Genomic DNA, 110,758 nt, shown 5'->3' with positions numbered 1-110,758 from the left:
CTTTTCAAAAAATACTCCTGCCGGAGGCATGGCCCGGAACGGGCCATTCGATTACTTCAGATAAGGCTCGGGATCAACCGACTCGAACCCTTTGCGCACCTCGAAATGAACATAGGCGTTGTCGCCTCCGCGCAGGGCAGCGATCTTTTGCCCGCGCCGCACCCGGTCTCCCTTTTTGACCGTGATCCCCTCGACATTGGCATAAACCGTCAGCAGGTCGTTGGCGTGGCGCACCACAATGATCGGCACCTGATCCGCATCCGCCGTCACCGCTGCAACCGTACCCCCATCGGCGGCCTTGACCGCCGTTCCGGGTGCCGCTGCGATGTCGATCCCTTCATTTTTGCCCTTGTCATAGGTGCGGATGATCCGCCCCGACACAGGCAATGCAAGGGCCGAGGACGAGCTTCTGGTCGGTGCCTCAGCCGTTACATCCGGCGCAGGTGCGGCTTCGGCCAGCGGCTTGACGTTTTCGTCCGGCAAAGGCTGCGTCGCACTGGGCGGCGTCGGGGTCGGAGAGCCCTGCCCCGGCTGTGTCACAGCCGTGGCCGTGGCGGCAGGTGCCGCTGCGCTACGCTTGGGTGCAGGCTGATCCTTGACCGGGATCAGCAGGAACTGCCCTTCGCGCACCATGAAATCCGGCCCCAGACCGTTCCACTCGGACAGAGACTCGACCGAGACTTCGTAGAGGCGCGAGATGGTAAAGGCCGTCTCGCCTCGTTTCACCTTGTGTCGGATCGGCTCTGGCCCAGCGGGTGCCGGCGCAGGTGTCGGCTTGGCAGCGGGCTGCGCGGGGGCCAGCGCGGTGGTCTGAACCCCGCCGGTCTCGGGCGCGGCATCAATAGCCGAGCCCGCGATCGATGCGATATCGACATTGCTCGCCCCGCCAACGGACCGCGGCAACGCCAGAACCTCGCCTTCGCGCAGCGGATCATTGGCCTGAAGCCCGTTGAACCGCGCAAGCTCGGCCGCTGGCAGACCAACGCGGCTGGCCACATCCGTGACACTGTCGCCGGTCCTTGCCACCGCGACCTGATAATTCGGATAGGTTATGACCCCCCGCGCATCCGGCGTCGGGCGGCTGGTAGTGGCCGCAATCGCCGCATCGGCGGTGGAAAAGCCACCGACATTTCCGCGCAGGTCGTAATCGAACGGCCCCTCGCACCCGGCCAAAAGGGCAATCGCGGCTACGCCCATCGCATATCGGCGCGCGGCTGATCTGGAAACTGCTCTCATCTTACTGTCCTCAACACCTGCCCCTGTTCTCCGGGGTTCTGGCGCATTTATATCAATAAACCTTTACGCCTCGTCTTTGCCAAGCCCCTCAAGCAGGGGCACAAACCGAACAGGCAACAATTCATCATAGTCCAATCCATCTTCGGTGCGCGTCACCCGGATCAGGGTCTGCACCGCATCTGACTGGCCTACCGGTAGCACCATGATACCGCCGATTTTAAGCTGCGCCAAGAGTGGCCCGGGCGGATCTTCGGCGGCAGCGGTCACAATGATGCGGTCAAAGGGGGCCTGTTCCGGCAATCCAAAGGATCCATCGGTCAGCATCGCGGTGACATTCGTCAATCCCATCTCGCGAAACAACTGCCCGGTTTCGCGCACCAGACGCTTGTGGCGTTCGACCGTATAAACCCGGCGCGCCAGCTTGGACAGGATCGCCGCCTGATAGCCCGAGCCCGTCCCGATCTCCAGCACCGTGTCCCGAGGCCGCACTTTCAGCGCCTGCGTCATCAGACCCACGACCGAGGGCTGGCTGATCGTCTGCCCGCAGGCAATCGGCAATGGCGTATCCTCATAGGCACGTTCGGCGAACAACCCTTTGACGAACAGACCCCGATCGATCTGTTCCATCGCCGCCAGCACCCGCGCATCCGTCACCCCGCGCGAGCGAAGCTGGAACAGGAATTGCATGGTCTTTTCGGGGTCCAGCGCGCTCATTCGATTGCCTTCAGCGCCCCAAGCATGGCGTGCGCCGTCAAATCCGCACGCATAGGCGTGACCGAGATATAGCCGTCCAGATTGACCGCCGCATCCGTTCCCGGCGCGGTCGGCTGATGCTGATCACCGCCCTTGATCCACAGGAACCGGCGGCCCGAGGGCGAATTATGCGGCTCGACACCGAACCTTGTATTGCGGCGATAGCCCTGCGGCGCGACGCGGGTTCCCAGAACCTCATCGGCGGGGACAGGCGGGAAATTCACGTTGTAGAACAGGCGATAGTCTCGCTGCTCGTTTGGGCTGGCTGCCAGAATGCGGCGCACCAGATCGCCACCATGGCGCAACGCCGCCTCAAACGGATCACTCAGATCGCGGTTGCGAGGCCCGAAATACTGCGACATGGCGATGGCGGGCACACCTTGCAGGGCTGCTTCCATTGCGCCACCTATCGTACCGGAATACAAAGTATTTTCAGCCGAGTTGTTGCCCCGGTTCACCCCAGAAAGCACCAGATCAGGCGGATGATCCTTCATCACATCATGTAGCCCCACCAACACACAATCCGCGGGTGAGCCTTCGGCGGCAAAGCGGCGTTCATCCAGTTTTGTCATCATGAAAGGATGCGTGTAGCTGATGCAATGGCCCACGCCCGATTGCTCGAACGCCGGGGCAACGACCCAGACCTCGCCTTCCGGGCCAGCCAGATCTGCCGCAATCGCCTGAAGCACGATCAGCCCCGGCGCATTGATGCCGTCGTCATTGGTCAGAAGAATGCGCATGATGTTTGCCTTGGCCCCCGGTTTTCCTCTTGATAGACCCGCCTATTCGCTGCGGCAAGCAACGCGCAGGCCCAATCTGAGGCTTTCGCGCACCACTTGGCGGGAAATCGGGCTCAGCCCTGGGCTGGGAACACAAAACACCGGTCACGCGGCACCGTCAGCCACATGACCCGGCCCGGCTTTGGCACAAAAACATTGGGCACCGTCGCCCGCAGGATCGAGCCATCGTGATCCATCCGAAACTCGACCAGACTTTCATTGCCCAGAAACCGCGCACGTTCGACCACGCCACGGGCCGCGACGCCATCGGTGGCGGTTGGCGACGGGCCTTTGCCGCTGCGGTCAAAATCGAGACGCACATGCTGGGGGCGAAAGACGATCTCGACATCCGTGTTGTCCGGAATACCCGGCGCAAGAAACTGACCAAAAGGCGTCTCGGCCAAAGCTCCATTCACTGTGGACTGCAACACGTTGATATCGCTGAAAAACGAAACTGCTGCCTTATCAACGGGCCGGGTATAGACGTTATACGCAGCCCCTTGTTGCACGATCTTGCCGCCACGCATCAAGGCGATTTCATCGGCCATGCGCATCGCCTCTTCGGGCTCATGCGTGACCAGCAGCACAGCGGCATCTTCTTCTTTCAGGATAGCCAGCGTTTCGTCGCGGATGCCATCGCGTAACCGATTGTCGAGGCCCGAAAAAGGCTCGTCCATCAACATGATACGCGGTTGCGGTGCCAGCGCTCGGGCCAAGGCAACCCGCTGCTGCTCGCCGCCCGACAATTGATGCGGAAAGCCATCGATGAACCGCATCAGGTCCACCTTTCTCAGCAATTCCTCAACCCGGACGCGCTTGGCCTCTTTGCTGCCTTTCAACCCGAACGAAACATTGTCGGCGACGCTTAGGTGCGGGAACAGGGCAAAGTCCTGAAACATCAGGCCAATTTGGCGGCGTTCGGGTGGCACGCGGAAAAACGTATCGCAGATCAGCTTGCCATCGACATAAATCTCGCCCGAGCTTTGCATCTCGACCCCGGCGATCATGCGCAACGTGGTGGATTTGCCGCAACCCGACGGCCCCAATAGGCACGTCACCTGCCCGGCCTGAACACTCAGCGAAACATCGTCCACAACGGTCCGCCCCTCGAACCGGGCGACCAGATTGCGGATTTCCAGACGAGGAGGAGCTGCGTTCACTGTCACCGATGGACCCCGTTGCCTTTCCCGATTAAATCCATCGGGCTTAGGCGGGGATAGCAACCCCGCCTCTCAGGTGCAAGGGATCAGCAACACCCGGCTGATGGAGTGTCGCCTTCGACCACAAACGGGCTATCCCCGCCGCAGCCCTCGAAAATTCCGTAATGTGTTTCGAAATCCCCGATGAACTCGAAATGCCGGGCAAATCGCGTATCTTGCAGCATCATCCACGTATTGCCGCAGACGGGAAACACCTTGCCCGCCTCGATGACATGGTGATCGTCCAGCACAAATTGATGCAGAGCATGGGGAACGGTGCCCTTGTAGATCACCGCCTGCCCGTAATCCTCACACGCCGGTTCCAGCGCGGGCAGCTTGAACAGCCGGTAAGTGGCCGAAATAAAGCTGAGCGGCGCAACACGATCCTCAAGCACAGGATTTTCGATGGTCAACGGGCGGTGCGTGACACGGCGGGGGTCGCCAAAACCTGCCGCGCGCGACATCGACAGGAAATCGTTCCAATACAGCGCGCCCGACAGGCATTCGCCATACAGAACCTCGTCCTCGGCCATCGCCTTGGGCACCCGGCGGTCTGAATACACGTCCGAGAAATACATCTCGCCGCCCTCTTTCAGCAGCCGGTGCGCGCCTTTCAGAACAGCGGCCTTGTCAGTCGCCAGATTGATCACGCAATTCGACACGATGATGTCAAAGCTGCCCGGTTCAAGGTCCAGCTCATCCAGCTTTTCGATATAGCCTTGATGAAATTCTACGTTGCTGGCGGAATGCCCAAACGCCTGCGCGTGATAGTCCTGATGCGCGCGGGCAACGCCCAGTTGCGCTTGTGTCATGTCAACGCCAACCACGCGCCCTTTTTCGCCCACCATCGCCGACAAAGCATAGACATCGCGCCCCGCGCCACAGCCCAGATCAAGGATGTGCATCCCTTCAAGATCCAGCGGCGCGATCAGCCCGCAGCCATAGTAACGCGTCAGCACATCATCATGAATTTGCGACAGAATTTGCTTGACGTGACCCGGCATGTCATCCGGCGTACAGCACGCGTTTGTCTGCAAATCGTCGCTGCCTTGCAGCACCTCACCATAATAGTTCTGCACCGCTTCATGCTTCATCTGGGCTATCCTTTTCTTATCGGCTGCGATGCAGCTAATACCCGGGCCAACCCGGCGCAATCCGGTATGGTTCGATCTGACGAAAGCGTGAAACCTGCTAGTCCAACAACTCGAAATCCACCGCTGCCCGCACGCGTCCGTTGACCTGGATTTCCAACCGATGCGCACCGGGGATCAGGGTGAACGTACTGGCGTTGCCTTTCAGCTTATGAGTCTTGCTCAGCGTAAGCGTACCACCCTTCAAAACTGCCTGTTTCAACTTGTGCACCTTGGCCGAAGTCTTCCCGCCAGGCCTTTGAAAGTGAATGATATAATCCACCAGAACAGCTTGCTGATCAGCCCCTGATAGGTCCACAACAAACGCCAGCGCGCTGCCAATCCGCGCCTCGCCCTGAACGTCAACACGTACTTCGATAGCCGCATCGGGATCATATCCCAGCATCTTCATCGCGCGCGGATGGCCCGATTTGATTAATCCCCGAACAGCATGAGAGGTCATCCACCGCAACTCGGCCGCATCTTGTTGCGCGGCCCCTGCCCAGGCCTGCAGCCGATCCAATGCCAGATCGGGGTCTTTCTTGGAAATATCATTCAGATGATTGGCGATAGACCGCGTCACATACCGGGTGCTGTCACCGTGCAGGCGATCCAACAATGGCAGCGGATCGGTCAGCTCCAATCCAACCGCCTGCCCCCATGGCAACCGGGGCCGGGTGCCCTCGCTGACCAGACGGCGCACGTGATAGCTGGAATGCCCGCACCACGCCTGCATCCGGGTCAAAACCATCTCGGGGTACTGATTCAGAAAGGGCCGTATCGCCCATTCCATCGAGAAGCGTTGCGTCAGTTCCTCGATCACGTCCAGCGCCAGTTCCGGGTGGTCCAGCCCAACCGCGACAACCCAATCGCCAAGCGGCGCAAAGATGAAATCTCCGAAATCATCATCGGTTTTGCCCGGGTCCAACGGCGGAGGCAGCGCGCGCAACAAAACGGGCGCAACGACGGGCAAATCTCCGGGCACGGCCCGTTGCAGGCAATCTGCAATCCAGGCCATACGCTCCTTCAATTCCAGCTCCAGCAGCCGCGACATGACCTGCGCCTCGAACGCGGGCGCGTCAAAAGACGGATCAGCCCCGGCAAAAAGCCCCGCCAGATAGCGGGTCTTTTCAGCGTTAAACAACTGGTCTTTCAAAGAAAACTTCTCAGCCATCGCTACATCGTCAGATTGGTTGCGCCGCCGTCGAGCAGGATATTCTGACCCACGATGAACCCGGCATGTTGCGAACACAGAAAGGCACAGGTCGCGCCAAACTCGGTCCGCGTGCCATAACGCCGCGCCGGAATTGTGGCAGCACGTTCTGCACGTGCCTCATCCATCGAGATACCTTTCTGCGCCGCGACCCCGCCATCCAGCGAATCCGCACGGTCGGTGGCGTGAATCCCCGGCAGCAGGTTATTGATCGTCACCCCTTTGGGCGCAACCTGCCGTGCGGTTCCCGCGACATAGCCGGTCAGCCCGGTCCGGGCGGCGTTCGACAGACCCAGAACGGCAATTGGCGCGCGCACGGATTGCGAGGTGATATTGACCACCCGGCCCCAGCCCTTGTCCATCATCCCCGGCAACAGCGCCTTCATGAACGCAATCGGCGTCAGCATGTTGGCATCCAGTGCCTTGATGAAATCGTCCCGCTCCCAGTCCGACCACATTCCCGGAGGCGGTCCACCTGCGTTTGTCACAAGAATATCAACGTCCTGCGCGGCATTGATCACCTGCGTTTGACCTTCACCTGAGGTCACATCACAGGCCACAGTCTGCACGTCGACACTATGATCGGATCGCAAGCGTGCAGCTTCAACCTCCAACGCTTCGGCCCCGCGTGCATTCATCACCAGATCAACGCCCGCTGCGGCCAAAGCCTCGGCACAGCCCAAACCCAGCCCTTTGCTGCTGGCACAAACCAGCGCGCGTTTTCCGCGAATACCCAAATCCATTCTGATCCTCCCTATCCTGCCCTTAACTTGCACCGGCCCGACAGGAAGGACCAGACGGGTATTGGCTTAGTAAAAGAACTCTTCCCGCACGATCTTGCCGTCAGCGACGTGATAGATCGCGACCTCACGCATATCAAAGCTGTCGCCGCTTTCCTTAACGGTGCCTTTCACCTCGAAAATCACGGCAAACCGATCATCGCCATGCAGAAACGGGTCGCTCACGGATGCGGCCGAAACGTCATGCGCGCCTTCCCACCATTCGTGCTTGCCACGGATTCCATCGCGCCCCTTCACTTCGCGCCCCATACCTGAATAATCGACCGCCTCGACCGAGACGGCATCCTCGGCATAGAGTTTATCCAGATTGGCCTGTGCCCGATTTTCGCGGCACCCGGCGACCAGTTCATTGGCGATTTCTTTCAAATCCATTGGTCAACTCCACCTTTTGTTCACTATATGTTCTTATTGCCATAGCGTCATGATTCGAACCAGCCCCTTTGTCTTGCCTCGGCAGGATTCCCCGCCTATACGCGCGCTCATGCTTGATATCGCCTCGAACCAACCCGTCTTGCCGCCCGAGATCGCCCGGCGCAGAACTTTCGCCATCATCTCGCACCCGGATGCGGGCAAGACGACCCTGACTGAAAAGTTCCTTTTGTACGGGGGCGCCATTCAGATGGCCGGTCAGGTGCGCGCCAAGGGCGAGGCGCGGCGGACGCGGTCTGACTTCATGCAGATGGAGAAGGATCGCGGCATCTCGGTCTCTGCATCGGCCATGTCCTTCGACTATGGTGATTTCCGGTTCAATCTGGTCGACACACCCGGTCACAGCGATTTCTCGGAAGATACCTATCGCACGCTGACCGCCGTGGACGCCGCCGTGATGGTGATCGACGGCGCAAAAGGCGTGGAAAGCCAGACGCAGAAACTGTTCGAGGTCTGCCGCCTGCGCGATCTGCCGATCCTGACCTTCTGTAACAAGATGGACCGCGAAAGCCGCGATACGTTCGAGATCATCGACGAAATTCAGGAAATGCTGGCCATCGACGTGACGCCTGCCGCATGGCCCATCGGCGTGGGCCGCGATTTCATTGGTTGCTATGACATGTTGCGCGACCGGCTGGAGCTGATGGACCGCGCAGACCGCAACAAGGTGGCTGAAAGTATCCAGATCGACGGGTTGGACGATCCGAAACTGGCCGAACACGTGCCCGAGCATCTGCTAGAGAAGCTGCTGGAAGAGGTTGAGATGGCGCGCGAATTGCTGCCCAAGCTCGACCCGCAAGCCGTGTTAGAAGGCCACATGACCCCGATCTGGTTCGGCTCGGCCATCAACTCGTTCGGCGTCAAGGAGCTGATGGAGGGCATCGGCGCTTATGGCCCGCAGCCTCAGGTTCAGTCGGCTGAGCCGCGTCAGATCTCTCCTGACGAAAAGAAGGTCGCCGGCTTTGTCTTCAAAGTGCAGGCCAACATGGACCCCAAGCACCGCGACCGGGTGGCCTTTGTCCGCATGGCGTCGGGCCATTTCAAGCGCGGCATGAAGCTGACCCATGTGCGGTCAAAGAAGCCGATGGCGATCTCGAACCCGGTTCTGTTCCTGGCCTCCGACCGAGAACTGGCCGAAGAGGCTTGGGCCGGCGATATCATCGGCATCCCGAACCATGGGCAGCTGCGCATTGGCGATACGCTGACCGAAGGCGAAGCGATCCGCGTCACCGGTATCCCATCGTTCGCGCCGGAACTGCTGCAAACTGTCCGCGCGGGTGATCCAATGAAGGCCAAGCATCTGGAAAAAGCCCTGATGCAATTCGCCGAAGAAGGCGCGGCCAAGGTGTTCAAACCCTCGATCGGGTCTGGCTTTATCGTCGGCGTCGTCGGTGCGCTACAATTCGAAGTGCTCGCCAGTCGGATCGAGATGGAATACGGCCTGCCCGTCCGGTTCGAGGCGTCACAGTTCACCTCGGCCCGCTGGGTCAGTGGCGACAAACCCGAGGTCGACAAATTCGTCAACGCCAACAAGCAGCACATCGCCCACGACCATGACGGCGACATCGTTTATCTCACGCGCCTGCAATGGGATATCGATCGCGTGGTACGCGATTACCCCGAACTGAGCCTGACGGCGACGAAGGAAATGATGACGTAAGGCGCAGCACGCGCGACCAACAAAGCAGAGGCGTATATGACGCAGGACAGGCCGACCTGGGGCATCGTGTGTACGACCCGCGCGCCATTGGACGACATCCTGCGCTTTGCCGCCTATCACATCGATCTGGGCGTCGACCGTCTGCACCTGTTTCTGGACGAACCCAACCGCCGCGCGGTTCGGGTTCTGCGCCGTCATCCCAAGATCGAAATCCGTGTCTGCAACGCGGAGTTCTGGCAGCGGCGCGGGATCGAAAGGCCGGACAAGCATCAGGTCAGGCAGTCGCATAACGCGACATTCATATACCGCCAGACTGATCTGGATTGGCTTACGCACATCGACGTGGACGAATTTCTGTGGCCGTTGTCACCGGTCGCCGACGTGCTGGCACACGTTCCACCCGACACCCCCACCGCCCGCATCCGCCCGATCGAGGCACTGGCGGGCGATGACGACATGTACAAGGCATACATCCCTTCGGGCCCGGACCGGGCCGCGCTGGTCGAAACGCTCTATCCGACTTTCGGAGCGTTTGTCCGAGGCGGTTTCCTGAGCCATATGCAGGGCAAGCTGTTCGCGCGCACGGGCCTGAAACATATCCGCGACCGCATCCACAACATTCAACAGAACAATCAAGTGCTCCCCGACGGCATTGAACTGTCACAGATCGAACTGTGCCACCGCCATGCCCCTGACTGGGACCACTGGCTTGCCCACTACCGGTTCCGGCTGGAACGCGGTTCGTACCAGTCGGGGATGAGGCCCAATGTCCCCCGCGAAGCCGGCGGCCTAACAATGCACGAATTGCTCAGTTGGATAGAAGGCGATCAGGGTCAGACAGGTCTGCAGGCATTCTATGACGAACTCAGCGGTTCCGACCCGGATACCCGTGCCCGCTTGAAAGACCACGGCCTGCTCAGGCACAGGCCGTTGAATCTGGATGAAAAAGTCGCGAAACACTTCCCCGGAAGCGACTGAATTGTTGCAGGAAATCGCGACTGTAACCGGGTTTGCGCGGATTAACCCGACTTCATTTGACCCCGCCCCACGTTTTTGTTATGTCGCGCCCAAGCCGAACCGTGCATAGGGCGCGTGGCCATCCGGGCCCGGCATTTTTTCTGACGCGCGGGCCAGGTCTAGTGTCCGCATGAACCGGACATACATGACAAAGTTTAACGAACTGAACCTGAACCCGAAGGTCCTCAAAGCCATTGAGGAAGCCGGATACGAAACCCCTACCCCGATTCAGGAAGGCGCAATCCCGCCCGCGCTTGAGGGTCGCGATGTGCTGGGCATCGCCCAGACCGGCACAGGCAAAACCGCCAGCTTTACCCTGCCGATGATCACCATGCTTGCCCGTGGCCGTGCCCGCGCGCGTATGCCACGCTCATTGGTGCTGTGCCCGACGCGCGAGTTGGCCGCACAGGTGGCCGAGAACTTCGACACCTATTCCAAGCACCTGAAACTGACCAAGGCGCTGTTGATCGGCGGTGTCAGCTTCAAGGAACAGGATGCCCTGATCGACCGTGGCGTTGACGTGCTGATCGCCACGCCAGGCCGTCTGCTGGACCATTTCGAACGCGGCAAGCTGCTGTTGACCGGCGTTCAGATCATGGTCGTGGACGAAGCCGACAGGATGCTGGATATGGGTTTCATCCCCGATATCGAACGCATCTTCTCGCTGACGCCCTTCACCCGCCAGACCCTGTTCTTCTCGGCCACCATGGCCAAGGAAATCGAGCGGATCACCGACACCTTCCTGTCCGCCCCGGCTCGGGTCGAGGTTGCCCGTCAGGCCACCGCGTCCGAGACCATCGAACAAGGCGTTGTCCTGTTCAAAGGTGGCCGCCGTGACCGTGAGGCAAGCGGCAAGCGCAAGGTTCTGCGCGCGCTGATCGATGCCGAAGGTGACAAATGCACGAACGCGATCATCTTCTGCAACCGCAAAACCGATGTGGATATCTGCGCGAAATCGCTCAAGAAATACGGCTATAACGCCGCCGCGATCCACGGCGATCTGGATCAGTCGCAGCGGATGAAAACGCTGGACGGATTCCGCGACGGCTCGCTGCGTTTGCTGGTTGCGTCGGATGTGGCCGCGCGCGGGCTGGATATTCCGTCCGTCAGCCATGTGTTCAACTTCGACGTCCCCGGCCATGCCGAGGATTACGTCCACCGCATCGGCCGCACAGGTCGCGCCGGGCGTGACGGCAAGGCGTTCACCATATGCTCGTCACGCGATGAAAAGGCGTTGGATGCCATTGAAAAGCTGATCCAGAAGGAAATCCCGCGCGTCGACAACCCGGTCAAGGAAGAACCCAAGGCCGAAAAGCCAAAGCCCGAGAAAAAGTCCAAACCCGCCGAAGTCAAAAAAAGCGAAGGCAAGAAGGACAAGGCCCCCAAATCCCGCGACCGTGGACGCCGCAGTGATACAGGCCCTGCGGTTGTCGGCATGGGTGATCACCTGCCCAGCTTTATCGCGCTCAGCTTTGATGAACGCCGCGAAGGCTCCGAGTCACTCGCGGACGCGGACGCCTCCTAAATCGCCAGCACCAGCGCCAGTATCGACAGTCCCAACAGGGCAATCCCGGCGATCTCTCGCCGGGTTGTCGTCTCGCGGAATACAAGTGTCGAGGCCAACAGGCTAAAGATCAGTTCCACCTGCCCCAGCGCCTTGACGTAAGCCGCGTTTTGCAAGGTAAACGCCAGAAACCAGCAGAACGACCCGCCAAGGCTGGTCAATCCGACAAACACGCCGGTGCGCCGCGTCTCCCACACGGCGCGCAACTCGGCCCTGTCGCGCCACATCAGCCATAGCCACATGCTGAGGAACTGGAACGACACCACCGCCGCCAGCGTGACCAGCGCCCGAAACCAGGCGTCGATATCCCCCAGTTGCAGAGAAGCGCCGCGATAGCTGACCGCCGAAAACGCAAACAACACGCCCGAGCCCAGCCCCAGTTGCGAGGCCCGGTTCGTCAGATGCTGCCACCACGCGCCATCGCCGCCGGGTGTTTTCGACAGCAACAGCACCGCCAGCAGCCCCAGAAATATAGCCCCCAGCGCACTCGCGGAAACCTGATCCCCTAGGATGAGGAAACCCACAATAGCGGTCTGAATAACCTCGGTTTTCTTGAAAGTGATGCCAACCGCAAAGTTGCGTTGTTTGAACAGCGCCACGACACAGATCGTCGCCAGAATCTGCGCCGTCCCGCCGATGACCGCAAACATCCAGAACGTCGCCGACAGCTTGGGCAGCGTCAGGTCAGTGGCCCACAGGGCAACCAATAGCCCCAAAAGCGCCAGCGGCAGAGAATAGGCAAACCGTGCAAAGGTCGCCCCCGCCGCCGACAGCTTTACGCTGCTCAGCGATTTTTGCAGCATGAAGCGCACGGTCTGAAACGACGCGGCGGCGATGGTGACGGGAATCCACAAGCTCATGGCTTCCCTTCTGTCGTGAAATCAGGGCTTTGGCCAGAGCGGATGCGCGACAGGATCTTTTGCCCGCCAAAGATGTTGACGGAAAACCTGACTGTATGATCGATAGACATACGCCTCGTTACACGCCAGATACCGATCCTTACCCGCCCGATACAGCGCAGGCAGACGATACCAAGGGGCCGCCGGGTTCATGTGATGAACGACGTGCAGGTTGTTGTTTAGAAACAGAAAAGCCAATGGTCCGCGATCTTCGACTATAACTGTCCGCGCGCGCGATTTCTCATGCGCACGGTGTTCCAGAAAGGTGCGGATCTTGACCAGCCCTAGCCCGATATAGGCCGACAGGACGAAGCCCCAAACAGGCATCTGCGACTGCGCAACAATCCACAACACCACCATCACGCTAGGCAAATGCAGCGCCCAAGCCATCAAGATCGCGCGGTCTCCTCGCCGCGCGCCCCGCCATTCATCCCGCAGAAACGCCACCTGCCCGATGGCAGGTCCCAGCGCAATGCGCCCCAGCAAGGTATTGTTTGCACGCAGCAATCGCCGCTGCCATCCGGGCAACCTCGCCCAGACCTGCGGATCCAGATAATTGCTTTCGGGGTCGTCGTAAGGATCGGTCAGATTGGCATCCTGATGATGCGCCAGATGCAGGTCGCGAAACCGGTTGAAGGGAATGAACAGGGTCAGCGGCAGCGCCATCAACGCCTCGTTCAGCCATCTGGCGCGGAACGGATGCCCATGCAGCGCCTCATGCGTCAAAGACGAATGCATGGCCGCCACCAGCCCCATCACAGGAATCGCCAGTCCCAGCGACCAGCCCGAAAGCCAAAAGATGACCCCAAGCCAGATCGCATAACACGCAATAATCAACGCGAATGTGCCCCATTCAGGCGATTTGGGTGTCGTAGGCTCAGCCATTGCGCCCCCACGAAATCCCCGCCCAGACACGTTCATAGAAAACATACATCGTCAGACCGATGGCCATATTCACCACAGCCAAAGCGCCACCCATAGCGACCGAGCCTGTTGCCAGCAGCCCAACCAGGCTCATGATCACTAAGCCCATCGCATTCCAAACGACGGACTTCACGACAGATCTTCGTCGCGTTTCCATTCCGGACCCCATTCTTGTTTTGTTTGCAACAGGATCGCAGACAGTCCCCGAATTGAGTATTCTGAATGTAATTAACAATATTCACCAACTATGATAATAATCATCACATGTTGGATAATATAGACAAACGCGACCGCGCAGCGCAGTTTCGCCTGCGATTGGCGCGCGCGATGGAGGACAAACATATCAGCCAAAGCGCCCTTGCCCGCAGCATCGGCGTTGATCGTTCAACTGTTTCGCAACTGCTGACCGACGAAGGCGCACGTCTGCCCAATGCGCACGTTGTGGGGTCTTGCGCCTCTGCGCTTGGCGTCTCCGCAGACTGGCTGCTCAGCCTGTCGGACCGTCCCGAAAGCGCCGCGGAACTGCTGGCAAGCTCTCTCAGCCTGACCAAAGCGCCCCGCGCACTGGTGGATGAACGCATCTTTGACTGGCACCGCGAGGCGGCGGGTTACAAGATCCGTTACGTCCCCGCTTCGTTACCCGACATGCTGAAAACCCGCGCGGTGCTGGAATGGGAATACGCGCCGCATCTGGGGCGCACCGCTGATCAGGCCATCGGCGCCTCGGCTGACCGTCTGGCATGGATGCGCAGCGCCCAATCCGATTATGAAATCGCTATGCCGCTCTATGAAATCCGCAGCCTGGCCCTTGCCACAGGATACTACGAAGGGCTGTCACTGGACGCCCGGCTGGATCAGATCGACCACATGCTGACGCTCAGCGAACAGCTTTACCCGCGCCTTCGCATCTATCTGTTCGACGCCAAGCGCCTTTATTCCGCACCAATGACGATCTTTGGCCCGATGCTCTGCGCTTTTTACGTCGGCGGCCACTACATGGCCTTCCGCGACCGCAATCGGATCGAGGTTTTTTCCCATCACTTCGATACGTTGGTCCGCGAAGCTGATATGACAGCGCGCGATTTTCCGGCTCATCTCCAGCAGCTCAAGGCAGAAATTTCGGATCAATCTGATACTTGATGATGCCATATAGGCCTGGCCATAGTATGATCCCCTAGCGTGGACTTTCGGGCAATCCGCCCCAAACAAGGAGGATGACAGAAATGGACCCACTCAAAACCGCCGAATATGCCCGCGCGCTCTATGCCGCCCATGGCGATCAGGCCGAGGCCGAAGCCGCCAAAAAAATGCGCGACTCCGAGGCTGCCGGACACAAGCAGCAGGCACAGGACTGGCAAGCGGTGCGTCAGGCCATTCGCCAGATTCGCGGTCCCAATCAAAGCTGAAGATCAGCGGTTTCGCATTTCGCAAACCGGGCGCGGCCAGACGGTTGCGCCCGAGATCCCGTTTTGCAGTTTTCCACAAAACATACCCAGTTCCGCACCCGGTTTTCCCCAGCTTTCTCCACCGATTCCGGTTTGCCTTCCCCCCCGACTCCGCGCCAGCCTAGGTCGAACAACTTGGCAAAATGCGAATCGAACTTGATGAAATCCGCAAGAAATATCCTGCAACCCGAACATCGCGCGCTGAAAACCGCTGTGCTCGTGCTTGATGAATGCAGCACGCTCAGCTTCGCATCCGTGGTCGATCCCATGCGCGCCGCTAACCGACTGGCCGACCGCCCCGCCTTTGACTGGGACTATGTAACCGCAACGACCGAGCCGGTCCTGCTCAGCAGCGCCCTGCAGGTGCCCGGGGTCCCCCTGGCAAAGGTCAGCGACTGCGACCTGATGATCGTGATCGCCGGGTTCCAGGTGGCCCGCCACAGCACCCCCAGCCTGCTGTCAGGCCTTCGACGCATCGCCAGAACCGGTGCCGCAATGGCCGGGATCGACGGCGGCCAATGGCTGCTGGCCGAGGCCGGCCTGCTGAACGGCACAGCCGCCGCCCCGCGGGCCGAGGATCAGGACACATTCGCTGCCCGTTTCCCTGATGTCGACCTGCGCCCGGATCGTTTCACCGCCACCGCAACCCGGTTGACCGCCGCCGGAGCCGTCCCAACGATCGAGCTTATGCTGCACATCATCTCCGCCCGCCTCGGTGCCGGGTTCGCGGCCCGCATCGCCAGCCTGTTCGCACAAGACACCACACCCGCACAAACGCCCGCCGAAACACCGCACCGCGATACCGCACTGACCGCACGGGCCAACAGGCTCATGGCCGCTTCGCTGGATGATCCCCTGTCACTGGTGGATATCGCCGATGCGCTGAACACCAGCCCGCGCACGCTACAGCAACAGTTCCGCCTGCGCTTCAACACCACGCCACAGGATCACTACCTGCAACTGCGCCTGGCCGAGGCTCGCCGCCTTGTAACCGACACCGACATGCCCCTGATGGAGGTCGCCTCCGCCACCGGTTTCGCCTCACAATCCAGCTTCGCCCGCGCCTTCCGCACCGCCCACGGGCTATCGGCCCGCGACTTGCGACAAGACACCGGTCAGCCCACACACCACTGACACTTCATCTTTTCAAAAATACTCCGGGGGAGTCGCCAAAGGCGACGGGGGCAGCGCCCCCTGCAAGGCTGATCAATAGGGCATCGGATGCGCCTTATGCGCCGTCGCAATCTCGGCCAGAACCTCGTCGGACAGCACCAGATCCCTCCCGTCCAGAATATGCTGCAACTGCGCCTCGGTGGTGGCCCCAAAGATGGCTGACATCATGAAAGGCCGCGCCTGACACCAGGCCAGCGCCATATGCACCGGGTCCAGCCCGTGCCGATTTGCGATGTCCAGATAGGCCGCTACTGCGTCAAACACCCGGTCTGACTTGCGCCCGCCCATCTCGGGCACCAGAGACATACGTGACCCCTCGGGCACGGCCCCGCCCTGATACTTGCCAGTCAGAAAACCCGCCGCCAGCGGAGAAAACGCCATCAATCCGACATCCTCAAATAGGCACAGCTCGGCCAGATCGGTGTCGAACAGACGGCACAGCAGTGAATACTCGTTCTGGATCGAGGCCACCCTCGGCGCGCCCATCTCATCAGCCAGCCGCACCCATTGCGCGGTGCCCCACGCGCTTTCATTCGACAGCCCAAAGGCCCGGATGTTGCCTTTGTTCACCTGCGCCTGCAGGGCCTCAAGGCATCCCCGCATCTCGTCGACCACGGCATCACGATTTCCGCCTGACGGGTCGTAGTGCCAGTTCTGCCGAAACATGTAGCTGCCGCGATTGGGCCAGTGGAACTGATACAGATCGATGCAATCGGTCTGCAACCGGCGCAGCGATCCCTCGATGGCTTCGGGAATGGTCTCATCCGAAATCGCCGCCCCGCCCCGTGCGTGCATGAACCCCGCGCCCGAATGTTTCGTGGCCAGCACATACTCGCCCCGCCGCGACGGGTTGGCCGCATTCCAGTTGCCCAAAATCTCTTCGGTGCGCCCGACGGTTTCCTTTGAGATCGGATTGACCGGATACATCTCGGCAGCATCGACAAAATTGATCCCCGCCGCCAGAGCCATATCCATTTGCCGATGCGCAACATCCTGAGAGGTCTGAGTGCCAAAGGTCATCGTGCCCAGACACAGATCCGACAACATGATGCCGGTGCGGCCCAAAGGGTTCATTTTCATCGGAAATCCTCCAAAATTCGGAAAAGACCTAAGCTTCGGCCTTCTTCTCCCACCGCCCCGATTCCTCGGACCAATACTGCGCGGAACAACCCGCGCCGGTCAGCGCCTTCCACTGCCCCCGCGCATGTTGCACCGCCATCTCGTCATTGCCGTCAAACAGAATGCAAACCCGTTCCAGCGCGGCAACCTCATCCGCGGCAACCTCAGCGCCATCCACAGCCATCACACAGGCCGGGTCATTGGCCGCCTGCACCTCTGACGTCAGCAATATGGGCTGCGCCGCATCATGCGGCCCGCCTGCGCGGCCATGTGGCAGAAACCCCTCCTCGGGCCCCAGCCACAGCTTTTCGTCCAGCCAGTCCAGCCGCGCAGGGTCGGTGCCCCGCACAGCAATCCGCCACCCGGCCTGCCGCGCCTTGTCAAGCAGAACCGGCAGGGTCCGCTCCAGCGGCTGGCGTGTCAGGTGATAGAAATAGACCGCCCCCATGCGCCTACTCGAAATTGTCCTGAACAAACCGGCTCAGCGCACGCACGCCCCAACCGGTCGCACCTTTGGGCGCATAGGATGTCTCGGAAGACACCGACGCAACGCCTGCGATATCAAGGTGAATCCACGGCGTGTCATCCTTGACGAACCGCTGCAGAAACTGCGCTGCAGTGATCGACCCTGCGGCTCGTCCACCCACATTCTTCATGTCCGCGATGCGCGATTTCAGCAGGTCGTCATAGGGCTTGCCAAGCGGCATCCGCCACGCCCCTTCATCCTCGGCCCCTGCGGCCTTGAGGAAGGCGTCACAGAACACATCATTGTTCGAAAACACACCCGCGTTCTGATGCCCCAGACCAATGATGATCGCCCCGGTCAGCGTGGCCAGATCGACCATGCCAACAGGCTTGAACCGCTCTTGCGCGTACCACATAACGTCGCACAGAACCAACCGGCCCTCGGCATCGGTGTTGATGATCTCGACCGTGTCGCCCTTCATCGACTTGACCACATCGCCCGGGCGCGTGGCATTGCCCGAGGGCATATTCTCGACCAACCCAACCAGCCCGACCACATTGGCCCTGGCCTTGCGCTTAGCCAAAGCGCGCATTGTGCCCGCAACGACACCCGCACCACCCATATCCATGGTCATGTCTTCCATGCCGCCCGCCGGTTTCAGCGAGATGCCCCCGGTATCAAACACAACGCCTTTGCCGACCAGCGCCAGCGGCGCATCGTCCACATCGCCGCCCTTCCACTGCATCACCACAACCTTGGACGGGCTGACCGAGCCCTGCCCGACGCTCAGCAACGTGCGCATCCCCAGCTCGGCCAGCTTGTCCTCTTCCAGAACCTCGACCTCAAGGCCCAGCTCTTTCATCTCGGCCAGACGGTTGGCAAATTCAGTGGTGGTCAGCACATTGGCCGGCTCATTGGTCAGATCACGCGTCATGCGCACACCGTCAGCAACGGCATAAAGCGGGGCAAAGGCTTCCTCGACCTCGTCCGACTTGTTGTGGCTGATCGTGATGGCACCGGCGGCGTCGGACTCCTTGGTCTTGTGCACGTCGAAGTCATAGCTGCGCAGCACCATGCCCAAGGCCAGATCCTCGGTCCCTTTCTGGTTTCCAGCCATCAGCAACACCTCTTTGCTGCCCGCCAGCTTGGTCAGCTTGGCCCCGGCCTTGCGCGCTTCGTCCGCGTCGGGGCGGTTGGGCAGCACAAGAACATCCAGCGCCTCGGCCTGCATCCCTGCGGGCCACGCCAGCGAGGTGACGTCGCCAGTCTTGACCTTACCGAACCGTTCGCTTTCAACCAGCCGCGCCACCGCGCCCTTGGTCAGCCGATTGGCACGACGTGCCGCAGGCCCCATCTTGCCCTCGGGCGTGACAATCACCGCGACACGCCCCGGTGCCTTGGCGATCAGATCCAGATCAAAGGGTTGAAAACCGACGGGGACCAGACTGCTCATTTCATGCTCCTGAAAAATTTCTTGTCCAAGACCTAGCCCGCACTGCCGCAGTTGACCAGATAGCAGTTTTCCCCGCACCGCATTTGCACTAAGGTCCCCGCAAAATAAACGGCAGGCTCGGGGGAGTGAACGTGAGACCAATCGGCAGGCATAGGCCGTCGCGCATGTTTTCATGCCGTCGCGACCTTCGGGCGATTCCCCGCCTCCGACAGAATCCGAGGGCCCCTGCGTGATCCTCGACCGTTACTTCGCCCGCCGTTTCATCCAAAGCTTCGTGGTCATCGGCGGTATTTTTCTGACGCTTCTGATCCTGATCGACCTTGTTGAACAGGTGCGCCGATTCGACGACGCCAACCTGTCTTTTGGCCAGCTCCTGCAACTCACGCTGCTGAACACACCTGCCGCGATCTCGGAAATGCTGCCGCTGCTGATGATCCTGGCAACCATTGCGCTGTTTGTCGGGCTGGCCCGCAGTTCCGAGCTGGTCGTAACCCGCGCCATCGGACGCTCGGGTATTCGTGCCCTCGTGGCCCCGGTCATTCTGGCGCTGATCATCGGTGCGCTGGCGGTCTCGCTTCTGAACCCGATTGCGGCGGCCACCTCGGAAGAGGTTCAGCGCCTGTCGGACGGATATCGCAACAACGGCGATTCGACCCTGTCGATCAGCCGCGAAGGGCTGTGGCTGCGGCAGGGCACGGCGACCGGCCAGTCGGTGATTCATGCCAAAGGCACCCTCAAGGGCGAGGCTTTCGGCCTGTATGACGTCACCGTCACCGCCTTTCTGCCCGACGGCAAACCGACCGAGCAGATCGCCGCAAAACGCGCCGAGTTGGAAGACGGCCACTGGACGCTTTATCACGCCAAGGTCTGGACCATTCAGGACGATCTGAACCCGGAAACCAGCGCCGTCAGCCACAGGGTTCTGACCCTACCCACCACGCTGACCCGCGACAAGATCATCGATACGCTGGGTCAACAGGATTCCGTTTCGATCTATGACCTGCCACAATTGATCCGCGATCTGCGCGAGGCCGGGTTTTCCACCAAGCAATACGAGGTCTGGCTACAGGTCGAACTGGCGCGGCCTCTGTTTCTGGTCTCGATGGTCCTGATCGGGGCGGCCTTTACCATGCGCCACGTACGCTTTGGTGGCACCGGGGTTGCGGTCCTGTCCGCCGTGTTGCTGGGGTTTGCCGTCTATTTCGTGCGCAATTTTGCGCAGATTCTGGGTGAGAACGGGCAATTGCCGATCATGATCGCCGCCTGGGCCCCGCCCGTCGCGGCCATCATGCTCTCGCTTGGCCTACTGCTTCATGCGGAGGATGGCTGATGCGATCTCTGCTCGCGCTGCTGCTGTCCGGCGCCCTTCTCCTGTCATTGCCTTCGGCGCTTCTGGCGCAGGCTGATGACGCGCCAGCCGACGCCGCGCAGGACCAACCGGCGCTGCTGGTCGCCGACAAGATCTTTATCACCAAAGACCGCAAGCTGGTGGCCGAAGGCAACGTCGAGGCCTATCAGGGCGACACAAAACTGACCGCCGAAAGCGTGATTTACGACCGTGAAACCGGGGCGCTGACCCTGACCGGACCAATCCGCATCGATCAGGCCGGGCAGACGACGATTCTGGCCGATTCCGCAGAACTCGACGATGGGATCCAGAACGGATTGCTGACCGGTGCGCGGATGGTGTTTGATCAGCAAGTGCAAATCGCCTCCGTTCAGGCCACCCGCGCCGGGGGCCGCTATACGCAATTCAGCAAAGTGGCGGCGACCTCGTGCCATGTCTGCGCCGATGGCAGACCGCCACTCTGGCAAATCCGGGCCCGCAAGGTCACGCATGACCAACTGGAACGGCAGCTCTATTTCGAAGGCGCGCAGTTCCGCATTCTGGACCTGCCGGTGTTTTATTTCCCGCTGCTGCGCCTGCCTGATCCGACCCTCGAGCGCGCCACCGGGTTTCTGGTGCCGTCGATCCGCACCACATCGCAACTGGGAACCGGCGTACAGGTGCCCTATTTCATTCGTCTTGGCGATCACAAGGACCTGACGCTGACGCCCTATGTCTCGTCCAAAACACGCACTCTGGGCTTTCGCTACCGGCAGGCCTTCAAGCGTGGCCGCATCCGTCTTCGCGGCGCATTCACCCGCGATGACCTGCAGCCGAACCAGGACCGGGGCTATTTTTTTGCAGATGGCCGCTTTGCTCTGGGCAAAGGCTATCGACTGAGATTCGATATCCGCACCACGTCCGACGATTCCTATCTTGCCGACTACGGCCTGCCCGATTTCGACCGCCTGCGCAGCGAAATCTCGGTCGAACGCATCCGGCGCGATACCGCATTCAAAACCGGGTTCATCTACTACAAATCCTTGCGCGACAGCGAACCGCAGGATGAAATCCCCTCGCGCGTGTTCGACCTGAATTACCGCAAACGCTATTTCCCGAACATGGTCGGCGGCGAAGTGCAACTGGCCTTTATCGGCCACGCCCATAAACGCACCAGCGACGAAGACGTCATCGGTCGCGACGTCGCCCGCGCGACGTTTGACGCCGAATGGCTGCGCAGTTGGACCTTCGCCACAGGGCTCAGGGCGGATGCGCAGATCGGTGCCTCAGTGGATACGTTCGATATCAGCAATGACAGCAACTTCCCCGGCAACGTCACCCGCTCAACTCCGCGCGCGGCCTTTACCCTGCGCTATCCCATGGTGCGGCGGGAACAAAACGGCGCATCCCAATTCCTGGAACCGATTGCACAGCTTGGCTGGACCCATGTCACCGACCGGGACGTGCCCAACGACGAAAGCACCTTTCAGGAATTTGATCAGGGCAACCTGCTGGCCCTGTCCCGCTTTCCCGCCGAAGACCGGCGCGAGGACGGGGCCACGGCGGTTGTCGGCCTGAACTGGGCGCGCTTTCACCCAAGCGGCTGGGAGGCGCTCGCCACAGTCGGGCAGGTGTTCCGCACAAGGGGCGATCCCAATTTCACCCTGACCTCGGGCCTTCAGGGCACCTCGTCGGACCTGCTGCTGGCCGGGCAATTGCGCAATGGCAAAGGGTGGTCTATCTCGGCGCGGGGCCTGCTGAACGGCGACCTTAGCTTTGGCAAGGCGGAACTGCGCACAGCCTGGTCAAGGGGTGACACCGTCCTGACGGGCAACTATGTATGGCTGGAACCGGATCCGGCGGAAACCGGAGGCGACGAAATATCCGAATTCTGGGCCGCGGCGCGCTACCGGGTCAACGAAAACTGGCTGACCCGCGCCAACGCCCGCTACGATTTCAGCGAGTCCGAGCCGATCCGTGCCGGTTTGGGCCTGACATACAGTAACGAGTGCGTGGAGTTTAACATGACTGTCAGTAGACGTTTCACATCGTCTTCGACTATTGAACCTACGACGGAATTCGGCTTTAGCGTGGCTCTGACCGGCTACTCTGTCGAAAGCGATGGTGAGAAGTACAAGAAAAGATGCAGCTGATCTCTGGTTTTACAAAAACGCTTCGCCGCTGGACCCGTGTCTCGGTCCTGCCCGCTCTTGCCGTCGTCACCATCCCCTTTGCCTCGTCACAGGCGCAGGGTCAAAGCCTGTTCTCTCCGGCGATCCGGGTCAATCAGGACATTGTGACCTGGTACGAACTGGACCAGCGTCAGCAATTTCTTGAACTGCTGGGTGTCCCCGGCAGCGCCGACGCCGAAGTACGCCAGGCCCTGATCGACGACCGCCTGCGCAAACAGGCGATGCGCGATGCCGGGATCGAAGCCGCGCCCGAAGATGTGCAAAACGGCATCGACGAATTTGCCTCGCGTGGCAATCTCAGCTCGGAACAATTCCTACAACTGTTGGGCGATGCCGGCGTGTCTCAGGAAACCGTGCGCGACTTTATCGCCGACCAGATTTCGTGGCGAGATTTCGTCAGTTCCCGCTTCATCTCGCAGGCCCGACCCTCTGAGGAAGAGATCGACCGCGCCCTGGGTCAGGGTTCAGGCGGTGGCCTGCAGGTCCTGCTGTCCGAAATCATCATTCCCGTCACCCCACAAACTCTGCCGCAAGCCGAAGCGCTGGCCGAACAGATCTCGCAGGTGTCGGGGCCGGATGCCTTTGCCGCCGCGGCCACGCAATATTCTGCAGCGGCCACCCGTAACAATGGCGGCAGGCTGGAATGGCTGTCGCTCACAAATCTGCCGCCTGCGCTGCAGCCGGTGATCCTCGGGCTCGAAAACGGCGAAATCACCGATCCCCTGACCCTGCCGAACGCCATCGCCCTGTTCCAGATGCGCGGCATTCGCGAGGTGGCAACCGGAACGCCGACCTATTCCAAGATCGACTATGCGCAGTATTTCCTGCCCGGCGGGCGCAGCGCCGAAACCCTCGCCAAAGCCGCCGCATTGAAAGAGTCCATCGACACCTGTGACGACCTCTACGGCGTTGCCAAAGATCAGCCCGCCAACGTGCTTGAACGGCAATCGGTCAGCCCATCAGAGATTCCGCGCGACGTTGCGCTGGAACTGGCAAAACTTGACCCCGACGAGGTCTCGACCACCCTGACCCGCAACAACGGCCAGACCCTTGTGTTCCTGATGATGTGCAGCCGGACCCGCGATCTGGGCGAAGACACCACCCGCGTCGATGTCGCCAACGCACTGACCCAACAGCGGCTGCAAGCCTTCGCCGACAGCCTGCTGCAACAGCTGCGCGCCGACGCCATCATCGTCGAACAATGATCCGCCCCATCGCGCTCAGCTGCGGGGAACCGGCTGGTGTCGGACCCGAGATCGCAGCCAAGGCATGGGACACGCTGCGCGATACCTGCCCCTTCGTCTATATCGGCGATGCTGTACATCTGCCGGACGGAACCTCGGTTCAACAGATCGAAGACCTGTCGCAGGCGTCGGAAATCTGCGCCCACGCGCTGCCCGTGCTGCAACAGGATTTCCCGGCCCCCAACGATCCCGGCCACTTGAACCCGGCCAACGCACCCGGCGTCATCGACGCCATCGAACAGGGCGTCGCGCTGGCACAATCCGGCGCCGCCTCGGCGCTCTGCACCGCGCCGATCCACAAACAGGCCCTGATCGACGGTGCCGGTTTCTCTTATCCCGGCCATACCGAGTTTCTGGCTGCGCTCGCGGGTCGCAACCGCGTGGTCATGATGCTGGCCAGCGACCAGTTGCGCGTTGTACCAGCAACGATCCACATCCCTCTGTCCCGCGTGCCCACGGAGCTGACCCCCGATCTGCTGCGCGAAACCATCGAGATTACGGCCCGTGGGCTGCAACTGCAATTCGGCATCCCCCACCCGCGCCTCGCGGTTGCGGGCCTGAACCCTCACGCAGGCGAAGGCGGCAAAATGGGGACCGAGGAACTGGACTGGATCGCCCCCCTGCTGAACGGCCTCAGCCCCGATGGATACACCGTCACAGGCCCCCACCCGGCAGACACCCTGTTCCACGCCGCCGCACGTACCCGCTATGACGCAGCCATCGCCATGTATCACGATCAGGCCCTGATCCCGATCAAAACGCTGGATTTCGACCGGGGCGTTAACGTCACCCTCGGCCTGCCCTTCATCCGCACCTCGCCCGACCACGGCACCGCGCTCGACATCGCAGGCCAAGGCATCGCCAATCCCACCAGCCTGATCGAAGCCCTGCGCCTCGCCCAATCCATGGCGCAATCCCGCTAATGCTTCATCTGTCCAAAAATATCCCCGCCGGAGGCAAAAAATCTCTGGCGCTCCGCCACCAAACTGCACAACGCTAACACCATGAGCGCCATCGACACCCTCCCCCCGCTGCGCGAGGTCATCGCCACCCACCAGCTGTCTGCCCGCAAATCGCTGGGCCAGAACTTCCTGCTGGACCTGAACCTGACCGCCAAGATTGCGCGACAAGCTGGCGATCTGACCCAATGCGACGTGCTGGAAATCGGCCCCGGCCCCGGCGGTCTGACACGCGGGTTGCTCTCCGAAGGTGCACGCAAAGTGGTGGCCGTCGAAAAAGACACCCGCTGCATCGCCGCCCTGAACGATATCGCCGCCGCCTATCCGGGCCAGCTTGAGGTCATCAACGGCGACGCGCTGGAAATTGACCCGCTCGAACACCTGACGCCGCCTATCCGCATCGCGGCCAACCTGCCCTATAACGTCGGGACCGAGCTTCTGGTCCGCTGGCTCACCCCGCCCGAATGGCCGCCTTTCTGGCAAAGCCTGACCCTGATGTTCCAGCGCGAGGTCGCCGAACGTATCGTGGCCCAGCCCGGCAGCAAAGCCTATGGTCGCCTCGCCATCCTTGCCCAATGGCGGGCCGAGGCGCGTATCGCCATGTCCCTGCCGCCCGGAGCTTTCACGCCCCCGCCCAAGGTCTCCAGCGCAGTTGTCCACCTGACTGCCCTGCCTGAACCTCGATATCCAGCCGATGCCGCCACCCTGTCGCGCGTCGTCGCCGCCGCCTTCAACCAACGCCGCAAAATGCTGCGCGCCTCCCTCAAGGGCATCGCGCCCGACATCGAAGACCGCCTGATCGCCGCCGGCATCAAACCCACCGACCGCGCCGAGCAAATCCCGCTGGAAAGTTTCTGCGCATTGGCCCGCGAAGTTCAGAAACCCTGAAACAACAAAACCCCGAACCTGCGTCCGGGGTTTGTCGATTTAGTCAGGTCGGGGCTTACTCAGCCGCTTCCGGCGTATCGCCATCACCAGCCGCCTGTTCAGGCGCAGGCTTCGGCTTGCGGGTGCGCGGGCGGCGCGCGGGTTTTTCCTTGCGCTCCTTCGCCTCGGGCGCAGCAGCTTCCGCACCCTGACTTTCGGGTGTCTCGACCAAACCGCTTTCGGTCTGAATCGGCGCATCGGCGTCAAAGCCCATCACATCAGGCTGCGGCGCCTCGGCCGGGTCGGCCTGACGGGCCGCTTCACGCTCCTGACGCTCGGCGCGTTCGCGGTCGCGTTCAGCCTGGCGTTCGCGGTTCTGGCGCTCCTGCTCTTCGCGGCGCGCTTCGATCTCGCGCTGTGCCTCGCTCAGCATCCGCAGGTAGTGTTCAGCGTGCTGTTGAAAGTTCTCGGCAGCCACGCGGTCATTGGACAGTTGCGCATCGCGCGCAAGCTGGTTGTATTTGTCAATGATCTGCTGCGGGGTACCGCGCACCTTGCCCTCGGGGCCCGAGCTGTCGAAAACACGGTTGACGACGTTGCCGCCAGAAGGACGATTGCGGTTGTTCTTGGCCCGCGAACGGGATTTGGAGGATCTCATCTTACTTTACGTCAGCCTTATCAAATTCGCTGTCTGCCGACCCGTAACTCACATCACCGTTTGGCCTTTGCCGTGACGTGTCGTCGACTTTTTGGGCTTGGCGTCAGGGGCACGCTGCAAGCGCGTCCGCCTCTCCGACTTCTCTGAGTAAGCATGTCCTGAGCGCGCAGACAAGAGGTTTATGGCCTTTATCCCAGCTTTTTTACTTCAACCGGCGTTTTTCAGCCGCAGCTTTTGACCTCAACCGGGCAATCTGGCCCCGACAACACGGTCCCGTCCGTCCAGATCAGGGATCACACGAATGTCCGCCAATCCGGCCGCATCGAACAAGGCTGAAACCGCTGCCCCCTGCGTCGGCCCGATCTCAACCAAAATCCGCCCAGCCGGCATCAGATAATCCGGGGCCGAGGCGGCGATGTGGCGATAGGCCCCCAGACCGTCGCCCTCATCGGTCAGTGCCATGCGCGGCTCGTACTCGCGCACTTCGGGCGACAGATCGCGCATCTCATCCGCCGAGATATAGGGCGGGTTCGACACGATCAGGTCAAACTGCCCCTCGACCCCGGCAAACCAGTTCGATTGCAGAATATCCGCCCGGTCCTGTACCTTGTGCTGCACCGCATTGGCGCTGGCCTGCAGGCAGGCGGCCTCGCTCAGATCGATGCCCACGCCCACGGCGCTGGCGCGTTCAGCCAGCAAGGTTATCAGGATACAGCCCGACCCGACCCCCAGATCCAACAATTGATCAAAAGGCTCGCTCAGAGCGGCTTCGATCAACGCCTCGGTCTCGGGGCGCGGATCCAGCACGTCGCGGCTGACACGGAACCGGCGGCCATAGAACTCTCGCTCACCCAGCAGATGCGACACCGGCACCCGTATGGCCCGCAGCGAGATCAACTGATCATAGCGTTCGGCAATGTCCGGGGCCAATTCCTCGGGCGCAATCAGCGTCACCCGGCTGGCCTCGATCCGCGCCGCGTGGGCTAGCAGAACCCGCGCGTCCCGCGCCGGATCAGACACCCCCGCCGCCCGCAATCGCGCAGTGGCGACCACCATGGCCTGCGCCGCTGTCAGCGCCGCAATCATTGCGCCATCTCGGCCAGCAACCGCGCCTGATCGTCGGCGGTCAGCGCGTCGATCACCTCATCCAGATCGCCCTGCATCACCTGATCCAGCTTATAAAGCGTCAGGTTGATGCGGTGATCTGTCATGCGGCCTTGCGGGAAGTTATAGGTCCGAATGCGTTCCGACCGATCGCCCGAGCCCACCTGACTCGCGCGATCCGCAGACCGCTCACTATCGATCCGCTGACGTTCAAGATCATAAAGCCGCGTTTTCAGCACCTGCATCGCAATCTCACGGTTGCGGTGTTGCGACTTCTCGGAACTCGTCACCACCAGCCCCGTAGGCAGGTGCGTGATACGCACCGCCGAGTCGGTGGTGTTCACGTGCTGCCCGCCCGCGCCGGAACTGCGCATCGTGTCGATGCGAATGTCGTTCGCGTCGATCTGAATATCCACATCCTCGGCCTCGGGCAGAACTGCAACCGTCGCCGCCGAGGTATGAATCCGCCCACCGCTTTCGGTCTCGGGCACGCGCTGAACCCGGTGCACGCCGGATTCGTATTTCATGCGGGCAAAGACATTGTCGCCCTTGATGTGGGCCACCACCTCTTTGATCCCGCCCAGATCAGATGCCTGTTCCTCGATGATCTCGAACTGCCAGCCCCGCGCTTCGGCATAGCGCTGGTACATCCGCAGCAAATCGCCGGCAAACAGCGCCGCCTCATCCCCACCCGTACCGGGCCGGATTTCCAGCATCGCCGGGCGCGCATCCGCCGAATCCTTGGGCAACAGCGCCAGTTGCAGCGCGTGTTCGGCCTCGGGGATACGGGTCTGAAGTGCCGGAATTTCCTCTTCGGCCAGTTCCTTCATGTCCGGGTCCGACAACATCGCTTCGGCCTCGGCCAGATCGCCCACCAATTGCCGCCACGCCATGATCTGATCAACCACGGGTTTGAGGTCGGAATATTCCTTGGCCAGCACAGCAATATCCCCGCCCGAGGCGCCATCGGCCATGGCAGCTTCGAGGTACTGGAATCGCTGTGTTATCTGTTCAAGTCGTTCTTCGGGGATCATCCGCGCGGTGTCTCTCATCCGCGGGCGTTGGTCAAGGGCCTGCCTTGTGCTAGGTTTGGGGTATGAGACCGATTGTTCTGACCCTCACCCTGCTTGCCACACCCGCAATCGCCGATGTTGTCGGCCCCGGAGGCAAGGTTCAGGATTGCTATTGCACCGACAAAACCGGCACCCGCGTCGAACTGGGCGAGATGATCTGCCTGCAAGTCGACGGCCGCATGTTCATGGCGCAATGCCAGATGTCACTGAACGTGCCCATGTGGCGCGAGGTTCAGGAAGGGTGTTTGTCGTCGGGGTTGCAGAGCAAACCGTTGATGCCTGACATGTTGCAGCAGGCATCCTAGCGGCTCATAAATCTTCCCACCGGCTTAGATTGTGACGCTTACGTCCGCGCCAAACCCCGATCTCACCTGCCAGTGTCATGAGAACACCAAAGGTCAAAGAGACTAAAACAAACTGCGGGATCAGGCAGTTTGGCGGAGGGTTCAACAAATACATCGCCGCTCCCCAAAGCCCCCCAAACACCAGAGGATTCCAAATCAAACGAGAGAGTGTTCTACGATAGAAATCCGGCTTGGGTTTGAACCCGACTTTTCTGAGAAACCGAATGTATGGGGCGGGATATCCACGCTCTTGCAGACCAGCATATTCCAATTCTGCCGATGCTAGCTGAAACTTTCTTTCATAATCATTCATATTACCTATATGGGAATTAGATAATAAATTTCAACCTATTGCAGAGCGCCCAACCAACCCTCAACCCGAACCCTATTCACCCCAAAGTCCTTCCGCCCAAAACGCAACCGGGCATGGATGCGCAAGGTATCCCCATCCTGCTGAACCGTCGTATAATCGGGAAAAGCAAATACGAGGCTGCGGGTAACATAGGTGACCATCCCCTCTGCCACCGACCCGACCAGCACGGTTGTGCGCGGGGTCGCGCGGATGATGGCGTCCAAGCGGGCCAAGCCGTCCGGACCGGCCTCAACCACCCGGACAACGCCGCTTTTCATGTCGCGCGCTTCCCCCTGCGGAGGAACGTGCCAACGGGCGGGGTCGGATGGGGCCAGCCAGACATAAGCGCCCAGTATAAACAGAACCACAACCAACAACCAAAACAGCATTTTAGCCATCCCGTCTAATCCACATTCCGTAAACCTAGCGGGCGCGGTCCATCGCCCCCACCCCTATCGCGACACCACCCCCGGCAGAATGCACAGCATCTCGAACAGGATATTCGCCGCCGTCAGCGCCGTGTTGCCCGACGGGTCATAGGGCGGCGAGACTTCGACCAGATCGCAGCCCACCACCTTGATCCCCTGCAACGCATGGATCAGTTGCAGCGCCTGCGGCGTGGTCAGCCCGCCGATCTCGGGCGTGCCGGTGCCGGGCGCGTAAGCGGGGTCGAGGCTGTCGATGTCATAGGTGATGTAAACCGGATGATCGCCAACCGTCTTGCGAATCTGCGCGCCGATCTCGGTCAGGTTCTGTTGCCACAACTCCCACGCGGGGAACTGGCGAAAGCCCCAGCCTTGCGCCTCGGTAAAGTCGGTGGCGGCATAGCCGGACCCGCGAATGCCGATCTGAAACGTCTTGTCGGGCACGATCAGCTTTTCCTCATAGGCGCGGCGAAACACGGTGCCGTGGGTCTCCTTTTCCCCGAACATCTCGTCATTCACATCCGCATGGGCATCCACATGCACCAAGGCCACCGGCCCGTGCTTGGCCGCAATCGCCCGCAGAATCGGCAGGGTGATCGAATGATCGCCGCCCATCGCCACCGGGATCACGCCCTGCTCCAGTATACCGTCATAGCTGTCGCGGATAATCCTCAGACTATCGGCCAGTGAGAACGTGTTGATCGCCAGATCCCCGATATCGGCAATCTGCAGGCTGTCGAACGGCGCGGCCCGCGTTGCCATGTTATAGGGCCGGATCATCGCGCTTTCGCTGCGAATTTGTTTCGGCCCGAACCGCGTGCCCGACCGCCACGAGGTGCCGATATCCATCGGTATCCCCAACACAGCCACATCCAGCCCGGCAAGCGAGGCCGCCTGCGGCAGCCGCATGAACGTGTTCGGCCCGGAGAACCGTGCCAGTTCATTGCCGCTGATCGGTTGGTTGAATTCGGTCATTTGCTCTCTCCGATCCTGTGCCTATCCAAGCACATAGCGGGGTTATGCCTAATCAAAGGTTAACCATCCTGCCCCGTCACCCCAAAGGCTGCGCCTTTTCGACGATCCGCGCAAAGAACGAGGCCCCGACCGGCGCAATCTCGTCGTTGAAATTGTATTTCGGATGATGCAGCCCCGCGCCCTCGCCCTGCCCCAGAAACAGATATGCGCCGGGGCGGGATTGCAGCATGTACGAAAAATCCTCGGCCCCCATGTCGCGGTTCATGTTGTCGACCACCCGATCAGGGCCCGAGACCTCGCGCGCGACCTCGGCGGCAAAGGCAACCTTTTCGGCGTCGTTGATCGTTGCCGGATAGCCCACCTGATAATCCAGCCGCGCCTCGACCCCGTAAGACGCCGCCTGCCCCGCCACGATCTGCTCCATCCGCTCGATCACCATCTTCTGCACCGCCGGATCAAATGTGCGCACGGTGCCGTTCAGATAGGCGGTATCGGGGATCACATTGTTCACCGTGCCCGCATGTATCTGCGTAACTGAGACCACCAGATCCTCGACCGCATAGTGGTTGCGGCTGACAATCGTCTGGATCGCCTGCGCAATGCCGCAGGCCGCCATCACCGGGTCTTTGGTCTGATGCGGCAACGCGCCGTGCCCGCCGACGCCCTGCACATGAATCTCAAACGTATCCACCGCCGCCATGATCGGCCCCGGCGTGGTATAAAACGCACCCTCCGGGTTCCCCGGATCGTTGTGGATGCCGTAGACTTCAGAGATATCGAACCGCTCCATGATCCCTTCTTCGACCATCACGCCTGCGCCGCCGCCTTCTTCCTCGGCAGGCTGAAAGATCAGCGCCACGCGGCCCGCGAAATTCCGCGTCTCGGCCAGATAGCGCGCGGCCCCCAGCAGCATAGTGGTATGTCCGTCATGCCCGCAGGCGTGCATCTTGCCGGGGTTGGTCGAGGCATAGTCCACCCCCGTTTCCTCGGTAATCGGCAGCGCATCCATATCGGCGCGCAGACCAATGGTCGGCCCGTCCCCCTGCCCGTTGATGATCGCAACCATGCCGGTTTTGGCGATGCCCTCGTGCAGCTCATCCACCCCGAATTCGCGCAGACGTTCAGCCACGAAGGCGGCGGTCTCATAGCATTCGAACTCCAACTCGGGGATCGTATGCAGGTGCTGGCGCCAGGCGGCCATATCGGTGGCGTAATCGGCAATTCGGTTGACGACGGGCATCTGGGGTGGACTCCTGATCATGACTGCGGGATGGATGCATCTGACACCGGAACGAAAGGGTTCGCAATGGCCGAAAATCCTCTGATCCACGACACCGACGCGGGTATTGAACGCCTGCTGGAAATCATGCGTCGCCTGCGCGACCCGCAAACCGGCTGCCCGTGGGACATCGAACAGGATTTCGCGACCATCGCTCCCTATACGATCGAAGAAGCCTATGAGGTCGCCGATGCCATCGAACGGCAGGCCTATGACGAGCTGAAAGGTGAACTCGGCGACTTGCTGTTCCAATCCGTCTTTCACGCACAAATGGCGGAAGAGGCTGGGCATTTCACGTTCCAAGACGTGGTCCGCACCATGTCCGACAAGATGGTTGCCCGCCACCCGCATGTGTTCGGCGATGAATCTCGCGACAAGTCCGCCGATCAGCAAACCCGCGATTGGGAAACCATCAAAGCCGCTGAACGCGCAGGCAAGGAACAAAAAGGTGCGCTGGACGGCGTAGCTGCTAACCTGCCCGCCTTGCTGCGCGCCCACAAACTGCAGAAACGTGCCGCCCGTGTGGGATTCGACTGGCCCGACGCTAGCCATGTGCTGGCCAAGATCACCGAAGAAGCCGCCGAGTTGGAAGAGGCCCGCAACGCCAAGGATGCCGACGCGCTTGAGGATGAATTCGGCGATCTGCTGTTCGTCATGGTCAACCTCGGCCGCCATCTGGGGATCGAGCCCGAGGCCGCACTGCGCCGCACCAACGCCAAGTTCACCCGCCGGTTTGAACAGGTCGAGGCGCGGCTGGCCCAACGTGGTAAGTCCCCTGCGCAAAGCGATCTGGCCGAGATGGACGCGCTCTGGGACGAGGTCAAAACCGAAGAACACCGCGCCAATGGCAAACTCCCGCCGGTGGATGCGACGGTGGACGCGGAAATCGGCTAGACAAGTCGCGCGACACTTGCGAGTGTCCGCGCTTCAAGCCCCCGGAGACCCCCAATGCCCCGCAAAATCATCATCGACACCGACCCCGGTCAGGACGACGCCGTCGCCATCCTGCTGGCCCTTGCCAGCCCCGAAGAGATCGAGGTGCTGGGCATCACCGCCGTCGCCGGGAACGTACCGCTGGAACTGACGGCCAAGAATGCCCGCATCGTCTGCGAACTGGCAGGCCACACGGATATTCCCGTCTATGCCGGATGCGACCGCCCCCTGAACCGCCCGCTTGTCACAGCCGAGCATGTGCACGGCAAGACCGGGCTCGACGGCCCCGTCCTGCCCGATCCGCAGATGGAATTGACCAAAGGGCACGCGGTCGATTTCATCATCGACACGTTGCGCGCACATGAGCCCGGCACCGTGACCCTCTGCCCGCTGGGGCCACTGACCAACATCGCCACCGCCTTCCGCAAGGCTCCGGATATCGTGGATCGCGTGCAGGAGATCGTCCTGATGGGCGGGGCGTATTTCGAGGTCGGTAACATCACCCCGGCGGCGGAATTCAACATTTATGTCGACCCAGAAGCCGCTGATATCGTATTCAAATCCGGCGCCCATCTCGTGGTGATGCCGCTGGATGTCACCCATGACGCACTGGTCACACCACACCGCAATGATGCCTTCCGCGCACTGGACAGCAAGGTGGGCCATGCGGTTGCCGAGATGACCGACTTCTTTGAACGTTTCGACAAGGAAAAATACGGCTCTGAAGGGGCTCCCCTGCACGATCCCTGCGTCACCGCCTATCTGATCCGGCCCGGCCTGTTCTCGGGCCGCCATATCAATGTCGAGATTGAAACCCAATCGGAACTGACCCTGGGCATGACCGTCGCCGACTGGTGGCGGGTCACAGACCGCGCACCAAATGCCATGTTCATGGGCGACGTGGACGCTCAGGGATTCTTTGACCTGCTGACAGAAAGGCTGGCCCGCCTATGACCGCCGCTCTCCGCCTTGCCCGCCCCGACGATCTGGATCGCCTGATGGCGCTGGTGTCGGCCTTTCACTCGGAATCCGGCATCGCGCAGGATGACGACAAACGCCGCACCGCACTGGCCCCCTTGCTAGAAGGCATCCCCCATGGCTGCATCTACCTGATCGGCCCGGGCCGCGCGCCGCTGGGCTATGTCATCCTCACCTTCGGCTGGTCGGTCGAGTTCGGCGGCATGGACGCCTTTGTCGATGAAATCTACATCCGCCCCGCCGTGCGCGGTCGCGGCATCGCCACCGAAGTACTGCACGACCTGCCCAAAGCACTGGCCGAGGCCGGTCTGACCGCCCTGCATCTTGAGGTCGATCGCACAAATGAATCCGCGCATAAGCTTTACCTGCGCTCGGGCTTCAAACCGCGCGACCGCTATATGCTGATGAGCAAAATGCTCTAGCGGGACTCCCCGCGGAAAATCAGGCCGGTATTGTACATTTCCTGCACCGGGTCGTCCTGAGACACTTCCATCCCCGTAATCGGATAGGTCCCCGGTTCGGAACATGCGGCCAGAACGCCAGCCGAGACCATGGAAAGAACAAGAAGGATTCTTGAAGCAGACATTGCGCCCTCCTTTCTGTAATGCAGATCAGAATAACGCCGCCATTATAGCCTAAGTATGAACAAGTTCACAGATAAGCATGTGATTGTCTGATTTTTCGCATCAATTCAGCGAAAAGCCGAACCCTATTGCTTTATGACGCATTTCTGCTTCATGCCGCGCTCCATCCGGCTGAATTGCTTTGGAACCCGCTTGGGATTCGGCAGCGCATTCAACTCATCAGTCACGTTTTCGCCCGTGTACCAGGATTTGAACAGCAATTCCTTGATATCATTATCCAACACCTGTTCCGCCACCAGATAGGTGCACAAACATTCCTCCATCGTGATCTGCCCACTGATGTCGCTCGCCACCATCTTCGCGCAAACGGCCGGGGCCGGCGGTCCTGCCAGGGCGGCGGTCGGCAGGCTCAAAAAAACCAAGCTGTAGATTGCAGGTTTCATAGACGTCATTGGAATGTCCTCACTCATCAATCGAAATTTTCCGTTGCCCCAAAAGCCTGGCACCTGAGCAGAAGCTTACCCGAAACAATCGTCCGCGCCTAATTGTCTTCAAAACAAAAAAACCGGCCCCCGAATAGGGACCGGTTTCCAGACGATAAATGCTCTGTGCTCACCGCTTCAAAATCGACGCACCCGCGTATTCCGCGACCTCGCCCAGAGATTCCTCGATGCGGATCAGCTGGTTGTATTTGGCCAACCGGTCCGACCGCGCGAGGCTGCCGGTCTTGATCTGACCGCAGTTTGTCGCCACCGCCAGATCGGCAATGGTGGCGTCCTCGGTCTCGCCCGAGCGGTGCGACATCACGTTGGTATACCGCGCGCGGTGGGCCATATCGACGGCGCGCAGGGTCTCGGTCAGCGAGCCGATCTGGTTCACCTTGACCAGCATCGAGTTCGCGCAGCCCCGTTCGATCCCCTCGGCCAGACGCGCGGGGTTGGTCACGAACAGGTCGTCACCGACCAGTTGCACCTTGTCACCCAAAGCGTCGGTCAGTGCCTTCCAGCCGTCCCAGTCATCCTCGGACATGCCGTCTTCGATCGAGATGATCGGATAATCCGCAACCAGCGCCGCCAGATAGGCCGCGTTTTCTTCGCTGCTCAGGCTTTTGCCCTCACCCGACAGAACGTATTTGCCGTCCTTGTAGTATTCGGTCGCGGCGCAATCCAAAGCCAGATGGATTTCCTCGCCCGGCTTGTAACCTGCCTTTTCGATGGACTTCAGGATGAAATCCAGCGCCTCGCGGGTCGAGGCAATGTTCGGCGCAAAACCACCCTCGTCGCCCACACCGGTGGCCAGACCCGCCGCCGACAGCTCTTTTTTCAGCGTGTGGAACACCTCGGACCCCATGCGTACCGCCTCGCGGATATTGCTGGCCGAGGTCGGCATGATCATGAATTCCTGAATGTCGATCGGGTTATCGGCGTGCTCACCCCCATTGATGATGTTCATCATCGGAACCGGCAGAACCCGGGCCGAGGTGCCGCCGACATAGCGATACAGGGGCTGCGTGGTGAAATCCGCCGCGGCCTTCGCTGTAGCCAACGAGACACCCAGGATCGCATTCGCTCCCAAACGGCCCTTGTTCTCGGTCCCGTCCAGTTCGATCATCGCCTGATCAATCGCCACCTGCTCGGTCGCGTCAAAACCCACCAGTTCCTCGGCAATCTCACCGTTGACCGCAGCAACGGCTTCCAGAACGCCCTTGCCCAGATAGCGCGCCTTGTCACCGTCGCGCTTTTCCACCGCCTCATAGGCCCCTGTCGACGCGCCCGAGGGCACAGCCGCACGGCCCATGGTGCCGTCTTCCAAAATCACGTCCACCTCAACCGTCGGGTTGCCCCGGCTGTCCAGAATTTCGCGTGCGTGGATGTCGATGATCGTGCTCATGAGGCCGTCCCTGTGGCTGCATTCCGTTGCAGGCGTCATAGCAGCAACCGGCAAAAAGTAAACCAGTTCCGTTATCGCTAACACGCATATTTTCCTGCCATTAGGGTTAACAGCCTGCTGTTTGCGCCAACAGCGATCAGGCAGTGGCCATCTGCCGCGCCAGACGGCGTTCGCGAACAAAGGTGTATAGGCCCGAGCCGATGATCAGCGTGGCCCCTGCCAACGTCATGAGATCCGGGCGTTCGTTGAACATCAAAACACCGGCGATCATCGAAAACACCAACCGCGTATAGCGGAACGGCATCATGGCCGAGGCTTCGCCCACCCGCATCGCGGCGACGATGCCGTAATAGCCCAACATGCTGAAAATCACCGCCGCCAGATACGGCCCCACCTGCGCCGGTTGCACCGGTGTTAGCAATTGCCCGGTGGTGATCATCAACACGGACCCCGCCAGAATGGCGGCGATATAAGCCTGCAGCGCCACAACGCTCGACGCGACCCGCGCATCGATCCTGCGGGTCACCAGATCACGCGCTGCGATCAGAAACACCGTTGCCACAACCAACAGTGTTTCGGGCTGGAACCCCTCAAGCCCCGGGCGGATGATCATCAGCACACCGATGAAGCCGACCCCAATCGCACTCCACCGCCGCCAGCCGACCTTTTCGCCCAGAAACAGTGCAGCGCCCATCGTCACGGCCAGCGGCAGCGCTTGAAATACGGCAGCGACCGTTGACAGATCGATCAAGGACAGTGCGGTCACGAACAGCACCGCGCCCAGCCCCTCGCACGCCGCACGCACAACCGGCAGCAGGCTCCAAGCCGCCGGATCCAGGATGCGCTTGCGCGTGGCGACCGACAACAGCGCAAAGGCCAGACCGCAGAAAACGCCCAGCACAATCAGGATCTGCCCGGTCGGCACACTGGCCGACAGGTGTTTGATAAACATATCCTCGATTGCAAAAGCTGCCATCGATCCGATCAGCAGCAGAATGCCGTTTACATTGTTCATGCGCGTTTCCAATGGGGCGTGCGGGTGAAATCCCGGCCCTCGGGCCAGATCAACAGCATGTTTCGCGACACCGCAAGCCCGATTGCGACAGCTTGGATGACATGCCGTGATGCCTCCAATCGCGTTTTCTGATGGATCAGTCCTTGTCCAGCGGAACGCCGTACAGCTCCAGCCGGTGCCCTTTCAGCTTATAGCCCAGCTTGGCGGCGATCTTTTCCTGCAACGCCTCGATCTCGGGGTCGACAAATTCGATCACCTCGCCCGAGTGCATGTCGATCAGGTGATCATGATGATCCCGCTCGGCATCCTCGTATCGCGCGCGGCCGTCGCCAAACTCCAGCCGCTCCAGTATCCCGGCCTCTTCAAACAGCTTCACCGTTCGATACACCGTGGCAATCGAAATCCCCGCATCCTCGGCCGAGGCGCGGGCATACAGCTCTTCCACATCCGGGTGATCGGCGCTTTGCTGCAGCACACGCGCGATGGTCCGGCGCTGGCCTGTCATGCGCAGGCCCTTGGCTTCGCAGCGGGCGATGATCGTGTCGGACATTGTTACCCTCAGAACTATACGGACTTTTGTCTTAATATGTCTGATCGGGTTACGCCACCGCCGAAATGCATCGCCATTGCTGCAATTTCAGGCAGCACGCTGAAGGTCTGCCCAGATCGGCAAATGGTCCGATGCGATATGCGCAGGCCGCGCATCATGCACCCCGTGGCCGCTGGCCCGCAAGCCCTGCCCCAGCGCGATCCGATCCAGCGCCCCCAGCGGCTGAGCCGCAGGAAAGCTGGGCACAGGAGGCAGAAACCGCATGTCCGGGGCCAGATGATCCAGCACCGGCTGGCGCGACCATTCGTTGAAATCCCCGGCCCAGACGGTCGGCATCTGCGACAGATCGGAATCGCATCGCCGGATATGGATGATCTGCTGACGGCGCGAGGCAGGCAACAGCCCCAGATGCATCCCCATCACCCGCAACGGCCCGATGGGCGTGTCAAACTCGACCCGAACGGCCCCCCGAGGCTCCAGCCCCGGCAAATCGTGATGGCCTGTCTGACGCACCGCGATGTGATCCCCCCGCCAGATCACCGCGTTGCCGTGCCAGCCCAGACTGCCCGCGCCGCCCAGATCGACGATCTGCCACCCGGCCTCGTCCAGCATGAAATGCGGCAGCGCCGCCGGGCGCGGCGGCAGCCTCTTGTCCGCCTCTTGCAGCACCACGATATCGGCCCGCAAGCTGTCCAGCACCTGCAGAATGCGCTGCGGCTGGCGACGGAAATCCAGACCAACGCATTTCTGGATATTGTAGCTGGCAAGGCGAAGTGTCGCTGGGCGTGTCATGAATTTCCGCAGGTTCTGAAACCACCAACACTGCCACGCCCAGCGCGCAGCGCAATATGAATCTCGGCCCTATCCCGAAACCTAAAGCAGAATTAACCTTAAACGGCTCCACCAAAACGCAAATTGCATGTACAGAACGCTCTGGATCGTTAAAGTGCCCGCAAAGCCGAACAAAGGATCAAACGTGGATACAACCTTTGCCACCCTGGTCATCGCCGACATTTCCGGGAGCACCCCGCTATACAAAGCGGTGGGCGATGGCGAGGCACAGCGCCTGATCCAGCTTGAACTCGACCGCCTGCGGCGCGTTCTGGCGGCCCATGGCGGCACGCAGGTCGGGCAGAAAGGCGATGATGTCCTCAGCTATTTCACGGATGCAAATGCCGCTTTGAAGGCATCGATGGATCTGATCGAAGGCTCTCCAGAAACCTCACTGTCCGTGCATGTGGGCGTGCATTGCGGGCCCATCGTCATCGCCGAAAAAGGTGTCTATGGCGAGGCTGTTAACGTCACCGCCCGCCTTGCCACCGCCGCCAACCCCGGCGAGGCCTGCGTTAGCGACGGTGTCGCTGCGATGCTGCACGAAGATATCCGCCGTGTGCTCAAACCGCTCGGGCGGCTCAACCTCAAGGGCCTGACCGAACAGTTTGCCGCGCATTCCCTGATCAATCCGGCGATGGACCCGTTTACCCAGACCCGGCTGCCCCTGTCCTATGGCCGGACCGAGGATCACTGGAAACCCGAAGAACGCCTGACCCTGCTGCTTAGCCACGAGGACCGCTCGTGGCGCTGTCACGATAATGGTGAGTTGACGATTGGCCGGTCCCCCGATTGCGACGTGATCCTGACCCAGCCTTGGGTGTCGCGCCTGCACGCCGTGCTGAACATGAAGGACGGCAAACTGATCCTGTCCGACAAAAGCACGTCGGGCACATATGTGCAGTCCGAAGGCGGCCGCGAAATCCAGCTGAAACGCGAATCCGTCATGCTGGCCGATAGCGGGCTGATCTCTCCGACGCTGCCCATCGAAGTGTCCGAAGCCCGCCTGCAATTCGAAATTCTGGGCCGCCGTCAGGTGCCGCAGAACGTGGCCTGAACCACCTCGTTCTCTGCTGGGGGCCGGGTCAGGTCCACATGATCTGGTTGGTCCTCATAAGGCCGCGCCAGCACCTCATTCAACCGATGGAACGGATCATAGTCCCCCGCCACCGCCGCCTGAATCATCTGCTCGACCCGATGGTTGCGTGGGATAAAGGCCGGGTTTGCCGCTTGCATCACCTGAGCGGGCGCTTCTTCCCGTGCCAAACGCGCACGCCACCCCTTGGCCCAGCCATCAAACGCCGCGCGATCCGTGAACTGATCCCGCGCCGCCTCGCTGCCCAGCGCCCGGAACGTATTGGTGAAATCCGCCTCATTCTGCGTCATCCGCGTCAGCAGGTCCGAGATCATCTCAAGATCGCCCTCTTCCGCCGTCGCCAGACCAATCTTGGCGCGGAACCGGTCCAGCCAGTTTTGCTGCAATAGGTCGGGCATGGCATGAACAATCTCGGTCGCCTCTTCCACGGCGGCCTCTTTTTCCTCGAACTGCTGGATCAGCGCCGTCGCCAGTTGCGCAATGTTCCAGACCGCAATGTCGGGCTGGTTCGAATAGGCATACCGCCCCATCCGGTCAATCGAACTGTAGACCGTATTCGGATGATAGCTGTCCATAAACGCGCAAGGCCCGTAATCGATAGTCTCACCCGCGACCGAGCAATTGTCGGTATTCATCACCCCGTGGATAAACCCGACGCTCATCCACTGCGCGATCAGCCGCGCCTGCGCATCGCGCACCGCTCGCAGCAGGCCCATCGGCCCCTCAGCATCAGGATAATGCCGCTGAATCGCGTAATTCGTCAGCCGCTGCAAACTGTCCAACTGCCCCCGCGCAGCAAAAACCTGAAACGAGCCGACCCGCAGATGGCTCTGCGCCACGCGCGTCAGCACCGCACCGGGCAGCGGTCCCTCGCGCAGCACGATCTCACCGGTTTCCACCGCAGCCAAGGCCCGCGTGGTCGGAATACCCAGCCCATGCATCGCCTCGGACACCACATATTCACGCAGCACCGGCCCCAGCCATGCGCGCCCGTCCCCCCGCCGCGAAAATGGCGTCGGCCCTGACCCCTTTAGCTGAATATCCCGGCGCACCCCATCCGTCCCAACCGTCTCACCCAGCAAAACCGCGCGCCCGTCGCCAAGCTGCGGATTGTAAGTCCCGAACTGATGCCCGGAATAGAGCTGCGCCAAGGGCTCGGCCCCTCCGGGCAGCGTGTTCCCCGCAAAGGCCTCGGCCATCTCGTGCACCTCACCGGGCGTCACCCGCAGGATCTGCGCCAACGCGTCATTAAACGCGATCAGACGCGGCGCACGCACCGGCACCGGGGCCTGCCGCGCATAGAACGTGTTCGGCAGTCGGGCAAAACTGTTATCGAAAGGGATCGTCAGGGTCATGCGGCAAACATATGGCCTGTTTGCGCGATTGCCATAGCAGATCGTGCGTGCCCATGCATAATCGCGCCGACACAGAAGGAACGCCAATGACCCCGCAACAGATCATCGACCACCTGCGCCTGCAGAAACACCCCGAAGGCGGCTGGTTCCGCGAAACATGGCGCGCCAACAATTCCGGCCGCGCTACCGGCACCTGCATCTATTTCCTGCTGCAAGCGGATGAGGCGAGCCACTGGCACAAAGTCGATGCTACCGAAATCTGGCTATACCACGCGGGCGCGCCCCTGATCCTGTCGATCTCCGAAACCGATCAGGGGCACGCTCAGGATCACCTGCTGACCCCGGACCTAACCAAAGGCGCCCCACAACTGATCGTCCCCCAAAACCACTGGCAAGCCGCCCGCAGCACCGGAGCTTACACTCTGGTCAGCTGCACCGTATCTCCGGGGTTCGAATTCGACGGCTTCGACCTCGCCCCGCCCGGGTTCGACATCGCGCGGGGCTGAGCATCAACGCCCATTCATCTTGCGCAAATGGGGGCAACGTGACAGAGTCCGCCTAATAGCTTTCAAGTTTCTACCCATTGTTCTTGTTGATAGGTGCGTCATGGTCGATCTGGTTTTTTGTGGTGATCGGAATATCATTTGGGGGATGGCCGTTTCGGTTCGGTCCGCGCTGGACCACTGCTCGGAAACGGCAAACGTCCACGTGATCTGCGAAGGGTTTCTGGACAGCGACAAGGAAACGCTCAGAAAGTCGTTTCAGCACAAAAATCTTGGAACCGTCGTGTTCGAAGATCTGGACGCAAGCCGCGTCTCGGCTTTCCGCTCGACCGCTTATCTGAAAAGCAAGATGAGCTATGCGCGTTATTTCATTGCCGATTTTTTCCCTTCTCTGAAGAAATGCGTCTATCTGGACATTGATCTGCTGGTTTACAAAGACGTGGCCGAGCTGATGCATATGGACCTTGGCGACAACGTTCTGGCCGCTGCGATCGATATCAGCGCACGTGCCGAATTTCCCGACCTTTCCATCGGCGAAAGACTGGGCCTGAAAGACCCCAGGAAATACTTCAACGCCGGTATTCTGGTCATCGATCTGGACTATTGGCGTGCCAATGACACGACATCGAAAATCGTCGATCTGACCCTGGAAAAGGCCGATATCCTGCACTCGCAGGATCAGGATGCGCTCAACATCATGTTCGAAGACCGGATTCTCGAACTCGATGTCAGCTGGAACATTTCTCAGTACGAGAAACCGTTCCCGATCGAAGGCAACATTGTGCACCTGCTGGGAACAATAAAACCGTGGCACGCCCGATACGCGCGAAATTTTTCCGAGGCTTACTACAAGGACGTGATCCACGACACGTTCTTCGAAATTCTCGATCAGACCGAATACGCCGGTGAAAGGCCGTGGGACACTCTGGGCATCGGCAAACTCACCGAAGAACTTTCCGCAAGAATGCCCACAATGGACATGGTGACGGGCAAAGTGCGCCGGGTCTTCAAGTCTGCATTCTAGGGTCAGGACCCATTAATCTTGCGCCACTGGTTTGGCTTATTTTGGTTCTGATAAGGCACATCCCTGCCGGAATAGTGGTTCTATTTCAAAGGGGTGTAACGCAGCTCAGAGGCAAAATCAGCCAAATCCTTCGGACGCGTGAACCGCTGCAAAGCAGCGGCTTTGATCGCTTGGAATTGACCCCGCCAGTCCCGGCGCGCTCAAAACCACTGCTTTATTGCCGTTCACACGCCAGTGGCGCAAGATTAATGGGTCCTGACCCTAGCAGCGGAAACCGTACTGACCGTCCCGCCGCCTACCAGCGCGCTTACCCCGGTTGTGCCGGGGCAGGATGTCGGTAGCCCGCGCGCCACGCGTACCGCCAGATAGGCAAACGCCTGCGCCTCAAGCATGTCGCCGTCCAGCCCGACGGCCTCGACCGGTTCGACAGGGCAGTCCAGTGACACGCGCAGCATCTCCATCAGCACCGGATTGCGCCGCCCGCCGCCTGTGACCAGCACGCGGGCGGGCGGTTTCGGGCAATGCTCCATCCCCTTCACCACACCGGCGGCACACATCGCGGTCAACGTCGCCACGGCATCCGCATCGCTCAGTTCTTTCACCAACCCGATCATCTCGGCAAAATCGTTCCGATCCAAGGATTTCGGCGGCATCCGCGCAAAATACGGCTCGGCCAGAAACAGCTCCAGCGCGCCGGTTTCCACCGTGCCGCCGCACGCAACCGCCCCGTCGCGGTCCATCGGCAGCCCAAGCCGCGCCTGCATCAGATCATCCACCGGCGCATTCGCAGGGCCGGTGTCAAAGGCCAGCAACGCGCCGGGCTCTTCGGGGCCGTCAAAAGACGGATCAACATAGGTCAGGTTCCCGACCCCGCCCAGATTCAGGAAACAGATCGGCTGATCCGCGCCGATCCACTTGGCACAGGCAAAGTGGTAAAACGGTGCCAGCGGCGCGCCCTCGCCCCCCAGCGCCACATCATCGCTGCGAAAGTCCCAGACCACCGGCAGGCCCAGCGCCTGCGACAAGCCCTGCCCGTCGCCCACCTGCAAGGTCCCCCGCCCGCGCGGCTCGTGCGCCAGCGTCTGGCCGTGAAACCCGATCAGATCCACCTCTTCAAACTCGGACAGCGCCTCGGCATGGGCGCGGGTGACCAGTTCCGCCGCGCCATCCACAGCCTGACCATGCCATTCCCCCAGCGCCGACCGCAAAACCGCGCGCTCAGCCTCGGAATAGGCGCGATACCCGCTTGGCCCAAAACCAAAGATCGCCTGTCCATCGGTTTCCACAACCGCCGCATCCACCCCATCCAATGAGGTTCCCGACATAGCCCCAAGCGCCCGGATGGGCCCCAAATTTCGTGTACTGCGGTTCACGCGCGTCTCCTGCTTGTCCGGCGATACAACTTAGCGGTGTATTCGGCCAACCTGCACCTGATACCACCGGTGAAGCAAGATACTTGACCAAATGTCTGCGCTTTTTTTCCACCCCGCGCCCCGGGATCAACACCATCCCGCAGGTCGCCACATTAGCACCTTTTCCTTACCCCTCGCGCCGCCTATACAGTGCCCCGCAACATCAACCCAAAGGGCACGGATATGACCTACCACCCCAAATCGGATTTCATCGCCACGATGATCGAGCGCGGCTTTCTCGCCGACTGCACCGATTATCAGGGCCTTGACGACGCGCTGATCAGCGGGGTGCAAACAGCCTATATCGGATATGACGCCACCGCGCAGTCGCTTCATGTGGGCCATCTGATGAACATTATGGTGCTGCGCTGGCTGCAAAAAACCGGCCATAAACCGATCACCCTGATGGGCGGCGGCACCACCAAGGTGGGCGACCCCTCGTTCCGGTCGGACGAGCGCCCCCTGCTGGGCCCTGAACAGATCGACGACAATATCGCCGGAATGCAGAATGTGTTCGCCAAATACCTGTCCTACGATGACAGCGACACTGGCGCGTTGATGCTGAACAATGCTGAGTGGCTCGACAGCCTGAACTACCTCGATTTCCTGCGCGATATCGGGCGGCATTTCTCGGTCAACCGGATGCTGTCGTTCGAGTCGGTGAAATCGCGGCTGGATCGGGAACAGTCGCTGTCCTTCCTCGAATTCAACTACATGATCCTGCAGGCCTATGATTTCCTTGAGCTGAACCGCCGCTATGACTGCGTTCTGCAGATGGGCGGCTCGGACCAATGGGGCAACATCGTCAACGGCATCGACCTGACCCGTCGCGTGCTGGATCACGAGATCTATGGCCTGACCACGCCGCTGCTGACCACCAGCGACGGGCGGAAAATGGGCAAATCGCAGGGCGGGGCCGTTTGGCTGAACGGTGACATGCTGTCTCCTTACGAATTCTGGCAGTTCTGGCGCAACACCACCGACGCCGATGTGGGCCGGTTCCTGAAGATCTTCACTGAGCTTCCGGTCGACGAATGCGACCGTCTGGCCGCACTGGAAGGGTCCGAGATCAACGAGGCCAAAATCCGCCTCGCCAACGAAGTCACAACCCTGCTGCACGGGGCCAAAGCTGCCGCAACGGCCGAGGCCACCGCCCGCGAAGTGTTCGAAAAAGGCGGTGTCGGCGGGGACCTTCCGACCCTGTCGCTCAACGCCGCTGACCTGCCCGCCTCGATCGTGCAGATCATCGTCAAATGCGGCCTCGCCAAATCCGGCAAAGAGGCCAAGCGCCTGATCGCCGAAAACGGCGCACGGCTGGACGACGCGCCCCTGACCGACGCAGGCCTGATGATCGACGCGGGCGCGCTGTCCTCGCCGATCAAGCTGAGCGCGGGCAAAAAACGCCACGCTCTGGTGCAACTGGGCTGATTTGGTCCCCTCCGGGCGCGAGCAACTTGCGCCCGGGGCTTGTGTGAACCCGGCTTCTTTGCTGCGGCAAATTCTGTGCTACTCTGACAACATCACGAGTTTCACAGTTTGTTCGCCATGGTTGTTCAAAACATTTTCAAATCCTCCAAACGCAGCGACGTCATCTTTGAAGGCGAAAAGTTCTCGACCGGCGCGGATGAGGTCACCTGCATTCTGACAACCGACAGCCTTAAGATAAAAGGCAGCTCTCCAGCCTCAGGGCATTGCAGCATCGTCGAACGGTTCAATTCGCGTTGGGACGTCAAGGACCTGATCGATCTGTCCGCCGTCCAAAAGGCACTGTCCAGCAAATCGACGCTGGAAAAACTGGCCAAGGCAAAATCCGTCGACAAGATCCTGGAACTGCTGGCACTCGGCGAGATTCATATGCTCGCGGATTACTCGGAGCTGCAGGCCCAGACCTATATCAAGGGGCACATCCTCAGCGAAAAGCTGGGCGGACCGGGGACGAATGCGAACCTGACGCCGATGTCGGCAAGCTCGAACTCGAGCTACTATAGCAAGTTCGAATCCAAGCTGATCAAGCTGCTTCAGGAGGTCAAAAAGGAAGAAAAGGCAACCGGTTATCGCGTCCGAGTCAGGTTTCATGCAAAGTGCAAAGGTGGGATGAAACCATGGTGGGGCAGCGGCGCCACCAAGGAAACTACACGTATGCTTAGCAAACTGCCCCGCACGCTCGAAGCAAGCTGGAGGTTTGACAGCTTTTTCCGCGACGGCAAACCGGCCGAGCGCATCGCAAGGTCCAAGCTGCCCCCGACCGTCGCCAAGAAAATGCCGCTTGCAACAGGAATCAAGCCCTTCAAGCTACCGCTGAACCTCTGACCCCGGCTACCGACCGCATACGAACAAATCGGCCACCCTGCGATGGCCGATTGTCATCGTGGATCAGGGTGAGGCTACTTCTTGCCTTTTCCGTCGCCGCCTTTGCCGCCACCTTTTCCGTCGCCGCCTTTGCCGCCACCTTTTCCGTCGCCGCCCTTGCCGCCACCTTTACCGTCGCCACCGCCGCCGTTTCCTGAGCCGCCGCCGTTACCGTTGTTTCCGCCGCCATTCCCCGTTCCCGGGCCAGAGCCACCGGTATTCCCCCCGCCATTGCCAGGGTTACCGTTGTTGCCGTTCCCGTTGCCCGGGCCGCCATTGTTGCCGCCGGGATCACCGCCATCACCCGGATCACCACCGTCACCGGGATCCCCGCCATCACCGGGATCTCCGCCGTCACCCGGAGCGCCACCGCCACCTGGGCCTCCGCCGGTATCCGGGCCACTGCCACCACCGGGATTGCCACCGCCGGACCCACCGCCCTCGGCCTCACCTCCGACACCGCCATCGGGCCGATCAGAATCGCGGCCCTCACCGGCCCGGTTGTCCGCAACATTCGTCAGGCTTGCGGTTGGCAAATCCGTCAGCAACACCGCCAGCCCCGGACATTGCGCATTCGCAACGCTTAGCGTTGTTTCGAAATCCGACCGCTTCTGCAAACGATCAAGAAAACTCGGCGTCACCTGCGCGCAATCGCATAAACCGGCATAATCGCCCGCATTCGCCAGATCCCGCGCTGTCTTCCAGTTACACGTCTCCGAGGCGGCAGCCGCGCTCCCAACCATAAATACACCCATGAACGGCGCTGCCACGATTGCGCCCAGTGTCTGCTTTGTACTCTTAACCATATCGGCACCTCCTGAATGGCAAACACCCAATGACATCAGGATGTTCATTCACGAATTGGCGATGCATCGTGAAGCAAACATGAAGACTTGCTGAGCTTTCCCTCAGACAAGCCACAATCAAACCGGTGGACAGACCCCGGCAGAAACGGTTATTGAACAAGTGTTCATATCCCTTGGAGGAGATCACCATGCACCTGTCATCCACGGCTGCGATCATCACCGGCGGCGCGTCCGGACTGGGCGAAGCAACCGCGCGCCACTTTGCCGAACACGGTGCACAGGTGACAGTGCTGGACCGCGACACCCTGCGCGGGCCGCAGGTCGCTGCGGAAATCGGCGGCAACTTTGTTGAAACAGACGTGACCGATGAATCCTCGGTCGCCGCCGCAATCGCGCAGGCGGTGGATCAGATGGGCCGGATCACCGCCGCCGTGAACTGCGCCGGGATCGCGATCGGAGCCAAAACGGTCGGCAAAGACGGCCCTCACCCGCTGGACGCCTTCCAGCGTACAATCGATATCAACCTTGTTGGCAGCTTCAATGTCGCGCGCCTCGCTGCGGCCCAGATGGCCAAGAACGACCCCGAGCCGGACGGTGCGCGCGGCGTGATCATCAACACCGCCTCGATTGCTGCCTTTGACGGGCAGAAAGGCCAGGCTGCCTATGCCGCCTCGAAAGGCGGCGTGGTTGGCATGACCCTACCCATGGCGCGCGATCTGGCTTCGACGGGGATCCGCGTCATGACCATCGCCCCCGGCATCTTCATGACCCCGATGCTCGCTGGCCTGCCGGATGAGATACAGGCCCAACTGGCCGCCGACGTCCCCAACCCACCCCGCCTGGGCGACCCGTGCGAATATGGTCGCCTTGCCGGGTTCATCGTCGAGATGGGTTATCTCAACGGCGAGGTCATCCGCATCGATGGCGCATTGCGGATGCGGTAGGACGGACGCATGATCGAGCGGCAGAAAATGGCGGCAGGTGACTGGTACACCTGCCTCGACCCCGTGTTGGAAGACATACGCCAGCGCACCCACTCAATCGGTCCAACACAAACGCCCCGCAGCGCACCAGAAACAGACGCAACCGCCATGGCCCCTCGGCCACCGCTCAACAGATGACGATGCGACCCCTTCGCCACTCGGACCCTCGGGCACCCAGCTACACCCATGACCATCAACGCCGTGCGAAACGGGCGTTCAGCGTTCTTGCATCGACGGCGCAGGTTTGATGCGCTAACTCTCGGGCATGAGCGAACGGCAGAAAATGGCGGCAGGTGACTGGTACACCTGCCTCGACCCAGAGCTTGAACAGATGCGCCAGCGCGCCCGTCGCGCGGTTCATGCCCATAACTCCTGCCCGCCTGATGATCGCGGTCCCATTGCGGCCGAACTGGCCGCCTTGTTTGCCGAAATCGGGCGGGATTGCTTTGTCGAGGCCCCCTTTCACTGCGCCTATGGAATCAATCTGTCGCTGGGCGACCGGGTTTATCTCAATGCGAGCTGCACCATATTGGACACCGCCCCAGTCCGGATCGGCGACGGAACCATGCTGGGCCCCGCTGTCCAGATCTACTGCGCCGAGCACGCCAAAGACCCTGATCTTCGCGCCCGGGGCCTTGAGGTCGCCCACCCCGTCACCATCGGCAAAAACGTCTGGATCGGTGGTGCAGCCGTCATCCTGCCCGGCATTACCATCGGCGACCGCGCGATCATCGGCGCAGGCAGCGTCGTGACCAAATCCGTCGCGCCGGATCAAACGGTCGCAGGCAATCCGGCCCGGCCTATTGGGACAGGTCAATAACCCGGCTCTGCCCCCACTCGGCCAACGCCTCGATCACCGGACGCAACGCCCGCCCCTTGTTGGTCAGGCTGTATTCGACCTTCGGCGGCACCTCGGCATAAACCTTGCGATCCACGATACCGTCGACTTCAAGCTCACGCAGTTGCTTGGTAAGACTGCGTTGCGTCACGGTCCCCAAAGCACGAGACAGGGCGTTGAACCGCATCGTTCCATCCATCAGATGATAGATCACCAACCCCTTCCACTTGCCCGATATCTGTTCCAGTCCCGCCTCCACCGGGCATCCACCGCTGCAGTCATATCTGTCAAACCGCTCCATCCCGCGTCCTCTGATTTGCCTAAATATACAGTATACAAAATGTACCTACCCGCATAAATAGTGCGTACTTGCGCAAGCGGTCTATACATCTCATATCTCGGCTATCACGTTCACGACCCGCAAGGAAAGATCATGCCCCTTACGATCGTCGCCCGGATCACCGCTCATCCCGGCAAAGAAGACCTCGTCCGCACCGAGCTGCAAAGGCTCATCCCCATCACACGCGACGAAGACGGATGCCTGCAATACGACCTTCATGTCGATACAAGAAATCCCGGGGTCTTTGTGTTCTACGAAAACTGGCAGAGCCGCGACCAATGGCAGAACCACATGAACGCCGCCCACCTAGCCGCTTACATGCAGGCGACCGACGGCGCGGTTGCCGATTTCACGCTGAATGAGATGACGCGGATCGGTTAACAAACCATTCAATTCCAGGGCTTCAAAAGTTGTACAAATCGAACAAACCGCTGTTTTCGGCCTGTACAAATCGAACTATCCGCCTTCAGCCTTCTCTTCCAACGTCAGCCAGTCTTCCTCGGCCGCCGACAGTTTTTGCTGCCGCTCAACCAGCGCTTCGGTGGCTTTCTGGAACTTCACCGGCTCGCGCGTGAACAGGTCCGGGTCTGACATCAGGTCTTCCAACTTGGCGATCTCGGCCTCAAGCCGCGCGATCTCGGCGGGCAGTTTCTCTAGCCGGTGTTTTTCCGAAAAGGAAAGCCCAGATTTCGGCTTCGTCTCTTGCTTTATCTTTAGCTTGGAAGGTTTTGTTTTATCTTCCTTTTTCTCAGAAATATCGCCACGCTGCGCAATATAGTCTGACCATCCTCCTGCATAAACCGTCGCGCGGCCGTTACCCTCCATCGCGATGGTCGTGGTGGCCACTCGGTCCAGAAAATCCCGGTCGTGACTGACCAGCAAAACGGTGCCGTCATAGTCGTCCAACAGCTCTTGCAGCAGGTCCAGCGTCTCAACATCCAGATCGTTTGTCGGCTCGTCCAGCACCAACAAGTTCGAAGATTTGGCCATCAGCTTCGCCAGCAACAATCGCGCTTTTTCCCCTCCTGACAAGGACTTAACAGCCGCTCTTGCCTGCGCATCGTCGAACAGAAACTCTTTGAGATAGCCCACCACATGCTTGGGCTGCCCACCCACCATGACCTGATCTGCCTTGCCCGACACCCGCATTTCTGGATCACCAGTCAGGTTGTCCCACAGTGTCATCTCAGGGTCCAGCTGCGCGCGGGTCTGATCGAATACGGCAACCTCAAGATTGGTTCCCAATGCCACCGAGCCCTCATCAGCGGGTTCCTGTCCCAGCAGCATTTTCAACAGCGTCGTTTTGCCCACCCCGTTGGGCCCGACAAAGGCCACCCGATCACCGCGCTGAACCAGCAAGTCGAAATTCCGCACAATTTGCTTGTCGTCGAACCGCTTGGCCAAACCCTTGGCCTCGATCACCTTTCGACCGGATTTTGGACTTGATTCCAAAGCCATAGCTGCCGAACCCTGACGCTTGATCTGCGCTGCTTTCTCGGCGCGCAACGCCTGTAGGGCGCGCACCCGGCCCTGGTTGCGCTTGCGTCGCGCGCTGATGCCTTCGACAGCCCATCGTGCCTCGGACTTGATCAAACGGTTCAGCTTATGCCGCCGCTGATCTTCCTCCTCCCAAACCTTGTCCCGCCATGCCTCGAACGCTTCGAACCCTTGCTCCTGACGCCGCACAACACCCCGGTCAATCCACAATGTCGCCCGGGTCAACGCCCGCAGGAATGCACGGTCGTGAGAGATCAGCACAAACGCCGCCCGCGTCGCGCCCAATTCGCGCTCAAGCCATGCAATTGCCTCGATATCCAGATGGTTTGTCGGCTCGTCCAACAGCATCAGATCCAGCGCTTCGGCCATCAGCTTGGCCAAAGCCGCCCGCCGCCGCTCCCCACCCGAGGCGGTTTCAACCGGGCGCGACGGGTCGAATTTCAGACCCTCTCCGGCACGTTCGACCTTGTACAACTCCCCCGGTTCCAACCCGCTCGAGGCATAGTCACCAAGCGTTGAAAACCCCTCCATACCGGGATCTTGCTCCATGTAACCAACTGACTTACCCGGAGGAATCACGATCTCGCCCTGATCGGCCTCGACCAGACCGGCCATCACTTTCATCAGGGTAGACTTGCCCGAGCCGTTCCGCCCGACCAACGCGACACGGTCGCCCGGTTGAACCACCAGATCAAGATCGGAAAACACCGGATCGCCCCCGAAGGTCAGGGAAATGCCGGACATCTGCAACAAAGGTATTCTCGCCATACCCGCCAGCTAAACCGGCTGAAACAAGGCGTCAACGCCCCCGCTTCACCTTTTGTCAAATACTCAAATCACCCGGCCAAAGCCCGCAGAAGACGTTTGCGCGCCGCAGGGATCGCCCTGATTTCGAGCCCTGTGAAGACATGAAGCGTATTCATATGCCGGTCGACAACCGCGTGATCACTGACCCAGCCACCCATGATCAGATAGGTTCGCAGCAAGGGCGGCATCCGTTGCATGGCTTTTTTCATATCCGGTCGGCGTCTTAGGCGTCTGGCAAAGCGAAATACGTCAGGGGCCTTGACCCGGGGAAGCCAGCGTTTCGGAGCCAGATGGCGGTGTTTGAGCATTGCAAACGCATCTAGATAATCCGCCGTTTCGGTTCCAGCAAAGGACGAACAGCCAAGCAACATCTGCACATCATTTCGATCGACAAAGGCGGTCATCGCACCCCAGGCTACGCGCAGGATATCCGGGTCGGTCCGCTGGGGATGGATGCAAAATCGCCCCATCTCGACCATGCGACCGTCAAAGCACTGCAATGCAGACAGATCATAATACTGCGCCGAATAGCTTTGGCCGATCTCTGACCCGTTTTGCATCGAGAACATGCGAAAACAGCAGACAAGCTGATGATCCGACCAGCTATCTTCGACCAGAACATGCGCGCATCGATCATCAAACGAGTCTCCGTCGGCCTGACCGGTTGAGAACGCCAAAGTCCTGAGGGACTGCGCCGCAGCTATTTCCCCCGGCGACTGCGCCAATCTGGCCCTGTATCGGCCTTTGTTCAGCAACTCGGCATTCAACCCGTTTGCCATGGCCGCATCAGATCAGTTGTTGACGCCCGGAATGTTCGCCGGGTTGAAGTTGCCGATATTGCCCAGCAACTGCCGCAGGAAGCCTTTGTTCTTGACGCTGGAATCTGTCACACGACGTTCCAGCGGAACAACAATCCCGTCCTCCAGGCCAAAGCGTTCGATATTGCGGACGACACCACGCTGATCAAAACTGATCGCCACCAGCTCGCGCGAGACCACTTCGGGCCGTTTGGGGCCGTAGTGGCGGATTTTCGACGAGACGTAGTAATAGTCCGAATCCCGAACGACGCCGGACGATGTGGGCGCACCAATGGCTTCGGTCACGGTATCACGGGTGTCAACGCCAACCTTGATTTCGGCCAGATCCTCGGGCGGTGGAATATATCCGTGTTTCTTGACAATTGGAGTACATGCCGCCGCAGCCACAACGCCGCCAAAGGCCAGCAACCGGATCGCCGGTTTCACCTTGTTCGTCACCTTCAACATGCACACCCTCTTGTCTTGGCCGCGAACGGCTTCTATCCGATTACAGAAACCGTTGCCGTGGTTCAACACCAAGAAAGGGTCGCACATGACCGGATCCACCCCCTTGCGCGTCGCAGACCTGCCGCAGAACGCCCCAACACCGTTTGAACTCCGCCCCGGCAAAACCGCGCTTGAGGCCCTGAAACAAGAGCTGGGGCTGCTCGGCTTGCGCAAATTATCGTTCTCGGGACAGGTGCTGGCGCAGGGCAAACGCGACTGGGTTTTGACCGCCAGGCTGGGTGCCACGGTAGTTCAAACCTGCGTGGTTACGCTCGAATCGGTGACGACACGTATCGAAACCCCTGTACGACGGGTATTTCTGTCCGACTGGCATGAACCAGACGAGCCCGAGTTCGAAATGCCCGAAGATGATGAAACCGAAGCGCTTGGCGCAGAAATCGACCCCGCCGCCATCATGGTCGAGGCGTTGTCGTTGGCACTACCGCTTTATCCACGCAAGGACGGTGCGGAACTCGGCCAAGCCGACTATACCGAGCCGGGCAAACAAGCCATGACTGACGAAGATGTAAAACCCTTTGCCGGGTTGGCAGAATTGCGCGATACGTTGAAAAAAGACGAGTGACAGAGGCCTGAATTCCTGTCATAGCAGGCCTTCAGAAAAATCGCTTGAACATACCGAGAATCGCAGTATTTTCGCGCGCTCATCGGAATTTGGGTTGGACATTGCGGGGCTCGTCCCCTAAACGCGCGTCAAACCACGAGAAAAACGAACTACGAAACCCGGGTCAGCAGCGAATCTGCGACCCCCAGTCAGACAAAGGTTGAGACCATGGCCGTCCAACAGAACAAAGTTTCCAAGTCGCGTCGCAACAATCGCCGCGCACACGACGCTCTGGTTGCTGCAAACCCGAACGAATGCGCAAACTGCGGCGAACTGAAGCGCCCGCACCATGTATGTGCGTCCTGCGGCCACTACGACGATCGCGAAGTCGTCGCGCAGGCCGATGAAATCGACCTGGACGAAGACGCGGCCTAAGCCTGATCGGACGCAGGCCAAGGCATGACGGATCAGCCCACGCAAACCGGACGGATCATCATCTCGGTTGACGCTATGGGCGGAGACACCGGCCCCGCCGTCGTTGTGGCGGGGATTGCCAAATCCGCGGAAAAGAACCCCAATATCGGGTTCATCCTGCACGGGCCGGAAGAAACGCTGCGCAAACTGGTTGCCAAACGGCGCGTCCTTGAGGGGCGCGTCGTTTTTCGTGATTGCCCGGATGTGGTCACGATGGAGGACAAGCCCAGCCAGGTCGTGCGCAACGGCAAGCAGACCTCGATGTGGTCCGCGCTGGATTCGGTTCGCGATGGCGCGGCCCATGGCGCGGTGTCCTGCGGCAATACCGGCGCGCTGATGGCGCTGTCGATGATGCGCCTGCGCAAGCTGCCCGGAGTAAACCGTCCGGCCATCGCGATTCTGTGGCCTTCGCGCAACCCGCAGGGCTTTAATGTCATGCTGGATGTGGGTGCGGATGTGCGGGCAGATGCAAAGGATCTGCTGCAGTTTGCGCTCATGGGGGCGTCCTATGCGCGCAACGGCATGGCGCAGGCCCGCCCCCGGATCGGGCTGCTGAACGTGGGCACCGAAGAACATAAAGGCCGCGCCGAGTTGAAAGAAGCCCATGCCATGATCACGGATTTTGCCGAACAGGCAAACTTCGAATTTGTGGGTTTTGTCGAAGGCAGCGACATACCGGGTGACAAGGCCGATGTCATTGTAACCGATGGGTTTACCGGCAATGTTGCGATCAAGACGGGCGAAGGCACTGCCAGCCTGATCGGTGACTTACTGCGTCAGGCATTCAAGTATTCACCGCTGTCGCGGCTGGCCTCGATCCTTGCGATCACATCGTTGAACCGTTTGAAAAAACGCATTGACCCGCGTCAGGTCAATGGCGGCGTGTTCCTTGGCCTGAACGGCACGGTCATCAAGTCCCACGGAGGCGCCGACGCAACCGGCGTATCCGCTGCGGTCAAACTGGCCTTTACATTGGCCGAATCCGGCTTCTCTGAAAAATTGGCAGCACGGGTTGCATCCACGGTCGTGCTTGCACAAGATGCCGCGCAATCTGCATCGCAGTCGGAATAAGAACAAAAAGGGCAGTACCCAAGTATGGCAGGCCGTTCAGTTGTAGTAGGTGTCGGGCATTACCTGCCCGAGCGGGTCGTTCCAAATGCCGAGTTCGAGAAAACTCTGGACACGACCGACGAATGGATCCGCACGCGGTCCGGGATCGAGCGCCGCCATTTCGCCGCCGAGGATGAGACCACATCCGATCTTGCGACCCATGCCGCAAACGCAGCCCTGCAGGATGCCGGATTAACGGCGGACGATATCGACGCCATCGTACTGGCCACCTCGACCGCAGACCTGACCTTTCCATCGGCAGCCACAATGGTTCAAGCCCGGCTGGGTATGACCAAAGGGTTTGCCTTTGACGTGCAGGCCGTGTGCGCCGGATTCGTTTTTGCGCTCAGCAACGCCAATGCGCTGATCCTGTCCGGTCAGGCAAAACGGGTTCTGGTCATCGGGGCCGAGACGTTTTCGCGCATCATGGACTGGACCGACCGGTCAACCTGCGTTCTGTTTGGCGACGGTGCGGGTGCGCTGGTGCTTGAAGCGCAAGAGGGTATGGGCACTTCGGACGACCGGGGCATTCTGGCAACCGATCTCAATTCCGACGGTCGATACAAAGACCTGCTCTACGTGGATGGCGGTGTGTCGACCCAATCCACCGGTCACCTGCGGATGCAGGGAAATCAGGTTTTTCGCCACGCCGTTGAAAAACTGTCGAAAACTGCCGAAACAGCATTGGATCGGGCGGGTCTGGGCAGCGATGATGTTGATTGGATCGTGCCGCATCAGGCCAATATCCGAATCATCCAGGGCACCGCCAAGAAGATGGGCCTGCCGATGGAACGTGTGGTGGTTACGGTTCAGGATCACGGCAACACCTCGGCGGCATCGATTCCTCTGGCCCTGTCTGTTGGCAAGGAGCGCGGGCAAATCAAGCCCGGTGATCTGATCGTGACCGAGGCAATCGGTGGTGGCCTGGCCTGGGGTGCAGTTGCGCTGCGTTGGTAACCGGCACAAACCGGCTTACACAGCCTCGCGCAATTCATTGATATTGACAGCGAATTTCCCCTCACCCTATGCTTTGACATCAACAGGGGAATTAGCATGGGCGACAAAACACTGACCCGAATGGATCTGAGCGAAGCGGTCTTTCGCGAAGTTGGGCTTTCACGCAACGAAAGCGCACAACTCGTCGAGAGCGTTTTGAACCACATGTCCGACGCCTTGGTGCGCGGCGAACAGGTCAAGATTTCATCCTTCGGAACCTTCAGCGTTCGGGACAAAACCGCCCGTATCGGTCGCAATCCCAAAACCGGTGAAGAGGTACCGATTCAGCCCCGCCGCGTGCTGACATTCCGCCCGTCGCACCTGATGAAGGATCGCGTCGCCGCCGGGAACCGCAAGTAAGTTCAGGACGTTCCGGTTATGAGTAAGTCCCCCGATGCCTTTCGCACCATAAGTGAAGTTGCGGACTGGCTCGGTGTTCAGGCTCACGTTCTGCGCTTTTGGGAAAGCCGCTTCACTCAGGTCAAACCTGTCAAACGCGCCGGCGGCCGTCGGTATTACCGGCCCAATGACATGCGTTTGCTGGGCGGCATCAAAAAGCTGTTGCACGAGGACGGCATTACCATCAAAGGCGTTCAGCGAATCCTGCGCGAACAGGGTGTTGCGCATGTCTCCTCGTTGTCGCCAAGTCTGGATGAGCCAGCGGCATCCGAAGCTGCAATCGACGCCACTGTAGTGCCCTTTACTGTGCCCCCAGCGGAGGCGGGTGAGCAGATCAGGTTGAATCTTGAAGAACCTGCCGAGCAATCCGCCGATGTCGCGGAGAGCGAAATCCCTGCCTCGCCCCTCGAAGAACCACCTGAAACGCCCGGAGACAGCGAACTGGATGCGGCCCCCTTGCTGGGTGGCGTGGCATCTCTGGCATGGAATCGATCCGAATTTGATGACGAGCTTCTGCATCGGATCGCGCCGATTGCCAAAGACCTGCGCGCTTGGCTTGACCGGGTCGATGGCAGGGCTGCGGGATAGCAAAAAAGGCGATGATTTCCTCTTGCCCCCGCCGGGAAAGTCTTTATGAACACTCAAACGTCGGGCTATGGCGCAGCCTGGTAGCGCGTCCGTCTGGGGGACGGAAGGTCGCAGGTTCGAGTCCTGCTAGCCCGACCAAATCACACCGACGTATATGGCACATAGGCCAGATCCCGCTCTGGCATCAGGGGGGATCACAATGACAGGCGTGTGCGCAAACCAGCAGCTTCAGGCAATGATCGAGCGTGGCGAGATCACAGCGCAACCGGCGATCATTCCTGAGCAGATACAACCGGCCAGCCTGGATTTACGCCTTGGAACGGTGGCTTACCGCGTTCGCGCCTCGTTCCTCGCGGGCGAAGGGCGCAGCGTTGCGGATCGACTGGCCGAGTTCGAGATGCACCGCATCGATATCTCAGACGGGGCAGTTCTTGAGAAAGGCTGCGTCTATCTGGTGCCACTGATGGAATCGCTGGCTCTGTCTGAAAACACAAACGCCGTGGCCAACGCCAAAAGTTCGACCGGGCGCCTGGACCTGCTGACGCGAACCATCACCGACGGCGGAACCGAGTTTGACCGCGTTCCGGCAGGTTACACAGGGCCGCTTTATGCCGAGATTTGCCCGCGTTCATTCTCGGTTCTGGTGCGTCCGGGAATGCGTCTGAACCAGATCCGGTTCCGGCAGGGACAAGCGGTTCTGAGCGACGCTGAACTGACCTCCTTGCACGCAGAATCGCCGCTGGTCGACGGGGTTGCTGTCATTCAGGATGGCTTGGGTTTTTCCGTCGATCTGCAACTGCCCGACACCGATCTGGTGGGTTATCGCGCAAAACCCCATACAGGCGTGATCGATCTGGACCGCATCGGTGGTTATGACCCGCAGGATTATTGGGAGGAAGTGCGCACCTCAGATGGGCGTATCATTTTGGACCCGGGTGCATTCTATATTCTGGTCAGCCGCGAGGCAGTGCATATCCCGCCGATGTACGCGGCTGAAATGGCCCCCTATCTGGCCATGGTCGGAGAGTTTCGCGTGCACTACGCCGGTTTCTTCGATCCCGGATTCGGCCACGCAGCCGCTGGCGGTGCAGGTTCACGCGGTGTACTTGAGGTCCGCTGTCACGAAGCGCCATTCGTGCTGGAACACGGTCAGGTCGTCGGGCGTTTGGTCTATGAAAAAATGGCTGAGATGCCAACACAACTATACGGTGCCAGCATCGCTTCGAACTATCAGGGACAGGGTTTGAAACTATCGAAACACTTCAAACCCGCAAGATAAACCCTTATAATTTCGTCGTTTTACGTGCCTGACGGGCCATTCTCTGCGCCTGCCGCATCGTCTGTTTCTGAGTTTTGCCGCCCTGTTTCACTTCGCGGTTACCTTTGCCGCCTGCCTGTTTCGATCCGCCGCCGACCATGTCAAAGCCTTTGTCGACGCCCTTGTTGACAAGACGTCGCATGACCTGGCGCACGATCATGTCGATGATCCGATTTGCGTTCATATTTCTCTCCGTTCCTTGCGCCACAAGATAAGCAAAACATGCGGCAACAAAAGGGCTATGTAATCACTCTTCCTCGAACAGTTCCGACTGATCGTCGTTCTCGTCTTCTTCCGATACTCCCATCGGCACCGCGCCCGGTGGCGGACGATTCTCAAGCAGGCCTGCCGCTCGCAATTCCTTGAGCCCCGGCAGATCGCGCGCGTTCTCAAGCCCGAAGTGATCCAGAAATTGTGGCGTGACCACAAACGTCACAGGGCGGCCGGGTGTCATGCGACGGCGACCCAACCTGATCCACTCCATTTCAAGCAGTTGATCGATGGTTCCGCGCGAGACCGAAACGCCCCGGATTTCCTCGATCTCGGCGCGCGTGCAGGGCTGGTGATAGGCCACAATCGCCAGTGTTTCGATCGCAGCACGGCTGAGCTTGCGGGTCTCGACCGTTTCCTTCTGCATCAAAAACCCCAAATCTGGCGCAGTGCGAATGGCCCATGCCTCGCCAACCTGAACCACACGCACACCGCGCCCTTCATATCGTTTCTGCAGCATTTCAACCGCTTGCGAGGCGTTGCTGCCATGGGGCATCCGGGCTTCCAGATCGGCGATTGTCACTGGCTCGGCGCTGGCGAACAGCACCGCCTCGACCATACGCTCCTGCTCGGCCAGTGGCGGCGCTTCGAACAGGGTGCCGGTCTCTTCGGGGGCGTCAGTCACGGGTTTCTGTCCTCTTACGCAATTGGATCGGGGCAAAGGTTTCGCTTTGCTTGATCTCCATATGTCCTTCTTTCACCAGCTCCAGCGAGGCCGCAAAGGTCGCCGCCGTTGCCGAGCGGCGGCGTACGGGATCGCCGTCCCATCCATCGGGCAGATAGGTTTCCATATCGGTCCATGTGCCCGCAAACCCGATCAGCGGGCGCATCCGTTCAAGCGCCTGCTCCATCGTGAAAACGGCATCGCGATCCATGACAAAGGGGCGGAACTCATCACGGGTGCGGATACGGGCATAGCCCTGCATCAAATCCAGCAACGTAGCGGAATAAGTCACCGTTCGGATGCGCCGAATGTCCTCGCCCTGCCCTCGTTTAAAGAAATCGCGCCCCAACTGATCACGCGCCATAAGCCGAGCTGCGGCGTCGCGCATGGCTTGCAAGCGCTCCAACTGAAACGCCAGATGCGCGGCCAATTCTTCACCTGACGGGCCTTCGTCATCCGGGTCCGGCGGTAGCAACAGGCGGGATTTCAGAAAGGCCAGCCATGCGGCCATGACCAAATAATCTGCCGCCAGCTCGATCCGCAGCGCGCGCGCCTTTTCGACAAAGGCCAGATATTGCTGCGCCAGTGCCAGAACCGAGATTTTCCGGAGGTCGACCTTTTGCGTGCGCGACAGCGTCAACAGCACGTCCAGAGGCCCTTCGAACCCGTCGACGTCAACGATCAGCGCCTCGGCCGCAAGACGGTCGGCGACCGAGATCGGGTCTTCGCTGAAAAGGTTATCCGACATACACCTGCCCGCCCATTAGGGCAGATAGTTCCGCTTCGGCGGCCTGGATGTCAAGCGTTTGCGGCGGGGTTCGCATCGCCAGCGCGCGCTCTGCGCGGGTCTGTGCCGCATCTGTCATTTCGCCTGCTGCATTCAGCACCGCCCGCCGCTCTGACAGTGTCGCATTGCAGTGCAGAACCACGTCGCAGCCAGCATTCAGCGCCTTCGCAGCAATCTCTGCCGGGGTGCCACGCAGGGCCTTCATCGTGATATCATCGGTCATGATCAGCCCGTCAAATCCGATCTCTTCACGGATCAAGTTGATCATCGTCGGCGAAATCGTTGCAGGCTGCGGGTCGATCTGATCATAGACCAGATGCGCGGTCATCCCCATCGGCAGGTCGTTGAGGGCGCGGAACGGGGCGAAATCATCGAGGCGGAGCGCTGACCGGGGCAGGTCAACATGCGGAGGCTCATGATGGCTGTCCAGCGTGGCGCGCCCATGGCCCGGCATATGCTTGACCACCGGCAACACACCACCGTCCAGATGCGCCTGCGCCACGGAGCGGCCGACTTGCGCGACCAATGTGGCGTCACTGCCGTAGCAGCGATTGCGCAGAAAGGCATGGGTTTCGGCGCGCGCGATATCGACCATCGGGGCACAGTTGCTGTCGATACCCAGAGACAGCAATTCATACGCGATCAGGCGATAGCGCAGATACATGGCACGCTCTGCGTTTTCACCCGCCTTCTCGACATGCTCCAGCGGCGGCAACCATTCCCGCGCCAGCGGCGTGCGCAGGCGTTGCACCCTGCCACCCTCCTGATCAACGGTGATCAGGCAGTTACGCTCAACCGCGTCGCGGAAATCATCGCACAGCGCGCGCACCTGATCAGTATTGTCGATATTGCGGGCGAACAAAATGAACCCAAACGGGTTCATCTCACGAAACAAAGCCTTTTCATCCGAAGTCAGGCGCAAACCTTCGGCATCGGTAATCGCAGCGCCGTATCTCACCGCACGGCGACCGGGATGCAGTCAGCGCCTTGTGCCACAAGCGCAGCGCAGAACTGGCGCGAGTCGCTCAGACTATCAAAGCCGAGCACACGTAGGCGATAGAACGTGCGCCCACCACTTGAGGTTTTCTGAATAACCCGCTGTTTATCATTCATATAATCACCGAACCGGGTCGAGATACGGCTCCATTCCGCCTTGGCGACGTCGGCGTTCTCATAAGCCCCTAACTGTGCCAGACGGGTGCCTTTTGCCAATGTATCGGGATCGACGTCCAAGCCAGCAGCCGCTTTGACGGCTGCATTGATTGACGCTTCGGTGTTGCTGTTGGCGGAAATTCCGCTTTGGGTCGCGCGCGCCGGACGGGTCTGAGGCCGCAACGAACGCCGAACACCCGGTAAGGCCGCAATCTTCGGATCGGGCTGCAGCGCGGCCAGATCGGCGGGATCAATAGCCGGTTCTTCTTCGGGCGTCGTCAATGAGGCAAGCTGAACGCCCTGCTCGCTTGTCGGCTCGGATTTGGCTGCCTCGCCTGCAAGTTCCGCAACCAGCGCATCCACAGCGCTCTGCCGTAGTTTTGGGGCCTTGTCGGCAGATGGCTCTTCGACCACATGCACAGCCTTGGTTGGCTGAAGTGTGCCCATCGGAGCATCTTCATCCGTCAATGACACAGGGCGCGGGGCAAGGATCAGACGATCTGCCGGCGCGGCAGCGGACCCTTCCGCAGCAACGGTGTTCACAGCAAGACCTTGATGATCGGCCGGGGTTCCGCCCGGATTTTCCGGCTGAATACGCATCGGGCCTTCAACTGCGCGCACGACAGGCACTCCGCTCACATCGCGCATGACCAGTTTGTAGCCCCAGACCGCAACACCCGCGACCAAAGCCAGTGACGCCACTGCGCCCAGAAAATTCACCGCGCGGCCAAGGCCCGCAGCGGCGCGTGGCGCGTCGTCGTAACCGTCGAATTCGTCAGGATAATCATACACATCCTCTGCGTATGCTTGATTCGGGTAATGCATCTGCTCGGGGCTTACCCGCCCCGAGTAATCGTAACTCGCCATATCCGCCTCACTGCCCGATTACGCCTTAAAACACGGCGCGCGGGTCATTTCTTGTCTGCCTCAGACCGGCGGTTCGGGCGATATTGTTTACCGCATCTCCTGCGCCGGGGTAACGCCAAGAATACCCAAGCCCGCTGAAATCACAACAGAAACGGCCCGAGCCAGTGCGATTTTTGACTGGCTTGTGGCAACATCGCCATCCTGGATAAAGCGCAACTGGGTTTCGTCATTCCCTTTGTTCCACAAAGCATGAAAATCCCCAGCCAATTCATAGAGATAGAAGGCAACCCTGTGCGGTTCGTTCGTTCGCGCGGCGATTTCAATTAGGCGTGGCCATTCGGCCAGTTTCTTGGCCACGGTCAGCTCTGAGGCATGATCGTTCTTGCTCAGATCAGCCTTATCAAGGGCCGCGTCGTCAGTCGCAATCCCAGCCTCGGCAGCACGCCGCAGCACGCTCATGACGCGGGCATGGGCGTATTGCACGTAGAACACCGGGTTCTCCCGGCTCTGCTCCAGCACCTTGTCGAAGTCGAAATCCAGCGGCGCATCGTTCTTGCGGGTCAGCATCACGAAACGGGTCACATCAGGGCCAACCTGATCCACCACATCGCGCAGGGTGACAAAGTTACCGGCCCGCTTGGACATCTTGAACGGTTCGCCATTCTTCCACAGCTTCACCAACTGCGTCAGCTTGATATCCAGCGGCACCTTGCCATCGGACAGCGCCGACACCGCCGCCTTCATCCGCTTGACGTAACCACCATGATCCGCGCCGAACACGTCTATCAACGCGTCAAAGCCACGGCTTACCTTGTCATAGTGATAGGCGATATCGGGCGCGAAATAGGTCCAGGCACCGTCGGATTTCTTGACCGGACGATCTACATCATCGCCATGTTCGGTAGATTTGAACAGAGTCTGCTCGCGCGGCTCCCAATCCTCGGGCTTTTTGCCCTTGGGCGGTTCCAGCACGCCTTCATAGATCAGTCCCTTGTCTGTCAGGGACTGCAGCGCAGCCTCGATCCGGCCCGTGCCGTAGAGCGATTTTTCCGAGAAGAACACGTCCATCTCAACACCCAGCGCCTTCAGGTCGGCACGGATCAGGTCCATCATCGCATCGGTCGAGAACTCACGCAGGTCTTCCAGCCAATCAGCTTCCGGCTTGTCGATGAGGCTGTCGCCATATTTCTCTTTCAGCGCTTCACCGATCGGGATCAGGTAGTCACCAGGATAGAGGCCTTCGGCGATCTCGGGGCTCAGCCCATTGGCCTCGCGGTACCTTTCGTAAGCTGACCGCGCCAATACATCCACCTGCGCGCCGCCATCGTTGATGTAGTATTCGCGGGTCACGTCATGACCCGAATACGCCAGCAAGCTCGCCAAGGCGTCGCCAAACACCGCCCCCCGCGTATGACCCACATGCAGCGGCCCGGTCGGGTTGGCCGAGACATATTCGACGTTAACCTTCTGCCCATGTCCCATGGTCGAGCGGCCGTAGTCGGTGCCTTGCTCCAACACTGCAGCAAGCACGCCCTGCCAGACCGAGGACGCAAGGCGCAGATTCAAAAAGCCCGGCCCCGCCACTTCGGCGCTGGTCACGCGGTCATCAGCAGCCAGTTTTATGGACAAAGCTTCGGCGATATCGCGCGGCTTCATCTTGGCCGGCTTTGCAAGCACCATCGCCGCATTGGTTGCCATGTCGCCATGCGCGGCATCGCGTGGCGGTTCAACCGCTACGTTATCAAAGCTCAGCCCTTCGGGCAGCGTGCCTTCGGACTGCATCTGCGCCAGCGCGTCCAGCACCAGACCGCGGATCTCGGAAAACAGGTTCATTACGGATGTCCTTTTGCTTGCCCGGCGGTTTACCACGCAGCACGACAAGGTCAATGGATGCCTAATCTTTGATCTTGGTTTGGCGGCAAAGCCCGCTAGTCTCAGACGGGCTGCACAACCCGGAGTCTTATCCATGCGCCTTGCCCTGCCCTTTGCCCTGTTCATAAGCACCTCGGTTTCGGCATGGGCTGAAATGCCCGCAGTAAACGGACATGTGCTGCTGACTCTGGGCGGGAACGTCACGGAAACCAACCTGCCTGCACGTGGCGAAAATGACGGTGGCCTTCTGGGCTATCTCGAAGTTCAGCACGACGGCGCTGCAGGCTTTGACGCAGCGATGCTGGATGGATTGAAGCAAGTCGAAATTACAATCACATATGGCCCCGAAGGGAACCAGCGCGACATCGCATTCTCAGGGCCGCATCTATCGGACGTAATGACCATGGCCGGGGCCGAAGGAAAAACCGCGCGACCAATGGCGATGGACGGTTATCAATCCGAAATCCCGTGGGACAGCATCGCCGCGCATCACCCCATCTTGGCCACGCACGCAGATGGCAAGCCGATGGGCATCGGCGGCTATGGCCCTACCATGATTGTCTTTCCGCCCACCGATGATGAGGACCTTGCGAAAGAACAATCGGGGCAACAGGTTTGGGCCTTGGCCTATATCGGGATCGAGTGATCAGCCACCAGTTAGTCTTGCATGATCCTGCAGCGCGAACCGATCGGTCATGCCTGCGATGTAATCTGATACGATCCGGGCCAATGCCGTCTCATCACGGGCGGTTTCAATATCCTCATGCCAATGGTTTGGCATCTGCTTTGGATCATTCAGATAGATCGGAAAGAGATCTTCGACCACTTTGCTAACCTTCGCGCGCACCTCCATCACCGAGGGGGCGCGGTACATCCGAGAGAAAAGAAAGGCGCGGATTTCTTTCAAATCAGTCCAAAGATCAGTCGAAAACCGGACCACCGGATATCCCAAATGCCGGATTTCTTCGACGGACCGCGCCCCCGAAGCTGCGATCAGGTCACGTGAAGTGTCTATGACGTCCGAGACCATAACGCCAAACACCCGACGCAACGCCTCGTGCCGCCGACGATAGGGATCGAGGCCGGGATACTTGCTGTCTACTTCGGTAAAGCAGGCTCCTACGATCGGCAATTTCCGAATATCCACATCGGTAAACAGCCCTGCGCGCAATCCGTCAAAAAGATCATGGTTGTTGTAGGCGATGTCATCTGACAATGCCGCCACCTGCGCCTCGGCACTCGCGTGAGTGTGCAGTTCAAGGTCGAACCCCTGATTGCACTCGGCCAAAGCCCAGGGCAGCTCACCAACAACAGGACCGTTGTGTTTGGCAATGCCTTCAAGGCATTCCCATGTCAGATTGCAGCCGTCGAACTCGGCATAGTGGCGTTCAAGCTTGGTCACAATCCGAATGGCCTGCGCATTGTGATCGAACCCGCCATAGGGCCCCATGAGCGCGTGCAAAGCATCCTCACCCGTGTGCCCGAATGGCGTATGCCCCAGATCATGCGCCAGGGCCACGGCCTCGGTCAGTTCGGGGTTGAGGCCCAAGGCACCGGCAATGGTCCGCGCCACCTGTGCCACTTCGATGGAATGGGTCAACCGGGTGCGAAAGCTGTCACCCTCATGCTCGACAAATACCTGTGTTTTATGCTTGAGCCGCCGAAAGGCACTGGCATGAATGATACGGTCGCGGTCACGCTGAAAGCATGACCGAAAACTACTTTCCTCCTCCGGCACAAGCCGCCCTCTGGCGCGGCTTGGGTTCGAGGCAAAACCCGCTCGGTTCAATAGTCTTGTCCTTGTCGCCTGTCGTCAGGTTTCATATATTGTAGAGCGGTAAGGAAATAAACCTTTGGAGCCCGGCATGAATCTGCCCCCAACAGTGACCGAACGCGCCTTTGACCGGCTTGCCGAAATAGGTGCCGCGGATCAGGGTCAGGCCCTGCGCGTCGCGGTGGAAGGCGGCGGATGTTCAGGTTTTCAATACGAAATTGCGCTGGACGAGCCGAAAGAGGATGACCTGGTCCTTGAAGGCAAAGGGCAAAAGGTCATCGTTGACTCGATCTCGCTGCCGTTTCTTGAAAACGCGGTGATCGACTTTACGCAGGAACTGATAGGTGCGCGGTTTGTCATCGACAATCCCAATGCTACGTCTTCCTGCGGCTGCGGAACATCTTTTTCGATGTAAGCTTCGGTGGGGGCTTTGCCCCCCACACCCCCAGGATATTTATGGACAGATGAAGCAGGGATCCGCTCCCCGGCATTCATACCGGAGAGCTTCACCTGTCGCGGTCATCGGCGTCCCCGCCTGTACCGCCTGACCTTCTTCCAACATATTGGTTAAGGATCCGTTTCTTCATCTGTCTATAAATATCCCGGAGCGCGAGGCAGAGCCTCGCTCCCGCCCTCTCGGCTTGCCGTTGGGTCCAATCTGCGCGATAGGTTTCCACAAGCTATCGGAGGATCGCGCATGAAAATCGCCACGTTCAATATCAACGGCATCAAAGCGCGGGCCGAGGCTCTGCCCCGCTGGCTGGATGACGCACAACCCGATGTCGTGTTGTTGCAAGAGATCAAATCCGTTGACGAAAACTTTCCGCGCGAATTGTTCGAGGAGCGCGGCTATAATGTCGAAACGCACGGTCAAAAGAGTTTCAACGGCGTCGCGATCCTCTCTAAGCTGCCGCTGGAAGATGTGTCGCGTGGACTTCCCGGAGACGACGATGACGAGCAGGCCCGCTGGATAGAGGCAACGGTTGTCGGAAAAAAGCCGCTACGCATCTGCGGTCTTTATCTGCCCAACGGCAATCCGGTTCCCGGGCCGAAATACGAATACAAGCTGACTTGGATGGAGCGGCTGTTCGACCGCGCGCGCGATCTTCTGGCAACCGAAGAGCCAGCCCTGATGGCGGGGGACTATAACATTATCCCGCAGGCGGAAGACGCCAGGCGTCCCGATGCCTGGCGTGAAGATGCCCTGTTTCGCCCCGAAAGCCGCGCGGCGTTTCGCAAGATTTTGAACCTTGGGTTCATCGAGGCATTTCGCGCCGTTACGCAAGGCCCTGATCACTATTCGTTCTGGGACTATCAGGCGGGTGCGTGGAACAAGAACGATGGCATTCGCATCGACCATTTCCTGCTGACGCCACAGGCTGCTGACCTGATGCGCGATTGCCGAATCGACGCGGAAATTCGCGGGCACGAAAAACCATCCGATCACGTTCCGGTGTGGATTGATCTCGATCTGTGACCCACTACGCGGTCGCGTCGAAATCGTAGATCCAATCATAGCGCCTGCCCAGCCTTGACCCCATGGCGGTCAAAACCATCTGGGCGGCCAATCGCATCGGACCGCGCAGATGAAAGTTTCGGGCGTTGGCCGAAGCGGCATCTACAACTTGGCGCGATCGGAGGGAGCGCGCGCGTTCGTAGGCTTCGAGGCTCTCGGGCAGAGTATCGTGATCAAATGCCCGCGCCAGAACGCAGGCATCTTCAAGCGCAAGGCAGGCCCCTTGCGCCATGAAGGGCAGCGTCGGATGTGCCGCATCCCCCAGCAGGGCAATGCGGCCATTCTGCCATTTTCGCGCAACCGGACGCAGAAACAGGGCCCAGAGATAGGTCTGGTCCACTTGCCGAAGTGCCTTGCGAACGCTACCCCCGAAATCAGAGAACCGGGCGCGCAGATCGTCAGGATCACCTTGCAGGCGCCAGCCTTCATCCTGCCAATCTGACCGCTCTTCGATAGCAACAATGTTGAGAAGGCTTTGATCGCGCAACGGATAGGTAACCACATGACGGCCTGGCCCCATGGTCAGATGCGCCTTTGGTGCTTTGAGCTTACGCCCCCACGGGATCGTGGCACGCCATGCCACCTGATTTGTAAAACCAAGTATTTCTTCGCCGTTCAAAAGCGAGCGGATTGCACTGCGCCCGCCATCGGCTGCGATCAGGCAATCCACGGTGAGGGGGAGGTTTTCAGAGAGATGCACCTCGACCCCGTCGCCGGTTTCCTGAACCGTCTGAACACAACTGTTCAGACGGATTTCGACACCTTCCCGCTGGGCCGCCTGCAACAGCAAACCAATCAGGTCGGCGCGGTGATAGTAGTAGGTGGCCCCGGCAGAGGGCTGCGGAATTCGGCAAATGAAACGGCCATTTTTATAATCCCGCACGACAGTGCCATAAGATTTTTGCCCAGCTTCCGCAACGTTCGAGACCACACCCAAGGCGCGTAAAACGCTCATGCCGTTTTCGCTGATCTGCAATCCAGCGCCGACTTCGACGATTTCTGGTGCCTGTTCCAGAACGATCACCTCGGCGCCGCGTTTGCGCAAGGCGATGGCCGCAGCCAGACCGCCGATGCCCGCCCCAACGACAGCGAATTTTATGCCTGAAATGTTCATACGGCTGGTCTATCCCACAAAAAACGCCGGAGCCACAGGCCCCGGCGTTTGTTTTTTCTGATGGCCCGACGATCAATCGTCGCGGTGAACCTTTTCGCGACGCTCGTGACGTTCCTGTGCCTCAAGCGTCATGGTGGCGATGGGTCGCGCATCCAGACGCCTCAGCGAAATCGGATCACCCGTCATCTCGCAATAGCCGTATTCACCCTCGTCGATCCGGCGCAGGGCCGAGTCGATTTTAGCCACCAACTTACGCTGACGATCCCGGGTGCGCAGTTCCAGCGCGCGGTCGGTTTCCTCGCTTGCGCGGTCGGCAACGTCCGGGATATTACGGGTGTTGTCCTGCAGCCCTTCGATCGTATCGCGGCTGCCTGCCAAAAGTTCGTTTTTCCAATCCAGCAGCTTGCGACGAAAATACTCAAGCTGACGATCATTCATGAAAGGCTCATCTTCGGCCGGGCGGTAATCCTCCGGCAGAAAAACTTCCTGCTTCATTTTTGCTCCCTCGGTATGGGCTGCAACGTCGGTCGTGTTTGCATCGCCTGACATTCGGCACCCCCTTCTGCGGAGCGTGTATCCGACCGCGCGGGGAATGTCACTATGCAAACGTGACCCCCGACGCACCGTCGCCCCGGCATATCTAAATATGAGACTTCTAACAGCAAAACATATTTTCATTGTGGAACGAACCGGGCAATTTTCGGGCAATTTTCAACCCATGGCTTAATCTGCAGGCTACGAATCATGTCAAATATCCCGCCCCGCGAGTCACGACGCAGCGATCCGGGTTGTCAAAAATGCCGCCTCTCTGTAACCCGGGCTGCAATCACTCCACTATCATGAGAGTCCAATGACCACACGTTTCCAGGGCACTGCCGAATATGTCGCCACCGACGATCTGACCATTGCCGTGAACGCCGCCGTCACGCTGGAACGCCCTCTGCTGGTCAAGGGCGAGCCCGGCACCGGCAAGACCGAGCTGGCCAAACAGGTGGCCGGTGCGCTGGGGCTGACGATGATCGAATGGAACGTGAAATCCACCACCCGCGCACAGCAGGGTTTGTACGAATATGATGCCGTCAGTCGCCTGCGCGACAGCCAGTTGGGGGACGAGCGGGTCCATGACGTCTCGAACTACATCCGCAAGGGCAAACTGTGGCAGGCCTTTGACGCCGACGAAAAGGTTGTTCTGCTGATCGACGAGATCGACAAGGCCGATATCGAGTTTCCCAACGACCTGCTGCAGGAGCTCGACAAGATGGAATTCCACGTCTACGAGACCGGCGAGACGATCCGGGCCAAGCACCGCCCCATCGTCATCATCACTTCGAACAATGAAAAGGAACTGCCCGACGCTTTCTTGCGCCGCTGTTTCTTTCATTACATCCGCTTCCCTGACGAGACGACGATGCGCCGGATTGTCGAAGTGCACCACCCCGGCATCAAGGATGCGCTGCTGACCACCGCGCTGACCCAGTTCTATGAAATCCGCGAGACGCAGGGGCTGAAGAAAAAGCCATCCACTTCGGAAGTGCTGGACTGGCTCAAGCTGCTTCTGGCCGAAGATCTGACGTCCGAGGATCTGAAACGGGACGGCGCGAATGCGTTGCCCAAGCTGCACGGCGCGTTGCTGAAGAACGAGCAGGATGTGCATCTGTTCGAACGGCTTGCCTTTATGGCACGCAGCAAACGGTGAGGCTCTGAACATCCGGTGATCACGGCTTGCCTTCTGCTGGGTCGGATGTCAGCATTACGCGAACCATAGCCCGACCCTCAGAACGGGCTGCCAGAGCAGGAAAACCCACATGTCTACCGCAGTCACGATCCGTCCCCTACGCCCCGACGACCGGGCTGAGTGGGAGGAGATGTGGCGCGATTATCTCGGATTCTATGAATCCGAGGTCTCTGGTGAGGTCTATGATACCACCTTTGCGCGCCTCTTAGGTGATGATCCGCAAGACTTTTCCTGTTTTGTGGCCGAGTTGGACGGAGCGCTGGTTGGCCTCACCCACTACCTGTTTCACCGCCATGCGTGGAAGGTGGAACGGGTCTGCTATCTGCAAGACCTCTATGCCCGCCCCCAGGCACGTGGAACCGGCGTCGGGCGCGCGCTGATTCAGGCCGTCTATGACGAAGCCGACCGGCAAGGAGCCCCCAATGTTTATTGGCTGACACAGGAATTCAATCACACCGCTCGCCAACTTTATGACCGCATCGGCAAGTTAACGCCGTTTCTGAAATATCAGCGCCCATGATGCGGTGGATGGCAGCTGTTGCTTTACTGACTGTGGCCGGATGCGACTCGGTACGCACGACCGCTTTGCCGACACGAGAGTCGGTCGTCGAAGCCGCCCTGCCCCCGATTCAAAGCTTTTCCGCTACGCGACCAATCCCTCCGGCCCGGTCAAACGAGAATATCGCACAGGATTTCATCGCCCTGCATTTTGCGTTGGAGAGCGGCGCGGAATTGCCGGTCTTCACACGGTTTGACGAGCCGATCACCGTCCAATTGACGGGATTGCCGCCAACCACGATGCAAACCGATCTGACCCGGCTTTTGGCGCGGCTGAAACGCGAGGCCGGGATCGACATCCGACAGGTGACCGAAGGCCCCGCCAATATCACGATCGAGGCGGTGAGCCAGAAACAAATCCGCCGCATCCTTCCGCAAGCCGCCTGTTTCGTGGTGCCAAACTCGTCTAGCCTTGAAGAATACCGCCGTGACCGACGCAAGCGCAAAAGCAACTGGACCGAGCTGCGTAGTCGCGAACGGATCGGGATATTCATTCCCTATGACGTGAGTCCGCAAGAGATACGTGATTGCCTGCACGAGGAACTGGCGCAGGCGCTGGGGCCGTTGAACGACCTGTATCATCTGCCGGATTCAGTGTTCAACGACGACAATTTTCACACCATACTCACTGGGTTCGACATGCTGATCCTGCGCACGGCCTATGCGCCGGAACTGCACAACGGCATGACGCGCGAACAGGTCTCGGCGGTGCTGCCACGCATTCTGCGCCGCCTCAATCCGCGTGGTGAGAACTTGCCCGCCCAACCTCAGTCGGAAACGCCGCGCGCGTGGATTAACGCTGTGCAACGGGCGCTTGGGCCCAGCTCACCCTCGGCGCGTCGGGTTAGATCCGCGCAAGAGGCGTTGCGGATCGGACAGGCGCAGGGCTGGACCGATCAGCGCCGCGCCTACCCGCACTATCTGCTCGGCCGGATGAGCCAGTTCGACGATCCCGACGGCGCGCGACGGCATTATGAGGCGGCACTGCAATATCTGAACGCCACACCCGGAACCGAGGTCCACCGGGCTCACATCACGGCCCAGACCGCCGCCTATGCGCTGGCAAACGGGCGCGGTACTGACGCCCTGCCCGAACTGAACCAGGCCATCGACGTCATGAACCGGGCCGAGAATGCCGCCCTGCTGGCCACGTTGATGCTGTTGAAATCCGAGGCGCTGCGTCAGGCCGGGCGGATCGATCAGGCACGCACCGTCAGGCTGGACAGCATCGGATGGGCGCGATACGGCTTCGGCTCGGATCTGGTGGTGCGTTCGGTGACACAAGAAGTCGCCCAGCGCGCGCCACGCAACGCAGGTGGATAAAGACAAATGCTGGTGGTTTGGGGAATGGCCGTTCTGGGTGCGGTGCTGGGCGCGTTGAAGGCGCGTAAGCGGAACGGAAACGGGGCCGATATGGCACAATACGCTGCCGGTTACGGGATCGCCTTTGCCTTGCTGGGGCTGATCCTGTCGTTGATCCTTGTGCGGCTGGTGGCCTGACAGGATGTTTCTGCCCTTCTTCGAAAACCTCAGAAAAGCCGGTATTCCCGTTTCCTTGCGCGAATACCTGACATTTCTTGAGGGCATGAAGAAGGGTCTGGCCACCTATGACGTCGAAGCGTTCTATTACCTCGCGCGCGTGTCGATGGTGAAGGACGAGCGTAATATCGACAAATTCGACCGCGCCTTTGCCGCCAGTTTCGAAGGGCTGGACGAGATCGGCTTTGAGCAGGTTCTTGAGGCCGTGGACATCCCCGCCGATTGGCTGGCGAAGATGGCCGAAAAACACCTGTCCGAGGACGAAAAGGCCGGGATCGAAGCGCTTGGCGGGTTCGACAAGCTGATGGAGACCCTGCGCGAACGCCTGAAAGACCAACAGGGTCGCCATCAGGGCGGCAACAAATGGATCGGCACCGCCGGGACTTCTCCGTTCGGGGCCTATGGATACAACCCCGAAGGTGTGCGGATCGGCCAGAAAGAAAGCCGCCACCAGCGCGCGGTCAAGGTTTGGGACAAACGCGAATTTCGAAATCTCGATGATACGGTCGAACTGGGGACGCGCAATATCAAGGTCGCCCTGAAACGTCTGCGCCGCTGGGCACGCGAAGGTGCTGCGGATGAACTGGATCTGGACGGCACCATTCGTGCAACGGCCGAACATGGTTATCTGGACGTCAAAACCCGCCCTGAGCGTCACAACGCGGTCAAGGTGCTGTTGTTTCTGGACGTGGGCGGGTCAATGGATCCGCATATCAAGGTGGTCGAGGAACTGTTCTCGGCGGCACGGACCGAGTTCAAACATCTGGAATATTACTATTTCCACAATTGCCTGTACGAAGGCGTCTGGCGCGACAACCGCCGTCGCTGGGATCAGCAGACCCCGACGCACGAAGTGTTGCGCACCTATGGTGGTGACTACAAGTGCATCTTCGTCGGCGATGCCTCGATGAGCCCATATGAAATCGCCTATCCCGGTGGAGCGAACGAACACTGGAACCAGGAGGCCGGTCAGGTCTGGCTGCAACGCGCGCGTGAGCAATGGAGTTCAAACCTGTGGATCAACCCGGTGCCCGAAAAGTATTGGGAATACACCCACTCCATCGGCATGATCCGCGAGATCTTCGAGGATCGCATGGTGCCGATGACCTTGGCCGGGCTCGAGCAAGGAATGCGTGAACTAACGCGGTAGGGCGTCGCCTTATCTGCTCATTCTGGATTGTCGTAGGCTGCGCAACTCGGCGTTTGTGGTTGGATGAATAAGCGTCGATGCATCACCCGATTGAGACGTCGGTTTAACCGGCCTTTTTTGGAAAAAGCCGTTGTAAAAGCAATTGAAAAATCCAAGCACGCCCCAGTACCCAATCACACCGACTACTAGGTAGAGTAGCAACTGATGCCAAACCATAATGCCAATTCCAAAGATCGCTTTCCCTTGAAATGGCTTGACCATTTCTATCAACAAAAACATGTATCCGAGTAGAAACGGGACCGAGACGACTAAGATAGACAGGCCAAGCAGTGGCCCTCTTGGATCGCGTAACCATGCTGGCGTCAGATTTGGTAAACTCATTCTTAGACCAAACACCAGGAAAATTGCACCCACGGAAGAATAGGCAACGACAGAAGGTCCAGTTACTATTCCAGTGGCCAAAACGGATACGACGCCTGCGAACATAATCAAACTCAACAGGCCAAACATACGCAATGCCAGAGAGTAGAACAGGAATACTAAATCGCGCATCAAAAGAAATGTCCCAGAGTTGTGTTTGCAAGATGTAATTCTTGCTCAATTTTGATGGCTATTTGATGGACACATTTGGGCAATGCAAACCCAATACCTAGTTATTCTTCAAATCATCTCGGCCTAGTTGTTCATGCTGCTCAACTTAATGCTAATCCTTCCCGATGATCTTTAAACTTGTTGAGTTATTTAAGATTACCGACCTCGCAGTCTTACATCAGGCACTTACCTCGCGACGGCCTGAATTCCCAGGAACAGAACCGCTGCCAGCACCGCTGCCGCAGGCACTGTAATCACCCAGGCCGCGATGATTGTCAGGAAATGGGTACGGCGCACCAGCTTGCGTTTGCGCCGCTCTTCCGGGGCCAGTTGAGGCCGCTCGGGCATGGACATTCGCGCCTTTTTCAGGCGGCGTTCGGAATCCCACTCGCGGAAGAACCCGACGCCAAAGACCGCTCCCACAGCGATATGGGTCGAACTGACCGGCAGCCCCAGCCAACTGGCAACGATCACTGTGATCGCTGCAGACAACGCAACGCAATAGGCCCGCATCGGGTTCAGCTTGGTGATCTGACTACCGACCATGCGGATCAGCTTGGGGCCGAACAGGAACAGGCCGAACGAGATGCCGAACGCTCCGATGATCATGACCCAATAGGGAATGCTGACCGCTTGGGTAAAGTCTCCGGATGCCGACGCCTGCACAATTGCGGCCAGCGGACCAACAGCATTGGCAACGTCATTCGCGCCATGCGCAAAGCTGAGCAACGCAGCAGAGACAATCAGAGGAATTCCGAACAGAACCTTCAGCGATTTGTTGCGGTTCTCCAGGCCTTCGGACTGACGTCGAATGACCGGAATCATCGCGGCCCAGATCAGACCTCCGCAGGCCGCGCCGATCAGCAGGGCCGTGCCAATGTCGATCTTGATCAGCTTTTTCAGACCCTTGAGCGCCAGATAGGTTGCAAATGCACCGGCCATGATACCGACGAGCATCGGCACCCATTTGCGCGCGGCTGCGATCTTGTCATCCTGATAGATGATCCGCGATTTGATGAACCACAGAAAGCCCGCCGCAATCAAACCGCCCAAAACGGGTGAAATAATCCAGCTGGCTGCAATGGCGCTCATCGTGCCCCAACTGACCGCGCCAAACCCGGCAGCTGCAATGCCTGCCCCCATAACACCGCCCACAACCGAGTGGGTGGTGGAAACGGGCGCACCAACCCAGGTGGCAAGATTGACCCAAAGCGCCGAAGACAGAAGGGCTGCCATCATGGCCCAGACAAAGATCGTGGCCGTTCCCATGCTCTCAGGAGCGATGATACCTTTGGCAATTGTTGACACTACATCTCCGCCTGCAATGAGCGCACCGGCGCTTTCGAATATCGCAGCGATGGCGATGGCGCCGCCCATGGACAAGGCATTTGCGCCCACAGCTGGGCCCATGTTGTTTGCAACGTCGTTTGCACCGATGTTCAGCGCCATATATGCGCCAAACATTGCAGCGATGACGACTATGAAAGTGTTATTGCCCTGCCCGAACAGGAACGCGGCGACAAGGCCAGCCACAACGATGAATGCAAAAGCGACTCCGGATCCGACAAATGGACGCCCGGCTTGCGCCGTTGCCACCTCAAGCCTCGAAAAGCGGCGAAGATCGCGGTCAAGCGTTTCGAGATGGCGGGGTTCAAAGTCTTTTTCGGCCATGGGTTCCTCATGCGTAGCGATCCGGTGACTAAGCGGGTTTGTCAGCTGACACAACAGACATGACAGAATTATGAAGCCTGACCTTCGGTCAGACGTAGCGGGCGACTATTGATGGGCGAGGCATCGTTATTTCGGATGACCTTGCCCTGCCCTGCGTTCCCGCCCATATCTAGTCTATGTTGCGTTTTACCCCGATCCTTCTGGCGATCCTCTATGCCATCGCAATGTACCGGATTTCAGTCTGGCGTACGCATCGGGAATTGGATGCCAAGTCAACCGAATTGGCCGATCCGGCGCTCAAGCGCATGACCGACAGGCTGGCGGCTGCATTGGATATCGACCGGGTTCCTGTCTATATCTACGAGATTGATCCCGTGAACGGACTGGCCGCACCGGACGGGCGGATATTCATCACGCGGGGGTTCTACCGCAAATTCCGCAATGGTGAAGTGACGGCCGAAGAGATGGCCAGTGTCATTGCGCATGAGTTGGGGCATGTCGCGCTGGGACATGCGCGGCGGCGGATGATCGATTTTTCCGGCCAGAACGCATTGCGAGCGGCCCTGATGATGCTGTTGAACCGGTTCATCCCGTTCATCGGTGCGTGGATAGCCAATATGCTGACCCATCTTCTTGCTTCGCGCCTGTCACGCGGAGACGAGTATGAGGCAGATGAATATGCTGCGGCCCTTTTGACCAAAGCAGGCATCGGTATAGGGCCGCAGAAGTCATTGTTTCATAAACTCGAAGATCTGACTCAGCAACGCGCCGGTGTCACTCCGGCTTGGCTGATGAGCCATCCAAAAACCGATGAGCGGATTGCGGCGCTTGAGGTGTTGGAACGGCGATGGAGCAACGGTGGATAGGGTGGCGCAGCGAGAGGCCAGCCTCTCGCGCTCTCCGGGATATTTATGGACAGATGAAGCGGGATCCGGATCAGGGGGCAAGCGCCTTGCCGAGTTTTGGCAGACGGGCTTTTTTCATCAGGCTGCGCAGGGTCCATTGATCCCACGAGAGACGATTGGCTTCGGACAGCACCTGTGTAGCGATGTGGGTGATGCCATCTGGATCGGTTGCGTAAAAGCCGCGCAGGAGAGTGTCGGGGTCGCGTCGTTCTAGGCCTTCTTCGGCCAGGATGTTTCGAGGGAAGTCTTTGGCGTTAAACGTCACAATCATGTCTGCTGAACTGCTGACTGCTGCTGCCAGAACATGGATATCGGCGGGATCGGGCAACCAAAGGCGCTGTTCGGTACCCGGTGTTGGTGCGCGTTCTGCATCGGGCCATCGCGCTTGCGCCAAAGCGATTTCGGCGCGGGCTTGAACCTCGCCCTCGGGCCCCAGTTTCCGGGCCGCGCGGGCCCATTCTTCGAGGATGCGGGTCGACCATATCGGGGTGTAGTGACCCAGCTTGGCAGCGCCCAACAGCATCTCTCGCATCACCGTTGGATAAATGACGCAGGTATCCAGAACCGCTTTCACAGCCTGTAAAACACGGCTTTGAGATAACCGCTTTCGGCCAGTTGCGGCAATTGCGGATGGTCTGGTCCGGCGAACCCGGTATGGATCATCTGCGCCTGCCGCCCGGCGCGCCCGATACCGCGCGCCGATGCCTCGCGAAAGCGGCCCAGATCGGCAGCGTGCGAACAAGAGCACAGGCCAAGATAACCGCCCGGTTTGACCAGTGGTGTGGCAAGACGCGCGATGCGTTCATAAGCGCGCAAGCCTGCGTCCAGCGCTTGTTTTGACGGTGCAAAAGCCGGAGGATCGCAGATGACGACGTCGAATTTCGCGCCTTCTTCGTTTAGTTGGGTCAACACATCAAAGGCGTCGCCTTGCCGGGTTTGGAAGCGATCAGCAAATCCCGAAGCGGCTGCCCCCTTTGCGGCCAGTTCAAGCGCAGCGGCAGACCCGTCAACCGACAGCGCCTGCCCGGCACCGCCCGCCAACATCGCAAGACCAAAGCCTCCGACATGGCTGAACACGTCCAGCACCTGCGCATCGGGATGAACCAACCGTGCCGCAAAGGCGTGGTTCGGGCGTTGATCATAGAACAGGCCGGTTTTCTGGCCGCCCGTTAGGTCCGCCATATAGGTCGCGCCATTCATCGGCACCGGCACTGGCGCATCGGGTGCGGCCCCGTGCAGCGTCAGATTGACGTCATCCAGCCCTTCCAACCCACGAGTTCGGCCCGATGCGTTCTTAAGAACGGTTTTCACGCCCGTGACCTTGACCAGAGCATCGGACAGAATTTCGAGATGTTTTTCCGCCCAGGCGGCGTTGGGTTGAATGACGCAGGCGTCACCGAAGCGGTCGACAATCACGCCGGGAAACCCGTCCGCCTCGGCATGGATCAGACGGTAAAAAGGCGCATCGAACAGCCGTTCCCGAAGGTCCAGTGCACGCTGCAGCCGGGCTTCAAACCATTTGGGCGTCAGGTCGGCGTTCAGGTCGCGGTCCAACACGCGACACATGATTTTGGACGCAGGGTTGACCGCAACCAAGGCGATTGGGCTGCGCTTGTCATCCTCAAGCACCGCCAGAGCACCCGGTTCGATCTTACGGGTGCGGCGGTCGGTGACGATGTCATTGGCATAGACCCAGGGAAAGCCGTGGCGCAGGCCGCGCGCATTGGCTTTGGGTTTCAGACGGATACGGGGGCGGTCATCGGCTTGGCTCATTGCGCCCTCTTAATCGCGAACGCTGCGATGGGAAAGCCCTCGTTACCTTGGACGATTGCGCCAACCGCCCCGGCGCTTGGGGGCTTGTGCCGTTTCCTGCCCTTCGCGCAGAACCTGCGTCATCGGATGATAGGCATCTTTTGCCGCATAGGTGTCGTGCAAATCGATCAACGCCTGTTTCTGATCACGATCTGCGGGAAAACCCAGCGCCCAGTCCAGAAAGATACTGCGGCATTCGGGCAAGGTGATGCCTTCGATGCGATAAGCCTCGTAGATCAACCCTTTGGGATCGTTCGGATCGTCATTTCGTCCCATCATTGCCCTCTTCCACTACGGCCGAGATCAGATCGGCGGCGGTGATATATGTGTCGGTCAACGCTGCCTGTAGCGCATGGACCTGCTCAAAACCTGTTGCACGGCACAGAAAGGCAGCCCCCCCTTCACCGATATTGTCGGCGTCGATCACCTTGCCAGACAGCAATCGGGCCGCGCATTGTACCGACCAGCATAGATCGTAGCATTCCTTTAGGGTTTGTGCTTGCGCGACATTCAGCAATCCGGCAGCGACGGCCCCGTTCAGACCGGAATGAACATCCCGCTCGGCAATCCCGGATAACAAAGCGCCGGTTTGCGCTATAAGTTCGATATCCATCATCCGGCCTGCGCCATTCTTGGCGTCCCAGATACCTGCTGGGGACTTTGCCGCAGCAAGCCTGTCACGCATTTCTGACACCTCGCGCAGGACTTTGCCGCGCTCTCGCGGCCGCGTAAGCAGGTCCGCCCGGAAGGTTTCAATATCGGTGGCCAAGGCCGGATCTCCGGCCACTACATGGGCACGTGTCAGCGCAAGATGTTCCCAGACCCAGGCTTCGTTTTGCTGGTAATTCGTGAAACTCGCCCAACTTGTCGCGACTGGCCCCTGATTGCCAGACGGGCGCAGACGCATGTCAACTTCGTAAAGCCGCCCCTGCGACATCGGCGCGGACAAAGCGGTGATCAGCGCTTGGGTAAACCGGGCATAATATGTGCGTGTCGCCAGTGGGCGCGGCCCGTCTGACATGTCCTGATCCTGCGGGTCGTAAATGACGATCATGTCCAGATCGGATTGCGAGTTGATGCGCCCCGCCCCCAGGGATCCCATACCCAGCACCGCCGCCCCGCGACCGGGTGCGGGCCCGTGTTTGAGGGCGAACTGGGCAGTCACACAAGGCAGAATCGCTGCGATCACAGATTGGGCAAGCTCTGCATATTGATGACCCGCGCGGGCACCATCGATCAATCCGCGCAAGTGGTGCACACCGATCCGGAAATGCCATTCCTTGCACCAGCGCCGGGCCAGATCAAGCTGGGATTCATAGTCTGTTTCCGCATTCAAAGCCTGCGAAAGCTCGGCCTCAAGCACCGCGCGTCCGGGCCAGTCGTTAAAGAAACTACCGCCAATAACAGCGTCGAACACTGACGCATTCCGCGAAAGATGTGAGGCCAAAGCATGTGACGTCCCCACGATGTCGATCAGAAGATCAATCAACTGGGTGTTGGCTTCAAACAGTGAGAACAGCTGAACGCCAGCAGGCAACCCGGCCAGAAACCCGTCCAAGGCCAACAACGCCTCGGCCGGTTGCGCGGTTTTGGCCAGACGCGACAGTAGCTCGGGGCGTAGTCTTTCGAATATTCGCCGCGCGCGCTGCGATCGCAGGGCCGGATAGGTGGGCCAGCGCGACAGAATGCTCTGGTCAAATTCCACGGTCGGGGCGACCGTCGGTTGCGCCCCAGGACCGGGGGCGAAGAACCCTTCGGTCAATTCGTGAACTTCGGCCAGGCGGCGTTTCAGGTCTGCGGTTAGCTCATCGCTGCTGGTCCCCATAAGGCAGGCTACACGCGCAAGCCCATCCTCGGATTGCGGAACCTTATGGGTCTGCGCATCGTGGACCATCTGAATGCGATGCTCGACTTCGCGATGGGCGCGATAATGGTCGGTCAGCTTTTCCGAAACATCTTGCGGCACCCAGCCTTTGGTCGCCAAGGCGGCAAGGCCCTGAACGGTCCCGCGCACGCGCAGGTCTGGGTCGCGGCCACCTGCAATAAGTTGGCGGGTTTGGGTAAAAAACTCGATCTCGCGGATGCCGCCCTGCCCCAGCTTCATGTCATGGCCCGGAATAGTCAACGCGCCACCTGTGCCTTTGTTTTCACGAATACGCAGGCGCATGTCGTGGGCGTCCTGTATCGCCGCAAAATCCAGATGACGTCGCCAGACAAACGGGCGCAACGCGTTCAGGAACCGCTCGCCCGCGGTGATATCCCCGGCGCAGGGGCGTGCTTTGATATAAGCCGCGCGTTCCCACGTGCGACCAAGGCTTTCATAATACCGCTCGGCAGCTTCCATCGCCATACAGACCGGAGTGACCGCCGGATCGGGACGCAGGCGCAAGTCGGTGCGGAAGACGTAGCCGTCCGCCGTCTTGTCGCTAAGCGTTGCACAAAAGTTCCGCGTCGCCCGCACCATGCCGTGTCTGGCATCGTAAAAGTCATCCGGGTCAAAGCGCGTTTCGTCAAACAGCACGATCAGATCGATATCCGAGCTGTAGTTCAGCTCATGCGCACCCATTTTGCCCATCGCAAGAATGACCATCCCGGCGGCGCTTTCGACATCGTCAGGGGTCATACCGGGCAGTTTGCCGCGCCGGATCAGGGCCGCAATCTCGGCCTTTGCGGCGACATCCGCCGCCAAGGCACCAAAATCGGTCAGCGCGGCCGTTACCTTTTCCAATGGCCACGCCCCAGCCAGATCGGCCAGCGCGGTTAACAGCGCCACCCGTCGCTTGGCCCGACGCAGGCCGGGCTTCAGTTGATCCGGCGGTAACCCTTGCGCCGCCGACATAACCTCATTCAATGCCTGATCGGGGCGTTGCAGGGCGTCAGGCACCCAATCCACCTCGCGCTCGATCAGACCTTTCAGATATGGGCTGGACCCGGCAGTGCCTGCGATCAAGTCGGACTGTTCCGGCGTCAACGACGGAACCAGATCGCGCGCCTCGCCGCCCAGTGAAACATCATAGGCGCGCGGTACCCGCCGAATGTTCAGTGGCGCGGTCATTGACCCTCCAACGGGGTATCCTGACTGAAACTGTTGACCCAAACGTCATGCCGCCTTTCCCAAAGCGACGAAATCAGCATCGCTTCGGCCTTTTCGGATCCCGGACGCTGGTAATCCGCCCGATAGGACAAAAGCACGACATCCTGGGTCAGAACACGCAACCTAGTCTCGCTGAGCTCATATCGCGCCATGGTCGGCGCGTCTGCAAACTGGCCGACATGATCGTCCCGATTGGCAAAGCCCGAAGGGTAAACCCCCAAAAAATCCGGGCTCAACAATGCGCGGTCTGCCTGCGCGTTGCCGTTAACCAACGCGGCCCAGACCTGTTTTTCCAGTGAAAGAATCTCATCAAGTGCCGGAGATGGCTTGTTTTCAGTATTTTTCATGATTGGAAACTGCGCCTGATCCCGTGGAAGGTCAACCAATCAGGTGATGCAAGCATAAATGTAAATCTTTTTTACATACACCCCTTGCAACGGGCCAGACGGTGCCCCATCTAGACAATGTAAACAGTTTTTACATCAACCCGGAGACCACACATGACCGCATTGTCAGACCCCGCCGCCCCTGAAAATCCGGGATGGCTTTACCGAACCGAAGCCTGGTTGGACAGCAAAGGCAAAGGTGCCTGGATTGCCGCCATGGTCCTTGGCTTTATCTTCTTTTGGCCCATCGGCCTGGCTTTTCTGGCCTACATGATCTGGAGCAAACGCATGTTCAGCAAATCCTGCAGCCGTCGTTCTTCGTGGAACAGCCACATGAGCGCAATGAAACCTTCGGGCAACAGCGCCTTTGACGCCTACAAGGCCGACACGCTGGCACGGCTGGAGCGTGAGCAGAAAGATTTCGAGGCTTTCCTGCACCGGCTGCGCGAAGCCAAGGACAAGGCCGAGTTCGATCAGTTCATGGACGAGCGCGCCCGTGAAAACCATGACGAAACGGATAACGGCGAACGCGTCTGATCCAATCTTGCCCTGTCCCGCAATTCGGGACAGGGTGTTCCCAATTACCTATCCGGAAAACCAGAAATGACTCACCTGCCCGACCCAGACAGTCAGCCAGAATTCTATCAATCCGTGGCGACCAAGCGGTTTGTCGCATGGCTGTTTGACATCGCCTTCATCTCGCTGCTGTGCACGGTGGCGCTTTTCCTGACCCTTGGCCTGGGCTTTTTCATCCTCGCGCTGATCTACGCGGTTGTCAGCTTTGTCTACCGTGTCGTAACCATCGCCAACGGGTCTGCAACGCTTGGGATGCAGTTCATGGGGATCGAGTTGCGCGACTCGTTTGGTGAACGGATGGATACCGGCAAAGCCGTAGCCCACACCGCCGGGTATTTCGTCAGCATGGCCTTTCCGGTGCTCCAGATCATCTCGGTCATCATGATGCTGACCAGCGCCCGGTGTCAGGGCCTGACCGACGCGTTCCTTGGTACCGTCATGATCAATCAGCGCGCCTGAAACCGCGCTTGCGCGAAACACTTGGCGGGGTCCAAAACCGTTGCTATCATCGCCCGAGGGAAACACGGGACCTTCATGCGACACACGCTGCCTATCGCGCCACAATTCTATGTGACGGCACCCCAACCCTGCCCTTATCTTGAGGGCAGGATGGAACGTAAGCTGTTCACCGCCCTGCAGGGCGAAGGCGCAGATCAGCTGAACAACAGCCTGTCACAACAGGGATTTAGACGCTCGCAGAATGTGCTCTATCGCCCGTCTTGCACCGATTGTTCGGCCTGCCTGTCGGCACGGATCGACGTGTCGGAATTTCGCCCCGGCAAAAGCCAGAAACGTGTTCTGAAACGCAACGCATACCTAAAGCGCCGGGCAACCTCGCCCTGGGCAACGGATGAACAATTCGACCTTTTCCGTAAATATCTGGACGCACGTCACGCCGATGGCGGGATGGCCGACATGGATGTTTTTGAATTCGCCGCGATGATCGAGGAAACCCCGATCCGCAGCCGCGTGGTGGAATATACCGACCCGGAAACCGAGGCCCTGATCGCCGTCAGCCTGACCGATGTGCTCGATGACGGGCTGAGCATGGTCTACTCCTTCTACGACCCGACGAAGCAACAGGATTCATTGGGCACATATATGATCCTCGATCATATCGAGATCGCGCGAGAGGCCGGACTGCCATTCGTCTATCTTGGATATTGGGTCCCCGGCAGTCAAAAAATGGGGTATAAAGCCAAGTTTTCCGGCTTTCAGGCTTACCTTTTTGGTGAATGGCAGACCATCAAAGACCCTGATCGGTTCAGCGAGGCTGTGCATCACCCGCTATCCTCCCCACCCATCGCCGAACAGGTTGCGAATATCCAGTTGCCGGATCGTCACCCAACCAAGGGATAACGCGCCATGCGGCAGAGCCTTCATGCCGTGACTCTGGTCGTGCCCGATTATGACGCCGCGATTTCGTTTTATACCGAAGTTCTCAACTTTACCCTCACCCAGGACATTGATCTGGGCGGTGGCAAACGATGGGTTCGTGTTACGCCACCCGGTTCTGACGGATCCTCTTTGTTGCTGGCCAAAGCGGTTGACGAAAACCAGACCGCATCAATCGGGAACCAGACCGGAGGGCGCGTTGGCTTCTTTCTGGAAACCGACGATTTCCGTCGCGACCATGCAGCCATGCTGGAAGCAGGCGTAGGATTCGAAGAAGCACCGCGCCGCGAACCCTATGGTACGGTTGCTGTCTGGCGTGATCCGTTCGGCAACCGCTGGGATTTGATCGAGTTTTCATAGCGTTATTCGATTTTTCTAAGCGAGAGCGTGAAAGAGCCTTTGACCACCTCCGGCCAATCGCCCAAACATGCGGCAATTTTGACCAGCCTGCATAAATATTAGGCAGTTGAAAACTGACGTTACGTCACCAGATTAGTCTGACTTCTTGATACTCAAACCAGTTCTGAGGCCTGCGGCCATCTAACGCTCTGCAGGGGCTGGTATTTTTATTGCTGCGACGGGCTTCCCACCGTTGCAGAGGTTCTGAAGGAGGGGAAAATGGTAAACGTCGCACGCCGACTGGTCTCGGCCTCATTGACGACCCAGATCCTGATCGCGCTGGCCCTCGGGTCCGTGTTTGGTCTGGTTTTGAACTATCTCGATATCGCCGCCCTGAACGCATCCCTTGTACACGGGGCGCTATCGATGCTTGGGCAAATGTTCCTGAATGCGCTGCAAATGTTGGTTGTGCCGCTTGTCGTATTCTCGCTGCTTTGCGGGGTTGTCGGAATTGGCGACGTCAAACTGTTGGGCCGCGTCGGCGGCATGACTTTCGTCACCTATCTGGCCACCACCGCACTGGCCGTGACCACCGCACTGGTTTTCGCCAGCCTGATCGGCCCCGGCAAAGGGTTCGAAAGCATGTATCTGGTCGGAGATGGCGTGACTGTCGCCAATCCGCAGACCACCTGGGAGATCTTGGCGAACATCATTCCCAAGAATCCTATCAATGCGCTGGCCAATGGCGAAATGCTGCAGATCATCTTCTACGTGATGGTCGTCGGTATCGCAGTTCTGATGATGGGCAGCCGCGCCAAAGCGTTTGTCGAAGGTTGCGAGTTCATGAATGAACTGGCGATGAAAATCGTCAAGATCGTCATGGCCTTCGCCCCCATCGGCGTCTTCAGCCTGATCGCCAAGACCTTCGCGATGGAAGGCTTTGGCCTCTTTGGCCCCGTGATCGGGTATCTGACCACGATCAGCCTGACGCTGGTATTCCACCTCTGCGTCACGCTGATGGCCCTGCTCTATTTCACCACCGGCCTCAACCCGCGCACCTTTCTGCGCAAGATGCGTTCGGCTCAGGTATTTGCGTTCTCGACCTCAAGTTCGAATGCGACGATCCCGGCCAGCCTGCAATGCGTAACGCAGCGTGTCGGCGTCGATCGCTCGGTCGCTTCGTTCGGTATCCCGCTGGGGGCGACGATCAACATGGATGGCACAGCGATCATGCATGGTGTCGCCACCGTGTTCCTGGCCAACGCCTATGGCATGGATCTGGGGCTGAGCGGCTATATGACCGTGATCTCGATCTCGGTTCTGGCCTCGATCGGAACCGCAGGTGTGCCGGGCGTGGGTATCGTGATGCTGGCAATGGTTCTGAACCAGTTGGGTATGCCGCTTGAGGGCATCGGGATCATCCTTGCCGTCGACCGTATCCTCGACATGATGCGGACCGTGGTAAACGTCACCGGCGACGCGGTCGTGACGACCATCGTCGGACAGAAAGTTGGCAAGCTGGACAAGGCTGTGTTTAATGACCCGCAGGCTGGCACCTTCGACAGCTCAGACCTTGAGATCGACCATAATGTCGAACAGGAGTTTGCCAGGCTGACACATTCGCAGCCACAGACCTGAAACAAATAAGGAGGCCCCGCGGGGCCTCCTTCACGTTAAATCCGTCGATCAGTTCGGGATCAGATCAGGAACAATCGTCACGATTGTCGGGAAGAACCACAGGATCGCAATCCCCACCACCTGAATGATCACGAACGGAACGATCCCTCGGTAGATATGCCCTGTCGTGACCTCTTTCGGCGCAACGCCTCGCAGATAGAACAGCGCAAACCCGAACGGTGGCGTCAGGAACGAGGTCTGCAGGTTCACGGCCACCATGATCGTCACCCATTTCGGATCAAACGAACCGCCGTAGATCACCGGGCCGACAATCGGGATAACGATGTAGATGATTTCGAGGAAATCCAGCACGAAGCCCAGAATGAACAACACCAGCATCACGATCAGGAAGACCGTAAACTCGTTGTCAAAGCTGCGCAGGAACTGCTGGATATAGTGCTCGCCCCCGAATGAGATCACCACAAGGTTCAACAGCTGCGAGCCGATCAGAATCGTAAACACCATCGAGGTCACTTTGGCCGTCTCGCGCACGACTGGCGTCAGAACCCCGCTTGAGAACAGCACCCAGCAGCCAAACAACAGGCCAAACAGCGCGTACAGATAGGCCGAATAGGCGATGATGAACGCAATCCAGCTTTCAACCGAGACGTCGCCCTGATTGACGCGCAGGTCAAAGTTCACGCCCATCAGCAGGGAAATGATCACGGCAAGAGTTGACCAGATGATCACCCTGCCTGACCGACCCTGATCCTGAAGCTTACGATAAGCCGCCAGCATGATGGCCCCGCCTGCACCCAAAGCCGCAGCGGGCGTCGGGTTGGTTACACCACCAAGGATCGAACCCAGCACCGCAATGATCAGAACCAGCGGCGGGAAAACAACACGGATCAGATCATTGGTGGCGCAGCGCGCTGCCGCCTCTTTGCAGCCATAGATGGCCAGCGCAAAGGGCACGGCAAGCAACAGGAACGTTGCACCGGACGAGGTTGTAGGCGCGATCAGCAGCATATCGACCAGCAACATCAGCACCAGACCAATGGCGCCAACGATCAGCGGTTGCGGCGTGCGCGACGGCGCGATGCCGCGACCAAACACCAGTGTCAGGCCCAGCAGCACGACCATCACGGCAACGCCATTTCCAATCGGGGCCGCATTGGCAATCTTGGCTTCTTGCGCAGCGGCCAGTTCTTCCTCGGTCAGGCGCTCGGAACTGGCGGCACCGCCCGCGTCGTCAATCGCTTTTTGCTCGGCAACGGCCTGATCCCAGGCGGACTGTCCGTGCAGTTCGATCATCGATGCCTTGCATTCCTCGGATACGTTAGTGCGCAGCGAAGCGCCCTGCCCGATATCCGAGAACGCCGAGACCGAGATGTTCTGGCTGCCGATCACACCCGCGCTGCCAAGCAGCACCGCGCCAACGATCAGCGCAACCGGGGCGCCCAGCAGCCATGTCAGACCCTCGGACCGGGTGATGGTTTCACCCGTCCCGCCCGACAACTCAACTGCCGGTGCCTTGTCCGGGTTCAGCAGCGCATAGCCAAAGGCATAAAGCGCATAGAGCAGCGCCAGCATGATCCCCGGCAGCAACGCCGCCTGGAACAGCGTTCCGACCGAGACAACAGCCGGTTCGCCCAGATAGGTCAACGCATCGGTACACCCGGCCTCAACCGCGCGGGTTTCCTGCGCGGTTGAATACAGATCACCGGCAAGCGTACCCAGCAGAACGATCACGATCGAGGGCGGAATGATCTGCCCCAGCGTGCCCGAGGCCGCGATTACACCAGTCGCCAGTTCCGGGGAATAGTTGTTGCGCAGCATGGTCGGTAGCGCCAGCAGACCCATAGTTACAACCGTCGCGCCCACGATCCCTGTCGAGGCAGCAAGGAACGCGCCCACAACGACAATCGAAACCGCCAGACCACCGGGCAGCGGACCAAACACGCGCGCCATCGTGGTCAACAGATCGTTTGCGATCTTCGAGCGTTCCAGCGTAATGCCCATCAGCACGAACATCAGAACGGCCAGCAAGGTTTCGATGGATTGCCCGGCCAAAACACGCTCGTTCATGCGGTTGACGATGAACGACACGTTGCGGTCCAGCGCGGTTTCCCAGCCCTGCACAAACACCGGCTCGCCTATCCTGGGCAATTCCGGGTATCGGAACACGGATATGACATCCGGTTTCACCCCGGAATTCACAAGATCCCGATAGGCCTGCGATCCGGTATCAATCGCCTGGTGAATCAACAACCCGGCGCTGTCCAAAGCGGCGATAATCCCGAAGGAAATCACTCCTGCTCCGCCGATGGCAAAGGCCACTGGAAAGCCGGATAGAATGCCTCCGAAAAGGCAGAAGAATACGATAATGAGGCCTATCTCGACGCCATCAAGTCCGAATAACATAGTCTGGGTCTCCGTCCCTAATGCGCGCCTTCATAGGCTTCTTCACCCTCGCCAAGACTGTCCTTGTCGAGGTACTTTCCAACGCTTTCCGGCCCTTCCACATATTCCAGATACGAGCGGTACAGAAACGCGATGGCGTGCAGGAACACCATGGCGGCAAAAGCAACCAGCAGGATCTTGAACAGGAAATAGGCGTTGAACCCGTTTGGGCTGAACCCGATGGTTTCCACATTCCAGCGTAGCGCGCGGGACTTGGCCACCAGCCTGTCCAGCGTGTCACTGGCCGATGGTTTCGGCACGATCAGATGCCGCCACATAAAGTACCAGCCATACATCCAAGTCAGAACGGCCATTGGCATCATGAACAGAACCGCGCCCAGCATGTCGATCACACGCTTGGTCCTGTGACTGACTCCGGCATAGATCAGATCCACGCGAACATGGCCACCCTGCACGAATGTGTAGGTGCAGCAGAGGCAGACAACCATGGCGTTATACAGTTTAAGTTCCTCGGCAAACCAACTGATATCCATCTGAAAAGGGATACCCAGGCCAAAGGACATATCAGGGCGCGTAAACACCCGTTGCATGAAGACGATAACAATCTGCTGGATCACCATGAGCAATCCCGCCCAAGCGAAGAACCGGCCCGTTGTGTTTGCAAATCCTTCCAGACCGCGCACCATACCCCACATGAAATTCCGGTAGTAAAGGCCGATTGCGGTCAGAACCAGAAACAGCGTGAAGATCACAAAGAAGAACTCGACCGAGCCGCCATAGTAGACAAAGCGCATGATCGCTTCTTTGTCGGACCAGTCCAGCCAGAGCTGCGGATGCGTGATCGCGTATCCGAAATTATAGAAGGCTTCGGCAATGTTCTGAATGAACCAAACCAGTCCATTCCACAGGGCGCCGAAGAACGAGATACCGTTTTCGTCCTGCATGTTGTCCCCAGGTCGTATCGGTTGCACGTTTGGTTATGGCGGCATGTCCTTACCGCTTATGTGCAACGTGAAAGGTCCCCCCGGCAGGCGGGGGAACCGATTGTATCGAGCGGGTTACTTAGCCGCGTACGCGGTCACGCTCGGCGGTGTAGACGCCCGATGACAGGTTGTTCCAGGCCGAAGATTCAGCCATCGACTTCATAGCGCTGTCATGGATGCGCGCGAACAGCTCGTCACCCATATACTGGTCCAGAACTTCCTGGCTGGCCTTGCCGAACGCATCCCAAACAGGCTGCGGGAATTCCATGACCTTGACGCCTGCGGCCTGCAGACGCGCCAGCGCCGCACCGTTGTTGGCCAGGAATTGCGCCAGATTCCACTGGTGGCACTCTGCTGCAGCGATCTCGATGATCTTCTGCTGTGCCGCGCTCAGGCTGTCATAAACCTCACGGTTGGTGGCCAGCGACAGGCCCGCACCCGGCTCGTGGAAGCCGGCGGTGTAGTAGGTCTTGGTGATTTCCTGGAAGCCGGCTTTTTCATCGGCCCAGGGACCGATCCACTCGGTTCCGTCAATCGCACCGGACGACAGCGCCTGATACACTTCCGACCCTGGAATATTCTGCACAGATGCGCCCAGTTTACCCAGCGCTTCACCGCCCAGACCCGGCATACGGAACTTCAGACCGTTGAAATCTTCGGGGCTGTTGATTTCTTTCGAGAACCAGCCGCCCGCCTGCGCGCCGGTGTTACCAGCCAGGAAGGATTTCAGGCCGAAGATTTCGCCCAGCTCATCATGCAGCTGCATACCACCTGCGTGATAGTACCAGTTCACCAGTTCCTGCGCGGTCATGCCGAACGGAACAGCGGTAAAGAACGCATAACCTGGGTGCTGACCGACAAAGTAGTAGTCTGCGGCATGATACATATCAGCCTGACCGGACGAGACAGCGTCGAACACTTCGAACGCGCCAACCAGTTCGCCGGCGGCTTTGATCTCAACGTTCAGGTTGCCATCCGACATGGTGGTGATGCTGTCGGCGCAGCGCTGCGCGCTGTCGAACACGCCAGCAAGGCCGCGGCCCCACGATGTTACCATGGTCAACGTGCGCTTGCCCTGCGCATAAGCGGGTGCTGCCAGTGTGGTGGCTGCAGCAGCCGAGCCGCCCAGTGCTGACGTTTTCAGAAACTTACGACGATCCATATGAGTGATCCTCCCCTACATATTCATTGCCCGGGTTTTCCCGGACCGATCGTTTCCAGTGCGCGCCAGCCTAGTGAAGCGCTCCTGAATGTGAATACCTACTACTACGTAGCCGGGCGTGTTTTTTGCCGCCTTCAGTGGAAAAACCGAGCGGATTTTGAGTGTTCAGCACTTGAATCCTGGCTGTCGACCGTCGCACCGCTCTTACTTTTTGCAATTTCCGCGCGGCTTGCGTATCGATTCGTTATGAAAGGTTTCCGCAACCCAATCTCGCTGACCTACGCCCAAAAGCTCTCGCTTGTGGCCGCGATCCCGTTGATCGTTGCGGTGGCGGCAATCGCGCTGCTTGTTGCTCATGAATCCCGCGCCACCGCCGAAAGCGAAATCCGGGCGCTGGAGCGCCGGTTGATTGAAGCCAAACGTGAAGAACTGCGCAACTACGTTACGCAGGCCCGCAATGGATTTGCCTATATCTATGGCCGCTCGGCCCCGGATGACGAAGATGCCAAACGGTTGGTGACACAGATTCTGTCGGCGATGATCTACGGCAAGGACGGATTTTTCTTTGTGTATGATTACGACGGCAACAATCTGGTCAGCCCGCGCCAGACCGAGTTCATCAACCGCAACTGGGAAGGTCTGACCGACAGTGACGGCACGCCCATCGTGAACGAATTCATCCGCCTCGCGCGTCAAGGCGCGGGATGGCACAATTTCATGTGGCAAAAGCCCTCGACCGGGGAAGAGGCGCAGATGATCGCCTATGTCGTGGGCCTTCAAGACTGGCGCTGGGTCGTGGGTACCGGGGTTTTCATCGACGATATCGTTGCCACCGTCGCCAACGCGCGGGCCGAGGTCGAGGCGCGGGTACAAAGGACGTTCATGTATATCGGCGCCATCGTTCTGGCGGCTGTTCTGATTGTCTTTGCATCGGGCATGTTGCTGAACTTTCGCGAGCGTCGACTGGCGGACGCCAAGCTCAAACAACTGACCCAACGCGTTTTCGACGCGCAGGAAGAGGAACGTGGCCGCGTCGCGCGCGAGCTGCATGATGGGATCAGCCAGATCCTTGTCGGCGTTCGTTACGCGCTGGACAACACGCGACGGCGGTTGTTGCGCGGCGATAAAGACGGTGCGCAAACCCCCTTGGACAAAGGCATCGAGAACCTTGGAACCGCCATTACCGAGGTGCGCCGCATCAGCCGCGATCTGCGGCCCGGCGTGCTGGACGATCTTGGGCTGGGCCCTGCCCTCAAGGCGCTGACCGACGATTTCCGCGAGCGCACCGGGATTGAGATTGAGTTTTCGACCGTGGTGTTCCGTAACAGGCTGGATCAGGACAGCAAGATTGCGCTCTACCGCATCGCCCAAGAGGCGCTGACCAATATCGAACGCCACTCCGGCGCGACCCATGTGACTATCGATCTGCGCGGTCACAAAAAAGGAGCCACAATGCGGATCACCGACAATGGTCGCGGTCTGCCCAGCGGGTCAGATCGGGTGGCGACCGGAATTGGCCTGCGAAACATGCAGGAACGCATCGAACAGCTTGACGGTTCGCTGCGAATCCTGTCCTCGCGCGGTGCACGCAGCGGCACCGTTATCGAGGTCAGCCTCCCGCTCAGCCACCTGCTGGCCCCGCAGGAAGACGCAACCCCGAAACGAAAGGCCGGTTCCTGATGCCTGATACTATCCGTGTGCTGATTGTAGATGATCACCCGATGGTCGCCGAGGGCATTCAGTCGCTTTTGGAAAGCTACGATGAGATTGACGTTGTCGGCACCTTGTCTAACGGTCAAGAGGCCGTGGATCAGACCACATATCTGCAGCCCGACGTTATCCTGATGGATCTGAACATGCCCGGTCTCGGCGGGCTGAGTGCAACCGAACTGATCCTCGAACGCCTGCCCGACACCCGCATCCTGATCCTTTCCATGCATGACAGCCCGGAATATATCTCGACCGCGCTCAGTCACGGCGCGCGGGGGTACATCCTGAAGGATGTCCCCACCGATGAGATCAAACAGGCCATAGACGCGGTGATGCGCGGCGAAAAATACCTGTGTACCGGGGCCAGCGGGTCACTGGAGCCGAAAAAGGACGATGGCCGCATCGCGCTGACAGGACGCGAACAGACGATCCTGCTGGAGCTGGCGCAGGGAAAATCCAACAAAGAGGTGGCCCAGACGCTCGATATCTCGGTCCGTACGGTCGAAACGCACCGCAAGAACATCAAGCGCAAGTTGGGCATTTCTTCCACCGCCGGCCTGACCCGCTATGCGCTGGAACATGGTATGCTGCAAGGCACTGGCCACAGCTTTTGACCGCAGCGCGGCACGCGCTGCCCGGCCCAACCGGCAGAGGCGCGCCGCAAGGCGCGTCGATAACGGGCGGGAGCGTTACGTCTTGGCGCGTGGGCTAATGTCCTGTCCGAAAAACACCAGTGTTCCATCCTCGTCGATCACATGGAATTCCCGTTGCTGATAGGGTTGATCAAACGGTGCGCGCACCCGTCCTTCGGGTAAGTCCTTCAGATTCGGCTCTAATCTCGCATAAAGTTCGTCGATGCCCTGCACGTCGATATAGAAAGACTGGTCATCCCCCAAAGGCAGCCCATCCGATCGGGGCGGGCATTCCAGCAGGCGGATCGCAACTGGCCCATTGCGAAGAAACGCATAATTGTCCTGCCTGAACCCGCAGGAAAATCCCAGCCGCTCGCAATAGAAGTCAATCTGGTTTTGCAAAGACGAACACAGGACAAAAGGCGTGAGTTGTAAAATCTCGGGCACATGAACCTCCGGTGCAATGGGTGCGGCCAGCATACACCAAGGGCCCTAATCCAGCAGCCCGTCGTTGCGAATACCCGCGCGTTCATAATGGTGCGGCAGAACCCGGCCGTAGAGTTGCCGCGTTCGCTCCACACCTCCGCACATGCCTTCAGCTTCAACAAAGGAAAAGATACCCACATAGCGTTTGCGCGCGCCTTCAACCGGCGCAACCCGGTGCAATGAGTAGCGACCCTTGAAAATCTGCAAGTCTCCGGGCTGAAGATCCAATTGCCGCACCGCACTCATGTCTCCGTCCAGAACCGAGGCGACGGCATCGAAATTCTCTTCCTCGGCACTGCGCAAATTTGGAACATACTGAAACGCGCCACCCTCTTCGCCGTTCTGAATGGCCAGGGTCACGGTGAAGTTGTTGGTGTCGAAATGCCACGGGAACCCCTGCCCCTCTTCGACCACGTTGATGATCACATCGGCCAGAGGGTCGTCATAGCGAAAGAAACGCTCGGCCGGTTGATCCAGGGCGCTTCGGATAAAGGGCAAAAAGAAAGGATCTTCATAGATCCGGCGCAGCGGTCCGGATTTGGGGAAATTGTCCGCCGGAACAAACGCGTTCGAGCGCTCGTAGAACCGTCGTATGGGATGGCCAATGCCGAACCGGGGATCGTCCTTGCTGAAATAGGCATTCGTTCGGTTGAATGACCGATGCGCCTTAGGGGCAACCTTGTCGGCCTCTTGAAGAACATGCTCAAGCCCGCTCTTGTGCACAAAGCCAGTCAGAATGGCGCAGCCTTCGCGGTCCAGATCGCGTCGAAGATCCCGGATCAGTTGTTCATAGCCCCACGAATCCGGGCGGTCGATCGGATACCGTCCAAGGTCAATCAGATCCTGCAGCATGATCCGCTCCTCATTTCCTCGGGTGTCGGAATCAGATTGTCTCAGCCTAAGAACACGATCATGCCCGTTTTGGACATTGGCGTGACGCTTTGCGACCTTGGGATTTACCTGTCTGTCAGCAGCAAATGCCGCAGAATTCGCGGAAATTCTCGTGCTGCGTCATTTTGCGCAATAAAATGTCGCAAAATTCGCGATTCAAGTTACGAAATTGAATCAATTGACTGTTGACGCCCCCGCGCGCCGCTCATAATGTCCCTGCACGCAAAGAAGGAGCCTCTGGCGATGAAAGCGCTAGTCGTAATCGTAGGAAACACGCGCATGGGCCGGTAACGGAAATCCATAATCCAACCCATGCGCCTCCGAAAAATCTCGGGGGCTTTTTTTATGCAGAACGCAAGACACATGTCGCGAACGGAGCAAAGCAGATGACAGGTGAGATGACCGGCGCAAAGATGGTGGTTCAGGCGCTCAAGGATCAGGGCGTGGACACGGTATTCGGATACCCCGGCGGCGCTGTGCTACCTATTTACGACGAGATCTTTCTGCAAAATGACATCCGCCACATTCTGGTACGCCACGAACAGGGCGCGGTTCATGCCGCCGAAGGCTATGCACGCTCGACCGGCAAGCCCGGTGTCGCGCTTGTGACGTCTGGACCGGGCGCGACCAATGCGGTGACAGGGCTGACCGATGCCCTGCTCGATTCAATCCCGATTATCGTGCTGACGGGACAGGTTCCGACCTTTATGATCGGCTCGGATGCATTTCAGGAGGCTGACACGGTTGGCATCACTCGCCCCTGCACCAAGCATAACTGGCTGGTGAAAGACACCGATACATTGGCCGAGACCATGCACGAGGCATTCCATGTCGCCATGTCGGGCCGCCCGGGGCCGGTGCTGATCGACATCCCAAAAGATGTCCAGTTCGCTACAGGTGAATATACCAAGCCCAAGCCATCGACCTCACACTATCAGCCGATTGTAAAAGGGGATCTGGAAGAGATCACCGAACTGGTTGCCGCGATCGAAACCGCGAAAAAGCCGGTATTTTACACTGGCGGGGGCGTCATCAATTCCGGCCCGGCGGCCAGCCAGTTGCTGCGCGAACTGGTGGATGGGACAGGTTTTCCCATCACCTCGACCCTGATGGGTCTGGGGGCCTATCCGGCTTCGGGTGAGAATTGGCTGGGCATGTTGGGAATGCATGGTCTCTACGAGGCCAATCTGGCGATGCATGACTGCGATCTGATGATTAATGTCGGTGCCCGGTTCGACGACCGGATCACTGGGCGGATCGATGCGTTCTCGCCCAATTCCAAGAAAGCGCATATCGATATCGATCCGTCCTCGATAAACAAGGTGATCCGGGTGGATATCCCCATCGTTGGTGACGTTGCGCATGTTCTTGAAGACATCCTTAAAGTCTGGAAGGCGCGTGGACGCAAGACTGACGCGGCAGCGGTCAAGCAATGGCAGGGGCAGATAGCCGAATGGCGCAAGGTGAACTGTCTGGCCTTCACCAACAGCGAAAAGTCGATCAAACCGCAATATGCGCTGCAGCGGCTTGAGGAACTGACCAAAAAACACGACCGCTACATCACTACCGAGGTTGGCCAGCACCAGATGTGGGCGGCGCAATATCTCGGGTTCGAAGATCCCAACCGCTGGATGACATCGGGCGGGCTGGGCACCATGGGCTATGGGTTCCCCGCCTCAATCGGCGTGCAGATGGCCCACCCTGAGGCGTTGGTGATCAACGTCGCGGGTGAAGCGTCATGGCTGATGAACATGCAAGAGATGGGCACCGCCGTGCAGTACCGCCTGCCGGTCAAACAGTTCATCCTGAACAATGAACGTCTTGGCATGGTCCGCCAGTGGCAGGAACTGCTGCATGGCGAGCGTTACTCACACAGCTGGTCCGAGGCCCTGCCCGATTTTGTAAAGCTGGCCGAGGCCTTCGGCGCCAAGGGTATCATGATCAGCGATCCCGCCGATCTGGACGACGCGATCATCGAGATGATCAACTACGACGGCCCAGTGATCTTTGACTGTCTGGTGGAGAAGCACGAGAACTGCTTCCCGATGATCCCGTCAGGCAAAGCGCATAATGAAATGCTGCTGGGTGAGGCCGAAACGCAAGGCGTGATCCAGGCCGGGGGCGCTGTGCTGGTTTGACCACTGTTGCGCCGGCCCTTGCGCCGGCGCTCTTTCAGGGGACATTCCACCGCGTTAGCCTTGGCCCGTGTCAATCGAACAGAGGACGATCATGCGTGATCTGAACACGTCAGTGCCCAAAGGTGCCTCAAGCCCCGAGGCAAATCTTGCGATCTTTGCCGGTCGCCGGGGCTGGCAGGTTGGAACGCTGGTTCCCGCGTTTGTTCTTGCCCTGTTTGTATTCTGGCTGGGATCGGTCTGGTACGAGCTTGCCACGAATGGCAGAACCGCCTTGGGTTTTGACTTCAAGGTGTTCTGGGGGGCAGCACGCCTTGCTCATCTGGGCGAACCGCTGGCAGCGTTCGATACCCAACGACTGCAGGATGTCCATCAGGCTTCGGTCGGGGATGACTGGATGCCGTGGTCATACCCACCTGCTTTTCTGGTTCTTCTACAACCGCTTGGTGCGCTGACCTATTCACAGGCCTGGGCCGTTTTCTCGCTTGTTTCCATCGTTGCGATGGCTCTGGCAGTTCGTCCATTCGCTGGCGGGATCGCTCCGGTTTGGTTGGCCTTTGCGATGCCGCCTGCCCTGCTGCCCAACCTATACATGGGTCAGACCACCGGTCTTTGGGCCGCCGGGCTGTTGGCCGCGCTGGCAGCATTTCGCGATCGTCGATACATTCTTGCGGGTTTTTTTATCGGCTTGCTAACCCTGAAACCCCAGCTAGGATTGTTAATCCCCGTTGCTTTGATTGCCTGTGGCGCTTGGCGGACGATCCTGTCTGCGACTGTCACCGCGATCATACTGTCGGTCTCTGCAACGCTTGTTGTCGGTCTCGAATACTGGACAGAAATGCGCGACATGATGGGTGTGCATTTTGAGATAATCCGGAAATATATCCCGAACAACATTCTCATGATCAGCCCTTACTCCATGCTGGCCGGTCTTGGTGTGAATGAGAAGCTGGCACTGATCCTGCAATACTCGATAACTGCGCTTGCTGCCGTCACCGTCTTTGTAGCGTGGCGCAGTCCGAAAATCGGCTTTGACCTGCGTGCTGCCATACTGATCCTGGGGATCGTGTTGTCGACACCCTATCTCTGGCACTACGAAGCCGGACTGCTTGCGCTGGCCGCCTTGTTTTTGCTGCGCGCAGGCATCCTTACGCAGCGGCCATGGGGGCTGACACTGGCGGCGGCCATGTGGATCGGTGATGCACCCATGTTCTTATATAACCTGTTCAGCTATACCGGCACATTCTCGATGCGCCTAGTATTCGCCCCCGTTCTGATACTGGCTTGCCTGGTCTGTCTTCGCGCGTTGATTACAAACCTGCGAAAGCCATCCGCACCTTCTGCTCATGATGAGGTCTTCCCATGACACCGCTAAATATCGTCAAAGGCTCTACGCGCCATTCAGCCTATAATCTGCGCCCCAACTTTTCGGACGAACAGGAACGTCACACGATTGCGTTGCTGGTCGAAAACGAACCCGGCGTTCTGGCCCGCGTGATCGGGTTGTTCTCGGGCCGGGGCTATAACATCGAAAGCCTTACTGTGGCCGAGGTTGACCATACCGGGCATCTGAGCCGCATCACCATCGTGACCACCGGTACGCCGCAGGTCATCGAACAGATCAAGGCACAATTGGGCCGGATCGTGCCCGTTCACGATGTGCACGATCTGACCGTCGAAGGCCCCTCAGTCGAGCGTGAGCTTGCCATTGTCAAAGTGGTCGGCGAAGGCGACAAGCGGGTCGAGGCGTTGCGCCTGGCGGATATTTTCCGTGCCAACGTGGTCGACAGCACGCTGAATTCCTTCATTTTCGAAATCACCGGAGCGCCCGACAAAATCGATGCCTTTGCCGATCTGATGCGCCCTCTGGGCCTGGTCGAAGTGGCCCGCACAGGCGTTGCTGCGCTGCTGCGTGGCGACTGATCCAACCCATCCCGCACCGCTCTGGGCAAGCCATGAAGACCAGAGCGGTGTCCCATTCGAAATCTTTTTTGCTGCGAAAATGATCCAATAGGCCTTGTTGTTGCGTATTGTTCCCGGTTGGGAAAGTGCGCGGAAAAGATCATGCAAAATACGATAAAGCCTATTGCTTTTGCCATCTCTACCGTTAGCTTATGCCCCGCAACGTGCGTCGGACAGCGCTCGATGGGGTCTTTTTTATGATTTTGACTGCCGCTCGGTCGTTCTGACCGGTCCGGTCGTGTTTTTGCTGAAATGCCGGTTGAACCTGGGACGAACATGGCCAATACCTTTCGCAGCCCCGAAGAATTACGCGATATGTTCGGGGCCAACCTCAAGCGTCTTGCACAGAGCTATCCGTCTGTTTCAGAGCTTTGCCGACAGCTTGGCATCAACCGCACCCAATTCAATAGATACCTTCTGGGCGAAAGCTTTCCGCGTCCCGATGTGCTGGACCGCATTTGTCGGTTTTTTGATGTCGATGCCAGAATTCTGCTGAAACCGCTGGATGAGATCGAAACGCAACTGCGTCACCCCTCGGCGGATATTCTGGACCACTTTCTTGCTGCCCGGCACGAACCGGAGTTGCCCGGTGGTTTTTTTCACGCAACCGAAACCGATCCGAACGATGCAAACGCGGCGCAGAACCGGTTGCTGTTCCTGCGCCCGGTCAAACGCAATATCCTGCTCAGGGGATATGAACCGCGTGCGCTGATGCCGGGTGAGCCGCCTGCGGCGCGCGAGATTCAGGGGATTGTCTGCAAATCCGATGCGCGTGTCTTTATCCTGATGTCCCGGCGCGGCGGGCAGGATTATCGGGTTATGGTTGTCTCGAAAACTGACCGCGACGGTGGACCGTGCTGGGCCGGGCACACGACCTATTTGTCCGGTAGATCCGGCACGCCGCCGATCACGCGGCCCGCGGAACTGGTGCATCTGGGCGATCAACTTCCTGCCGCCCTGCGCATCGGGCGTGCCGCCCCCGGCGCGCCGTCGACATCCCAGCCTCGCCCCGTTTCGGAAGGTACTGCCGTCTGACCTGAGCGATCAACTCGGCGCGGTCGCTGCGGAGCCTTCCGCGCTAATCAGGCGGTACAGATGCCAGCTTGCGTGCCCCAGCAGCGGCAGAACCAGCAAAAGCCCAAGGAACCACGGGATCATCGCCAAAAACGTCGCAATCGCGATGAACGCCCCCCACAGGATCATCACGCCAAAATTCTCGCGCACATAGTTAAAGCTGGTGATCATGGCGGTCACGAAATCCAGCTCGCGGTCCAGCAACATCGGAATCGACAGGACCGAGATCATGAACAGGATCAGCGCAAACACTGCCCCAACGGCGGTGCCAAACGCAAGCATGGTCAGGCCATTGAAGCTCAGCAGCACTTCGAAAGAGGACGAGATATTGGTCATCGTCGCAAGGCCCAGAAACAGGGCAAATATCATGTGCCCGAGGAAGAACCAGAACAGGAACATGACGACGATAATGGCGCAGATCGACGGAAGCTGGCGTCGGCTTTGCAACAGCACAACACCAAAAATTTCGCGGAAACCCAGCGGCTTTTTCTGTTCAAGACGATGCGAAACCTCATAAAGACCGACCGCTGCAAAAGGTCCGATCAGTGGAAAGCCAATCGCCGCCAGAACCAGCCAGAACGAGGTTCCCGTTTCCAGCGTGACCCACGCCATCAGCCAGCCCGCGATCACATAAAACCCGGCAAATAGCAGGCCGAATACGGGGGCGCGGCGAAAATCCTGCCACGCAAGGCGCGTGGCTTGACGCAGCATGTCGGTGGTTACAGGCTTGAGCGCCGGAACGCCAAAGGGCTTTTCCATGTTCAGTTCATCCTCCGCTGATTTCTACGCCAGGGCGGGCCGTTTTTGCGGCCACCCGGTCGCCGCGTGATAGGCCGCGCCAATAGACAAGACGCGCGCGTCTGAACCCTGCGGGCCAAACACCTGTACGCCCATCGGCAATCCGTTTTCCCCAAACCCGGCGGGCACCGACAGACAAGGCAACCCAAGCAGGCTGACGGGCGTAACAACCTGCATCCAGCGGTGGTAGGTATCCATCGATACGCCCGCAATTTCGGTAGGGAATGGGATTTCAACCTCAAACGGCCACACTTGCGCGGCGGGCAGGATCAGCGCGTCGTAGTGCTTGAAGGTCTCCGCAGCCCGTCGAAACCACTCGGTCCGGATCACGCTTGCGTGGTGAACGTCCATCGCACTTAGCGCCAGTCCGCGCGCCAGCTCCCACTGTGCGCTGTCTTTCAGCATCTCTCGGCGGTCGGTCAGAGGCAGCAAACCTGCCGCGACGCTCCAGGATCGCAGCGTGACCCAGCTGTCCCAGATCCGGTCGGCCTCGAACGGAGGGGCAAGTTCCTCGACCTCGGCACCCAGATCGGCGAATACGCCAAGGGCGGCTTGGCAGGTCTCGAGCACACCGGGTTCAAAAGGAAATGCGCCGCCCCAGTCACCCAGCCAACCGATGCGCAGACCTGTCAGGTCGGCTTTGGTCAGAGGGCCAACCGGGGTGACCGGCTTGCCCAGCGGTTGCCGCGGGTCCGGCCCTGACAAAACGTCCAGCAACAACGCCAGATCCTCGGGGCTGCGCGCCATCGGCCCGGCGGTTGAAAGCTGGTGCAGATATCCGTCGCCCACGGGCTCGGACGGAACGCGCCCCCAACTTGGCCTGAACCCATAGACATTGTTCCATGCTGCCGGATTGCGCCGGCTGCCCATCATGTCAGACCCATCCGCCAAAGCCACCATGCCGGTCGCCAGCGCCACTGCCGCGCCACCGGACGAACCTCCGCAGGTTTTGGCCGGGTCATAGGGATTGCTGGTCGCCCCATAAACCGGGTTAAAAGTATGAGAGCCCAACCCGAACTCGGGCGTGTTGGTCTTGCCGATCAGAATAGCCCCGGCAGCGCGCAAACGCTGGGCAAGCAGATCGTCCACCTCAGGCACATGATCCTGAAATATCGGAGACCCCTGGCTTGAAACGATCCCCGCCACGTTGACAAGATCTTTTACAGCCATGGGCAGACCATGCAAAGGACCACTATTGTCTCCCTCATCCATCGCCCGCGCCTCGGCCAGCAAATCCTGCGCCGGACGCAAGGCGACAATGGCATTCACCTGATCGTTCACCGCCTCGATCCGGTCCAGCGTCGCCTGCATCAAATCGACGGCGGTCAAGCGCCCTGCTGCCAGTTCTGCCTGCAATTCCGTGGCGGATGATCGGATCGTATTCATGATGGTCAGAGCGCCTTGTGTCAGGTTATTCGCGCTCAGCCTAACCGGGGTGGATATTCAATTAAACCCACAGTTCAGATACATCTTTCCGGCGTTCACCTGATCTTCAGGCCAAAGCGAAGATTGCTGTCGCGCCCCAGAAACCGCTTTACGCACAAGAGGATCGCCAAAAGGCTCAGCGCCAGCCAAGCCCCGCCCCACAGCATTGTTGTACCGCCAAATTCCTCGGCCAGCATATAGGCGTCCGAGCGCGCGCCTGAGCGGCGGATCGTGTCGTCAAAAATGTCGTAGGGCACATAGATCACGCTGGTAAGACCAATGATCCGCAACACCAGATCACAGACCGGACGGCTGAGAAACCACGCCATGGCTATCATTACGACGCCAACACCCGCACAGAACGCCATCGCAAAACTGTCGCGGACATAAAGCGCCGTTACCAGCAACATAACCGCTCCGAATCCGCCAAGGACAGCGCGATCCCAATGCGTGCGCAGCGCGATAATCAGCAACCCCATCCCAAAGGCAAGCGACCCCAGATACCCGGCCGACAGGCTGATGAAACGATTGCCGCCGCGTCCAGTCACCAGCCCGCCCTGCTGGGGCGAGATCGAAAAGCTTTCGACCGAACCGCCGGTCAGAATGATCGCGATGGCATGGGAAAGCTCGTGCAGGAACACGACCAGCAGTTTCAACGGCAGCACAAAGGGCGTGCCCCAGAAGACAAAGACCAGCGCGATGATCGCGATCAGTTGCCAATGGCCTTTGATCAGGTTGATCACGACCTGATCAGCCCTCGCCCTGCGCCTCGGACCGGCTTTTGCCTGACACGTTCAGGGCAAGGGTTGCGGCCATGAAATCATCCAGATCGCCGTCTAGCACGCCCTTGGTATCCGAAGTTTCATGATTGGTCCGCAGGTCCTTGACCATCTGGTAGGGTTGCAAAACATAGGACCGGATCTGGTTGCCCCAGCCCGCATCGCCTTTGGCCTCGTGCGCGGCGTTGATGTCGGCATTCCGGCGGTCCAGCTCTTGCTGATACAGCCGCGATTTCAGCGCCTTCATGGCAATGTCGCGGTTCTGGTGTTGCGACTTCTCGGAACTTGTTACCACGATGCCCGTAGGAATGTGCGTGATCCGCACGGCCGAGTCCGTGGTGTTCACGTGCTGACCACCCGCCCCGGAGGACCGGTAGGTATCAATGCGGATGTCCGAGGGGTTCACCTCGATCTCGATATTGTCGTCCACAACCGGATAAACCCAGACCGAACTGAACGAGGTATGCCGTTTGGCCGCTGAATCAAACGGAGAAATCCGCACCAACCGGTGCACGCCGCTTTCGGATTTCAACCAACCATAGGCGTTGTGGCCGGAAATCTTGTAGGCTGCGGACTTGATCCCCGCCTCTTCGCCCGAGGTCTCGGATTGCAGCTCGACCGTATACCCCTTTTTCTCGGCCCAGCGGACATACATCCGCGCCAGCATCGACGCCCAGTCGCAGCTCTCGGTACCACCCGCGCCCGAGTTAATTTCCAGAAACGTGTCGTTGCCGTCGGCCTCGCCATCCAGCAGCGCCTCAAGTTCCTTTTTGGCGGCCTTGGCTTGCAGCTTTTTGATCGCATCCTCGGCGTCGGTGACGACCTCTTCGTCTTCTTCCATCTCGCCCAGTTCGATCAGTTCGATATTGTCGCTGAGGTCGGTTTTGATGGATTCATAGGTCTCGATCGCGTCAACCAGCATCTGCCGGTCACGCATCAGTTTCTGAGCGTTTTCAGGGCTGTCCCACAGGTTCGGATCCTCAACGCGGGCGTTGAATTCCTCCAACCGGTGCGGCGCGGTTTCATAGTCCATGCGCTGCGCCAGCAGCTCCAGCGACTTTTCGATTTCCGCCACGATATTCTGGGTTTCGGCGCGCATGGTCTTGTCCCAACTTGCTCAATCAGGCCTGCGTGATAGCAAGAGCTTGGGGCCACCACAAGACAGGCGGGACGTGAATGCAGATCGCACCGGACAAGTTTCTGAACAGTTGGCACCTGACCCTTGTGCGTCAGGTGGCGGACACAGGGCAGGCACAGGTCTGGAAGGTGGAAACGGCTGACGGTCAACCCGCTGCGCTGAAAGTGTACCAGCGTGCTGATCGCGGTAACGAAGAACCCGGTCCGCGCCTGATGACGCTTTGGCAGGACCGTGGGGCCGTTGGGATATTGGCCGAAGCGCCGAATGCGCTGCTCACGGAATGGTTGGAGGGGCCGTCCTTGGGTGATCTGGCCCGCGCGGGTCAGGCCGACACAGCCCTTGAAACGCTTGCGCAGGTTGCCGGTCGCCTTCACCAACCACCGCATGTTGCAGCGACCGGGCTGAAACCGCTTCGGCAGGTTTTCGTGCCGCTATTTGAATGCAAGTTTGCCGAAAACTGCCCAGCCATTTTGAAACGCGACATGACAAAGGCGATTTCGATTGGCCACGATCTGCTGGACAGTCAGGACCGAACGGTTCCCTTGCATGGCGACCTGCACCCCGACAATGTCATTGTGACGACATCGGGAACTCGGGTGTTTGATGCGAAGGGATATGTGGGCGATCCGGCCTTTGAACTGGCCAATGCGCTCCGCCATCCCAAGGGAATGCCCGCGCTGGTTCGACAGCAAGATCAGATCGAAAAAAGTCTGCGCCTTTATGCAACCGCTATGGGGATTGACCGGAACCGCCTTGCCCGGTGGTCCGCGGCCAAATGCGCATTGTCGATTTTCTGGAAATCCGGCGGCGTCATCTCGGACGACGCCGAAGCAGACTTGCTTAGCTTGTTGTTACACGCAGCGGATCAATAAAGCCCGCCGCCCTGCAACTCACCCTGGCTTGCATTTGGCCCGACGGTGATCGTGTCACCTGTCGAGGTGGTGACCTGACGACCAGACCCGCCGACTTCTTCGAACAAAGGCAGATCCGATCCCATTGCGAAACCACCGTCAAAGACGCGGTCGATAAAGCCGTCCACGCCATCCCGGAAATACTCGGCCACGACATATTCACCGCTGGCCTCGTCGGGCAAGCGCGCACCGCTGAACCGGTCGATCTTGATGAAATGCCCACCGGGGGGTACGTCGAACGGACCGCCGCCATATTTCTCGACCGCTTTTTCCATAAAGCTCTGGAACACCGGGCCGCACATGGTGCCGCCATAAGCCCCCCGCCCCATCGGGCGTGGGCGGTCATAGCCGATATAGCAGCCCGCCACGATGTTCGAGGTGAAGCCGATGAACCACGCGTCCTTGGAGTCGTTGGTCGTGCCGGTCTTGCCCGCCGTGGGAACCGGCAGGTTGACATGGGCCGAGGCCGTCCCGCGATCCACCACGCCCTTCATCATCGAGGTCAGCTGATAGGCTGTGATCGCATCCATCACCTGACTGCGATCCGTGATGATCTGCGGGGCCTCGTCCGGTTCCAGCCAGCTTGAGTTGCAATCCAGACATTGCCGGTCATCATGGCGATAGATCGTCTTTCCGAACCGGTCCTGAATACGGTCAACCAGAGTGGGTTCTACCCGCTCACCGCCATTTGCGAACATCGCGTAGGCAGCGACCATCTTGTACAGCGTGGTTTCCTCGGACCCCAGTGAGTTCGCAAGGAATGCGCCCATCCGGTCATAGACCCCGAACCGCTCGGCATAGCCTGCAACCACCGGCATCGTAATTTCCTGCGCCAGACGAATGGTCATCAGGTTCCGCGATTGTTCGATCCCGGTGCGCAGCGGCGTTGGTCCATAGAACTTGTTCGACGAGTTCTTGGGCCGCCACAGGCCCTGGGGCGTGTTCACCTCGATCGGGGCGTCCACCACGATGGTCGCGGGGCTATACCCACTGTCCAGCGCTGCGGCATAGACGAAGGGTTTGAAGCTCGACCCCGGCTGGCGCTGCGCCTGTGTGGCGCGGTTGAACACGGTGTCCTGATAGGAAAACCCGCCCTGCATCGCCAGAACCCGGCCCGAGTTCACGTCCATTGCAACAAAGCCGCCCTGCACTTCGGGCACCTGACGGGCGGACCACTGACCTTCTTCGCCGGCCATCACAAGGATCACATCACCGCGTTTGAAGTTGGCGGCAAAATCGCCCTGCATCCATTTGATATCCGCGCGCGGGATGGTGCCATCGGCCGGGCCATCCTCGATCCCAACGGTGAGGGATTGGTCAGCCACGTTCAGTACCACCGCCGGAAACCATTGCGTCGGTAGCACCACGTCGCGCGGAATTTCCATGATCGCCAGCGCCTCGCGCCATTGCGCCTCATCCGCCAGCTTTTCCTCGGGGATCACCTCACCCGTGCCGCGCCATTTCCCGCGCGAGCGGTCGTATTTCTGCAACGCGGTGCGCAGGGCCTTGGCGGCCTCGACCTGCATCTCTTCATCAACCGAGGCGCGGACGGTGAAACCACCGGTAAAGAACTCACCCTCGCCGAAATCCTCGCTCAGCTGACGGCGGATTTCGTCGGTAAAGTAGTCACGCGGCGGCAAAGCCGTGCGGAAGCTTTCGAAATCGCCGTTCTGCACCGAACGCAGTGGCATCTCGACTTCGGCCTCGTAGGTCGCCTGGTCAATATACCCGTTCTGCTGCATCTCGCGCAGCACGTAATTGCGGCGGTTCAGCAGGCGTTCTTTCTGGCGGACCGGATGGTAGTCGGAAGGCGCTTTGGGCATCGCGGCCAGCATCGCAGCCTCGTGCGGGGCCAGTTCCTGCAGCGTCTTGTTGAAATAGGTCTGCGCCGCCGCCGTCACGCCATAGGAGTTCTGACCCAAAAAGATCTCGTTCATATAAAGTTCGAGGATCTGTTCCTTGTCCAAAGTATCCTCAAGCCGGGTGGCGAGGATGATTTCCTTGATCTTGCGCTCGGCCCGACGATCACCGGACAGCAGGAAGTTCTTCATCACCTGCTGCGTGATGGTCGATGCACCACGAACGTTTGCGCCCTTGGATTTCACCGCTTCAACGCCGGCCGCGATGATACCTCGTGGATCATAGCCCTGATGGGTATAGAAATTCTTGTCTTCCGCCGAGATGAACGCCTGCTTCACCAGATCGGGAATTTCCTCGGACGGCGTGAACAGACGGCGTTCCTGCGCGAATTCGTCGATCAGTTGGCCTTCGCCCGAATAAATCCGGCTGATGGTGGGCGGTTTGTATTGCGCAAGCGATTCATGGCTGGGCAGGTCGCGCCCATACATCCAGAACACCGCGCCAACAACCAGCGCGGCCATGAATATACCCAGGGTTACGAGGCTGAAGATCGCCCCGAAAAATGAAAAGATGAACCGGATCACATTACTGCCCTTCACTCGCGGTGACGCCTATATAGGGGCGCACCGGCGCAGGGTCAAAACACGAAAGGCTACAATGGCCGATTTGCGCCGTCAGGTCACTGCCCGATCAGGGACCGTTTGACCAGATCATCCTGACGCCAGCTTTCCAGACCTTTGAATATGCCTTGCGCCATCGCTGCCCGCCATTCCGGGCTTTGAATGTTCTTCAGATCCCTTGGGCTGGACATAAATCCCAATTCGATCAGAACCGAGGGGATGTCAGCCGCCTTAAGAACCGAAAACGACGCGGTTCGGATGGGTTTGTTGTTCATGGGCCCGCCCTGCTGGCCCATCCCTTCGGCCAATGCCCTTGCCAATGCCTCTGTGCGCGGGCGGGTTTCGCGGCGCGCCATGTCCAGAAGAATGTCAGCGACCTGATCATCCGACCCGCTAAGGTCGATGCCTGATATCAGGTCCCCGCGGTCATGCCGTTCCGCCAGTTTCTGGCTGGCAACGTCCGATGCATCCTCGGACAGCGTATAGACCGCCGCACCATGCGCGCGCCCTTCCGACAGAGAATCCGCGTGCAGCGAGACAAATATGTCCGCCCCGGCGCGGTGCGCCAGCGCGATACGGCGTTCCAGCGACACGAAGTGGTCGTCGGAGCGGGTCAGGACCACCTCGTAATTGCCCGACCGCAACAGCACTTCGCGCAACTCACGCGCGAAGGTCAGCATCAGGGTTTTTTCGTCGGTTCCACCCGCCTCGGCCCCCGGATCGATGCCGCCATGGCCGGGGTCCAGCATAACCCTCAAGGGACGGGCTGTGGCCTGCCCGGATTTGGCCAGTGCGACGGCAGGTTCCGGCAAATCCCAACCCGGCTGGCGGGGAGCTCCGGCGCTGGCGGCGAAGGTGTTGAAATCCGTCCCTTTGAGATTCAGCGTCAGTTTTGCCCCTCCGGTCGCGGGATCGACGCGCAAATCTGCGGTATCGACAGCAAGCGGTGCCCCAAGCTCCAACACCAGCCGCGACCAGCCCGGTACGTAAGCACCGTACTGAATGTCACTGATGCGCTGGGTTTGCAGAAAGCTGTCCCGTTCCAACCCGGACCAATCAACTTCTTGAAAATCAAGCACCATTCTGTATGGATCACGCAGGGTGAAGATGCGATAAGGAACCCCCTGACTAAGGGCCAGTTCCACGCGAACCCCTGCCCGTCCCTGATCGGTAATCCGCGACTGTTCGGGCAAAATCCGCGCAAGCGCGCTGAAGTTCTGCGCAAGCGCAGCACCACTGAGCGCCCAGATCAGCGCGATGGCGTAGAAAATCCTGCTCATGGCCTCAAGTTATCCCGAGATCGTTTCGCAAGACCCTACAGCACCTGCCGAAATTTGTGAACGGCTTAGGCGACGGTTTTGATTGCCCCCCTGTCAGCCATAAACTGGCGCAGTCGGTTCAACCCTTCCTGAATGTCGGCAGTCGATCGGGCATAGGAAAAACGCAACGTGCTGTGCCCTCGCAGCGGGTCAAAATCCAGCCCCGGCGTGACGGCGACTCCCGCCTTGTCCAATATCTCAGCAGCAAAGGCGCGGCTGTCATCGGTCAGATCCGAAACATCAGCATAGACATAAAATGCCCCATCCGGCGGCGCGATATTGGTGAACCCAGCCTTTGGCAGACCTTCCAGCATCAATGCGCGGTTGGCGCGATAGACGTCCAGATTGGCCTGCAATTCCACGTCACACTCCATCGCGGCAAGTGCGGCGACCTGACTGGCATGAGGCGCGCAGATGAACATATTCTGCGCGATGCGTTCAACCACGCGCACCTGATCTTCGGGGACAACCATCCAGCCAACGCGCCATCCCGTCATCGAGAAATACTTGGAGAATGAGTTGATCACATAGCACTCATCCGTCAGCTCCAGCGCGGTGATGGCTTTGGCCTCGTATTCCAGCCCGTGATAAATCTCATCACTGATAAAAGATGCCCCCTGCCCCTGCGCGGCCTCAATCAGCGCACCCATCGCGGCATGATCCAGCATTGTGCCGGTGGGGTTCGCGGGCGACGCGACCATCAGGCCTTGCAGGTCCATCCCCGCGAAATCCTGCGGCACCGGTTGCAAACGGTTCTCGGGCGCGGTCGGCAAATCAACCGGCACCAATCCCAGCGCCTTGAGGATTTGCCGGTAAGATGGATACCCCGGCGCGCCGATGCCCACTCGGTCGCCACTATCGAACAAAGCGGTGAAGGCCAGCAGGAACCCGCCCGATGATCCGGGAGTAATCACCACACGCTCGGGGTTCAGATCGACGTTGTACCAGTCGCCATACATCCGGGCGATCCGCTGTCGCAGCGCAGGCAGGCCCAAGGCGACAGTGTAACCCAGCGGGCCTTGGGTCATCTCTTTGTCCAACGCCTCAACCGCGCCCTTTGGCGCGCCGGTGCCGGGTTGCCCCACCTCCATATGGATGATGTGGCGTCCAGCTTCTTCGGCACGGCGCGCGGCCTCCATCACGTCCATCACGATGAAGGGATCGACCCCGGACCGGGTTGAGTTTCTCATGCCCATCTCCCATGTTGCAGCCATGGCTTTTGAACGCGTATCCAGGCTGGCGTCAATCCCAGCCCTGTTGCTGATGGCGGTGACATGGTTCACAAGCGCGTTTCAGGCCAACGCCCAAAGCCTGATCCGAGACCCCGATATTGAACACGGGCTGCGCGAGCTGGCCTTTCCGGTCCTGCGCGCTGCGGGGCTGAACACCAACCGGGTGCGGATTTATGTGGTCAATGACAGCACGTTCAACGCCTTCGTCATCGACTATAACGCGATCTACCTGAACTATGGGCTGATCCTGTCGGTCGAAAGCCCTGAGATGTTGCAGGCCGTGATTGCCCACGAGGCCGCCCATATCGCCAATGGCCATCTGGCGCGCCGGGCCGAGAACCTGCGGGCCGCGCAGCGCAATGCAGGCTTTGGCACCGCGCTGGCCCTTCTTGCTGCACTGGCAGGCGGAGGCGAAGCCGCGGCAGGTATCGCCGCCGGCACCCAATCCTCGGCTCTGCGCAGCTTTCTGGGCCATACCCGCGCCGAAGAAGCCGCAGCAGACCGCAGCGCTGCCAGCTATTTGCGATGGGCCGATATTTCACCCAGCGGCATGGTGAAACTGCACCGCAAATTCGCAGGCCAGGAACTGCTGAGCGAGGTCAATCAGGACCCGTACATGCGCTCGCACCCCACCAGTCGCGAACGCCTGCGCGCAGCCGAAGCTTTTCTGGACGAGTTCGGAGATCAGGCCAAGCGCAATCCAAACGCCGATTACTGGTTCGCGCGGGTCAAAGGCAAGCTCTCGGCCTTTTTGCGCGCACCCGGCTGGACCCTGCGTCGCGCGGCAGAAGAGGACCACCAAGACATCCGCATGATGCGCGAGGCATCGGCGCATCATCAGAACCGCGATCTGGGACAAGCCAGCGCCGCCATCAATGCCGCGCTGAAGATGCGCCCGGACGACCCGTTTTACTATGAACTGAAAGGGCAGATCCTGCTCGAGCACCGCAAAACCAAGGACGCTATCGCGGCCTACGGGTCAGCAGTTGAAATGGCACCGCAGGACTCGTTGATCTTGGCCGGGTACGGTCGCGCCCTTCTGGCGGATGGGCAGACCCAAAAGGCGCTGGATGCACTTGAGAAAGCCCGCGCCAGAGACTACCGCAACCTCAGACTGATGCAGGATCTGGGCGTGGCCTACGCCCAGCTTGGCAACAATGGCATGGCCTCGGCCGTGACCGCCGAACGATATGCCGCGCAGGGCCGTTTGGCCGATGCGGGCATCCATGCAAA

114 protein-coding genes and 1 tRNA gene (1 of these 115 cut by a window edge) are annotated in these 110,758 nt (G+C 59.5%); 53 read left to right on the top strand and 62 right to left on the bottom strand.

From position 1 onward, the window contains the following. Nucleotides 1–51 precede the first annotated feature (51 nt). The 8 genes from ACR0FG_RS01420 to ACR0FG_RS01385 form a co-directional block, all read right to left on the bottom strand. Nucleotides 52–1,236 (bottom strand): peptidoglycan DD-metalloendopeptidase family protein, encoded by a 1,185-nt coding sequence (locus ACR0FG_RS01420; RefSeq protein ID WP_480889330.1) that lies wholly within the window; start codon nt 1,234–1,236, stop codon nt 52–54. A gap of 63 nt (nt 1,237–1,299) precedes the next feature. After that, complete coding sequence (locus tag ACR0FG_RS01415) at nt 1,300–1,950, bottom strand: protein-L-isoaspartate(D-aspartate) O-methyltransferase (protein ID WP_480889328.1); 651 nt, start codon at nt 1,948–1,950, stop codon at nt 1,300–1,302. After that, nucleotides 1,947–2,729 (bottom strand): 5'/3'-nucleotidase SurE, encoded by a 783-nt coding sequence (surE, locus tag ACR0FG_RS01410; RefSeq protein WP_480889327.1) that lies wholly within the window; start codon nt 2,727–2,729, stop codon nt 1,947–1,949. The genes ACR0FG_RS01415 and surE overlap by 4 nt, the downstream gene beginning before the upstream one ends. Before the next feature lie 113 nt (nt 2,730–2,842). Further along, on the bottom strand, nt 2,843–3,934 hold the full coding sequence (locus tag ACR0FG_RS01405) for an ABC transporter ATP-binding protein (RefSeq protein WP_480889324.1): 1,092 nt from the start codon (nt 3,932–3,934) through the stop codon (nt 2,843–2,845). Nucleotides 3,935–4,014: 80 nt separating this feature from the next. Continuing rightward, nucleotides 4,015–5,061 carry a methyltransferase domain-containing protein gene (locus ACR0FG_RS01400; protein ID WP_480889322.1) on the bottom strand — a complete coding sequence of 349 codons (1,047 nt, stop codon included), beginning with the start codon at nt 5,059–5,061 and terminating at the stop codon, nt 4,015–4,017. Nucleotides 5,062–5,158: 97 nt separating this feature from the next. Then, on the bottom strand, nt 5,159–6,271 hold the full coding sequence (locus tag ACR0FG_RS01395; RefSeq protein ID WP_480889321.1) for a hypothetical protein: 1,113 nt from the start codon (nt 6,269–6,271) through the stop codon (nt 5,159–5,161). Between the two features lie 2 nt (nt 6,272–6,273). Further along, complete coding sequence (locus ACR0FG_RS01390) at nt 6,274–7,053, bottom strand: SDR family oxidoreductase (RefSeq protein WP_480889318.1); 780 nt, start codon at nt 7,051–7,053, stop codon at nt 6,274–6,276. A 66-nt stretch (nt 7,054–7,119) separates the two neighbouring features. Further along, nucleotides 7,120–7,482 (bottom strand): nuclear transport factor 2 family protein, encoded by a 363-nt coding sequence (locus tag ACR0FG_RS01385; protein ID WP_170711709.1) that lies wholly within the window; start codon nt 7,480–7,482, stop codon nt 7,120–7,122. A gap of 109 nt (nt 7,483–7,591) precedes the next feature. Here ACR0FG_RS01385 and ACR0FG_RS01380 point away from each other — a divergent pair, with 109 nt between their 5' ends. The 3 genes from ACR0FG_RS01380 (at nt 7,592) to ACR0FG_RS01370 (ending at nt 11,741) form a co-directional block, all read left to right on the top strand. Further along, a complete protein-coding gene (locus ACR0FG_RS01380) occupies nt 7,592–9,199 on the top strand; it encodes a peptide chain release factor 3 (protein WP_480889314.1) in 1,608 nt (535 codons plus the stop codon). Between the two features lie 36 nt (nt 9,200–9,235). Then, a complete protein-coding gene (locus ACR0FG_RS01375) occupies nt 9,236–10,177 on the top strand; it encodes a glycosyltransferase family 2 protein (protein ID WP_480889311.1) in 942 nt (313 codons plus the stop codon). A gap of 184 nt (nt 10,178–10,361) precedes the next feature. Further along, a complete protein-coding gene (locus tag ACR0FG_RS01370) occupies nt 10,362–11,741 on the top strand; it encodes a DEAD/DEAH box helicase (RefSeq protein WP_480889308.1) in 1,380 nt (459 codons plus the stop codon). On the opposite strand, the gene ACR0FG_RS01365 is transcribed toward ACR0FG_RS01370, so the two are convergent. From ACR0FG_RS01365 to ACR0FG_RS01355, 3 genes are read right to left on the bottom strand one after another with little or no spacing between them, the layout of a single operon-like run. Next, the gene (locus ACR0FG_RS01365; RefSeq protein WP_480889306.1) at nt 11,738–12,640 is read right to left on the bottom strand and encodes an EamA family transporter; all 903 of its coding nucleotides are present in this window, start codon (nt 12,638–12,640) and stop codon (nt 11,738–11,740) included. The two genes, ACR0FG_RS01370 and ACR0FG_RS01365, sit on opposite strands and share 4 nt — an antisense overlap. Nucleotides 12,641–12,661: 21 nt before the next feature. Next, nucleotides 12,662–13,564: a fatty acid desaturase gene (locus tag ACR0FG_RS01360; protein WP_480889303.1), complete on the bottom strand. Its 903-nt coding sequence runs from the start codon at nt 13,562–13,564 to the stop codon at nt 12,662–12,664. Further along, on the bottom strand, nt 13,557–13,760 hold the full coding sequence (locus ACR0FG_RS01355; RefSeq protein ID WP_480889300.1) for a DUF2061 domain-containing protein: 204 nt from the start codon (nt 13,758–13,760) through the stop codon (nt 13,557–13,559). The genes ACR0FG_RS01360 and ACR0FG_RS01355 overlap by 8 nt, the downstream gene beginning before the upstream one ends. A gap of 107 nt (nt 13,761–13,867) precedes the next feature. On the opposite strand from ACR0FG_RS01355, the gene ACR0FG_RS01350 reads away from it, so the two are divergent. From ACR0FG_RS01350 to ACR0FG_RS01340, 3 genes are all read left to right on the top strand, one after another. Continuing rightward, complete coding sequence (locus ACR0FG_RS01350) at nt 13,868–14,743, top strand: helix-turn-helix domain-containing protein (protein ID WP_480889297.1); 876 nt, start codon at nt 13,868–13,870, stop codon at nt 14,741–14,743. An 83-nt stretch (nt 14,744–14,826) separates the two neighbouring features. Continuing rightward, nucleotides 14,827–15,009: a hypothetical protein gene (locus ACR0FG_RS01345; protein ID WP_170711691.1), complete on the top strand. Its 183-nt coding sequence runs from the start codon at nt 14,827–14,829 to the stop codon at nt 15,007–15,009. 198 nt (nt 15,010–15,207) lie between these two features. Further along, nucleotides 15,208–16,182, top strand: a complete 975-nt coding sequence (locus tag ACR0FG_RS01340) for a GlxA family transcriptional regulator (RefSeq protein WP_480889294.1) — start codon at nt 15,208–15,210, stop codon at nt 16,180–16,182. A gap of 72 nt (nt 16,183–16,254) precedes the next feature. On the opposite strand, the gene ACR0FG_RS01335 is transcribed toward ACR0FG_RS01340, so the two are convergent. The 3 genes from ACR0FG_RS01335 to ACR0FG_RS01325 are packed head-to-tail and all read right to left on the bottom strand — an operon-like array spanning nt 16,255 to nt 19,259. Beyond that, entirely contained in the window at nt 16,255–17,301 is a 1,047-nt protein-coding gene (locus tag ACR0FG_RS01335) for an aldo/keto reductase (protein ID WP_480889291.1), read from the bottom strand. Between the two features lie 28 nt (nt 17,302–17,329). Continuing rightward, nucleotides 17,330–17,788, bottom strand: coding sequence for a DNA polymerase III subunit chi (locus ACR0FG_RS01330; protein ID WP_480889290.1), 459 nt, complete (start codon nt 17,786–17,788; stop codon nt 17,330–17,332). A gap of 4 nt (nt 17,789–17,792) precedes the next feature. Continuing rightward, entirely contained in the window at nt 17,793–19,259 is a 1,467-nt protein-coding gene (locus ACR0FG_RS01325) for a leucyl aminopeptidase (RefSeq protein ID WP_480889288.1), read from the bottom strand. Nucleotides 19,260–19,488: 229 nt separating this feature from the next. On the opposite strand from ACR0FG_RS01325, the gene lptG reads away from it, so the two are divergent. The 5 genes from lptG (at nt 19,489) to rsmA (ending at nt 25,869) form a co-directional block, all read left to right on the top strand. Next, a complete protein-coding gene (lptG, locus tag ACR0FG_RS01320) occupies nt 19,489–20,589 on the top strand; it encodes an LPS export ABC transporter permease LptG (protein WP_170712227.1) in 1,101 nt (366 codons plus the stop codon). Then, nucleotides 20,589–22,739: an LPS-assembly protein LptD gene (locus ACR0FG_RS01315; protein WP_480889284.1), complete on the top strand. Its 2,151-nt coding sequence runs from the start codon at nt 20,589–20,591 to the stop codon at nt 22,737–22,739. Before lptG ends, ACR0FG_RS01315 begins: the two co-directional genes overlap by 1 nt. Further along, on the top strand, nt 22,730–23,983 hold the full coding sequence (locus tag ACR0FG_RS01310; RefSeq protein ID WP_480889281.1) for a peptidylprolyl isomerase: 1,254 nt from the start codon (nt 22,730–22,732) through the stop codon (nt 23,981–23,983). The genes ACR0FG_RS01315 and ACR0FG_RS01310 overlap by 10 nt, the downstream gene beginning before the upstream one ends. Further along, complete coding sequence (pdxA, locus tag ACR0FG_RS01305; RefSeq protein ID WP_480889278.1) at nt 23,980–24,945, top strand: 4-hydroxythreonine-4-phosphate dehydrogenase PdxA; 966 nt, start codon at nt 23,980–23,982, stop codon at nt 24,943–24,945. The genes ACR0FG_RS01310 and pdxA overlap by 4 nt, the downstream gene beginning before the upstream one ends. Nucleotides 24,946–25,026: 81 nt before the next feature. Then, nucleotides 25,027–25,869 carry a 16S rRNA (adenine(1518)-N(6)/adenine(1519)-N(6))-dimethyltransferase RsmA gene (rsmA, locus tag ACR0FG_RS01300; RefSeq protein ID WP_480889276.1) on the top strand — a complete coding sequence of 281 codons (843 nt, stop codon included), beginning with the start codon at nt 25,027–25,029 and terminating at the stop codon, nt 25,867–25,869. Between the two features lie 55 nt (nt 25,870–25,924). On the opposite strand, the gene ACR0FG_RS01295 is transcribed toward rsmA, so the two are convergent. The 3 genes from ACR0FG_RS01295 to prfA form a co-directional block, all read right to left on the bottom strand. Beyond that, nucleotides 25,925–26,506 (bottom strand): DUF4167 domain-containing protein, encoded by a 582-nt coding sequence (locus ACR0FG_RS01295; protein ID WP_480889273.1) that lies wholly within the window; start codon nt 26,504–26,506, stop codon nt 25,925–25,927. 240 nt (nt 26,507–26,746) lie between these two features. Continuing rightward, nucleotides 26,747–27,592, bottom strand: a complete 846-nt coding sequence (gene prmC / locus ACR0FG_RS01290; RefSeq protein WP_480889271.1) for a peptide chain release factor N(5)-glutamine methyltransferase — start codon at nt 27,590–27,592, stop codon at nt 26,747–26,749. After that, nucleotides 27,589–28,644 carry a peptide chain release factor 1 gene (gene prfA / locus ACR0FG_RS01285; protein WP_480889552.1) on the bottom strand — a complete coding sequence of 352 codons (1,056 nt, stop codon included), beginning with the start codon at nt 28,642–28,644 and terminating at the stop codon, nt 27,589–27,591. Before prfA ends, prmC begins: the two co-directional genes overlap by 4 nt. Nucleotides 28,645–28,706: 62 nt before the next feature. Here prfA and ACR0FG_RS01280 point away from each other — a divergent pair, with 62 nt between their 5' ends. Then, the gene (locus tag ACR0FG_RS01280) at nt 28,707–28,988 is read left to right on the top strand and encodes a hypothetical protein (RefSeq protein ID WP_480889269.1); all 282 of its coding nucleotides are present in this window, start codon (nt 28,707–28,709) and stop codon (nt 28,986–28,988) included. Between the two features lie 4 nt (nt 28,989–28,992). Here the strand turns inward: ACR0FG_RS01280 and ACR0FG_RS01275 are convergent, their stop codons facing one another. From ACR0FG_RS01275 to ACR0FG_RS01260, 4 genes are all read right to left on the bottom strand, one after another. After that, the gene (locus ACR0FG_RS01275) at nt 28,993–29,340 is read right to left on the bottom strand and encodes a DUF6404 family protein (protein ID WP_480889267.1); all 348 of its coding nucleotides are present in this window, start codon (nt 29,338–29,340) and stop codon (nt 28,993–28,995) included. A 35-nt stretch (nt 29,341–29,375) separates the two neighbouring features. After that, nucleotides 29,376–29,777: a DUF1499 domain-containing protein gene (locus tag ACR0FG_RS01270; protein ID WP_480889265.1), complete on the bottom strand. Its 402-nt coding sequence runs from the start codon at nt 29,775–29,777 to the stop codon at nt 29,376–29,378. A gap of 54 nt (nt 29,778–29,831) precedes the next feature. Beyond that, complete coding sequence (gene speB, locus ACR0FG_RS01265; protein WP_480889263.1) at nt 29,832–30,779, bottom strand: agmatinase; 948 nt, start codon at nt 30,777–30,779, stop codon at nt 29,832–29,834. Nucleotides 30,780–30,855: 76 nt separating this feature from the next. Next, nucleotides 30,856–32,019 carry a M20 aminoacylase family protein gene (locus ACR0FG_RS01260; RefSeq protein WP_480889261.1) on the bottom strand — a complete coding sequence of 388 codons (1,164 nt, stop codon included), beginning with the start codon at nt 32,017–32,019 and terminating at the stop codon, nt 30,856–30,858. A gap of 66 nt (nt 32,020–32,085) precedes the next feature. Here ACR0FG_RS01260 and mazG point away from each other — a divergent pair, with 66 nt between their 5' ends. From mazG to ACR0FG_RS01245, 3 genes are read left to right on the top strand one after another with little or no spacing between them, the layout of a single operon-like run. Further along, nucleotides 32,086–32,952 carry a nucleoside triphosphate pyrophosphohydrolase gene (mazG, locus tag ACR0FG_RS01255; RefSeq protein ID WP_480889550.1) on the top strand — a complete coding sequence of 289 codons (867 nt, stop codon included), beginning with the start codon at nt 32,086–32,088 and terminating at the stop codon, nt 32,950–32,952. A gap of 54 nt (nt 32,953–33,006) precedes the next feature. Then, on the top strand, nt 33,007–33,945 hold the full coding sequence (locus ACR0FG_RS01250) for a nucleoside hydrolase (RefSeq protein ID WP_480889260.1): 939 nt from the start codon (nt 33,007–33,009) through the stop codon (nt 33,943–33,945). After that, on the top strand, nt 33,942–34,391 hold the full coding sequence (locus ACR0FG_RS01245; RefSeq protein ID WP_480889258.1) for a GNAT family N-acetyltransferase: 450 nt from the start codon (nt 33,942–33,944) through the stop codon (nt 34,389–34,391). Before ACR0FG_RS01250 ends, ACR0FG_RS01245 begins: the two co-directional genes overlap by 4 nt. Here the strand turns inward: ACR0FG_RS01245 and ACR0FG_RS01240 are convergent. From ACR0FG_RS01240 to ACR0FG_RS01215, 6 genes are all read right to left on the bottom strand, one after another. Next, on the bottom strand, nt 34,388–34,555 hold the full coding sequence (locus ACR0FG_RS01240; protein WP_480889256.1) for a hypothetical protein: 168 nt from the start codon (nt 34,553–34,555) through the stop codon (nt 34,388–34,390). The genes ACR0FG_RS01245 and ACR0FG_RS01240 overlap by 4 nt on opposite strands. Before the next feature lie 123 nt (nt 34,556–34,678). After that, complete coding sequence (locus ACR0FG_RS01235) at nt 34,679–35,023, bottom strand: hypothetical protein (protein ID WP_480889254.1); 345 nt, start codon at nt 35,021–35,023, stop codon at nt 34,679–34,681. Nucleotides 35,024–35,165: 142 nt separating this feature from the next. Then, nucleotides 35,166–36,443, bottom strand: coding sequence for a phosphopyruvate hydratase (gene eno / locus ACR0FG_RS01230; RefSeq protein ID WP_480889252.1), 1,278 nt, complete (start codon nt 36,441–36,443; stop codon nt 35,166–35,168). A 136-nt stretch (nt 36,444–36,579) separates the two neighbouring features. Then, entirely contained in the window at nt 36,580–37,458 is an 879-nt protein-coding gene (locus ACR0FG_RS01225; protein ID WP_480889249.1) for a DMT family transporter, read from the bottom strand. Between the two features lie 136 nt (nt 37,459–37,594). Beyond that, nucleotides 37,595–38,008, bottom strand: coding sequence for a Fur family transcriptional regulator (locus tag ACR0FG_RS01220; protein WP_480889248.1), 414 nt, complete (start codon nt 38,006–38,008; stop codon nt 37,595–37,597). Nucleotides 38,009–38,095: 87 nt separating this feature from the next. Beyond that, nucleotides 38,096–38,800 carry an endonuclease/exonuclease/phosphatase family protein gene (locus ACR0FG_RS01215; protein WP_480889246.1) on the bottom strand — a complete coding sequence of 235 codons (705 nt, stop codon included), beginning with the start codon at nt 38,798–38,800 and terminating at the stop codon, nt 38,096–38,098. A 184-nt stretch (nt 38,801–38,984) separates the two neighbouring features. On the opposite strand from ACR0FG_RS01215, the gene ACR0FG_RS01210 reads away from it, so the two are divergent. Beyond that, nucleotides 38,985–39,896: an adenylate/guanylate cyclase domain-containing protein gene (locus ACR0FG_RS01210; protein ID WP_480889244.1), complete on the top strand. Its 912-nt coding sequence runs from the start codon at nt 38,985–38,987 to the stop codon at nt 39,894–39,896. Here the strand turns inward: ACR0FG_RS01210 and ACR0FG_RS01205 are convergent. Continuing rightward, entirely contained in the window at nt 39,872–41,290 is a 1,419-nt protein-coding gene (locus ACR0FG_RS01205) for a protein adenylyltransferase SelO (protein WP_480889243.1), read from the bottom strand. The two genes, ACR0FG_RS01210 and ACR0FG_RS01205, sit on opposite strands and share 25 nt — an antisense overlap. 86 nt (nt 41,291–41,376) lie before the next feature. On the opposite strand from ACR0FG_RS01205, the gene ACR0FG_RS01200 reads away from it, so the two are divergent. Beyond that, nucleotides 41,377–41,796 (top strand): cupin domain-containing protein, encoded by a 420-nt coding sequence (locus tag ACR0FG_RS01200; protein WP_480889241.1) that lies wholly within the window; start codon nt 41,377–41,379, stop codon nt 41,794–41,796. 100 nt (nt 41,797–41,896) lie between these two features. After that, nucleotides 41,897–42,817: a glycosyltransferase family 8 protein gene (locus ACR0FG_RS01195; protein WP_480889239.1), complete on the top strand. Its 921-nt coding sequence runs from the start codon at nt 41,897–41,899 to the stop codon at nt 42,815–42,817. A gap of 245 nt (nt 42,818–43,062) precedes the next feature. On the opposite strand, the gene ACR0FG_RS01190 is transcribed toward ACR0FG_RS01195, so the two are convergent. Next, nucleotides 43,063–44,142 (bottom strand): anhydro-N-acetylmuramic acid kinase, encoded by a 1,080-nt coding sequence (locus tag ACR0FG_RS01190; protein ID WP_480889548.1) that lies wholly within the window; start codon nt 44,140–44,142, stop codon nt 43,063–43,065. 270 nt (nt 44,143–44,412) lie between these two features. Between ACR0FG_RS01190 and tyrS the strand changes: the two genes are divergently transcribed. Together tyrS and ACR0FG_RS01180 are read left to right on the top strand one after the other, a co-directional pair. Further along, complete coding sequence (gene tyrS / locus ACR0FG_RS01185) at nt 44,413–45,657, top strand: tyrosine--tRNA ligase (RefSeq protein ID WP_480889238.1); 1,245 nt, start codon at nt 44,413–44,415, stop codon at nt 45,655–45,657. Nucleotides 45,658–45,774: 117 nt separating this feature from the next. Further along, complete coding sequence (locus ACR0FG_RS01180; protein WP_480889237.1) at nt 45,775–46,539, top strand: DNA/RNA non-specific endonuclease; 765 nt, start codon at nt 45,775–45,777, stop codon at nt 46,537–46,539. 74 nt (nt 46,540–46,613) lie between these two features. On the opposite strand, the gene ACR0FG_RS01175 is transcribed toward ACR0FG_RS01180, so the two are convergent. Continuing rightward, nucleotides 46,614–47,384, bottom strand: a complete 771-nt coding sequence (locus tag ACR0FG_RS01175) for a hypothetical protein (RefSeq protein ID WP_480889235.1) — start codon at nt 47,382–47,384, stop codon at nt 46,614–46,616. A 188-nt stretch (nt 47,385–47,572) separates the two neighbouring features. Here ACR0FG_RS01175 and ACR0FG_RS01170 point away from each other — a divergent pair, with 188 nt between their 5' ends. Together ACR0FG_RS01170 and ACR0FG_RS01165 are read left to right on the top strand one after the other, a co-directional pair. Beyond that, the gene (locus ACR0FG_RS01170; RefSeq protein WP_480889234.1) at nt 47,573–48,328 is read left to right on the top strand and encodes a 3-hydroxyacyl-CoA dehydrogenase; all 756 of its coding nucleotides are present in this window, start codon (nt 47,573–47,575) and stop codon (nt 48,326–48,328) included. Between the two features lie 304 nt (nt 48,329–48,632). Then, a complete protein-coding gene (locus tag ACR0FG_RS01165; protein WP_480889232.1) occupies nt 48,633–49,187 on the top strand; it encodes a sugar O-acetyltransferase in 555 nt (184 codons plus the stop codon). On the opposite strand, the gene ACR0FG_RS01160 is transcribed toward ACR0FG_RS01165, so the two are convergent. Then, nucleotides 49,168–49,506 (bottom strand): winged helix-turn-helix transcriptional regulator, encoded by a 339-nt coding sequence (locus tag ACR0FG_RS01160; RefSeq protein ID WP_480889229.1) that lies wholly within the window; start codon nt 49,504–49,506, stop codon nt 49,168–49,170. The two genes, ACR0FG_RS01165 and ACR0FG_RS01160, sit on opposite strands and share 20 nt — an antisense overlap. Before the next feature lie 132 nt (nt 49,507–49,638). Here ACR0FG_RS01160 and ACR0FG_RS01155 point away from each other — a divergent pair, with 132 nt between their 5' ends. Next, complete coding sequence (locus ACR0FG_RS01155; RefSeq protein ID WP_480889227.1) at nt 49,639–49,926, top strand: putative quinol monooxygenase; 288 nt, start codon at nt 49,639–49,641, stop codon at nt 49,924–49,926. Between the two features lie 75 nt (nt 49,927–50,001). Here the strand turns inward: ACR0FG_RS01155 and ACR0FG_RS01150 are convergent, their stop codons facing one another. The 3 genes from ACR0FG_RS01150 to ACR0FG_RS01140 form a co-directional block, all read right to left on the bottom strand. Beyond that, on the bottom strand, nt 50,002–51,810 hold the full coding sequence (locus ACR0FG_RS01150) for an ABC-F family ATP-binding cassette domain-containing protein (RefSeq protein ID WP_480889225.1): 1,809 nt from the start codon (nt 51,808–51,810) through the stop codon (nt 50,002–50,004). Nucleotides 51,811–51,878: 68 nt separating this feature from the next. Next, nucleotides 51,879–52,628, bottom strand: a complete 750-nt coding sequence (locus tag ACR0FG_RS01145) for a GNAT family N-acetyltransferase (protein ID WP_480889223.1) — start codon at nt 52,626–52,628, stop codon at nt 51,879–51,881. A gap of 12 nt (nt 52,629–52,640) precedes the next feature. Next, complete coding sequence (locus ACR0FG_RS01140) at nt 52,641–53,114, bottom strand: outer membrane protein assembly factor BamE (RefSeq protein WP_170714834.1); 474 nt, start codon at nt 53,112–53,114, stop codon at nt 52,641–52,643. A gap of 85 nt (nt 53,115–53,199) precedes the next feature. Between ACR0FG_RS01140 and ACR0FG_RS01135 the strand changes: the two genes are divergently transcribed. From ACR0FG_RS01135 to ACR0FG_RS01100, 8 genes are all read left to right on the top strand, one after another. Then, nucleotides 53,200–53,736, top strand: a complete 537-nt coding sequence (locus tag ACR0FG_RS01135; protein ID WP_480889222.1) for a YceD family protein — start codon at nt 53,200–53,202, stop codon at nt 53,734–53,736. 207 nt (nt 53,737–53,943) lie between these two features. Further along, nucleotides 53,944–54,150 carry a 50S ribosomal protein L32 gene (gene rpmF / locus ACR0FG_RS01130; RefSeq protein ID WP_037316137.1) on the top strand — a complete coding sequence of 69 codons (207 nt, stop codon included), beginning with the start codon at nt 53,944–53,946 and terminating at the stop codon, nt 54,148–54,150. 24 nt (nt 54,151–54,174) lie between these two features. After that, complete coding sequence (plsX, locus tag ACR0FG_RS01125; RefSeq protein WP_480889220.1) at nt 54,175–55,260, top strand: phosphate acyltransferase PlsX; 1,086 nt, start codon at nt 54,175–54,177, stop codon at nt 55,258–55,260. Nucleotides 55,261–55,284: 24 nt separating this feature from the next. Further along, nucleotides 55,285–56,256 (top strand): beta-ketoacyl-ACP synthase III, encoded by a 972-nt coding sequence (locus tag ACR0FG_RS01120; RefSeq protein ID WP_480889219.1) that lies wholly within the window; start codon nt 55,285–55,287, stop codon nt 56,254–56,256. A gap of 96 nt (nt 56,257–56,352) precedes the next feature. Further along, entirely contained in the window at nt 56,353–56,655 is a 303-nt protein-coding gene (gene ihfA, locus ACR0FG_RS01115) for an integration host factor subunit alpha (RefSeq protein WP_008755922.1), read from the top strand. 18 nt (nt 56,656–56,673) lie between these two features. Next, a complete protein-coding gene (locus ACR0FG_RS01110; protein ID WP_480889217.1) occupies nt 56,674–57,282 on the top strand; it encodes a MerR family transcriptional regulator in 609 nt (202 codons plus the stop codon). 61 nt (nt 57,283–57,343) lie between these two features. Then, nucleotides 57,344–57,420, top strand: a tRNA-Pro gene (locus ACR0FG_RS01105). A 61-nt stretch (nt 57,421–57,481) separates the two neighbouring features. Next, the gene (locus ACR0FG_RS01100) at nt 57,482–58,561 is read left to right on the top strand and encodes a 2'-deoxycytidine 5'-triphosphate deaminase (protein WP_480889216.1); all 1,080 of its coding nucleotides are present in this window, start codon (nt 57,482–57,484) and stop codon (nt 58,559–58,561) included. A 4-nt stretch (nt 58,562–58,565) separates the two neighbouring features. On the opposite strand, the gene ACR0FG_RS01095 is transcribed toward ACR0FG_RS01100, so the two are convergent. The 6 genes from ACR0FG_RS01095 to argS form a co-directional block, all read right to left on the bottom strand. Continuing rightward, a complete protein-coding gene (locus ACR0FG_RS01095; protein WP_480889213.1) occupies nt 58,566–58,784 on the bottom strand; it encodes a hypothetical protein in 219 nt (72 codons plus the stop codon). Nucleotides 58,785–58,847: 63 nt separating this feature from the next. After that, nucleotides 58,848–59,495 carry an SMC-Scp complex subunit ScpB gene (gene scpB, locus ACR0FG_RS01090; protein WP_170714858.1) on the bottom strand — a complete coding sequence of 216 codons (648 nt, stop codon included), beginning with the start codon at nt 59,493–59,495 and terminating at the stop codon, nt 58,848–58,850. After that, on the bottom strand, nt 59,488–60,282 hold the full coding sequence (locus tag ACR0FG_RS01085) for a segregation and condensation protein A (RefSeq protein WP_480889211.1): 795 nt from the start codon (nt 60,280–60,282) through the stop codon (nt 59,488–59,490). Before ACR0FG_RS01085 ends, scpB begins: the two co-directional genes overlap by 8 nt. Continuing rightward, nucleotides 60,272–61,279 carry a beta-N-acetylhexosaminidase gene (gene nagZ / locus ACR0FG_RS01080; protein WP_480889209.1) on the bottom strand — a complete coding sequence of 336 codons (1,008 nt, stop codon included), beginning with the start codon at nt 61,277–61,279 and terminating at the stop codon, nt 60,272–60,274. The genes ACR0FG_RS01085 and nagZ overlap by 11 nt, the downstream gene beginning before the upstream one ends. Then, entirely contained in the window at nt 61,276–62,340 is a 1,065-nt protein-coding gene (locus ACR0FG_RS01075; RefSeq protein ID WP_480889206.1) for an SPOR domain-containing protein, read from the bottom strand. The genes nagZ and ACR0FG_RS01075 overlap by 4 nt, the downstream gene beginning before the upstream one ends. Nucleotides 62,341–62,427: 87 nt before the next feature. After that, nucleotides 62,428–64,173, bottom strand: a complete 1,746-nt coding sequence (gene argS, locus ACR0FG_RS01070; protein WP_480889204.1) for an arginine--tRNA ligase — start codon at nt 64,171–64,173, stop codon at nt 62,428–62,430. 133 nt (nt 64,174–64,306) lie between these two features. On the opposite strand from argS, the gene ACR0FG_RS01065 reads away from it, so the two are divergent. Next, the gene (locus ACR0FG_RS01065; protein WP_480889201.1) at nt 64,307–64,858 is read left to right on the top strand and encodes a putative pterin-binding protein; all 552 of its coding nucleotides are present in this window, start codon (nt 64,307–64,309) and stop codon (nt 64,856–64,858) included. Here the strand turns inward: ACR0FG_RS01065 and ACR0FG_RS01060 are convergent, their stop codons facing one another. Beyond that, the gene (locus tag ACR0FG_RS01060) at nt 64,859–66,001 is read right to left on the bottom strand and encodes a deoxyguanosinetriphosphate triphosphohydrolase (protein ID WP_480889198.1); all 1,143 of its coding nucleotides are present in this window, start codon (nt 65,999–66,001) and stop codon (nt 64,859–64,861) included. Between the two features lie 76 nt (nt 66,002–66,077). On the opposite strand from ACR0FG_RS01060, the gene ACR0FG_RS01055 reads away from it, so the two are divergent. Together ACR0FG_RS01055 and xth are read left to right on the top strand one after the other, a co-directional pair. Further along, nucleotides 66,078–66,401, top strand: coding sequence for a HesB/IscA family protein (locus ACR0FG_RS01055; protein WP_480889196.1), 324 nt, complete (start codon nt 66,078–66,080; stop codon nt 66,399–66,401). A 282-nt stretch (nt 66,402–66,683) separates the two neighbouring features. Then, nucleotides 66,684–67,463 carry an exodeoxyribonuclease III gene (gene xth / locus ACR0FG_RS01050; protein WP_480889193.1) on the top strand — a complete coding sequence of 260 codons (780 nt, stop codon included), beginning with the start codon at nt 66,684–66,686 and terminating at the stop codon, nt 67,461–67,463. Between the two features lie 4 nt (nt 67,464–67,467). On the opposite strand, the gene ACR0FG_RS01045 is transcribed toward xth, so the two are convergent. Both ACR0FG_RS01045 and dksA read right to left on the bottom strand, forming a co-directional pair. Beyond that, on the bottom strand, nt 67,468–68,616 hold the full coding sequence (locus ACR0FG_RS01045) for an FAD-dependent monooxygenase (RefSeq protein WP_480889190.1): 1,149 nt from the start codon (nt 68,614–68,616) through the stop codon (nt 67,468–67,470). Between the two features lie 72 nt (nt 68,617–68,688). After that, entirely contained in the window at nt 68,689–69,111 is a 423-nt protein-coding gene (gene dksA / locus ACR0FG_RS01040) for an RNA polymerase-binding protein DksA (RefSeq protein WP_170715055.1), read from the bottom strand. 355 nt (nt 69,112–69,466) lie between these two features. Between dksA and ACR0FG_RS01035 the strand changes: the two genes are divergently transcribed. The 5 genes from ACR0FG_RS01035 to ACR0FG_RS01015 all read left to right on the top strand — a co-directional run bounded on the left by ACR0FG_RS01035 (nt 69,467) and on the right by ACR0FG_RS01015 (nt 73,598). Beyond that, nucleotides 69,467–70,312 (top strand): AAA family ATPase, encoded by an 846-nt coding sequence (locus tag ACR0FG_RS01035; RefSeq protein WP_480889186.1) that lies wholly within the window; start codon nt 69,467–69,469, stop codon nt 70,310–70,312. 109 nt (nt 70,313–70,421) lie between these two features. Continuing rightward, complete coding sequence (locus ACR0FG_RS01030; RefSeq protein ID WP_170714885.1) at nt 70,422–70,871, top strand: GNAT family N-acetyltransferase; 450 nt, start codon at nt 70,422–70,424, stop codon at nt 70,869–70,871. Nucleotides 70,872–70,879: 8 nt separating this feature from the next. Further along, nucleotides 70,880–72,232 (top strand): DUF2927 domain-containing protein, encoded by a 1,353-nt coding sequence (locus tag ACR0FG_RS01025; RefSeq protein ID WP_480889182.1) that lies wholly within the window; start codon nt 70,880–70,882, stop codon nt 72,230–72,232. Nucleotides 72,233–72,238: 6 nt separating this feature from the next. Further along, entirely contained in the window at nt 72,239–72,409 is a 171-nt protein-coding gene (locus tag ACR0FG_RS01020; protein ID WP_170714888.1) for a hypothetical protein, read from the top strand. 4 nt (nt 72,410–72,413) lie between these two features. Next, the gene (locus ACR0FG_RS01015) at nt 72,414–73,598 is read left to right on the top strand and encodes a vWA domain-containing protein (protein WP_480889180.1); all 1,185 of its coding nucleotides are present in this window, start codon (nt 72,414–72,416) and stop codon (nt 73,596–73,598) included. 9 nt (nt 73,599–73,607) lie between these two features. Here the strand turns inward: ACR0FG_RS01015 and ACR0FG_RS01010 are convergent, their stop codons facing one another. Together ACR0FG_RS01010 and ACR0FG_RS01005 are read right to left on the bottom strand one after the other, a co-directional pair. Continuing rightward, nucleotides 73,608–74,150 (bottom strand): hypothetical protein, encoded by a 543-nt coding sequence (locus tag ACR0FG_RS01010; protein ID WP_480889179.1) that lies wholly within the window; start codon nt 74,148–74,150, stop codon nt 73,608–73,610. Between the two features lie 225 nt (nt 74,151–74,375). Continuing rightward, complete coding sequence (locus ACR0FG_RS01005; protein ID WP_480889176.1) at nt 74,376–75,860, bottom strand: inorganic phosphate transporter; 1,485 nt, start codon at nt 75,858–75,860, stop codon at nt 74,376–74,378. A 176-nt stretch (nt 75,861–76,036) separates the two neighbouring features. Between ACR0FG_RS01005 and ACR0FG_RS01000 the strand changes: the two genes are divergently transcribed. Then, nucleotides 76,037–76,726 (top strand): M48 family metallopeptidase, encoded by a 690-nt coding sequence (locus ACR0FG_RS01000; protein ID WP_480889173.1) that lies wholly within the window; start codon nt 76,037–76,039, stop codon nt 76,724–76,726. A gap of 70 nt (nt 76,727–76,796) precedes the next feature. On the opposite strand, the gene ACR0FG_RS00995 is transcribed toward ACR0FG_RS01000, so the two are convergent. From ACR0FG_RS00995 to ACR0FG_RS00975, 5 genes are read right to left on the bottom strand one after another with little or no spacing between them, the layout of a single operon-like run. Then, nucleotides 76,797–77,339, bottom strand: a complete 543-nt coding sequence (locus ACR0FG_RS00995) for an RSP_2648 family PIN domain-containing protein (RefSeq protein ID WP_480889170.1) — start codon at nt 77,337–77,339, stop codon at nt 76,797–76,799. Then, nucleotides 77,336–78,538, bottom strand: a complete 1,203-nt coding sequence (locus ACR0FG_RS00990; RefSeq protein WP_480889168.1) for an RSP_2647 family RNA methyltransferase — start codon at nt 78,536–78,538, stop codon at nt 77,336–77,338. The genes ACR0FG_RS00995 and ACR0FG_RS00990 overlap by 4 nt, the downstream gene beginning before the upstream one ends. 42 nt (nt 78,539–78,580) lie before the next feature. Continuing rightward, nucleotides 78,581–78,853, bottom strand: a complete 273-nt coding sequence (locus ACR0FG_RS00985; protein ID WP_480889546.1) for a hypothetical protein — start codon at nt 78,851–78,853, stop codon at nt 78,581–78,583. Then, nucleotides 78,840–81,632 (bottom strand): [protein-PII] uridylyltransferase family protein, encoded by a 2,793-nt coding sequence (locus tag ACR0FG_RS00980; protein WP_480889167.1) that lies wholly within the window; start codon nt 81,630–81,632, stop codon nt 78,840–78,842. The genes ACR0FG_RS00985 and ACR0FG_RS00980 overlap by 14 nt, the downstream gene beginning before the upstream one ends. Continuing rightward, nucleotides 81,629–82,018 carry a DUF4440 domain-containing protein gene (locus tag ACR0FG_RS00975; protein ID WP_480889166.1) on the bottom strand — a complete coding sequence of 130 codons (390 nt, stop codon included), beginning with the start codon at nt 82,016–82,018 and terminating at the stop codon, nt 81,629–81,631. The genes ACR0FG_RS00980 and ACR0FG_RS00975 overlap by 4 nt, the downstream gene beginning before the upstream one ends. 153 nt (nt 82,019–82,171) lie before the next feature. Between ACR0FG_RS00975 and ACR0FG_RS00970 the strand changes: the two genes are divergently transcribed. The 5 genes from ACR0FG_RS00970 (at nt 82,172) to ACR0FG_RS00950 (ending at nt 86,005) form a co-directional block, all read left to right on the top strand. After that, a complete protein-coding gene (locus tag ACR0FG_RS00970; protein WP_480889165.1) occupies nt 82,172–82,594 on the top strand; it encodes a DUF2852 domain-containing protein in 423 nt (140 codons plus the stop codon). A 66-nt stretch (nt 82,595–82,660) separates the two neighbouring features. Further along, a complete protein-coding gene (locus ACR0FG_RS00965) occupies nt 82,661–83,092 on the top strand; it encodes an RDD family protein (protein ID WP_480889164.1) in 432 nt (143 codons plus the stop codon). Between the two features lie 75 nt (nt 83,093–83,167). Continuing rightward, nucleotides 83,168–83,992, top strand: a complete 825-nt coding sequence (locus ACR0FG_RS00960) for an arginyltransferase (protein ID WP_480889162.1) — start codon at nt 83,168–83,170, stop codon at nt 83,990–83,992. 6 nt (nt 83,993–83,998) lie between these two features. After that, complete coding sequence (locus ACR0FG_RS00955; protein ID WP_480889161.1) at nt 83,999–84,388, top strand: VOC family protein; 390 nt, start codon at nt 83,999–84,001, stop codon at nt 84,386–84,388. A 258-nt stretch (nt 84,389–84,646) separates the two neighbouring features. Continuing rightward, nucleotides 84,647–86,005, top strand: coding sequence for a dicarboxylate/amino acid:cation symporter (locus ACR0FG_RS00950; RefSeq protein ID WP_480889160.1), 1,359 nt, complete (start codon nt 84,647–84,649; stop codon nt 86,003–86,005). Nucleotides 86,006–86,053: 48 nt separating this feature from the next. Here ACR0FG_RS00950 and ACR0FG_RS00945 read toward each other — a convergent pair whose 3' ends face one another. The 3 genes from ACR0FG_RS00945 to ACR0FG_RS00935 form a co-directional block, all read right to left on the bottom strand. After that, on the bottom strand, nt 86,054–88,408 hold the full coding sequence (locus tag ACR0FG_RS00945; protein WP_480889158.1) for a TRAP transporter large permease subunit: 2,355 nt from the start codon (nt 88,406–88,408) through the stop codon (nt 86,054–86,056). A gap of 17 nt (nt 88,409–88,425) precedes the next feature. Then, on the bottom strand, nt 88,426–89,352 hold the full coding sequence (locus ACR0FG_RS00940) for a TRAP transporter small permease subunit (protein ID WP_480889157.1): 927 nt from the start codon (nt 89,350–89,352) through the stop codon (nt 88,426–88,428). 118 nt (nt 89,353–89,470) lie between these two features. Then, a complete protein-coding gene (locus ACR0FG_RS00935; protein ID WP_170569931.1) occupies nt 89,471–90,553 on the bottom strand; it encodes a TRAP transporter substrate-binding protein in 1,083 nt (360 codons plus the stop codon). A 246-nt stretch (nt 90,554–90,799) separates the two neighbouring features. On the opposite strand from ACR0FG_RS00935, the gene ACR0FG_RS00930 reads away from it, so the two are divergent. Beyond that, nucleotides 90,800–92,233 (top strand): cache domain-containing protein, encoded by a 1,434-nt coding sequence (locus tag ACR0FG_RS00930; protein WP_480889156.1) that lies wholly within the window; start codon nt 90,800–90,802, stop codon nt 92,231–92,233. Beyond that, nucleotides 92,233–92,877, top strand: coding sequence for a response regulator transcription factor (locus tag ACR0FG_RS00925; RefSeq protein WP_170714941.1), 645 nt, complete (start codon nt 92,233–92,235; stop codon nt 92,875–92,877). Before ACR0FG_RS00930 ends, ACR0FG_RS00925 begins: the two co-directional genes overlap by 1 nt. 75 nt (nt 92,878–92,952) lie before the next feature. Here ACR0FG_RS00925 and ACR0FG_RS00920 read toward each other — a convergent pair whose 3' ends face one another. Both ACR0FG_RS00920 and ACR0FG_RS00915 read right to left on the bottom strand, forming a co-directional pair. Next, nucleotides 92,953–93,342 carry a bleomycin resistance protein gene (locus tag ACR0FG_RS00920; RefSeq protein WP_480889155.1) on the bottom strand — a complete coding sequence of 130 codons (390 nt, stop codon included), beginning with the start codon at nt 93,340–93,342 and terminating at the stop codon, nt 92,953–92,955. A 45-nt stretch (nt 93,343–93,387) separates the two neighbouring features. After that, nucleotides 93,388–94,233: a HalD/BesD family halogenase gene (locus ACR0FG_RS00915; protein WP_480889154.1), complete on the bottom strand. Its 846-nt coding sequence runs from the start codon at nt 94,231–94,233 to the stop codon at nt 93,388–93,390. Between the two features lie 425 nt (nt 94,234–94,658). Between ACR0FG_RS00915 and ACR0FG_RS00910 the strand changes: the two genes are divergently transcribed. The 4 genes from ACR0FG_RS00910 to ACR0FG_RS00895 all read left to right on the top strand — a co-directional run bounded on the left by ACR0FG_RS00910 (nt 94,659) and on the right by ACR0FG_RS00895 (nt 99,404). Continuing rightward, nucleotides 94,659–96,410, top strand: coding sequence for an acetolactate synthase 3 large subunit (locus ACR0FG_RS00910; RefSeq protein ID WP_480889152.1), 1,752 nt, complete (start codon nt 94,659–94,661; stop codon nt 96,408–96,410). A 91-nt stretch (nt 96,411–96,501) separates the two neighbouring features. After that, entirely contained in the window at nt 96,502–97,773 is a 1,272-nt protein-coding gene (locus ACR0FG_RS00905; protein WP_480889150.1) for a glycosyltransferase family 87 protein, read from the top strand. After that, nucleotides 97,770–98,330 (top strand): acetolactate synthase small subunit, encoded by a 561-nt coding sequence (gene ilvN, locus ACR0FG_RS00900; RefSeq protein WP_170714954.1) that lies wholly within the window; start codon nt 97,770–97,772, stop codon nt 98,328–98,330. The genes ACR0FG_RS00905 and ilvN overlap by 4 nt, the downstream gene beginning before the upstream one ends. 315 nt (nt 98,331–98,645) lie before the next feature. Next, nucleotides 98,646–99,404: a helix-turn-helix domain-containing protein gene (locus ACR0FG_RS00895; RefSeq protein ID WP_480889149.1), complete on the top strand. Its 759-nt coding sequence runs from the start codon at nt 98,646–98,648 to the stop codon at nt 99,402–99,404. Nucleotides 99,405–99,413: 9 nt separating this feature from the next. Here ACR0FG_RS00895 and ACR0FG_RS00890 read toward each other — a convergent pair whose 3' ends face one another. The 4 genes from ACR0FG_RS00890 to prfB all read right to left on the bottom strand — a co-directional run bounded on the left by ACR0FG_RS00890 (nt 99,414) and on the right by prfB (nt 103,544). Continuing rightward, entirely contained in the window at nt 99,414–100,202 is a 789-nt protein-coding gene (locus tag ACR0FG_RS00890; RefSeq protein ID WP_480889147.1) for a DUF2189 domain-containing protein, read from the bottom strand. 24 nt (nt 100,203–100,226) lie between these two features. Beyond that, nucleotides 100,227–101,627 (bottom strand): amidase, encoded by a 1,401-nt coding sequence (locus ACR0FG_RS00885; RefSeq protein WP_480889145.1) that lies wholly within the window; start codon nt 101,625–101,627, stop codon nt 100,227–100,229. Nucleotides 101,628–101,722: 95 nt separating this feature from the next. After that, on the bottom strand, nt 101,723–102,409 hold the full coding sequence (locus ACR0FG_RS00880; protein WP_480889144.1) for a M50 family metallopeptidase: 687 nt from the start codon (nt 102,407–102,409) through the stop codon (nt 101,723–101,725). A gap of 7 nt (nt 102,410–102,416) precedes the next feature. After that, the gene (gene prfB / locus ACR0FG_RS00875; RefSeq protein WP_170714965.1) at nt 102,417–103,544 is read right to left on the bottom strand and encodes a peptide chain release factor 2; all 1,128 of its coding nucleotides are present in this window, start codon (nt 103,542–103,544) and stop codon (nt 102,417–102,419) included. 77 nt (nt 103,545–103,621) lie between these two features. On the opposite strand from prfB, the gene ACR0FG_RS00870 reads away from it, so the two are divergent. Further along, nucleotides 103,622–104,455 carry an aminoglycoside phosphotransferase family protein gene (locus ACR0FG_RS00870; RefSeq protein ID WP_480889143.1) on the top strand — a complete coding sequence of 278 codons (834 nt, stop codon included), beginning with the start codon at nt 103,622–103,624 and terminating at the stop codon, nt 104,453–104,455. On the opposite strand, the gene ACR0FG_RS00865 is transcribed toward ACR0FG_RS00870, so the two are convergent. The 3 genes from ACR0FG_RS00865 to ACR0FG_RS00855 form a co-directional block, all read right to left on the bottom strand. Next, nucleotides 104,449–106,938 (bottom strand): penicillin-binding protein 1A, encoded by a 2,490-nt coding sequence (locus tag ACR0FG_RS00865; protein ID WP_480889544.1) that lies wholly within the window; start codon nt 106,936–106,938, stop codon nt 104,449–104,451. The genes ACR0FG_RS00870 and ACR0FG_RS00865 overlap by 7 nt on opposite strands. Before the next feature lie 95 nt (nt 106,939–107,033). Then, entirely contained in the window at nt 107,034–108,254 is a 1,221-nt protein-coding gene (locus ACR0FG_RS00860; RefSeq protein ID WP_480889142.1) for an N-acetylmuramoyl-L-alanine amidase, read from the bottom strand. 65 nt (nt 108,255–108,319) lie between these two features. Beyond that, a complete protein-coding gene (locus ACR0FG_RS00855) occupies nt 108,320–109,483 on the bottom strand; it encodes a pyridoxal phosphate-dependent aminotransferase (protein ID WP_480889140.1) in 1,164 nt (387 codons plus the stop codon). Here ACR0FG_RS00855 and ACR0FG_RS00850 point away from each other — a divergent pair. Further along, nucleotides 109,482–110,758, top strand: the 5' portion of a protein-coding gene (locus ACR0FG_RS00850) for a M48 family metalloprotease (protein ID WP_480889138.1). It continues 106 nt past the right edge of the window; 1,277 of the gene's 1,383 nt are visible here — the first part of the coding sequence; its start codon is at nt 109,482–109,484; its stop codon lies beyond the right edge, outside the window. The two genes, ACR0FG_RS00855 and ACR0FG_RS00850, sit on opposite strands and share 2 nt — an antisense overlap.

It is taken from the genome of Ruegeria sp. E1 (assembly GCF_056534225.1).
Note: the sequence above shows the minus strand (reverse complement) of the source record. Positions and strands in the feature narration are given on the sequence as shown.

What these genes read in the sequence shown, in the direction of transcription:
- ACR0FG_RS01355 (WP_480889300.1), bottom strand. Translation starts at nt 13,760, where the DNA reads ATGGAAACGCGACGAAGATCTGTCGTGAAGTCCGTCGTTTGGAATGCG.
- ACR0FG_RS01145 (WP_480889223.1), bottom strand. Translation starts at nt 52,628, where the DNA reads ATGGCAAACGGGTTGAATGCCGAGTTGCTGAACAAAGGCCGATACAGG.
- ACR0FG_RS00925 (WP_170714941.1), top strand. Translation starts at nt 92,233, where the DNA reads ATGCCTGATACTATCCGTGTGCTGATTGTAGATGATCACCCGATGGTC.
- tyrS (WP_480889238.1), top strand. Translation starts at nt 44,413, where the DNA reads ATGACCTACCACCCCAAATCGGATTTCATCGCCACGATGATCGAGCGC.
- ACR0FG_RS01200 (WP_480889241.1), top strand. Translation starts at nt 41,377, where the DNA reads ATGACCCCGCAACAGATCATCGACCACCTGCGCCTGCAGAAACACCCC.
- ACR0FG_RS00885 (WP_480889145.1), bottom strand. Translation starts at nt 101,627, where the DNA reads ATGAATACGATCCGATCATCCGCCACGGAATTGCAGGCAGAACTGGCA.
- ACR0FG_RS01095 (WP_480889213.1), bottom strand. Translation starts at nt 58,784, where the DNA reads ATGAACGCAAATCGGATCATCGACATGATCGTGCGCCAGGTCATGCGA.
- ACR0FG_RS01190 (WP_480889548.1), bottom strand. Translation starts at nt 44,142, where the DNA reads ATGTCGGGAACCTCATTGGATGGGGTGGATGCGGCGGTTGTGGAAACC.
- ACR0FG_RS01160 (WP_480889229.1), bottom strand. Translation starts at nt 49,506, where the DNA reads ATGGAGCGGTTTGACAGATATGACTGCAGCGGTGGATGCCCGGTGGAG.
- ACR0FG_RS00975 (WP_480889166.1), bottom strand. Translation starts at nt 82,018, where the DNA reads ATGAAAAATACTGAAAACAAGCCATCTCCGGCACTTGATGAGATTCTT.
- ACR0FG_RS01360 (WP_480889303.1), bottom strand. Translation starts at nt 13,564, where the DNA reads ATGGCTGAGCCTACGACACCCAAATCGCCTGAATGGGGCACATTCGCG.
- ACR0FG_RS01075 (WP_480889206.1), bottom strand. Translation starts at nt 62,340, where the DNA reads ATGGCGAGTTACGATTACTCGGGGCGGGTAAGCCCCGAGCAGATGCAT.
- ACR0FG_RS00945 (WP_480889158.1), bottom strand. Translation starts at nt 88,408, where the DNA reads ATGTTATTCGGACTTGATGGCGTCGAGATAGGCCTCATTATCGTATTC.
- ACR0FG_RS01110 (WP_480889217.1), top strand. Translation starts at nt 56,674, where the DNA reads ATGAGTAAGTCCCCCGATGCCTTTCGCACCATAAGTGAAGTTGCGGAC.
- ACR0FG_RS00985 (WP_480889546.1), bottom strand. Translation starts at nt 78,853, where the DNA reads ATGGGACGAAATGACGATCCGAACGATCCCAAAGGGTTGATCTACGAG.
- ACR0FG_RS00990 (WP_480889168.1), bottom strand. Translation starts at nt 78,538, where the DNA reads ATGAGCCAAGCCGATGACCGCCCCCGTATCCGTCTGAAACCCAAAGCC.
- ACR0FG_RS01280 (WP_480889269.1), top strand. Translation starts at nt 28,707, where the DNA reads ATGAGACCGATTGTTCTGACCCTCACCCTGCTTGCCACACCCGCAATC.
- surE (WP_480889327.1), bottom strand. Translation starts at nt 2,729, where the DNA reads ATGCGCATTCTTCTGACCAATGACGACGGCATCAATGCGCCGGGGCTG.
- ACR0FG_RS00950 (WP_480889160.1), top strand. Translation starts at nt 84,647, where the DNA reads ATGGTAAACGTCGCACGCCGACTGGTCTCGGCCTCATTGACGACCCAG.
- ACR0FG_RS01375 (WP_480889311.1), top strand. Translation starts at nt 9,236, where the DNA reads ATGACGCAGGACAGGCCGACCTGGGGCATCGTGTGTACGACCCGCGCG.
- ACR0FG_RS00970 (WP_480889165.1), top strand. Translation starts at nt 82,172, where the DNA reads ATGACCGCATTGTCAGACCCCGCCGCCCCTGAAAATCCGGGATGGCTT.
- ACR0FG_RS01010 (WP_480889179.1), bottom strand. Translation starts at nt 74,150, where the DNA reads ATGCGCGATTTAGTATTCCTGTTCTACTCTCTGGCATTGCGTATGTTT.
- ACR0FG_RS01270 (WP_480889265.1), bottom strand. Translation starts at nt 29,777, where the DNA reads ATGGCTAAAATGCTGTTTTGGTTGTTGGTTGTGGTTCTGTTTATACTG.
- ACR0FG_RS01365 (WP_480889306.1), bottom strand. Translation starts at nt 12,640, where the DNA reads ATGAGCTTGTGGATTCCCGTCACCATCGCCGCCGCGTCGTTTCAGACC.
- ACR0FG_RS01315 (WP_480889284.1), top strand. Translation starts at nt 20,589, where the DNA reads ATGCGATCTCTGCTCGCGCTGCTGCTGTCCGGCGCCCTTCTCCTGTCA.
- ACR0FG_RS01240 (WP_480889256.1), bottom strand. Translation starts at nt 34,555, where the DNA reads ATGTCTGCTTCAAGAATCCTTCTTGTTCTTTCCATGGTCTCGGCTGGC.
- ACR0FG_RS01275 (WP_480889267.1), bottom strand. Translation starts at nt 29,340, where the DNA reads ATGAATGATTATGAAAGAAAGTTTCAGCTAGCATCGGCAGAATTGGAA.
- ACR0FG_RS01310 (WP_480889281.1), top strand. Translation starts at nt 22,730, where the DNA reads ATGCAGCTGATCTCTGGTTTTACAAAAACGCTTCGCCGCTGGACCCGT.
- speB (WP_480889263.1), bottom strand. Translation starts at nt 30,779, where the DNA reads ATGACCGAATTCAACCAACCGATCAGCGGCAATGAACTGGCACGGTTC.
- dksA (WP_170715055.1), bottom strand. Translation starts at nt 69,111, where the DNA reads ATGAAGCAGGAAGTTTTTCTGCCGGAGGATTACCGCCCGGCCGAAGAT.
- ACR0FG_RS01395 (WP_480889321.1), bottom strand. Translation starts at nt 6,271, where the DNA reads ATGGCTGAGAAGTTTTCTTTGAAAGACCAGTTGTTTAACGCTGAAAAG.
- ACR0FG_RS01220 (WP_480889248.1), bottom strand. Translation starts at nt 38,008, where the DNA reads ATGTCCGACACGATCATCGCCCGCTGCGAAGCCAAGGGCCTGCGCATG.
- ihfA (WP_008755922.1), top strand. Translation starts at nt 56,353, where the DNA reads ATGGGCGACAAAACACTGACCCGAATGGATCTGAGCGAAGCGGTCTTT.
- ACR0FG_RS01000 (WP_480889173.1), top strand. Translation starts at nt 76,037, where the DNA reads ATGTTGCGTTTTACCCCGATCCTTCTGGCGATCCTCTATGCCATCGCA.
- ACR0FG_RS00855 (WP_480889140.1), bottom strand. Translation starts at nt 109,483, where the DNA reads ATGAGAAACTCAACCCGGTCCGGGGTCGATCCCTTCATCGTGATGGAC.
- eno (WP_480889252.1), bottom strand. Translation starts at nt 36,443, where the DNA reads ATGAGCACGATCATCGACATCCACGCACGCGAAATTCTGGACAGCCGG.
- prfA (WP_480889552.1), bottom strand. Translation starts at nt 28,644, where the DNA reads ATGATCCCCGAAGAACGACTTGAACAGATAACACAGCGATTCCAGTAC.
- ACR0FG_RS01155 (WP_480889227.1), top strand. Translation starts at nt 49,639, where the DNA reads ATGCCCCTTACGATCGTCGCCCGGATCACCGCTCATCCCGGCAAAGAA.
- ACR0FG_RS00895 (WP_480889149.1), top strand. Translation starts at nt 98,646, where the DNA reads ATGGCCAATACCTTTCGCAGCCCCGAAGAATTACGCGATATGTTCGGG.
- ACR0FG_RS01035 (WP_480889186.1), top strand. Translation starts at nt 69,467, where the DNA reads ATGACCACACGTTTCCAGGGCACTGCCGAATATGTCGCCACCGACGAT.
- ACR0FG_RS01205 (WP_480889243.1), bottom strand. Translation starts at nt 41,290, where the DNA reads ATGACCCTGACGATCCCTTTCGATAACAGTTTTGCCCGACTGCCGAAC.
- ACR0FG_RS01340 (WP_480889294.1), top strand. Translation starts at nt 15,208, where the DNA reads ATGAAATCCGCAAGAAATATCCTGCAACCCGAACATCGCGCGCTGAAA.
- pdxA (WP_480889278.1), top strand. Translation starts at nt 23,980, where the DNA reads ATGATCCGCCCCATCGCGCTCAGCTGCGGGGAACCGGCTGGTGTCGGA.
- prmC (WP_480889271.1), bottom strand. Translation starts at nt 27,592, where the DNA reads ATGATTGCGGCGCTGACAGCGGCGCAGGCCATGGTGGTCGCCACTGCG.
- rsmA (WP_480889276.1), top strand. Translation starts at nt 25,027, where the DNA reads ATGAGCGCCATCGACACCCTCCCCCCGCTGCGCGAGGTCATCGCCACC.
- ACR0FG_RS01385 (WP_170711709.1), bottom strand. Translation starts at nt 7,482, where the DNA reads ATGGATTTGAAAGAAATCGCCAATGAACTGGTCGCCGGGTGCCGCGAA.
- prfB (WP_170714965.1), bottom strand. Translation starts at nt 103,544, where the DNA reads ATGCGCGCCGAAACCCAGAATATCGTGGCGGAAATCGAAAAGTCGCTG.
- ACR0FG_RS01045 (WP_480889190.1), bottom strand. Translation starts at nt 68,616, where the DNA reads ATGAACATTTCAGGCATAAAATTCGCTGTCGTTGGGGCGGGCATCGGC.
- ACR0FG_RS01370 (WP_480889308.1), top strand. Translation starts at nt 10,362, where the DNA reads ATGACAAAGTTTAACGAACTGAACCTGAACCCGAAGGTCCTCAAAGCC.
- ACR0FG_RS01175 (WP_480889235.1), bottom strand. Translation starts at nt 47,384, where the DNA reads ATGGTTAAGAGTACAAAGCAGACACTGGGCGCAATCGTGGCAGCGCCG.
- ACR0FG_RS00955 (WP_480889161.1), top strand. Translation starts at nt 83,999, where the DNA reads ATGCGGCAGAGCCTTCATGCCGTGACTCTGGTCGTGCCCGATTATGAC.
- plsX (WP_480889220.1), top strand. Translation starts at nt 54,175, where the DNA reads ATGACGGATCAGCCCACGCAAACCGGACGGATCATCATCTCGGTTGAC.
- ACR0FG_RS00940 (WP_480889157.1), bottom strand. Translation starts at nt 89,352, where the DNA reads ATGCAGGACGAAAACGGTATCTCGTTCTTCGGCGCCCTGTGGAATGGA.
- ACR0FG_RS01235 (WP_480889254.1), bottom strand. Translation starts at nt 35,023, where the DNA reads ATGAGTGAGGACATTCCAATGACGTCTATGAAACCTGCAATCTACAGC.
- mazG (WP_480889550.1), top strand. Translation starts at nt 32,086, where the DNA reads ATGGCCGAAAATCCTCTGATCCACGACACCGACGCGGGTATTGAACGC.
- ACR0FG_RS01420 (WP_480889330.1), bottom strand. Translation starts at nt 1,236, where the DNA reads ATGAGAGCAGTTTCCAGATCAGCCGCGCGCCGATATGCGATGGGCGTA.
- ACR0FG_RS01400 (WP_480889322.1), bottom strand. Translation starts at nt 5,061, where the DNA reads ATGAAGCATGAAGCGGTGCAGAACTATTATGGTGAGGTGCTGCAAGGC.
- ACR0FG_RS00890 (WP_480889147.1), bottom strand. Translation starts at nt 100,202, where the DNA reads ATGGAAAAGCCCTTTGGCGTTCCGGCGCTCAAGCCTGTAACCACCGAC.
- ACR0FG_RS00910 (WP_480889152.1), top strand. Translation starts at nt 94,659, where the DNA reads ATGACAGGTGAGATGACCGGCGCAAAGATGGTGGTTCAGGCGCTCAAG.
- ACR0FG_RS01390 (WP_480889318.1), bottom strand. Translation starts at nt 7,053, where the DNA reads ATGGATTTGGGTATTCGCGGAAAACGCGCGCTGGTTTGTGCCAGCAGC.
- ACR0FG_RS01025 (WP_480889182.1), top strand. Translation starts at nt 70,880, where the DNA reads ATGGCAGCTGTTGCTTTACTGACTGTGGCCGGATGCGACTCGGTACGC.
- ACR0FG_RS00960 (WP_480889162.1), top strand. Translation starts at nt 83,168, where the DNA reads ATGCGACACACGCTGCCTATCGCGCCACAATTCTATGTGACGGCACCC.
- ACR0FG_RS01335 (WP_480889291.1), bottom strand. Translation starts at nt 17,301, where the DNA reads ATGAAAATGAACCCTTTGGGCCGCACCGGCATCATGTTGTCGGATCTG.
- ACR0FG_RS00905 (WP_480889150.1), top strand. Translation starts at nt 96,502, where the DNA reads ATGCGTGATCTGAACACGTCAGTGCCCAAAGGTGCCTCAAGCCCCGAG.
- argS (WP_480889204.1), bottom strand. Translation starts at nt 64,173, where the DNA reads ATGAACCTGTTTTCCGAGATCCGCGGTCTGGTGCTGGACGCGCTGGCG.
- ACR0FG_RS01020 (WP_170714888.1), top strand. Translation starts at nt 72,239, where the DNA reads ATGCTGGTGGTTTGGGGAATGGCCGTTCTGGGTGCGGTGCTGGGCGCG.
- ACR0FG_RS01350 (WP_480889297.1), top strand. Translation starts at nt 13,868, where the DNA reads ATGTTGGATAATATAGACAAACGCGACCGCGCAGCGCAGTTTCGCCTG.
- ACR0FG_RS01215 (WP_480889246.1), bottom strand. Translation starts at nt 38,800, where the DNA reads ATGACACGCCCAGCGACACTTCGCCTTGCCAGCTACAATATCCAGAAA.
- ACR0FG_RS01170 (WP_480889234.1), top strand. Translation starts at nt 47,573, where the DNA reads ATGCACCTGTCATCCACGGCTGCGATCATCACCGGCGGCGCGTCCGGA.
- ACR0FG_RS01250 (WP_480889260.1), top strand. Translation starts at nt 33,007, where the DNA reads ATGCCCCGCAAAATCATCATCGACACCGACCCCGGTCAGGACGACGCC.
- ACR0FG_RS01065 (WP_480889201.1), top strand. Translation starts at nt 64,307, where the DNA reads ATGCGCCTTGCCCTGCCCTTTGCCCTGTTCATAAGCACCTCGGTTTCG.
- xth (WP_480889193.1), top strand. Translation starts at nt 66,684, where the DNA reads ATGAAAATCGCCACGTTCAATATCAACGGCATCAAAGCGCGGGCCGAG.
- ACR0FG_RS01180 (WP_480889237.1), top strand. Translation starts at nt 45,775, where the DNA reads ATGGTTGTTCAAAACATTTTCAAATCCTCCAAACGCAGCGACGTCATC.
- ACR0FG_RS01030 (WP_170714885.1), top strand. Translation starts at nt 70,422, where the DNA reads ATGTCTACCGCAGTCACGATCCGTCCCCTACGCCCCGACGACCGGGCT.
- ACR0FG_RS01085 (WP_480889211.1), bottom strand. Translation starts at nt 60,282, where the DNA reads ATGTCGGATAACCTTTTCAGCGAAGACCCGATCTCGGTCGCCGACCGT.
- ACR0FG_RS01055 (WP_480889196.1), top strand. Translation starts at nt 66,078, where the DNA reads ATGAATCTGCCCCCAACAGTGACCGAACGCGCCTTTGACCGGCTTGCC.
- ACR0FG_RS00930 (WP_480889156.1), top strand. Translation starts at nt 90,800, where the DNA reads ATGAAAGGTTTCCGCAACCCAATCTCGCTGACCTACGCCCAAAAGCTC.
- ACR0FG_RS00870 (WP_480889143.1), top strand. Translation starts at nt 103,622, where the DNA reads ATGCAGATCGCACCGGACAAGTTTCTGAACAGTTGGCACCTGACCCTT.
- ACR0FG_RS01135 (WP_480889222.1), top strand. Translation starts at nt 53,200, where the DNA reads ATGACCGGATCCACCCCCTTGCGCGTCGCAGACCTGCCGCAGAACGCC.
- ACR0FG_RS00860 (WP_480889142.1), bottom strand. Translation starts at nt 108,254, where the DNA reads ATGAGCAGGATTTTCTACGCCATCGCGCTGATCTGGGCGCTCAGTGGT.
- ACR0FG_RS01005 (WP_480889176.1), bottom strand. Translation starts at nt 75,860, where the DNA reads ATGGCCGAAAAAGACTTTGAACCCCGCCATCTCGAAACGCTTGACCGC.
- ACR0FG_RS01225 (WP_480889249.1), bottom strand. Translation starts at nt 37,458, where the DNA reads ATGAACAATGTAAACGGCATTCTGCTGCTGATCGGATCGATGGCAGCT.
- ACR0FG_RS01150 (WP_480889225.1), bottom strand. Translation starts at nt 51,810, where the DNA reads ATGGCGAGAATACCTTTGTTGCAGATGTCCGGCATTTCCCTGACCTTC.
- ACR0FG_RS01380 (WP_480889314.1), top strand. Translation starts at nt 7,592, where the DNA reads ATGCTTGATATCGCCTCGAACCAACCCGTCTTGCCGCCCGAGATCGCC.
- ACR0FG_RS01345 (WP_170711691.1), top strand. Translation starts at nt 14,827, where the DNA reads ATGGACCCACTCAAAACCGCCGAATATGCCCGCGCGCTCTATGCCGCC.
- ACR0FG_RS01015 (WP_480889180.1), top strand. Translation starts at nt 72,414, where the DNA reads ATGTTTCTGCCCTTCTTCGAAAACCTCAGAAAAGCCGGTATTCCCGTT.
- ACR0FG_RS01330 (WP_480889290.1), bottom strand. Translation starts at nt 17,788, where the DNA reads ATGGGGGCGGTCTATTTCTATCACCTGACACGCCAGCCGCTGGAGCGG.
- ACR0FG_RS01260 (WP_480889261.1), bottom strand. Translation starts at nt 32,019, where the DNA reads ATGCCCGTCGTCAACCGAATTGCCGATTACGCCACCGATATGGCCGCC.
- ACR0FG_RS01100 (WP_480889216.1), top strand. Translation starts at nt 57,482, where the DNA reads ATGACAGGCGTGTGCGCAAACCAGCAGCTTCAGGCAATGATCGAGCGT.
- ACR0FG_RS01195 (WP_480889239.1), top strand. Translation starts at nt 41,897, where the DNA reads ATGGTCGATCTGGTTTTTTGTGGTGATCGGAATATCATTTGGGGGATG.
- ACR0FG_RS00965 (WP_480889164.1), top strand. Translation starts at nt 82,661, where the DNA reads ATGACTCACCTGCCCGACCCAGACAGTCAGCCAGAATTCTATCAATCC.
- rpmF (WP_037316137.1), top strand. Translation starts at nt 53,944, where the DNA reads ATGGCCGTCCAACAGAACAAAGTTTCCAAGTCGCGTCGCAACAATCGC.
- ACR0FG_RS01295 (WP_480889273.1), bottom strand. Translation starts at nt 26,506, where the DNA reads ATGAGATCCTCCAAATCCCGTTCGCGGGCCAAGAACAACCGCAATCGT.
- ilvN (WP_170714954.1), top strand. Translation starts at nt 97,770, where the DNA reads ATGACACCGCTAAATATCGTCAAAGGCTCTACGCGCCATTCAGCCTAT.
- ACR0FG_RS01245 (WP_480889258.1), top strand. Translation starts at nt 33,942, where the DNA reads ATGACCGCCGCTCTCCGCCTTGCCCGCCCCGACGATCTGGATCGCCTG.
- ACR0FG_RS01325 (WP_480889288.1), bottom strand. Translation starts at nt 19,259, where the DNA reads ATGAGCAGTCTGGTCCCCGTCGGTTTTCAACCCTTTGATCTGGATCTG.
- ACR0FG_RS00915 (WP_480889154.1), bottom strand. Translation starts at nt 94,233, where the DNA reads ATGCTGCAGGATCTGATTGACCTTGGACGGTATCCGATCGACCGCCCG.
- ACR0FG_RS01140 (WP_170714834.1), bottom strand. Translation starts at nt 53,114, where the DNA reads ATGTTGAAGGTGACGAACAAGGTGAAACCGGCGATCCGGTTGCTGGCC.
- ACR0FG_RS01415 (WP_480889328.1), bottom strand. Translation starts at nt 1,950, where the DNA reads ATGAGCGCGCTGGACCCCGAAAAGACCATGCAATTCCTGTTCCAGCTT.
- ACR0FG_RS01165 (WP_480889232.1), top strand. Translation starts at nt 48,633, where the DNA reads ATGAGCGAACGGCAGAAAATGGCGGCAGGTGACTGGTACACCTGCCTC.
- ACR0FG_RS00935 (WP_170569931.1), bottom strand. Translation starts at nt 90,553, where the DNA reads ATGGATCGTCGTAAGTTTCTGAAAACGTCAGCACTGGGCGGCTCGGCT.
- ACR0FG_RS00980 (WP_480889167.1), bottom strand. Translation starts at nt 81,632, where the DNA reads ATGACCGCGCCACTGAACATTCGGCGGGTACCGCGCGCCTATGATGTT.
- ACR0FG_RS01120 (WP_480889219.1), top strand. Translation starts at nt 55,285, where the DNA reads ATGGCAGGCCGTTCAGTTGTAGTAGGTGTCGGGCATTACCTGCCCGAG.